This is a genomic window from Hymenobacter sp. J193 (genome assembly GCF_024700075.1).
GTDB lineage: Bacteria > Bacteroidota > Bacteroidia > Cytophagales > Hymenobacteraceae > Hymenobacter.
In genome coordinates this window covers 1-112,923 of the sequence record NZ_JAJONE010000001.1, presented here as the reverse complement: position 1 = coordinate 112,923, position 112,923 = coordinate 1, and the positions used below count along the sequence as shown (strand labels likewise).

Annotated in this window: 106 protein-coding genes and 5 pseudogenes (1 of these 111 only partly in view); 51 read left to right on the top strand and 60 right to left on the bottom strand. The window is 60.9% G+C overall.

What is annotated here, in order from left to right; translation table 11 throughout:
- Positions 1-258: the end of a glycosyltransferase gene (locus LRS06_RS00550; protein WP_257869672.1), read on the top strand. The gene continues 945 nt to the left of window position 1, outside the view; only the last 258 of its 1,203 coding nucleotides appear in the window; its start codon lies off the left edge, out of view; the stop codon is at positions 256-258.
- A gap of 112 nt (positions 259-370) precedes the next feature.
- Here the strand turns inward: LRS06_RS00550 and LRS06_RS00545 are convergent, their stop codons facing one another.
- Positions 371-997, bottom strand: coding sequence for a hypothetical protein (locus tag LRS06_RS00545; protein ID WP_257869671.1), 627 nt, complete (start codon positions 995-997; stop codon positions 371-373).
- Positions 998-1,210: 213 nt separating this feature from the next.
- On the opposite strand from LRS06_RS00545, the gene proC reads away from it, so the two are divergent.
- Positions 1,211-2,014 (top strand): pyrroline-5-carboxylate reductase, encoded by an 804-nt coding sequence (gene proC / locus LRS06_RS00540; RefSeq protein ID WP_257873352.1) that lies wholly within the window; start codon positions 1,211-1,213, stop codon positions 2,012-2,014.
- Positions 2,015-2,395: 381 nt separating this feature from the next.
- Positions 2,396-3,610: a bifunctional 3,4-dihydroxy-2-butanone-4-phosphate synthase/GTP cyclohydrolase II gene (locus LRS06_RS00535; protein ID WP_257869670.1), complete on the top strand. Its 1,215-nt coding sequence runs from the start codon at positions 2,396-2,398 to the stop codon at positions 3,608-3,610.
- 130 nt (positions 3,611-3,740) lie between these two features.
- On the opposite strand, the gene LRS06_RS00530 is transcribed toward LRS06_RS00535, so the two are convergent.
- The 5 genes from LRS06_RS00530 to LRS06_RS00510 form a co-directional block, all read right to left on the bottom strand.
- A complete protein-coding gene (locus LRS06_RS00530) occupies positions 3,741-4,505 on the bottom strand; it encodes an ABC transporter permease (protein ID WP_257869669.1) in 765 nt (254 codons plus the stop codon).
- A 239-nt stretch (positions 4,506-4,744) separates the two neighbouring features.
- On the bottom strand, positions 4,745-5,638 hold the full coding sequence (locus tag LRS06_RS00525; RefSeq protein WP_257869668.1) for an ABC transporter ATP-binding protein: 894 nt from the start codon (positions 5,636-5,638) through the stop codon (positions 4,745-4,747).
- A 254-nt stretch (positions 5,639-5,892) separates the two neighbouring features.
- The gene (locus tag LRS06_RS00520) at positions 5,893-7,668 is read right to left on the bottom strand and encodes a M14 family metallopeptidase (protein WP_257869667.1); all 1,776 of its coding nucleotides are present in this window, start codon (positions 7,666-7,668) and stop codon (positions 5,893-5,895) included.
- A 30-nt stretch (positions 7,669-7,698) separates the two neighbouring features.
- Complete coding sequence (locus LRS06_RS00515; RefSeq protein WP_257869666.1) at positions 7,699-8,133, bottom strand: DoxX family protein; 435 nt, start codon at positions 8,131-8,133, stop codon at positions 7,699-7,701.
- Between the two features lie 99 nt (positions 8,134-8,232).
- Positions 8,233-8,886 carry a hypothetical protein gene (locus LRS06_RS00510; protein ID WP_257869665.1) on the bottom strand — a complete coding sequence of 218 codons (654 nt, stop codon included), beginning with the start codon at positions 8,884-8,886 and terminating at the stop codon, positions 8,233-8,235.
- 94 nt (positions 8,887-8,980) lie between these two features.
- Here LRS06_RS00510 and surE point away from each other — a divergent pair, with 94 nt between their 5' ends.
- Positions 8,981-9,952 carry a 5'/3'-nucleotidase SurE gene (gene surE / locus LRS06_RS00505; RefSeq protein ID WP_374679413.1) on the top strand — a complete coding sequence of 324 codons (972 nt, stop codon included), beginning with the start codon at positions 8,981-8,983 and terminating at the stop codon, positions 9,950-9,952.
- A 392-nt stretch (positions 9,953-10,344) separates the two neighbouring features.
- Here the strand turns inward: surE and LRS06_RS00500 are convergent, their stop codons facing one another.
- Complete coding sequence (locus LRS06_RS00500) at positions 10,345-11,934, bottom strand: serine hydrolase (RefSeq protein WP_257869664.1); 1,590 nt, start codon at positions 11,932-11,934, stop codon at positions 10,345-10,347.
- A 267-nt stretch (positions 11,935-12,201) separates the two neighbouring features.
- On the opposite strand from LRS06_RS00500, the gene LRS06_RS00495 reads away from it, so the two are divergent.
- From LRS06_RS00495 to LRS06_RS00475, 5 genes are all read left to right on the top strand, one after another.
- Complete coding sequence (locus LRS06_RS00495; protein ID WP_257869663.1) at positions 12,202-13,206, top strand: DUF1028 domain-containing protein; 1,005 nt, start codon at positions 12,202-12,204, stop codon at positions 13,204-13,206.
- Positions 13,207-13,214: 8 nt separating this feature from the next.
- Positions 13,215-13,760 carry a histidine phosphatase family protein gene (locus tag LRS06_RS00490; protein WP_257869662.1) on the top strand — a complete coding sequence of 182 codons (546 nt, stop codon included), beginning with the start codon at positions 13,215-13,217 and terminating at the stop codon, positions 13,758-13,760.
- Positions 13,761-13,849: 89 nt separating this feature from the next.
- On the top strand, positions 13,850-15,235 hold the full coding sequence (locus tag LRS06_RS00485) for a M20/M25/M40 family metallo-hydrolase (protein WP_374679412.1): 1,386 nt from the start codon (positions 13,850-13,852) through the stop codon (positions 15,233-15,235).
- An 88-nt stretch (positions 15,236-15,323) separates the two neighbouring features.
- The gene (locus LRS06_RS00480; RefSeq protein WP_257869661.1) at positions 15,324-15,794 is read left to right on the top strand and encodes a hypothetical protein; all 471 of its coding nucleotides are present in this window, start codon (positions 15,324-15,326) and stop codon (positions 15,792-15,794) included.
- A 5-nt stretch (positions 15,795-15,799) separates the two neighbouring features.
- Positions 15,800-16,372 (top strand): 2'-5' RNA ligase family protein, encoded by a 573-nt coding sequence (locus LRS06_RS00475; protein WP_257869660.1) that lies wholly within the window; start codon positions 15,800-15,802, stop codon positions 16,370-16,372.
- A 125-nt stretch (positions 16,373-16,497) separates the two neighbouring features.
- On the opposite strand, the gene LRS06_RS00470 is transcribed toward LRS06_RS00475, so the two are convergent.
- Both LRS06_RS00470 and LRS06_RS00465 read right to left on the bottom strand, forming a co-directional pair.
- Complete coding sequence (locus LRS06_RS00470) at positions 16,498-16,734, bottom strand: hypothetical protein (protein WP_196954550.1); 237 nt, start codon at positions 16,732-16,734, stop codon at positions 16,498-16,500.
- Positions 16,735-17,058: 324 nt separating this feature from the next.
- A complete protein-coding gene (locus tag LRS06_RS00465; protein ID WP_257869659.1) occupies positions 17,059-17,892 on the bottom strand; it encodes an OmpA family protein in 834 nt (277 codons plus the stop codon).
- Positions 17,893-18,103: 211 nt separating this feature from the next.
- Between LRS06_RS00465 and LRS06_RS00460 the strand changes: the two genes are divergently transcribed.
- The 3 genes from LRS06_RS00460 to LRS06_RS00450 all read left to right on the top strand — a co-directional run bounded on the left by LRS06_RS00460 (position 18,104) and on the right by LRS06_RS00450 (position 21,254).
- Positions 18,104-19,771: a S8 family serine peptidase gene (locus tag LRS06_RS00460; RefSeq protein ID WP_257869658.1), complete on the top strand. Its 1,668-nt coding sequence runs from the start codon at positions 18,104-18,106 to the stop codon at positions 19,769-19,771.
- Positions 19,768-20,478 carry a hypothetical protein gene (locus tag LRS06_RS00455; protein WP_257869657.1) on the top strand — a complete coding sequence of 237 codons (711 nt, stop codon included), beginning with the start codon at positions 19,768-19,770 and terminating at the stop codon, positions 20,476-20,478. The genes LRS06_RS00460 and LRS06_RS00455 overlap by 4 nt, the downstream gene beginning before the upstream one ends.
- A gap of 176 nt (positions 20,479-20,654) precedes the next feature.
- Positions 20,655-21,254, top strand: coding sequence for a hypothetical protein (locus tag LRS06_RS00450; RefSeq protein WP_257869656.1), 600 nt, complete (start codon positions 20,655-20,657; stop codon positions 21,252-21,254).
- Between the two features lie 209 nt (positions 21,255-21,463).
- Here the strand turns inward: LRS06_RS00450 and LRS06_RS00445 are convergent, their stop codons facing one another.
- Entirely contained in the window at positions 21,464-22,807 is a 1,344-nt protein-coding gene (locus tag LRS06_RS00445; RefSeq protein WP_257869655.1) for a M23 family metallopeptidase, read from the bottom strand.
- Positions 22,808-22,969: 162 nt separating this feature from the next.
- Between LRS06_RS00445 and LRS06_RS00440 the strand changes: the two genes are divergently transcribed.
- Both LRS06_RS00440 and LRS06_RS00435 read left to right on the top strand, forming a co-directional pair.
- The gene (locus tag LRS06_RS00440) at positions 22,970-23,737 is read left to right on the top strand and encodes a helix-turn-helix domain-containing protein (protein ID WP_257869654.1); all 768 of its coding nucleotides are present in this window, start codon (positions 22,970-22,972) and stop codon (positions 23,735-23,737) included.
- A 125-nt stretch (positions 23,738-23,862) separates the two neighbouring features.
- Complete coding sequence (locus tag LRS06_RS00435) at positions 23,863-24,840, top strand: hypothetical protein (RefSeq protein ID WP_257869653.1); 978 nt, start codon at positions 23,863-23,865, stop codon at positions 24,838-24,840.
- Positions 24,841-24,846: 6 nt separating this feature from the next.
- On the opposite strand, the gene LRS06_RS00430 is transcribed toward LRS06_RS00435, so the two are convergent.
- The gene (locus tag LRS06_RS00430; protein ID WP_257869652.1) at positions 24,847-25,662 is read right to left on the bottom strand and encodes an IS5 family transposase; all 816 of its coding nucleotides are present in this window, start codon (positions 25,660-25,662) and stop codon (positions 24,847-24,849) included.
- Between the two features lie 110 nt (positions 25,663-25,772).
- Between LRS06_RS00430 and LRS06_RS00425 the strand changes: the two genes are divergently transcribed.
- Genes LRS06_RS00425 through LRS06_RS00415 form a run of 3 tightly spaced genes read left to right on the top strand, consistent with a single transcriptional unit; the run spans position 25,773 to position 27,974 of the window.
- Positions 25,773-26,624, top strand: coding sequence for a hydroxymethylglutaryl-CoA lyase (locus LRS06_RS00425; protein WP_257869651.1), 852 nt, complete (start codon positions 25,773-25,775; stop codon positions 26,622-26,624).
- Positions 26,624-27,208, top strand: coding sequence for a DUF3592 domain-containing protein (locus LRS06_RS00420; protein ID WP_257869650.1), 585 nt, complete (start codon positions 26,624-26,626; stop codon positions 27,206-27,208). The genes LRS06_RS00425 and LRS06_RS00420 overlap by 1 nt, the downstream gene beginning before the upstream one ends.
- A 28-nt stretch (positions 27,209-27,236) precedes the next feature.
- Positions 27,237-27,974 carry a (Fe-S)-binding protein gene (locus LRS06_RS00415; protein ID WP_257869649.1) on the top strand — a complete coding sequence of 246 codons (738 nt, stop codon included), beginning with the start codon at positions 27,237-27,239 and terminating at the stop codon, positions 27,972-27,974.
- Between the two features lie 222 nt (positions 27,975-28,196).
- On the opposite strand, the gene dapA is transcribed toward LRS06_RS00415, so the two are convergent.
- Positions 28,197-29,063 (bottom strand): 4-hydroxy-tetrahydrodipicolinate synthase, encoded by an 867-nt coding sequence (dapA, locus tag LRS06_RS00410; RefSeq protein WP_257869648.1) that lies wholly within the window; start codon positions 29,061-29,063, stop codon positions 28,197-28,199.
- Between the two features lie 127 nt (positions 29,064-29,190).
- On the opposite strand from dapA, the gene LRS06_RS00405 reads away from it, so the two are divergent.
- A complete protein-coding gene (locus LRS06_RS00405; protein ID WP_257869647.1) occupies positions 29,191-30,105 on the top strand; it encodes a polysaccharide deacetylase family protein in 915 nt (304 codons plus the stop codon).
- Between the two features lie 147 nt (positions 30,106-30,252).
- On the opposite strand, the gene LRS06_RS00400 is transcribed toward LRS06_RS00405, so the two are convergent.
- The 4 genes from LRS06_RS00400 to LRS06_RS00385 all read right to left on the bottom strand — a co-directional run bounded on the left by LRS06_RS00400 (position 30,253) and on the right by LRS06_RS00385 (position 34,427).
- A complete protein-coding gene (locus LRS06_RS00400; protein WP_257869646.1) occupies positions 30,253-30,654 on the bottom strand; it encodes a rhodanese-like domain-containing protein in 402 nt (133 codons plus the stop codon).
- Between the two features lie 53 nt (positions 30,655-30,707).
- Positions 30,708-32,861, bottom strand: coding sequence for an NAD-dependent DNA ligase LigA (gene ligA / locus LRS06_RS00395; protein WP_257869645.1), 2,154 nt, complete (start codon positions 32,859-32,861; stop codon positions 30,708-30,710).
- A gap of 153 nt (positions 32,862-33,014) precedes the next feature.
- Entirely contained in the window at positions 33,015-33,527 is a 513-nt protein-coding gene (locus LRS06_RS00390) for a DUF4920 domain-containing protein (protein ID WP_257869644.1), read from the bottom strand.
- Between the two features lie 63 nt (positions 33,528-33,590).
- Positions 33,591-34,427: a hypothetical protein gene (locus LRS06_RS00385; protein WP_257869643.1), complete on the bottom strand. Its 837-nt coding sequence runs from the start codon at positions 34,425-34,427 to the stop codon at positions 33,591-33,593.
- A 186-nt stretch (positions 34,428-34,613) separates the two neighbouring features.
- On the opposite strand from LRS06_RS00385, the gene LRS06_RS00380 reads away from it, so the two are divergent.
- From LRS06_RS00380 to LRS06_RS00370, 3 genes are all read left to right on the top strand, one after another.
- Positions 34,614-34,853 carry a hypothetical protein gene (locus LRS06_RS00380; protein ID WP_196954533.1) on the top strand — a complete coding sequence of 80 codons (240 nt, stop codon included), beginning with the start codon at positions 34,614-34,616 and terminating at the stop codon, positions 34,851-34,853.
- Complete coding sequence (locus tag LRS06_RS00375; protein WP_257869642.1) at positions 34,846-35,184, top strand: hypothetical protein; 339 nt, start codon at positions 34,846-34,848, stop codon at positions 35,182-35,184. The genes LRS06_RS00380 and LRS06_RS00375 overlap by 8 nt, the downstream gene beginning before the upstream one ends.
- Positions 35,185-35,321: 137 nt before the next feature.
- On the top strand, positions 35,322-35,993 hold the full coding sequence (locus tag LRS06_RS00370) for a cytochrome c oxidase subunit III (protein ID WP_257869641.1): 672 nt from the start codon (positions 35,322-35,324) through the stop codon (positions 35,991-35,993).
- Between the two features lie 87 nt (positions 35,994-36,080).
- On the opposite strand, the gene LRS06_RS00365 is transcribed toward LRS06_RS00370, so the two are convergent.
- Positions 36,081-36,524, bottom strand: coding sequence for a gliding motility-associated C-terminal domain-containing protein (locus tag LRS06_RS00365; protein ID WP_257873350.1), 444 nt, complete (start codon positions 36,522-36,524; stop codon positions 36,081-36,083).
- A 1,073-nt stretch (positions 36,525-37,597) separates the two neighbouring features.
- Positions 37,598-38,305 carry a hypothetical protein gene (locus tag LRS06_RS00360; protein ID WP_257869640.1) on the bottom strand — a complete coding sequence of 236 codons (708 nt, stop codon included), beginning with the start codon at positions 38,303-38,305 and terminating at the stop codon, positions 37,598-37,600.
- Between the two features lie 138 nt (positions 38,306-38,443).
- On the opposite strand from LRS06_RS00360, the gene LRS06_RS00355 reads away from it, so the two are divergent.
- Complete coding sequence (locus LRS06_RS00355; RefSeq protein ID WP_257869639.1) at positions 38,444-40,519, top strand: M1 family metallopeptidase; 2,076 nt, start codon at positions 38,444-38,446, stop codon at positions 40,517-40,519.
- Here the strand turns inward: LRS06_RS00355 and LRS06_RS00350 are convergent.
- Positions 40,516-41,169, bottom strand: a complete 654-nt coding sequence (locus tag LRS06_RS00350; protein ID WP_257869638.1) for a hypothetical protein — start codon at positions 41,167-41,169, stop codon at positions 40,516-40,518. The two genes, LRS06_RS00355 and LRS06_RS00350, sit on opposite strands and share 4 nt — an antisense overlap.
- A gap of 91 nt (positions 41,170-41,260) precedes the next feature.
- On the opposite strand from LRS06_RS00350, the gene LRS06_RS00345 reads away from it, so the two are divergent.
- Complete coding sequence (locus LRS06_RS00345; protein ID WP_196954527.1) at positions 41,261-41,734, top strand: hypothetical protein; 474 nt, start codon at positions 41,261-41,263, stop codon at positions 41,732-41,734.
- Between the two features lie 10 nt (positions 41,735-41,744).
- Here LRS06_RS00345 and LRS06_RS00340 read toward each other — a convergent pair whose 3' ends face one another.
- The 3 genes from LRS06_RS00340 to LRS06_RS00330 all read right to left on the bottom strand — a co-directional run bounded on the left by LRS06_RS00340 (position 41,745) and on the right by LRS06_RS00330 (position 43,997).
- Entirely contained in the window at positions 41,745-42,179 is a 435-nt protein-coding gene (locus LRS06_RS00340; protein WP_257869637.1) for a DUF2147 domain-containing protein, read from the bottom strand.
- A 110-nt stretch (positions 42,180-42,289) separates the two neighbouring features.
- Positions 42,290-42,730, bottom strand: coding sequence for a DUF2147 domain-containing protein (locus tag LRS06_RS00335; RefSeq protein ID WP_257869636.1), 441 nt, complete (start codon positions 42,728-42,730; stop codon positions 42,290-42,292).
- A gap of 673 nt (positions 42,731-43,403) precedes the next feature.
- Complete coding sequence (locus tag LRS06_RS00330; protein ID WP_257869635.1) at positions 43,404-43,997, bottom strand: C40 family peptidase; 594 nt, start codon at positions 43,995-43,997, stop codon at positions 43,404-43,406.
- A gap of 188 nt (positions 43,998-44,185) precedes the next feature.
- Between LRS06_RS00330 and LRS06_RS00325 the strand changes: the two genes are divergently transcribed.
- Positions 44,186-45,991 (top strand): M61 family metallopeptidase, encoded by a 1,806-nt coding sequence (locus LRS06_RS00325; protein ID WP_257869634.1) that lies wholly within the window; start codon positions 44,186-44,188, stop codon positions 45,989-45,991.
- A 93-nt stretch (positions 45,992-46,084) separates the two neighbouring features.
- Here LRS06_RS00325 and LRS06_RS00320 read toward each other — a convergent pair whose 3' ends face one another.
- The 9 genes from LRS06_RS00320 to LRS06_RS00280 all read right to left on the bottom strand — a co-directional run bounded on the left by LRS06_RS00320 (position 46,085) and on the right by LRS06_RS00280 (position 55,865).
- Complete coding sequence (locus LRS06_RS00320; RefSeq protein WP_257869633.1) at positions 46,085-48,022, bottom strand: KUP/HAK/KT family potassium transporter; 1,938 nt, start codon at positions 48,020-48,022, stop codon at positions 46,085-46,087.
- Between the two features lie 100 nt (positions 48,023-48,122).
- Entirely contained in the window at positions 48,123-48,638 is a 516-nt protein-coding gene (locus LRS06_RS00315; protein ID WP_257869632.1) for a hypothetical protein, read from the bottom strand.
- A gap of 78 nt (positions 48,639-48,716) precedes the next feature.
- A complete protein-coding gene (locus LRS06_RS00310; RefSeq protein WP_257869631.1) occupies positions 48,717-49,352 on the bottom strand; it encodes an FKBP-type peptidyl-prolyl cis-trans isomerase in 636 nt (211 codons plus the stop codon).
- A 248-nt stretch (positions 49,353-49,600) separates the two neighbouring features.
- Positions 49,601-49,738 (bottom strand): hypothetical protein, encoded by a 138-nt coding sequence (locus LRS06_RS00305; RefSeq protein ID WP_257869630.1) that lies wholly within the window; start codon positions 49,736-49,738, stop codon positions 49,601-49,603.
- A gap of 165 nt (positions 49,739-49,903) precedes the next feature.
- Complete coding sequence (locus LRS06_RS00300; RefSeq protein WP_257869629.1) at positions 49,904-51,028, bottom strand: OmpA family protein; 1,125 nt, start codon at positions 51,026-51,028, stop codon at positions 49,904-49,906.
- A gap of 144 nt (positions 51,029-51,172) precedes the next feature.
- On the bottom strand, positions 51,173-52,969 hold the full coding sequence (locus tag LRS06_RS00295; RefSeq protein WP_257869628.1) for a penicillin-binding protein 2: 1,797 nt from the start codon (positions 52,967-52,969) through the stop codon (positions 51,173-51,175).
- Between the two features lie 168 nt (positions 52,970-53,137).
- Entirely contained in the window at positions 53,138-53,593 is a 456-nt protein-coding gene (locus LRS06_RS00290; RefSeq protein WP_257869627.1) for a DinB family protein, read from the bottom strand.
- Between the two features lie 158 nt (positions 53,594-53,751).
- Positions 53,752-54,822: a DUF3667 domain-containing protein gene (locus LRS06_RS00285; protein WP_257869626.1), complete on the bottom strand. Its 1,071-nt coding sequence runs from the start codon at positions 54,820-54,822 to the stop codon at positions 53,752-53,754.
- A gap of 89 nt (positions 54,823-54,911) precedes the next feature.
- Positions 54,912-55,865, bottom strand: coding sequence for a hypothetical protein (locus LRS06_RS00280; RefSeq protein WP_257869625.1), 954 nt, complete (start codon positions 55,863-55,865; stop codon positions 54,912-54,914).
- 81 nt (positions 55,866-55,946) lie between these two features.
- On the opposite strand from LRS06_RS00280, the gene LRS06_RS00275 reads away from it, so the two are divergent.
- Positions 55,947-56,078, top strand: a complete 132-nt coding sequence (locus LRS06_RS00275) for a hypothetical protein (RefSeq protein ID WP_257869624.1) — start codon at positions 55,947-55,949, stop codon at positions 56,076-56,078.
- Here LRS06_RS00275 and LRS06_RS00270 read toward each other — a convergent pair.
- Positions 56,065-57,066 carry an NADP-dependent oxidoreductase gene (locus tag LRS06_RS00270; RefSeq protein ID WP_257869623.1) on the bottom strand — a complete coding sequence of 334 codons (1,002 nt, stop codon included), beginning with the start codon at positions 57,064-57,066 and terminating at the stop codon, positions 56,065-56,067. The two genes, LRS06_RS00275 and LRS06_RS00270, sit on opposite strands and share 14 nt — an antisense overlap.
- Before the next feature lie 158 nt (positions 57,067-57,224).
- Between LRS06_RS00270 and LRS06_RS00265 the strand changes: the two genes are divergently transcribed.
- Positions 57,225-57,821, top strand: a complete 597-nt coding sequence (locus tag LRS06_RS00265) for a hypothetical protein (RefSeq protein ID WP_257869622.1) — start codon at positions 57,225-57,227, stop codon at positions 57,819-57,821.
- 211 nt (positions 57,822-58,032) lie between these two features.
- On the opposite strand, the gene LRS06_RS00260 is transcribed toward LRS06_RS00265, so the two are convergent.
- The 7 genes from LRS06_RS00260 to LRS06_RS00230 all read right to left on the bottom strand — a co-directional run bounded on the left by LRS06_RS00260 (position 58,033) and on the right by LRS06_RS00230 (position 65,889).
- Positions 58,033-58,581 carry a transposase gene (locus LRS06_RS00260; protein ID WP_257869621.1) on the bottom strand — a complete coding sequence of 183 codons (549 nt, stop codon included), beginning with the start codon at positions 58,579-58,581 and terminating at the stop codon, positions 58,033-58,035.
- A 227-nt stretch (positions 58,582-58,808) separates the two neighbouring features.
- A complete protein-coding gene (locus LRS06_RS00255) occupies positions 58,809-59,327 on the bottom strand; it encodes a DUF1493 family protein (RefSeq protein ID WP_257869620.1) in 519 nt (172 codons plus the stop codon).
- 65 nt (positions 59,328-59,392) lie between these two features.
- On the bottom strand, positions 59,393-62,866 hold the full coding sequence (locus LRS06_RS00250) for a methylmalonyl-CoA mutase family protein (RefSeq protein ID WP_257869619.1): 3,474 nt from the start codon (positions 62,864-62,866) through the stop codon (positions 59,393-59,395).
- A gap of 121 nt (positions 62,867-62,987) precedes the next feature.
- Entirely contained in the window at positions 62,988-63,431 is a 444-nt protein-coding gene (locus LRS06_RS00245; protein ID WP_257869618.1) for a hypothetical protein, read from the bottom strand.
- A gap of 612 nt (positions 63,432-64,043) precedes the next feature.
- Positions 64,044-64,451 (bottom strand): heme-binding protein, encoded by a 408-nt coding sequence (locus tag LRS06_RS00240; RefSeq protein WP_257869617.1) that lies wholly within the window; start codon positions 64,449-64,451, stop codon positions 64,044-64,046.
- Between the two features lie 110 nt (positions 64,452-64,561).
- Complete coding sequence (locus LRS06_RS00235; RefSeq protein ID WP_257869616.1) at positions 64,562-64,915, bottom strand: hypothetical protein; 354 nt, start codon at positions 64,913-64,915, stop codon at positions 64,562-64,564.
- A 125-nt stretch (positions 64,916-65,040) separates the two neighbouring features.
- The gene (locus LRS06_RS00230) at positions 65,041-65,889 is read right to left on the bottom strand and encodes a hypothetical protein (protein WP_257869615.1); all 849 of its coding nucleotides are present in this window, start codon (positions 65,887-65,889) and stop codon (positions 65,041-65,043) included.
- A 132-nt stretch (positions 65,890-66,021) separates the two neighbouring features.
- Here LRS06_RS00230 and lepA point away from each other — a divergent pair, with 132 nt between their 5' ends.
- From lepA to LRS06_RS00195, 7 genes are all read left to right on the top strand, one after another.
- Entirely contained in the window at positions 66,022-67,809 is a 1,788-nt protein-coding gene (lepA, locus tag LRS06_RS00225; RefSeq protein ID WP_257869614.1) for a translation elongation factor 4, read from the top strand.
- Between the two features lie 106 nt (positions 67,810-67,915).
- Positions 67,916-68,095 (top strand): hypothetical protein, encoded by a 180-nt coding sequence (locus tag LRS06_RS00220; protein WP_257869613.1) that lies wholly within the window; start codon positions 67,916-67,918, stop codon positions 68,093-68,095.
- A 545-nt stretch (positions 68,096-68,640) separates the two neighbouring features.
- Positions 68,641-69,552, top strand: a complete 912-nt coding sequence (locus LRS06_RS00215; protein WP_257869612.1) for a bifunctional 5,10-methylenetetrahydrofolate dehydrogenase/5,10-methenyltetrahydrofolate cyclohydrolase — start codon at positions 68,641-68,643, stop codon at positions 69,550-69,552.
- 211 nt (positions 69,553-69,763) lie between these two features.
- Entirely contained in the window at positions 69,764-70,345 is a 582-nt protein-coding gene (locus tag LRS06_RS00210) for a 7-carboxy-7-deazaguanine synthase QueE (RefSeq protein WP_257873349.1), read from the top strand.
- 16 nt (positions 70,346-70,361) lie between these two features.
- Positions 70,362-72,296 carry an OmpA family protein gene (locus tag LRS06_RS00205; RefSeq protein ID WP_257869611.1) on the top strand — a complete coding sequence of 645 codons (1,935 nt, stop codon included), beginning with the start codon at positions 70,362-70,364 and terminating at the stop codon, positions 72,294-72,296.
- Positions 72,297-72,606: 310 nt separating this feature from the next.
- Positions 72,607-72,990 carry a hypothetical protein gene (locus LRS06_RS00200; protein ID WP_257869610.1) on the top strand — a complete coding sequence of 128 codons (384 nt, stop codon included), beginning with the start codon at positions 72,607-72,609 and terminating at the stop codon, positions 72,988-72,990.
- A gap of 212 nt (positions 72,991-73,202) precedes the next feature.
- Positions 73,203-73,583 carry a hypothetical protein gene (locus LRS06_RS00195; protein WP_257869609.1) on the top strand — a complete coding sequence of 127 codons (381 nt, stop codon included), beginning with the start codon at positions 73,203-73,205 and terminating at the stop codon, positions 73,581-73,583.
- Between the two features lie 77 nt (positions 73,584-73,660).
- Here LRS06_RS00195 and LRS06_RS00190 read toward each other — a convergent pair whose 3' ends face one another.
- From LRS06_RS00190 to LRS06_RS00170, 5 genes are all read right to left on the bottom strand, one after another.
- The gene (locus LRS06_RS00190) at positions 73,661-74,947 is read right to left on the bottom strand and encodes a citrate synthase (RefSeq protein WP_257869608.1); all 1,287 of its coding nucleotides are present in this window, start codon (positions 74,945-74,947) and stop codon (positions 73,661-73,663) included.
- Between the two features lie 203 nt (positions 74,948-75,150).
- The gene (mnmE, locus tag LRS06_RS00185; protein ID WP_374679411.1) at positions 75,151-76,530 is read right to left on the bottom strand and encodes a tRNA uridine-5-carboxymethylaminomethyl(34) synthesis GTPase MnmE; all 1,380 of its coding nucleotides are present in this window, start codon (positions 76,528-76,530) and stop codon (positions 75,151-75,153) included.
- Positions 76,531-76,645: 115 nt separating this feature from the next.
- Positions 76,646-77,305 (bottom strand): metal-dependent transcriptional regulator, encoded by a 660-nt coding sequence (locus LRS06_RS00180; RefSeq protein ID WP_257869607.1) that lies wholly within the window; start codon positions 77,303-77,305, stop codon positions 76,646-76,648.
- A 115-nt stretch (positions 77,306-77,420) separates the two neighbouring features.
- Positions 77,421-78,431, bottom strand: coding sequence for a 3-oxoacyl-ACP synthase III family protein (locus LRS06_RS00175; protein WP_257869606.1), 1,011 nt, complete (start codon positions 78,429-78,431; stop codon positions 77,421-77,423).
- 97 nt (positions 78,432-78,528) lie between these two features.
- Complete coding sequence (locus tag LRS06_RS00170; RefSeq protein ID WP_257869605.1) at positions 78,529-79,677, bottom strand: glycosyltransferase; 1,149 nt, start codon at positions 79,675-79,677, stop codon at positions 78,529-78,531.
- A gap of 168 nt (positions 79,678-79,845) precedes the next feature.
- Between LRS06_RS00170 and LRS06_RS00165 the strand changes: the two genes are divergently transcribed.
- A complete protein-coding gene (locus LRS06_RS00165) occupies positions 79,846-80,661 on the top strand; it encodes a 2,3,4,5-tetrahydropyridine-2,6-dicarboxylate N-succinyltransferase (protein ID WP_257869604.1) in 816 nt (271 codons plus the stop codon).
- A 388-nt stretch (positions 80,662-81,049) separates the two neighbouring features.
- Positions 81,050-82,513: an IS1182 family transposase gene (locus LRS06_RS00160; protein ID WP_257869603.1), complete on the top strand. Its 1,464-nt coding sequence runs from the start codon at positions 81,050-81,052 to the stop codon at positions 82,511-82,513.
- Between the two features lie 264 nt (positions 82,514-82,777).
- Here LRS06_RS00160 and msrA read toward each other — a convergent pair.
- Positions 82,778-83,315: pseudogene (gene msrA / locus LRS06_RS00155) on the bottom strand (peptide-methionine (S)-S-oxide reductase MsrA).
- Between the two features lie 246 nt (positions 83,316-83,561).
- A complete protein-coding gene (locus tag LRS06_RS00150; RefSeq protein ID WP_257869602.1) occupies positions 83,562-84,452 on the bottom strand; it encodes a 3-hydroxyacyl-CoA dehydrogenase family protein in 891 nt (296 codons plus the stop codon).
- Between the two features lie 342 nt (positions 84,453-84,794).
- Between LRS06_RS00150 and LRS06_RS00145 the strand changes: the two genes are divergently transcribed.
- The gene (locus LRS06_RS00145) at positions 84,795-84,962 is read left to right on the top strand and encodes a lmo0937 family membrane protein (RefSeq protein WP_196955657.1); all 168 of its coding nucleotides are present in this window, start codon (positions 84,795-84,797) and stop codon (positions 84,960-84,962) included.
- A 72-nt stretch (positions 84,963-85,034) separates the two neighbouring features.
- On the opposite strand, the gene LRS06_RS00140 is transcribed toward LRS06_RS00145, so the two are convergent.
- Together LRS06_RS00140 and LRS06_RS00135 are read right to left on the bottom strand one after the other, a co-directional pair.
- Complete coding sequence (locus tag LRS06_RS00140; RefSeq protein ID WP_257869601.1) at positions 85,035-85,724, bottom strand: hypothetical protein; 690 nt, start codon at positions 85,722-85,724, stop codon at positions 85,035-85,037.
- 77 nt (positions 85,725-85,801) lie between these two features.
- Positions 85,802-87,425, bottom strand: a pseudogene (locus LRS06_RS00135) (ABC-F family ATP-binding cassette domain-containing protein).
- A 278-nt stretch (positions 87,426-87,703) separates the two neighbouring features.
- On the opposite strand from LRS06_RS00135, the gene LRS06_RS00130 reads away from it, so the two are divergent.
- Both LRS06_RS00130 and LRS06_RS00125 read left to right on the top strand, forming a co-directional pair.
- Complete coding sequence (locus LRS06_RS00130; RefSeq protein ID WP_257869600.1) at positions 87,704-88,174, top strand: DUF4199 domain-containing protein; 471 nt, start codon at positions 87,704-87,706, stop codon at positions 88,172-88,174.
- Positions 88,175-88,425: 251 nt separating this feature from the next.
- The gene (locus LRS06_RS00125) at positions 88,426-88,833 is read left to right on the top strand and encodes a hypothetical protein (protein WP_257869599.1); all 408 of its coding nucleotides are present in this window, start codon (positions 88,426-88,428) and stop codon (positions 88,831-88,833) included.
- An 11-nt stretch (positions 88,834-88,844) separates the two neighbouring features.
- Here LRS06_RS00125 and LRS06_RS00120 read toward each other — a convergent pair whose 3' ends face one another.
- Positions 88,845-89,195, bottom strand: coding sequence for a hypothetical protein (locus LRS06_RS00120; RefSeq protein WP_257869598.1), 351 nt, complete (start codon positions 89,193-89,195; stop codon positions 88,845-88,847).
- Between the two features lie 153 nt (positions 89,196-89,348).
- Here LRS06_RS00120 and LRS06_RS00115 point away from each other — a divergent pair, with 153 nt between their 5' ends.
- The gene (locus LRS06_RS00115; RefSeq protein WP_257869597.1) at positions 89,349-90,152 is read left to right on the top strand and encodes a murein L,D-transpeptidase catalytic domain family protein; all 804 of its coding nucleotides are present in this window, start codon (positions 89,349-89,351) and stop codon (positions 90,150-90,152) included.
- A gap of 101 nt (positions 90,153-90,253) precedes the next feature.
- On the opposite strand, the gene LRS06_RS00110 is transcribed toward LRS06_RS00115, so the two are convergent.
- A complete protein-coding gene (locus LRS06_RS00110; RefSeq protein WP_257869596.1) occupies positions 90,254-90,448 on the bottom strand; it encodes a hypothetical protein in 195 nt (64 codons plus the stop codon).
- A 216-nt stretch (positions 90,449-90,664) separates the two neighbouring features.
- On the opposite strand from LRS06_RS00110, the gene LRS06_RS00105 reads away from it, so the two are divergent.
- Together LRS06_RS00105 and LRS06_RS00100 are read left to right on the top strand one after the other, a co-directional pair.
- Positions 90,665-91,477: a M48 family metallopeptidase gene (locus LRS06_RS00105; protein WP_257869595.1), complete on the top strand. Its 813-nt coding sequence runs from the start codon at positions 90,665-90,667 to the stop codon at positions 91,475-91,477.
- Positions 91,478-91,568: 91 nt separating this feature from the next.
- A complete protein-coding gene (locus tag LRS06_RS00100) occupies positions 91,569-92,489 on the top strand; it encodes a diacylglycerol kinase family protein (RefSeq protein WP_257869594.1) in 921 nt (306 codons plus the stop codon).
- On the opposite strand, the gene LRS06_RS00095 is transcribed toward LRS06_RS00100, so the two are convergent.
- Both LRS06_RS00095 and LRS06_RS00090 read right to left on the bottom strand, forming a co-directional pair.
- Positions 92,416-93,654, bottom strand: coding sequence for a metallophosphoesterase (locus LRS06_RS00095; protein ID WP_257869593.1), 1,239 nt, complete (start codon positions 93,652-93,654; stop codon positions 92,416-92,418). The two genes, LRS06_RS00100 and LRS06_RS00095, sit on opposite strands and share 74 nt — an antisense overlap.
- Positions 93,655-93,918: 264 nt before the next feature.
- On the bottom strand, positions 93,919-94,551 hold the full coding sequence (locus LRS06_RS00090; RefSeq protein WP_257869592.1) for an LON peptidase substrate-binding domain-containing protein: 633 nt from the start codon (positions 94,549-94,551) through the stop codon (positions 93,919-93,921).
- A 287-nt stretch (positions 94,552-94,838) separates the two neighbouring features.
- Here LRS06_RS00090 and mtgA point away from each other — a divergent pair, with 287 nt between their 5' ends.
- Positions 94,839-95,579 (top strand): monofunctional biosynthetic peptidoglycan transglycosylase, encoded by a 741-nt coding sequence (gene mtgA / locus LRS06_RS00085; RefSeq protein ID WP_257869591.1) that lies wholly within the window; start codon positions 94,839-94,841, stop codon positions 95,577-95,579.
- Between the two features lie 330 nt (positions 95,580-95,909).
- Positions 95,910-96,311, top strand: coding sequence for a hypothetical protein (locus LRS06_RS00080; protein WP_257869590.1), 402 nt, complete (start codon positions 95,910-95,912; stop codon positions 96,309-96,311).
- Here the strand turns inward: LRS06_RS00080 and LRS06_RS00075 are convergent.
- Together LRS06_RS00075 and LRS06_RS00070 are read right to left on the bottom strand one after the other, a co-directional pair.
- A complete protein-coding gene (locus LRS06_RS00075; protein WP_257869589.1) occupies positions 96,308-97,540 on the bottom strand; it encodes an App1 family protein in 1,233 nt (410 codons plus the stop codon). The genes LRS06_RS00080 and LRS06_RS00075 overlap by 4 nt on opposite strands.
- A gap of 135 nt (positions 97,541-97,675) precedes the next feature.
- Positions 97,676-98,491, bottom strand: a complete 816-nt coding sequence (locus tag LRS06_RS00070) for a M48 family metalloprotease (protein ID WP_257869588.1) — start codon at positions 98,489-98,491, stop codon at positions 97,676-97,678.
- A gap of 282 nt (positions 98,492-98,773) precedes the next feature.
- On the opposite strand from LRS06_RS00070, the gene LRS06_RS00065 reads away from it, so the two are divergent.
- Positions 98,774-99,889, top strand: coding sequence for a DNA topoisomerase IB (locus LRS06_RS00065; protein WP_257869587.1), 1,116 nt, complete (start codon positions 98,774-98,776; stop codon positions 99,887-99,889).
- Positions 99,890-100,136: 247 nt separating this feature from the next.
- Here the strand turns inward: LRS06_RS00065 and LRS06_RS00060 are convergent, their stop codons facing one another.
- The gene (locus LRS06_RS00060; RefSeq protein WP_257869586.1) at positions 100,137-101,069 is read right to left on the bottom strand and encodes a hypothetical protein; all 933 of its coding nucleotides are present in this window, start codon (positions 101,067-101,069) and stop codon (positions 100,137-100,139) included.
- Positions 101,070-101,101: 32 nt separating this feature from the next.
- On the bottom strand, positions 101,102-101,713 hold the full coding sequence (locus tag LRS06_RS00055) for a hypothetical protein (RefSeq protein WP_257869585.1): 612 nt from the start codon (positions 101,711-101,713) through the stop codon (positions 101,102-101,104).
- 155 nt (positions 101,714-101,868) lie between these two features.
- Here LRS06_RS00055 and LRS06_RS00050 point away from each other — a divergent pair, with 155 nt between their 5' ends.
- Complete coding sequence (locus LRS06_RS00050; RefSeq protein WP_257869584.1) at positions 101,869-103,467, top strand: hypothetical protein; 1,599 nt, start codon at positions 101,869-101,871, stop codon at positions 103,465-103,467.
- A gap of 254 nt (positions 103,468-103,721) precedes the next feature.
- On the opposite strand, the gene LRS06_RS00045 is transcribed toward LRS06_RS00050, so the two are convergent.
- From LRS06_RS00045 to LRS06_RS00035, 3 genes are all read right to left on the bottom strand, one after another.
- Entirely contained in the window at positions 103,722-105,257 is a 1,536-nt protein-coding gene (locus LRS06_RS00045) for an exonuclease domain-containing protein (protein ID WP_257869583.1), read from the bottom strand.
- 99 nt (positions 105,258-105,356) lie between these two features.
- On the bottom strand, positions 105,357-105,833 hold the full coding sequence (locus LRS06_RS00040; RefSeq protein ID WP_257869582.1) for a PA2169 family four-helix-bundle protein: 477 nt from the start codon (positions 105,831-105,833) through the stop codon (positions 105,357-105,359).
- Positions 105,834-105,932: 99 nt separating this feature from the next.
- Entirely contained in the window at positions 105,933-107,120 is a 1,188-nt protein-coding gene (locus LRS06_RS00035) for an AI-2E family transporter (protein ID WP_257869581.1), read from the bottom strand.
- A 193-nt stretch (positions 107,121-107,313) separates the two neighbouring features.
- Here LRS06_RS00035 and LRS06_RS00030 point away from each other — a divergent pair.
- The 6 genes and pseudogenes from LRS06_RS00030 (at position 107,314) to LRS06_RS00010 (ending at position 111,793) form a co-directional block, all read left to right on the top strand.
- A pseudogene (locus LRS06_RS00030) lies at positions 107,314-109,232 on the top strand (DNA topoisomerase IV subunit B).
- Positions 109,233-109,389: 157 nt separating this feature from the next.
- The gene (locus tag LRS06_RS00025; protein ID WP_257869580.1) at positions 109,390-109,866 is read left to right on the top strand and encodes a BLUF domain-containing protein; all 477 of its coding nucleotides are present in this window, start codon (positions 109,390-109,392) and stop codon (positions 109,864-109,866) included.
- A 109-nt stretch (positions 109,867-109,975) separates the two neighbouring features.
- Positions 109,976-110,452: pseudogene (locus LRS06_RS00020) on the top strand (PAS domain-containing protein); the annotation flags it as partial.
- Positions 110,428-110,562 (top strand): annotated as a pseudogene (locus LRS06_RS25490) (hypothetical protein); the annotation flags it as partial. The pseudogenes LRS06_RS00020 and LRS06_RS25490, both read left to right, overlap by 25 nt.
- A 127-nt stretch (positions 110,563-110,689) precedes the next feature.
- A complete protein-coding gene (locus LRS06_RS00015; protein ID WP_308239922.1) occupies positions 110,690-111,658 on the top strand; it encodes a PAS domain-containing sensor histidine kinase in 969 nt (322 codons plus the stop codon).
- A complete protein-coding gene (locus LRS06_RS00010; protein WP_257869578.1) occupies positions 111,659-111,793 on the top strand; it encodes a hypothetical protein in 135 nt (44 codons plus the stop codon).
- Positions 111,794-112,140: 347 nt separating this feature from the next.
- Here LRS06_RS00010 and LRS06_RS00005 read toward each other — a convergent pair whose 3' ends face one another.
- A complete protein-coding gene (locus LRS06_RS00005) occupies positions 112,141-112,428 on the bottom strand; it encodes a hypothetical protein (protein WP_257869577.1) in 288 nt (95 codons plus the stop codon).
- Positions 112,429-112,923 lie beyond the last annotated feature (495 nt).

Here is a 112,923-nt window from a genome sequence, read left to right as displayed (position 1 = left end):
TCCAGCGCGGCGCTGGTGGTGCGCGGGGCGGGCTGGTTTTACCAGCTGCTTCTCTTGGGCCAAGTCGGGCTGCCGCTGCTGCTGCTGCTCGACGCGTGGCTGCGCCTTCGCAACCGCCATTCACGCCTGCTGCGCTTTATCACGCACTTCTACAGCATGAACGCGGCGCTGCTGGTGGGCCTATGGCGCTACCTGCGCGGGGCCGGCCCCGCTACCTGGCAGCCCACCCAGCGTTTCCAGCAGGCGGGCAGTAAGTGAGTGAGCAATTGAGTGAATGAACTAAGCTTGACAAACAGCCCGGCATACGGCCAAAAAAGGGGCGCAGTCCGGATTTCCGGCTGCGCCCCTTTTTTGTTCCTGCTTCGTCAGCCTACAGCTTTGCCAGCTTCTTCAGGTCTATCTGCTTGGCTACCGACTCTACCAGGGATAGGTCCTTTTGCTTGTCGGCGTCTACTCTCACCATAAAGCGGCCGCCCAGCGTGAGGGTAAGCTGGGCCCGGCCGTCTTTCTTGTGGAAGTTTTCCATGCCCGAAGCACCTTCTATGCCCAGGGAGGTGGATTTTACCAGTTCTTCGTCGTTTTCGCTTTCCATGCCCAGCGCAAACATAGCCGCCGCGCCCTGGTACATGTCGTGGGCGCCGTTGTAGTCTATCAGTTCGGTTATGATGGTTACGCTGTCTTTAGTGAACTCGCGGCTGGCAGTAGAAAACGCAAAGCCGCCCATCTTCTTCGACTGGCCTTCGGGGTTGCCGGCGGTAAAGCCGCTAATCTCGGCGGGCAGATAGGTCTGCAGCTCTTTGTAGGGCAGGGACAGGGTGTCGCCGCGCTTTTCGCGTTCCTCGCGTTGGGCTTTGGCCGCGTCCAGGGTGTTTTCGATGTTTTCGCCGGCGTCTTTGAGCTTGGCCAGGTTGTCGTAGGCCTGCTTGGTTTTCTGGGCTTGTTCGCAGGCCGAAGTCAGCAGCACGCCGCCGAGTAGGAGGCAGGTAAGTTTTTTCATAGAAAAGGAAAAGAGAAGATCAGGCTCAAAAGTAGCCGGTATTTCCGAACTATATCCATGCTTGAATATTGAGGGCCGCGGCCTGCCCGGCGGTTGGAAATAGTAGCCTGCCCCGGGCCGGGCAAGGCAATGCCGGGTTTCCTGCTTATGTTGGCCGCCAGCCCCCGGCACTTGACGGGCAGGCAGTATTTATTTCAGTTACCGATGAAAAACCTGCGCATTGCTATCCTGGGCTGCGGCAATATGGGCCTGGCCTTCACTAAATCCTTTCTGCACTACAACCTGGTGGAGCGCCAGGACCTGCTGCTGCTGGGCCGCCACGCCGACCACTGCCAGCGCCTGCGCGACGCCCACCCCGGCCTGCCCACCGGCGAGCTGGATGCCCAGGTGGGCTCTTACGATATCGTGCTGGTAGCCGTGAAGCCCCAGGATTTCAGCCGGGTAGCGGAGGCACTGCGGGCCGTGCTGCAGCCCGAGCAGGTGGTGCTGTCCATCATGGCCGGCATTCCCATTGCCCGCCTGCAGCGGGAGCTGCAGCACCAGGCCGTGATGCGCGCCATGCCCAACACGCCCGCGCTGCTGGGCATGGGCATCACCGGGTTTTCGGCGGCGCCGGAAATCGACCGGCTCCGCCTGCACCAGGTGGAAAACCTGCTGAACGCCACCGGCCGCTCCCTTTTTCTGGAGGATGAAAGCATGCTCGACGCCGTGACGGCCGTGAGCGGCAGTGGCCCGGCTTACTTTTTCTACATCGTGCAGGCCATGATTGACGCGGGCCGCCAGCTGGGCTTTTCCGATTCCGTGGCTTCCCTGCTGGTGAAGCAGACGATGCTGGGTGCCTACCACCTGCTCAACAACTCCGAGAAAAGCCTGCCCGAGCTTATTGCCAACGTAGCCTCCAAAGGCGGCACCACCGAGGCTGCCCTGCGCCAGTTTCAGGCCGGCCACCTCGCCGAAACCCTGGCCGCCGGCATTCAGGCCGCCCAGGTGCGTGCCACCCAGCTGGCGAAGGAGTAGGGGTGAGGTAATGAGGTGACAGGTAAAATGTAACAGGTAACAAGCGCAACGTGTCATTGCGAGGCGGAGCAAAGCAATCCGTCCTCTGAAATGTGCAGTTCCTCCTTTTACCAGAAAGCCCCTGACCTCCGTGCTGGCGTCAGGGGCTTTCTGGTAGAAAGATGTGTCTGGTTTTGAAAAGGACGGATTGCTTCGCCCTGCCCGCCATGACATATCCGCGCCGGCCGACTGGCAAACTCACTATTTCACCAGTTCGCCATTTCCCCTTTCGTAACTTCGCGGCGCCGTTGCGGTTTGTAGCGGCAGCGGCCATTCCGCGGGGAGCTGTGCGGCTCCGAACCATCCGTGAAACCCGTTTACAATCCGTAAAATCCATGATCCATGCTGGATTCCATTGAAGATGCCATTGCCGATATCCGGGCCGGTAAAGTAGTCGTGGTCGTTGACGACGAGGACCGCGAAAACGAGGGCGACTTTATTTGCGCCGCCCGCTGCGCCACGCCCGAGGTCATCAACTTCATGGCTACCCATGGCCGCGGCCTGGTCTGCGCCCCGCTCATCGAGCAGCGCTGCGAGGAGCTGGGCCTGGAGCTAATGGTAGGCCGCAACACGGCCCTGCACGCTACGCCCTTCACCGTGAGCATCGACTTGCTGAAGAACGGCGTGACTACCGGCATTTCGGCCTCCGACCGCAGCAAAACCATCCTGGCCCTCATCGACCCCGCAACCAAGCCCGAGGAGCTGGGCAAGCCCGGCCATATCTTCCCGCTGAAAGCCCGCAAGGAAGGTGTGTTGCGCCGCGCCGGCCACACCGAAGCCGCCATTGACTTGGCCCGGCTGGCGGGCTTCGAGCCGGCCGGTGTGCTGGTGGAGATTCTGAAGGAAGACGGCGAAATGGCCCGCCTGCCCGAGCTGCGCGAGGTAGCCAAGCGCTGGGACCTGAAGCTGATTTCGGTGCAGGACCTGATCAAGTACCGTCTCGAAAAGGAAAGCCTTATCCAGCGGGAGCTGTCGGTGAAGCTGCCTACCGCGTACGGCGACTTTGATCTGGTAGCCTATACCCAGCAGTCGACCAACGCCCAGCACCTGGCGCTGGTGAAGGGTGACATCACGAGCGGTGAGCCGGTGCTGGTGCGCGTGCACAGCTCCTGCGTGACGGGCGACATCTTCGGCTCCTGCCGCTGCGACTGTGGCCCCCAGCTGCACCGGGCCATGGAGCAGATTGAGCTGGAAGGCCGCGGTGTACTAGTGTACATGAACCAGGAAGGCCGGGGCATTGGCCTGCTCAACAAGCTGCGCGCCTACCAGCTGCAGGAGCAGGGCCGTGACACCGTGGAAGCCAACCTGGATTTGGGCTTTCAGATGGATGAGCGCGACTACGGCGTGGGCGCCCAGATTCTGCGCGACCTGGGCATCAGCCAGATGCGCTTGCTCACCAACAACCCTCGCAAGCGCACTGGCCTCATCGGCTACGGCCTCGAAATTGTGGATACGGTGCCCATAGAGATTGAAGCCAATGTGCACAACGAGCGGTACCTGACCACCAAGCGCGACAAGCTGGGCCACACCATTCTGAGCAAGCTGCGCCCGGTATAGCCTTAAGCCCCAACCGCAAAAAACAACCCCAGCTTTCCGGCCAAAAGGCACGGAGAGCCGGGGTTGTTTTTTGCGGTTGAGCCACATAAAATGGCCAGAATAGAAGCGGTAGCTGCTTTTCTGGTATCTGCTACAGGTCGCGGCGCAGCAGCAGGTAGCTCAGCAGCCAGAATAAGGCCACGTAAGCCAGCGCGATGGGCAGGGCTTGGGTGGGCAGCAGTGCGCCGCTGGGGCCGGCCACGGTATCGAGCAACTCCTGGCCGGGCGTGGGCGTGAGGGCGCTGAGCAGCTTGCCGGGGAAGTAGCGGTCCAGGGAATCGGGAAGCTGGGAGCGAACCAGCGGCTCGGCCACCCAGCCGTAGAGCAGAAACGCCAGAATGGCCAGCCCACTTTTGCGCAGGGCAAAGGCCAGCAGTGCCGCCAAGCTCAGGTAGCCCAGGGCTTGCACCGCGTACAAGCCCACCGCGCCCAGCTCGGCCGTAACGGCGCCGGGCGCCGCTTCGGGGCCGCGCGTAAGCCCAAAAAACAGCCCGATTCCCAACACTACCAGCGTAGCGTAGGTTGTTAGTCCGACCGCTATTCCCAGCTTGCCCTGGATCAGGTCGGCGCGGGAAAGCCCATCCAGCACTTGCTGACGGAACGTGCGGAACTGAAATTCATCGGCAATCAGGATGATGAGCAGGATGCCTAGCAGCAGGTTGAAGTAGCTGGCTACGTACGTGAGCCGGCTCCACACCCCTGGGAAGGCGTATAACGAGTTGCCCATGGGCTTTCCATTGATGACGGTTCCGCCGCTCATGCCCACAAAGCCCGCTAGCAGCACCGCGTATAGCACCAGCAAAATCCAGACGGTCCGGTAGGGCAGCAGCTTGCGAAGTTCAGCGTGGAGAAGCATGGGGTTGGATGGTTTTCTGGTAAATGGTTGTCTTGCCGAATGGTTGAATGGGGAGGAGGCACGACGCCGCAACCCGTCCTGGGCCACGCGGCACGCTCTGACGTATGGTCAGCCCCAGGGGCTGGGTGGGAAAGAAGGGGACTGGTATTGTACAGGATAGATGGCTTCGCGCTGCTCGTCATGACAGCCTCTCAACCATTCAGCAAGACAACCACTCAGCCATTCCCCGGAAAATTCCTTCAACTCGTCAATGCCAGGAATTGGGTTTCGAGGCTGCGGTGGCGCAACTCCAGGCCGGCCAGGATAATGCCTTGGCTGAACAGTGCTTCGTTTAAGGCGGCAGGGTGCTGCTCCGGCGCCAGCACGGCGCTCAGCCGGCCATCGGCTTCTGGCTGCACGTCGGAAACCCAAGGCAGACGGGCCAAGGCCTGCGTCAGAGCAGCAGCGGTGGTAGCGGGGCCGGGGCGCAGCACTACCCGGTCGGCGCTGGTGAGGATGTCGCGCACGGCACCGGCGGCGCGCAGCTGCCCACGCTGCAATACCGCTACGTGGGTGCATACTTTCTCAATCTCATCGAGCAGGTGGCTGGCCAGGATGATGGTTTTGCCCTCAGCCGCCAGGCGCTGCACCAGCGTGCGTACTTCGGCAATGCCCTGCGGGTCGAGGCCATTGGTGGGTTCGTCCAGCACCAGTACTTCGGGCTGACCCAGCAGGGTGGAGGCCAAAGCCAGGCGCTGCTTCATGCCCAAGGAAAAGCCCTGAAACGCGTCGTGCTGGCGGCCCAACAACCCCACGGTTTCCAGCACCTCATCAATGCGGCGGGCGTCGGCCCGCTTTACCTCGGCCGCTACCTGCAGGTTCTGGCGGGCCGAAAGGTAGGGGTAGAAGTTGGGCGTTTCGAGCAATGCCCCTACCCGCCGCTTGCTGCCCGCCGACAGCGCCTGCCCAAACCAGCGCACCGTGCCGCTCGTGGGGTTCAGCACACCCAGGGCTATACCCAGCGTAGTGGTTTTGCCCGAGCCGTTCGGCCCCAGCAGCCCATACACGCTGCCCGCCGGCACGTGCAGCGTCAGGTCGCGCAGGGCTTCGGTGCCGCCGTAGCGCTTGGAAAGGTGGTCGAGTTCAAGAACCATAGGGCTAATGTGGGAGAATGTGCTGCGCTTCGCTAATGTGAAAATGTGGGTGAATGTGCTGATGTGCTAATCAAACGTTAGTGGTAAGCAGGGAAGTCTACTGGTGGCACAACGTATAATGATACGGCGTCTGCCCCCGACACACGATGCGTTTGCACTGCACCCATCCTGTGTTGGGAGCAGACGCCATTGGCGCAGTGCAGGCACATGCCCCCGCATTAGCACATCAGCACATTATCCAAATTAGCACATTATCAGTCTGCCATCGTATTCAGCGGGCCGCCTTGCCAGCGTACTACAGGGTAGCGCAGGTGGGAGGCCTCGTAGTAGGGTGAGTGGCGGTACACGAACTCCAGCTGGGCGATGGCGCTTTTGGCGAAGGCCGGGTCGGATTTCTTGCGCTCCTCCAGCTGCTGGCGCAGCTTTGGGTCGCGGCGGAGCAGGTCGGCAGCTAAATCCTCAAATACGTAGTCGGAGAAGTGCTCTTTCTGCTGGAGCACACTGTCGAAGAAGCCCCAGGTAAAAAATGAGTCGGTGGCCTGCGGTTCCAGCGTTTCGATGGCAAACCGGCGCTGGGGCTGGTCTAGGCTCACCACGTAGTCGCCCCGGGAAAAGCGGATTTTCTGCTGCTCGGGCCGCACCTGCAGGCGGCTGTGCAGGTAGTGGCCTTCGTAGGGGCGGGGCGAGGTAGCAAAGTCGCCCAGGTAATAGGCTTCGGCAGTGAGGGTGGTGTCGCGGGACAAGCGGCGCAGCTGCACGCCGCCGCGCTTTAGCCGCTCGGCTACTTCCGCCCACGCCTGTGGTAGCACGTAGGCCCGGGGCGCCTGCACCTGCACGCCGGGGCGGAAGGTGTTGTAGTACTTTACAGGCCGGGTGTACGGCGCTTTCTGGTCGTAGTAGAGGCGGGGCAGGCCGCTGACCTCGCTGGGTTTGGTGCGCCCCTCGTAGCCCCGGAACTGCAACGTCTCGGCGCGGGTGGTATCGAGCTGCCAGGTGAGTGGGAAGGTTTGCTGGGCGGCGGTCTGCCGGTCGGCCTCGGCGCGGGCCTGGCCCAGCTCATCGGCACTGAGGTGGAGCTGCTGGAGCAACAGAGTCAGAAAGTCGTAGGTGGCCTTCACGCGGGGCTGATACGCCTTCAGCATGTGGGTTTCGGTGATAAACCCAATGGTATTGAACAGAGCCGCGTAGCCGGAGGAGTAGCGCGGGGTTTCCAGAAAGCCCTGTAGGCCCCGGGCATCGGGCGTGCGACCCTCAAAATCCACGTAAGGCGTGAGGGGCCAGTGGCGCTGCTCCATGCCCTGGTAGAGCGAGGGCAGCAAGCGGCCCGTCATGTAGGCGCTCAGGGCCGGGTGCAGCTTGTCTTTCTGCGTGGCAATGAGCGTCATGGTGTACTGGTAGTCGGCACCGTTGGAGGTGTGCGTGTCCACAAATACGTCGGGCCGCCACTTGGCAAACAGCTCGGCAAACGACTGCGCGTTGCGCGAGTCCTGTTTCACGTAGTCGCGGTTCAGGTCGAGGTTGCGGGCGTTGCCCCGGAAGCCGTAGCTTTCCGGCCCGTTCTGGTTGGCGCGGGTGGTGGAGTTGCGGTTCAGGGCCCCGTCCACGTTGTAAATCGGGATAATGACCACCGTGAGGCGCGCCAGCAAGGGCTTAAGGGCCGGCTCCTGCACCAGGTCGCGGGCCAGCATCATAGAGGCGTCAATGCCCTCCGGCTCACCGGGGTGAATGCCGTTCTGAATGAAAACCACCCGGCGCTTGGCATTCCGCGTCAGGCCAGGGGTTGATAACCCGTTGGCCGAAATGACTACCTCGTGCAAGGGCTGCCCCGAGTCGGTGGCACCGGCGCGGCGCATGGTTATTTCCTCGTATTTAGAGTCGAGACGCTGGTAGTAGTCGATGCACTCCCGGTAGGTGGCGGTGGTGTTGCCGTTGCCTTTCTCAAAGGGCGTGCGCCAGTCCGTGGCGGCCGGCCCAGGAGCCGCCACGGGTGGCGTGCCGGCCAGCAGCGCCGTGAGTAATACAAGAAACATGCTGATACGTAAAGGTGAAACCGGCCCGGACTAATACCGCCGCCGGGGAGCCGGAAAAATAGCCTGGTCCACGCTGTACCGGCCCGGCCCAATAAACAGGAGGCCTGCAAAGACAACGGCCGATTCCAGCGCGTGCGAGAAGCCGCTGAACCCATCGCCGGCGCTCAGGTGACTGATGGTGGCCACGAGCATGGTAGAGAGCAGCAGCACACAGGCTACCCGGAAAAACAAACCCAGGGCCAGCAGCTGCCCGCCCACGGCCTCGGCAACGGCGGCCATAAATCCCCAGAAAGCCGGCGCAAAGTGGATACCCAGCGTCCCCATCGTTTCGCCCAGGGCCGCCCATTTTTCGGGCCCACCCATCAGCTTGGGGTAGCCGTGAATGGTGAACATGATGCCTAGCCCCACGCGCAGCAGCAGCAGGCCAAGGTCGTGGGAGCGGTAGAGGTTGTGAAAGAATTTCATGCGCGGCCGGGGCGGGCATAACGGTGGAGAGGGGGAGGGCGCTCCGGCGCGGCCAAAGTACACGTTTTAGCGCGGATTGCCGCCCCTCGTTGCAACCCGCTACCGGAAAAGGTATATTCCTTTGATGCGCGTTGCGGGCGGAAGCTCGGTTGGCTGCCGGGGCGGGCGGCTCAGGCCGGCCATGTCCAGCTGCCAGCTCATGCGCACCTCATCCGATACGGCCACCAGGCCCGCATCGGCCAGCTCTACGGTGTTGATGCCGTAGTGGGAGCGGGCCAGCCCTACCGGGGAGCCTACGCCCACACCTTCGGCCGTACGGTAGTGGGGGCTGGTAATGTGCACGCGCCAGAGCCGGTAGCCTTCCTCGTCGTCGCCTACCAGCTCCAGGATGGACGGCGGAGCGTCGGGGTGCCGCGGGTCCTGCATTTCGTACACCGGGTAGTCGATGCCTTCGAGCTGGCGCGTGGTGCGGCGCAGCTGGGCGGACGGGATGATGGCGCGCAAAGCGGCTTCCTTCATATTGAGACGCAGCAAGCCCACCCGGCCCGGGCTCAGCAGGTGCAGGGAGTCGGGAGCTTCGGGGCGGCCGGCCGGCGCGGGCGTGGGCGGAGCGGGCACCTGTTGGGGCGCAGGCGTGGAGGCCGTAGCGGGCGGTGTGGCCGAAGGCGTGTTGCGGACGCTGGGCCCGTCGCAGGCCATGAGCAGGACGCCGGCTGCCCATGCGCCGAACAGGAAAGGCAGGGAAGATTTCACGCCCCAACTTACGCACCTGCCGGCTGGTAGTTGATGCCCGGGCCGCCGTGACTGCTACCTTTGCGGCGCTTCCGCTTTCCTCAACGTTCCCTGTATGCCTGATTCCGCCGTTGCCCGCCCCCTTATTCTTATCACCAACGACGACGGCATCACGGCCCCCGGCATTGCCACGCTGGTGGGCGTGATGCGTCGCCTGGGCGAGGTCGTAGTAGTGGCGCCCAACTCCCCGCAGTCGGGTATGGGCCACGCCATCACCATCGGCCACCCCCTGCGCCTCGACCGCAGCAATATTTTCGAGGGCATTGAGGCCTACGCGTGCAGCGGCACCCCCGCCGACTGCGTGAAGCTGGCCAAGCACTACGTGCTCAAGGACCGCCGCCCCGATCTGGTGGTCTCGGGCATCAACCACGGCTCCAACTCCTCGGTGAACGTGCTGTACTCGGGCACGATGTCGGCGGCTATTGAGGCCGCCATTGAGGGGCTGCCGGCCATTGGCTTTTCGCTTTGCGAGTACGGCCACGACGCCCACTTCGCCCATACGGAGGAGTGGATAGAGCACATTGCCCGGCAGGCGCTAACTCAGGGTATTCCGGCCGGCGTGGCCCTGAACGTGAATCTGCCCAAGCTCTCCGACATGCCCATTGCCGGCATCCGGCTGTGCCGGCAGGCCCGGGCCAAGTGGCAGGAGGAGTTTGACCTGCGCCACGACCCGTACAACCGCCCGTACTACTGGCTGCGCGGGGAGTTTGTGAACTTCGACCAGGGGGAAGACACCGACGAATGGGCGCTAGCCCACAACTTCGTATCGGTGGTGCCCTGCCAGTTTGACCTTACCGCTTACCGGGGCCTTGCTCAGCTGGAAGACAACTGGCAGCTGCAGTTGCCCGGCCACTCCCGAGCCCGCCACCGTGCCGCCCGCCCGCCCCATCGAGCCGGAAGACTACGGCATCGTGAATCCTTAGGTGAAAAACCGCCGTCGGTCTTCGCCGTCACGAGGCTACCCGGAGCCTGTGCCCGGACAGTCAGCCATCTACCCTTTCAGGCATCCACAAAGACTATGAGATAACGCGGGGCCAGCGCACGTGCTTGACGGCATCGGGCGCGCTGTCCGCGGATGAGGGCCCGCAACTCGCGCTTTTTCTGGTGCGGGTGGTGGTTGATGTGGGCAGTAGCCACACGCCCCACACTGGGTGGAATCACTAGGGCCACGAGCACTCCAGCAGCTTCAACAGAGCACTGAACAGAGCCAGCTTCGCTTCTAAGCGCACGGGGAGTAGGTTTTAAATTAAGGCTGGAAAGCTAGTTCCCCTCCTTTTTGAAGGAGGGGTTAGGGGTGGTCAAATCGTTAGAACAAAGGCTAATTGCTGACTAATAGATCTAGTAACCACCCCAGCCTCTGGCCACCCCTCCTTCAAAAAGGAGGGGAACTAACCATTTAGGTCTAAAATTGGAGTGCTTCTACTTCCCAGCGGTTTCTACGCGCTGCAGATCCAAGTCTTGGAAGTCGTAGCTGAAATCGGTGAGGGCGGAAACGGGCTTCATTTTGAAGCCGGTGGCGCGGCCCTGCTCGTCGAAGGTGAAGGAAGCAAAGGCGTCGGCGTTGAAGCTGCGCTCTTTCCAGCGCACCACGTAGGTGTTGCCGCGGTAGGGCAGCACCTGGCCCAGCAGGCGCGGGGCGCGCACGGAGCGCAGCCATAGCTGGGTACCCTGGGCGGTCAGGGTTACGTCGCCAAGCCAGGCATCGTGGTAGCGGCCGGCCAGTGGGGCGTAGTCAGGGCGCTTGGGAGCAGCTTTCTGAGCAGCGGCCACCTGCTTCCACACGGCAGCAGTGGTTTGGTCGTCGGCGCCTTTCAGCTTGCTCATGCGGTCCACCATTTCCTGCACGCGGTCCAGGCCCTGCACGCCCAGGTAGTGGTCTTCGATGTGGTTGCTGACGGCGGTGAATGCCGCCCCGCTTTCCTGATTGGTAAGCACAATGATGCCCAGCCGCAGCTCCGGCACCAGCGTCACTTTCGTTACCATCCCAATCTCGCCGCCGGTGTGCGACACTTCCTTGTAGCCGCGCACGTCGCGCAGAAACCAGCCCAGTCCGTAGGCCGCAAAGTGCGTGTTGTAGGGCGAAGGCGCCGAGCTGACGGGCAGAATGGTCTGCGGCGCCCACAGCTCGCGCTGGGTGGCGGGCTTGAGCAGCGGGGCCGGGGCGCCGGGACCGCCGAGCAGCATCAAAGCCCACTTGCTCAGGTCACTGACGCTGCTGTACATGCCACCAGCGGGCCCGATGAGCGTGTTCAGGTCGCGCCGTACTACCTGCACCTTGCCCTCCACCGGGCCGTGTCCGTCGATGACGTTGGTGCGTTCGGGCAGGCGGGCGTAGAGGGTGGCGGTGCGGCTCATGCCCAGGGGCTTGAGCAGGCGGCTTTCCACAAAATCGGCCCAGGGCTGCCCCGATACGCGCGCCACTATCTCGCCGGCTACCAGGTAGAGGTTGTTGTCGTAGTCGTACTTGCTGCGAAACGACGACACCGGCTTGAAGTAGCGCAGGTTATGAATGACGTCCTTGATGGTGAAGTCGGCCGAGTCGGGAAACATCATCAGGTCACCGGCGCCCAGGCCCAGGCCGCTGCGGTGCGTGAGCAGGTCGCGCACCGTGAACTCGGCCGTCACGTAGGGGTCATACATGCGGAACTCCGGGATGTGGTCGGTCACCTTGTCGTCCCAGCGCAGCTTGCCTTCCTCCACCAGCAGCCCCAGCGCCGCCGCTGTAAAGGCCTTGGTGTTGGAGGCAATACCGAAGAGCGTGTTGGCATCTATGGGCGCTTTGGTAGCCAGGGAGCTTACCCCGTAGCCCTTGGCCAGCACCACTTGCCCATCTTTCACCACCGCCACAGCAATACCGGGCACGTCGAAGGCCTTGAGGGTTCGGGCCACCACAGCATCCAGGGCGGCCTGGTCGAGCGGGGCCATGACGGGTGGGGCGGTTTGGGCCGCGGCAGTTTGGGCCAGCAGCAGCAGGCTCAGCAAACGGCCGAGCAGGGGAAGACGGGACATCGGGGGCAATAAAAGAATAGGAGAGTTTCCGGCAGACCGGGCCGGCAAGGTAGCGGGTTTTCCGCCAGGGCAACCTGTAGTACAATACGTTGTCGTAATTCGGCAGTCTGCCCGCTGTAGAAACACGAATAAGCGTTTCTACAGCGGGCAGACTGCCCTGTACCCATACGTGGCGCATTCCCCCACCTACTCCTGACCTGGCCCCGCACCGAAAATGCTGGCGCCGGCCTTATCTTCCCGCCGCACATTTCCTGTACTTCACTGCTTATGCGCTTTTTTCGATGGGTTCTGGCCTTAGCTCTGCTGGCGGGACCGGCGGCTCTGCAGCCTGCGGCTGCCCAGGTATACACCCAAACCGACCCGCTGGCCCACACGTTTTCCATCGTGGCCCGCGACCCTAAGTCCGGCGACCTGGCCGTAGCCGTGCAAAGCCACTGGTTTTCGGTGGGTACCAGCGTATCCTGGGCTGAGGCCGGGGTAGGTGCCATTGCCACCCAATCCTTCACCAACAAGTCGTTCGGCCCGCGCGGGCTGGCACTGCTGAAAAGCGGTAAAACAGCCCAGCAAACCCTGGATGAGCTCCTGCGCCCCGACGAAGGCCGGGACGTGCGCCAGGTGGCCGTGGTCGACAGCAAAGGCAACGTAGCCGTGCATACCGGGGCCAAGTGCATTGATATGGCCGGGCAGCAAACCGGCGCGCAGTTCTCGGTGCAGGCCAATATGATGCTCACCGACCAAGTGCCCAGCGCCATGGCCCGGGCCTACGAGCAGGGTGCCGCGCTGCCTTTCCCCGAGCGGGTGCTGGCTGCCCTCGACGCGGCCCAGGCCGCGGGCGGCGACGTGCGCGGGCGGCAATCGGCGGCCTTGCTGGTGGTGCGCGCCCAGGCCAGCGCCGCTCCCTGGGACGACCGGCTCATCGATCTGCGAGTGGACGATGCCGCCGAGCCCCTGAAGGAGCTGCGCCGCCTGTTGCAGCTTCACCGCGCCTACGAGCACATGAATGCCGGCGACCTGGCCGTAGAGAAGAACGACGTGCCCGGCGCTATTCGCGAGTACGAAGCCGCCGAAAAGCTTTTCCCCGACAACCTGGAAATGCGCTACTGGCATGCTATCAGCCTGGCCAACAAGCAGCAGGTGCCGGCCGCCCTCAAGCTGCTGCGCCCCATTTTCAAGCAGGACCCCAACTGGCGCACCCTCACCCAGCGCCTGCCCAAAGTAGGCCTGCTGACCGTGAGTGAGGCGGAGCTCAAGCAAATCCTGACCCTGAAATAACCCTGCCCATGCTACCCAAGAACGTTCTGACCTTGCTGACGGGCCTGCTGCTGGCGGGCTGCGCCACTACGCAAACCATACTGCCCCCGGCTGCCGCGCCCACCGTCGTATATATCGTGCGCCATGGCGAAAAGGACCTCACGCCCGGCCTCGCCGACCCGCCCCTGACCCCGGCCGGCCAGCAGCGCGCCCAGGCTCTGCACGACACGCTGGCAGCGCGGGGCATAAAAGCCGTATTCAGCACCAATACTTCTCGCACGAAGAATACCGTGCAGCCCCTGGCTACCCAACTGAAACTGCCGGTTCAGCTGTATGATGCCAAGCAACTGCCTGCCTTGGCTACCCGTATCCGCCGCGAATACGGGGGACAGCGCGTGGTAGTAGCGGGCCATTCCAATACTATCCTCGAAACCGCCGAAGCCCTGGGTGCCCGTCGCCCCGTGCCCACCATCGGCGACGACGAGTACAACTACCTGCTGCAAGTCACCGTGCCGGCCGATACCACCCAGGCACCCAGCGCCGTAGCGCGGCGGTACGGGGCCGACCGGCCGTAAAGCGCCTGCGGATTAACTTTTGCGTGCAACAGTTAGCCTCGGGTAGTTACTTTAGGCCACGAATCCCTCTTCTTTTAGCCTTTCCTTTGATGCCCTTTTTACGCGCCTCCCTGGCCGCCTGCCTGTTGATGGCGGGCCTGGCTTTGCCCGCCGCCGCCCAATCCGGCACCACTAAAACCGACTCTCTTAATATTCGCAAGCTCTACGATGAGGCCCTGCTGCGCGGGGAAAGCTACGAGAACCTGCGCTACCTCACCGGGCAGATTGGGGGCCGCCTCAGCGGCTCGCCTCAGGCCGAGCAGGCCGTTCAGTGGGGCAAGCAGGTGATGGAGAAAATGGGCCTCGACCGGGTGTACCTGCAGGAAGTGATGGTGCCTCACTGGGAGCGGGGCGCCAGGGAAAAAGCCGAAGCCAAGCCCGCCAAAGGCAAGCCGGTGAGCTTCAACGTGTGCGCCCTGGGCGGCTCGGTGGGCGGCAAGCTGAAGGCCCAGGTGGTAGAAGTGCAGAGCATCCAGGAGCTGCGCGCCTTGCCGGCTGAGCAGGTGAAGGGCAAAATCGTGTTTTTCAACCGGCCCATGAACCCCACCTACATCGAAACCGGCCGGGCCTATGGCGAAGCCGGTGACCAGCGCCGTAGCGGGGCTGCCGAAGCCGCCAAGCGTGGCGCCATCGGGGCGCTGGTGCGCAGTTTGTCCCTGGCCCACGACGACTTTCCCCACACCGGCACCATGCGCTACGAAGACGGCGTGACCCGAGTGCCCGCCGCCGCCCTCAGCACCAACGGCGCCGATCAGCTCAGCGCCCTGCTCAAAGCCAACCCAACCCTGACCTTCGAGCTGGAAATGAGCTGTCGCGAGCTACCCGACGCCAAAAGCTACAACGTGGTAGGCGAAATCAAGGGCTCGAAGTACCCCAACGAAATCATTACGGTAGGTGGCCACCTCGACTCCTGGGACCTGGGCCAGGGCGCCCACGACGACGGTACCGGTTGCGTGCAGAGCATGGAAGTGCTGCGCCTGCTGAAGGCCACCGGCCTGCGCCCCGAGCGTACGGTACGCGCTGTGCTCTTCATGAACGAGGAAAACGGCAACCGCGGCGGCCTGAAGTACGCTGAGCTGGCTAAGGCCGCCGGCGAGCAGCACCTGGCGGCTATGGAGTCGGATGGGGGAGGGTTTACCCCGCGCGGCTTCGGCATCGAGGGCCCGGCGGCTACTGTGCGCCAGCTGCAGCAGTGGCAGCCGCTGTTGCAGCCCTACGGCAGCGGCGAAATTGCCCCCGGTCACGGCGGTACGGACATTGGCCCCCTGAAAGACCAGGCCAAGGTGCTCATCGGCTACGAGTGCGACTCCCAGCGCTACTTCGACCTTCATCACACCGCCGCCGATACTTTCGATAAGGTAAACCGCCGGGAGCTGGAGCTGGGCAACGCCAGCATGGCCGCGTTGGTGTATCTGCTCAGCAAGTACGGGCTGTAGATGCTAGGTAATTGGCTCTATAGCAAATGAATTTATCTAACATCCTGCCGGGAGCTATTCCGGTAGGATGTTTTTAACTTTGGCTGTGATGGAGTCCCATTCTTATCAGACGATGCATGAGCATCTGGACGCTTTCATGGCTGCATTTCTTACAAAGCGTACCAGGAGCGTTGCACTAAGTGAAGAGTCGAAGAAAGCCGCCAAGCGCCGTTTACGGGAAGAACGGTTGGGAATCAACCCGATGTGGGGAATGGATAACCTGTGGGCCTCGCTGGACCTGCGCTATTGCACGCAGCTGCCAAAGGGAAGCGGAGAACAAGACCGCGCCTTTGTTAGGCAGCATATTGCCAAGTTCGGCCTACAAACGTGTTACGTCCTGTCCGCTGATACGTCCCTGCATCAACTGGTAATGCCCGTTGAGGATGCTATACATGAAGTTGTGGGTTCAAGTAATACATCCATTATCTCCTTCATCCCCGGCAAAGTTGCCTATTTCGAAGGGCATTCGGTAGGTGACCGGTGGCTCTGTATTCGTGAGGAAAAGGTATACCCGCACTAAATAACGTGGCTACTCGCACCAACCCAACTTCGCTTTACCTGCTGGCTATTGTACCACCGGAGCCCGTGCTGGGGCAGGTGTGGGCCCTCAAGCAGGAAGTTCATATCCTGACGGGCAGCCGCAATGCGGTCCGGCTGCGGCCGCACATTACGCTGTGGCCGCCTGTGCATCGCCCGGCTGCATTTGCCCGGCAGGCGGCAGAAGTACTGGCCCGTTTTGCTGCTTCCGAAACGGAGTTTATGGTGAGTTTGCGGGATTTTGCGTGGTTTGGCAGCCGCACGTTATTTATTTCGGTTAATTCTCCCGGAATATTAAAGGATTTTAACCAGCGCCTCGCGCAGTGGTGCCGCCTGCATCAGTTGAATATTTCCCTCGAAAACCGGCCATTTACCCCGCATATGACGCTGGCCACCCGCGACCTGCCCGCCGATAATGTGCCGGAGCTTCAAAAAATATTTGCCGCCCGGAATTATGCCGCGCAGTTCCCGGTGCAACAGCTTACGTTGTTTGAGCACGATGGCAAATCCTGGGAAGTAGCCGCTGAATTCCACCTATCCGCTAGCGGCCAACCAAACTAAATAATTAAAATGCTGCGCGTGGCTGCGAAGAATAATTACCGTTGCCCTATGGGCAGAAAATAGAATTCCCTGTGAAACACTAAGCCTCACAGGGAATTCCTTCGGAACTATAAACAGCCTGCTGGTTACGCAGCGGCTTCCGATTTGCGGGGGCGACCGGGGCGCTTGCCGGTGCCGGTAGAAGCAGCGCGGGGCTTACGCTCTTTGGCGGCGGGCTTGTAGCCAGGCTCCAGCATCGTGTTGATTTCGGCAATCAGATCGGCCACCTTCGTCATGTTCTTGCGAATCTGACCGATTACGGCTTCGTTTTCTTCGGCATTGGCCAGAATCTGTTGCAGCTTATTGAGGTCGGCAGTTGCCATGTGCTGGGGAGTTTGTTGTGAGGTTGAAAGAAATGAAATAAAAACTCGGCTCAAAGGTGGAATAAAAAATTCCGCTAGGCAACTGCTTATTCGATAAGCAGCTTTTTTAGTTTTAATTATTCAAATTTCTTTTTTGGGCCTTTTGGCAATAGGCGGTCAATTTCAGATGCAGGCCAGCTGCGAGGTGCGCAATAGCGGGGGGTAGTTTGCAAGCCGATTGTGGCTTACTGCCGCAAATCAGGCGGAAAAATACGCTGAGTGCCAGGAGAAAAAACTTCGTAATGGCCTCAGTATAATGCGCCGCTGCCCAGGCATATCAGTTAGTTAATTCTGCTCCAGAATCTGAAATAACTCATCCAGCTTAGGCGTGAGAATAATTTCCGTGCGGCGGTTCAGGGATTTATTGGCGGGCGTATCGTTCTGGGCTACGGGCACGTGTTGAGCGCGGCCGGAGGGTGTCACCTGAGTGCTGCTCAGTCCGGCCTGCGTGAGAATGCGGGTAATTTCGGTGGCCCGCAGCACGCTCAAATCCCAGTTATCCTGCAGGCCGGCGGTGCCCTTCAGAATGGGTACGTTGTCGGTGTGGCCTTCCACCAGCACGTTCACGTCCTGGTTGCCCTGCAGCGCCGTGGCCAGCTTTTTCAGGGCTTCCTGGCCTTTGGGGTCAACCTTGGTGGAGCCCGATTTAAACAGCAACTGCTCCGAGAGCGACACGTACACTTTGCCGTTGCGCAGGTTCACCTGCAGGTCGTTGGCGTTGAAGCCCAGCAGCGCGTCGGCCACCTTCTGGCGCAGGGCCTTCACGGCCTGGTCTTTCTGCTCCAGTATGCGCTGCATTTCGGCAATGCGGGCTTCCTTCGAGCGCAGATCAGCCGAGAGCTGCGAGTTGGTTTGCTGGGCCCCGCTCAGGTTTTCGTTGAGCTGGTTTACCTGCTGGTTTTTGCTGAGCAGGCTGGTGCGCAGGGCTTCTTCGGTGCGGGTCTTGTCCTGCTCCAGGGCCTGCTTGCTGGCCTGCAGCTGGTCGCGCGACTGGGTGAGGGCCTGGTATTGCTGCTGCAGCTCGGTGTATTTCTTCTGGGATACGCAGGAGGTAGCGCCCTGCAGGCCGGCCAGGCCAAGCAGCGCCAGGAAGGAAGTACGAAGCAATGAATGAGACATGATTCAGGAAAGTCAGTTGGAAAACAAATGAACTGCTGCCTGAAACGGGCCGGGAAGCCGGGCAGTTACCGAGCCTCCGGGGCCCTTGGTTGCGCTGCCCGCCCCGAACCTGTACCTTCGCGGCCCCGCCGTGCCCCGGGCGGAGCTTGTATTCTCTATGGAGTGTTGTCTGGCCTTCAGTCGCCGAATCCGAAAAAACATACTCTTACTTGTGCTGGCCAGCTTCGCCGGCCCGGCCCTGGCGGCTCCCGGCCCGCCGCCCACCGCTCCGTACTGGGTGCTGCTGCGCAACAAGAAGGGAAGCACGCTCGATGCAGCTACGTATTTCACGCCGGCTGCCCAGCAGCGCCGCCTGCGCCAGCACCTGCCACCCGCCGACAGCACCGATTTTCCCGTGCCCCCGGCCTACGTACAAGCCATCCGGCAGCATACCGATACCATTACGTCTGTGAGCCGCTGGTGCAATGCCGTGGCCTGTCGCGCTACACCTGCCCAGGCGGCGGCCCTGCGCCTCCTGCCGGGCGTGCAGGCCGTGGTTGCGCGCACCCCCGCCACTACACCCGATGCCCGGCCAGCTGCTTCGGCCTCTCATTCAACAGCTGAAAGCACGCTTTCCGAAACCGACCAGCTGCTGGCCCGCCAGCAAACGGCCGCCCTTGGAGCCGCGCAGCTGCGGCAGGCCCGCCTCACGGGCCGGGGCCTGCGCATTGCCATCTTCGACGTAGGCTTTCTAGGGACTGATGTGCATCCGGCCTTCGAGCACCTACGCGGCGGCCAAAAGGTGGCGGCTACCTGGGACTTTATTCGCCAGCGGCCTTTTGTATATGGCTACGGCACCCACGGCACCCAGGTGCTTTCCTGCCTGGCCGGCCGCCTTCCCGACAGCACTGCCCTGGGCCTGGCCCCGGAAGCGGAATTTCTGCTGGCCCGCACCGAGCGCGAAGGAAGTGAGCGGTACAGCGAGGAAGAAGCCTGGCTGGCCGCCGTGGAGTGGGCCGACCGCAACGGGGCCGACATCATCAACTCCTCTTTGGGCTATACCGAGCGACGCTATTTTCGGGAGCAGATGAACGGCCGCACCAGCCTCGTAGCCCGCGCCGCTGCCCTGGCCGTGCGCAAAGGCATGCTGGTGGTGTGCGCGGCCGGCAACGACGGCGACGACATCCGCTGGGGCATCGTGGGCACGCCCGCCGACCAGGATTCCGTGCTTGCCGTGGGCGGTATTGACCCGGCAACCTGGCTGCCGGAAAGCTTTTCCTCGCGCGGGCCCACCGCCGACCGGCGCCTGAAGCCCAACGTGGCCGCCTTTGGCGAAGCTATTACGGCCGTGCCCGGCGGCTACGAGCGGACGGAGGGCACTTCGTTTGCCAGCCCTCTGGTGGCCGGGCTGGCCGCCTGCTTCTGGCAGCAGCAGCGTCAGTTCACCGTTGGGCAATTGTTTCAGGCGCTGCAGCAAGCCGGCAGCCTGTACCCGTACTTCGATTACGCCCAGGGCTACGGGGTACCCGGCGCTGCCCGTTTTCTGGCCCCGCCGGCCGCTGTTCCGGCCCCCACGTTCGATTTCGTGCGCACCGATTCTACCCTGTCGATAGTCGTGCGCCAACCGACGGGTGACTTGTCGCCGCTACCTGAAAACCCAGAGCCTGTACCCGCCGTGGGGCAGCTGCTCGACGACGATACCCCGACGGCGGCCGTGGCGCAGGCTCCGGGCTACCTGTACCTGCACGTAGCCGATGCGCGTGGGGTGCTGCGGATCTATGAAATCCGGGAAGTAAAACAGCGCCTGGTGGCCCGTTTTCCCTTGGCCCAGCTGCGGCCCCATGATACCGTGCGGGCTTCGCTGAACGGCTACACGCAGGCTTATACCGTGCAGCCATGAAGAAAGGACTACTGTTGAGTGCGATTGTAGGGCTGGGTAGCTGCCTGCCATTGGCCGCGCAGCGTGTGCTGTTTCAAGGGGATGTAGCCGCCGATACGGCCGTGCAGCGCTCCGGCCCCAACCGGGCCCATTTTGGCCATGCATACATTGGGTACGCGCCAGTGGTGGGGACCAGTGCGGCTGCTATACCGCTGCGCTACGGAGCTTCGGGGGAACTGTTTCTGGGCTGGCGCCAGAAGTGGCGGTTAAGTCAGCAGTTGGCGCTGGGGCTGAATGGGCAGTACTGCCGCCTGACCTACCGGCTCGACCAGCGCGCTTCCAAGCAGCTGCCCACCGCCGCCCAGTACGACCAGGAAAGCCTAACCTGGCAGCAGGTACAGGCCGAGCCCTTTCTTCGTCTGAATGTGGGCCGGCGCGGCAACGTTATCGGCCGCTACGTGGATGTAGGCGGCTGGGGCGGCTGGGCTTTTTCCACGCTTCACAGCTACAAGGACAGCCCTGCCGCCGGCGCTAAGGTGGTGAAAGTAACCGAGCGGGGCCTGCCGTACGCCGCCCGCTGGACCTACGGGGCCAGTGCCCGCCTGGGCTCCGACCGGTACGCCGTGGTAGCCCGGCGGCGCTTTTCCACCAGCTGGCAGGGCGCCGAAACCACCGGTTGGGCGGAGCCGCCACGCTGGACAGTAGGCCTGGAGCTGGGCTGGTTCTGACAACGGGCCGGCAAAGGCTAACTTCCAACATCCTTTGCCGTATGTGCCCCTACATTGCCCTCTTATTGCACTTTTGTCGGGCCGTTTACTGCATCCGGCGGCCCGCTGCCGCTTCGCCAACCGGCGTAGCGGCTTTATCCCGGTTTCTTTTTGCCCGACACCGTTTCGCTCTTCCCATGAAAAAACTGCTGCTCCCCGTGTCCTTCGGCTTCTTATTGATGCAGGCTTCCTGTATCACTACCGAGCGCGAATCGGCCACGTCCAAGAATGCTGACCGGGTATTTACTCCCACCCCCGAAGGCCAGCGTGCCCGCCTCACGCCCACCAGCGTGCTGAATGCCGTGCGCACCACCCACGAATTCTCCGACCCCAAGTCGAAAGACCAGTTTGTATTGCTGCTGCAAGGCACCAAGATCATCAACAGCCAGGCCCGCTTCCTGATCATCAACAGCCAAGGCGACACCCTCCGCAACGAGGTGATGCCAGCTACGGCGCTGCTGGACGAGCGGGAGCTGGAAGCCCCCCAGGCCGCTACCGTGCGCGACAAGGAAATTGCCATTCTCAAGTCCATGAACGGCTTCTTTCAGGCCGATAAGTTCACTTCTCCGGCCGTACCGCGCAGCATGCAGACGGCCACCGTAGCCGACCAGGAAGCCTGGCAGGCCGTACGCGACGATAACCGCTCCGTGGGCTTCGACTACACGACCAGTGACGGCCGGGAACGGCGTATCGCCTATGCCCGCAAGCTGAATAAGGCGGTGGTAGTAGCTGAGTAAGGGAAAACTAGACAACCGAACCAAAGAAAAGCTCCAGCCATATTTTGGCTGGAGCTTTTGTATATATGAATAGGGAGAACAGGAGCCTACTGCAGGTTTCGCAAATAGGGGGAGGCTCTCAGCAACCGGAACTGCCTCATACCACTGCCAATTCACCGCAGCTAAGCTAGCGTAGCCGCGTGAAGCCGAAATGAAGAAGGGCGGGGCAGTCAGGATTTTTGGCCGGCCGGCAGCCAGCCCAGCCCGCCGCTGCTTTCCCGCACCAACCGGTAGCCCGCAAACTCACCCAGCACCGCTACGGTACTGCGTGCCGGTAAAGAACTGAGCTGGGGCGCGTTTATTTGGGGTAAAGCAAAAAGGTTAGCTACGGCCGGCAGCGTTTCGCGGCGCAGGGGCTCGGCGGCAAGCGTTACGGCGCGGGTGGGCAGGTAGCCTACGAGGCCGTCAGGCTGCTCCACGCGGTACCACTCGGCCTGGGCCCCCAGCACGTAGAGGGCGGTGTGGCGGGGCAGGCTGGCTAGTTTCCCGGCTTTGTAGGCAGGGCTGCGGCGCAAGTCGGTGGCTTTGTCGCGCACGCGCACCCACTGGCCCAGCCGGGCGGGCAGGCTGCGCGGGGCGGCCGGGGCCGCATCGGCGCGGCGTACGAAGGGATAGGGGTCCACGGCCCCGCGGCCGGCGCGGTACACGCCAAAGTGCAGGTGGGGCTGGGTGGTGCGGGCGTTGCCTGTATTGCCCACCAGCCCCAGTGTATCCCCAATGCGTACCTGCTGGCCGGGCTGCACCAGCTGCCGGTCGAGGTGGGCGTAGTAGATGTGCTGGCCGTGGGCGGCGTCGGCCAGCCAGACTACTTTGCCTCCGCGCGGCGTTTCATTTACGCGGGTGATGTAGCCGGCAGCAGCAGCCACCACCGGCGTACCGCGCCTGGCAAAAATGTCGATGCCCTCGTGCAGGCGGGCGCCCTGGTCGCGCTCGGCCCCCCAGAACGAGCCCACGGCCACATCGTTTTTGCCCTGTACCGGGAAGGAAAGCGAAGGCGTGCGCTGAATGCGGAGGGTGTAGCGGCCGGTACGCAGCAGCTCGGGCTGCACGCGCAGCAGATGCTGCCGGTCATCTTCCACCACATAGCTAAAAGAAAGGGTAGTAGTGTCGGCGGAAGCCAGGTGGGTGGGCGCGGCGCGGTCGGGGTGCAGCTCGAAGGCATCGAGAAACACGTGGGCCTGAGTGCCGGGTGCTAATGCCAGGCTTACCCGCACCGTTTCGCCGGCCCGTACGGCGTAGCGGTAGGATGCCGCCGTGGCGCGCTCGGCCCGGAAGTAGCCGGTTTCCTCAAAGGGCAGCGTCACGACCAGAGAGTCGCGCAAGGCCTTGTCGGCGGCAGTTAGCCAATCCCGGCCCAGGGCGGTGCCATCGAGTCCGGCCTGACGCAGGCGGCGGGCGTAGGTCTCGTGAGGAGTGGTAGGCTGATGAAAAATGCCCTGCAGGGTTTGCTGCTTGCCGCAGGCTGCCAACAGAAACACAAATAGATACAGCGCGGGGCGCAGAGAAATCGACATAGAGGAAGTGGAGTTCCTGGTAAAACCCGGAAATGGGCGCGGTAGTTCGCCGGGAAAGCAGCCCGAGAAAGAACAAGTTTGTCCGAAACTGCCACCCCAAAGGCATGGCGCGGCGGCAGAAAGCTGTATCATTGCCCTGTTTTCGTTGTTCCGTTTTCGCTTATGTTTTCTGCTGCCCGCATCCTTGCTATTCGCAAAAGCAAAGGTTTTTCCCAGGAAATGCTGGCCGAGCAGTCGGGCGTGAGCTTGCGCACCATTCAGCGGGTAGAGCAGGGCGAAACCGTGCCCCGGGGCCACACCCTGCAGGCGCTGGCGGCCGCGCTGGGCGTGTCGTTGGCGGACTTCCGGACGGAGCCCGAACCCCTGGCAGCTCCGGTGCCGGTCGGTGCTTCGGTGGCATCAGCACCCTTTACGGCTGCCCCGGAACCGCCCGAGCTTCTGGCCGGGCCAGGTCAGGCGCTAAGCCGGGCCGATGAGCAGGCGCTGACGAGTACCCTGGAACCAACTCCGCAAACCGCGCTGGTAGCCGCCTCGCCCGAGCCGGTCGTCACGCACTACAGCCCGCTACGGCCTGACCCGGAGTTTCTGCAGCTGCTCAACCTGAGTGCCCTGAGCTTGCTGGTGCTGCCGCTGCTCAACATCATTGTTCCTTTTGTGCTCTGGCGGCGGCGGCGCCATACCATCCTGCACGCGGCCGAAGTAGGGCGGCGGGTGCTGGGCTTTCAGATTCTGTGGCAGGTGGGCTGCTTCTTTGCTTACATAGTGCTGATGGTGGGCTACCAGGTAGCGCATGCGCTGGACCTAACACTGTGGCGGGGCGGGTATCTGGCGGTGTTTATCGGGTCGTATCTGCTCAATGTGCTGACGGTTGTCTACTATGCCGGGCGGCTGCGGCGCGGTGATTTGAATATTTATGGGATTCGGCTGTAAGGGCAAGTGTCTGCTAAAAAGCGCCTTGTAGGAAGTGGCGGGGAAATGGCGGGGAAATGACGCAGGGGCTGGCAACGAATCCGGCTAGGTTTGCCTCCGTCTTCTAACCCTCTCTTTTTCTCGCTATGAAACTCCTTTTCAAAATCCTGCTCTCCGTGGTTGTGCTGCTTGTCGTGAGCGGAATTGGTGGCTACTTCTACATGAAGCAGAAGTTTGCCCCACCTGCCAACCAGCTCACCGTAGCGGGCCTGCCCACCTCCGGCGACCTGCGCTGGTGGGCCGATACCACGGCCAAGCCCGCTGTGCCGCACGCCGGGCTGCTGGTACCCGTCCGGCTGCCCAACTGTTCCCGCACCTGCTACCTGCAGGTGGATACCGGTGCCCCGTACACCGTGCTCTACGCCAACCAACTGGACACACTTACCCGTCATTATCCCAGCCTGGGTACCAGCCTGAAGCTCCAGGGAAACCTAGTGCCCGAGTTTCGCTTTGCTTTGGGCGGCGCCCAGGTAGCCGTTGGCAACACGAAGGTGATTATCAACGGAACCGGCACTATGCCCGCCGACTCCCTCGCGCCCTATATCATCGGCTCCCTGGGAACCGATGCCCTGGATGGCCGCGTGCTGGTGCTCGACTACGCCGCCGGCCGTTTCACCCTGGGCAATGAAGTGCCGGCCGCTTTGGCTTCCCGTGCCACGTTTGCTCCGCTGGCTTTCAAAGAGCGTCGCGTATTGCTCGATGCCACCCTGGATGGTCAGCCCCGTCAGCTGTTGTTCGACTCGGGGGCCAGCGCCTACAACCTGCTCACCAGCCAGGATAACTGGCAGGAAATGGCCACGCCGGGGGCGCCCACCCGCACCGATACCACCAACTCCTGGGGTAAAAAGCTGCTGATGTACACCGCACCTACCGCCTCCCGGTTCCGCTTCGGCACTGCTGAAGTTCCGCTGGGCACCGTCACGTACATGACCGGCATGAACCTGATGCAGGAAACCCTCATGCGCTTTTCGGGCATGGATGGCATGCTGGGCAACGAGCCGTTCGTGGGCGGCGCGCTGATTCTGGACGTGAAGGGCGGCCGCTACGGCATAGTACGCGGCTAGACGGTGTTATGCACTTGGGAGCAAATTAAGGCCTGCTGCTTTGGCCAGCATGAGCCCCGCGAAGGCCAGGTAGTGGAGCTGCTGCAAACTGACGGCCAGCCGCTCGTAATCCCGGGCCAGGCGCTTGTAGCGGGCGCTCCAGCTTAGGCTGCGCTCGACCACCCAGCGGCGGGGCAGCAGCACGAAGCCGCGTTTGGTGTGGCCCAGCTTGACCACGTGCAAGTCGATGCCGTGCTGCTCGGCGGCGTGTGCCGGCTGCTCACCGGTGTAGCCCTGGTCGGCGTAGGCCAGCGTAACGCTTTGCCCGGACGCTACTTGCACTTCTTCGGCCAACACGCCCACCTGCGCCCGGTCTTGCTCATTGGCCGGCGTGACGATGGCGGCCAGCAGGTGGCCTAAGGTGTCGACGGCCACGTGGACTTTGCTGCCCTTGCGCCGTTTGGCCCCATCATAGCCCGCCCGGTGCCCGCTCTCGGGCGTGCTCTGCAGCGTGCGCGAATCAAAAATGACGGCGCTTGGGTCGGCGGGCCGGGCTTCGTTGAGGCGCAGCACCTGGCGCAGGTCCTCGGTCAGGGCTTCAAAGACGCGGGCATCGCGCCAGCGGGCCCATTGTTGGTAACACGTGGCCCAGGGTGGCAAATCGTGGGGCAGATACCGCCACGTGCAGCCCGTTCGCACCACGTAGCGCAAGGCGTTAAATAGTTCGCGCAGTGCATAGTGACGCTGGCCCGCGTCTTCGCGTACCAGCAGTAAATAGGGTAGTAGAAAGGCCCATTCCTCGTCAGTTACGTCGCTTGGATAGGCGCAGCGAGTAATTTCCATACCCGCTAATTTCGCTTACAGGTTCATAACACCGTCTAGCGACCGGGCCGGGGGCGGGTGGTTTGTCGGGGGAGGTTCTACCTTTACGCTCCACCCACTTTCCGCCGCCTATGAAACTCGTTGAATGCCCCCGCGACGCCATGCAGGGCTGGACTACGTTCATTCCTACCACCCAGAAAACCGCCTACCTCAACGCCCTGCTACGAGTGGGGTTTGACACCCTGGACTTCGGCTCGTTCGTTTCGCCCAAAGCCATTCCGCAGTTGGCCGACACGGCCGAAGTGCTGGATGGGTTGGATTTGAGCCAGTCGGGCACGCGGCTGCTGGCCATTGTAGCCAACCTGCGCGGGGCCGAAACCGCCGCCCAGCACCCCCAGATTCGCTACATCGGCTTCCCGCTGTCGGTTTCCGAAACGTTTCAGCAGCGCAATACCAACAAAAGCATTGCCCAGGCCCTCGACGACGTGGCCCGGATGCAGGAACTGTGCGCCCGCACCGGCCAGGAGCAGGTGGTATACCTGAGCATGGGCTTCGGCAACCCCTACGGCGACGCCTGGAGCCCCGCCGTGCTGGGGGAGTTCACCCAAAAGCTCGATGCGCTGGGCGTGGGCATTGTGGCCTTGTCGGATACCATTGGGGCGAGTACGCCGGCTACCATTGCCCCGCCGTTCCGGGAGCTGTCGGCGGCGTTTCCGCACATTGAGTTTGGCGCCCACCTGCACACCACGCCCGAAAGCTGGCGCGAGAAAGTGCAGGCCGCGTACGAGGCCGGCTGCCGCCGCTTCGACGGGGCCCTGGGTGGCTACGGCGGCTGCCCCATGGCCGCCGACGCCCTCACCGGCAACATGCCCACCGAGCGGCTCATCGAATATGCAGCCCAAGCCGGGGAGGAGCTGCACCTGAACCTGGAAGCGCTAACCGAAGCAGAAGCGCTAAACCAACAGATTTTCGCAGCCCACTGATGCCCGCCCGACCAGCTAAGCCCGCGTACCAACAGCGGCAGCAGGAACGCCGCCAGCGTCATGCTGCCGCCCAGAAAGCGCAGCCTAAAGTAGGCCAGGCGCTTATCTGGCTGCTGGTGCTGGTAGTGGGAATGCTGGCCGGCGCGGGCTTGCTCTTTTACCGGTCTACGCGCCCGATGGCCGATTTGACGCGCCTTGATGGGGTACTGGAACAAGTAGCAGTGCAGCGCGCCAGCAGCCGCTCTGAGCCGTACACGCTACGGTTTACCCTGGCCGGTCAGCCTGAGCCGTTGGAAGTTTATCTGGGCCAGAGCGAGGAGCTGGCGGCCGATTACCGCCGGCTATTGCATGTAGGCGACTCAGTGCGCGTGTACTACAACCGCGAGTCGGCGCCGGACCGGGTGCAAGTGTATCAGCTGGAAAAACAAGGGCAGGTCCTGCTATCCTACGACCATACCCGCACGGAAAACCAGGTGGGCGCGGTGGCTTTTGGGTTGCTGGGGTTGCTGCCCATTGCCCTACTGCTTGCCAACCGGCACGTACGAACGGCGCTGAAGCCGTACTTTCGCCGGCGCACTGCCTAATCTGTTTCGCGCTTTCCGCCGCTTGCCCATGCCCATTGCCGTCGACCTGTTCATTCCCTGCTTTGTAGACCAGATTTTCCCGCACACGGCCATGAACATGGTGAAAGTGCTGGAAGCCGTGGGCTGCGAAGTGCACTACAATGCCAACCAGACCTGCTGCGGGCAGCCCGCCTACAACGCGGGTTACAAAACCGAAGCCTGCACCGTAGCCCGCAAGTTTCTGCACGACTTCCCGGCCGGCGCCTCCGACCGCTACGTGGTAAGCCCCTCGGCTTCCTGCGTGGGCATGGTGCGCAACGCCTACGCCGAGCTGTTTGAAGGCACCGACGACCAGCCTCGCTACTATGGCCTGCAGCGCCGCATCTTCGAGCTGACGGAGTTCCTGGTTGACGTGCTGGGCATCACCGAAATTCCCGGCTCCGCGCTGGCGGGCCAGTACACCTACCACGACTCTTGCTCGGCCCTGCGTGAGTGCGGCATCAAAGAAGCCCCGCGTTTGCTGCTGGACGGCGTGCAGGGCCTGGAGCGGCTGGAAATGGCCGAAACCGAAACCTGCTGCGGCTTCGGTGGCACCTTTGCCGTGAAGTTCGAAGCTATTTCAGTGGCTATGGCCCAGCAGAAAGTGGAGCACGCCCTGGCTACCGGAGCCCAGTACATCATCAGCACCGACACGAGCTGCCTCATGCACCTCGACGCCTACATACGCCGCGAAAACAAGCCCATCCAAACCCTCCACGTCGCCGACGCCCTGGCCAGCGGCTGGTAGGCCTTACCCCCGGTTCAGATGGCCTCACCCCCGGCCCCTTTCCCGTGGAGAGGGGGGCCAAGCGCGCTGCCCCGCGCAACTGCTTCGGCTAGCGCCTGCGCAGCTGCTACCAACTAACGAAATTGCTTTTACACGATAAGTCCTCGGCTGGTGAGCCGAGGACTTGTTTCCTTAGGCTCCCCTCTCCACGGGAGAGGGGCCGGGGGTGAGGCCCCAAAGGGCCTACAGCAGCTTCTGCACGCGCTCCTTCAGTCCTTCCGAAGCTTCGACCAGCGGCAGGCGCACAGCGGGTGAGCAGAGGCCCAGGCTGGCCAGCGCGGCCTTCACGCCTACGGGGTTGCTTTCCTCGTACATCAGCGGGTTGATTTCGAGGAAGTCGAAAAGCAGCTTGCTGGCCTTGGGGAAGTCCCCGACCAGGGCGGCGCGAGTCATGTCGCAGAACCGCTTGGGGAAGGCATTGGCCAGCACCGAAATCACGCCGACGGCCCCGAAAGACACCAGGGCCGTGGTCATCAGGTCGTCGCCGCTGATGAGCAGGAAGCCGTGGGGCTTGCCTTTGGCAATGGCCATGCACTGCTCCAGATTGCCACTGGCTTCCTTGATACCCAGAATGTTGGGGTGCTGCGCCAGGCGCAGGGTGGTAGCCGCCGTCATGTTGGACATGGTACGGCCCGGCACGTTGTAAAGGATAATGGGCAGGGGTGAGGCTTCGGCCAAGCGCAAGTAGTGCTGGATTATGCCCGCCTGACTGGGCTTGTTGTAGGCCGGGCTCACCGACAGAATAGCCGAGACGCCCGCCAGGTCCATGGTGCGCAACTGCTGCTCCACGGCGGCCGTATCGTTGCCGCCAATGCCGTAGACCAGCGGTACGCGGCCCTTGGTTTGCTGGCGTACTACATCCAGAATGCCTTTGCGCTCCTCCGCCGTGAGCGTGGGCGACTCGGCCGTGGTGCCATTGATGACCAGGTACTCGGCCCCGCCCTCAATAATGAAGTCCACCAACCGGCGCAGGGCGGGGTAGTCGATGGCGTGGTCGGAGGCGGTAAACGGGGTAACCAGGGCCACGCCGGTACCTTGTAGTTTGTCCATGCGGAGAATAAGCTGTTGTTTTGTAGAGTGGACGAGCCCCGGCAAAGGTACACAACGCCCGGCTTCCCGCCATTTCTCCCTTTTCGCTGATGAAGAGCCGTTTTTGCTTCTTCGTCGAACTGATTCCATGATTCGCTTCCGCACCCCGCTTTCCCTGGCTTCGGCTTCCCTGGCCGCCGGCCTGCTGCTTTCCAGCTGCGAAACCAAGCCCGCCACTACCTCAGAAAACCCCACGGCCGCCGCTGTACCTGCCGACTCCGCCGCAAAGGCTGCTCCCGCCGCCCCGGTTGATGCCACTACTACGGCCCCCAGTCCCGGCGAAATCCCGGCGGCCCAACGTGCCGATGCCGCCGCCGTACTTGCCCGGCCCCAGGTGCCCATTCTGTGCTACCACCAAATCCGCGACTGGCGTGCTAAGGACTCAAAAGGTGCTAAGGACTACATTGTTCCGGTAGCCCAGTTCAAGGCCCAGATGAAGATGCTGGCCGACTCGGGCTACCACACCATTCTGCCCGACCAGCTTTACGCTTACCTCACTACGGGAGCCAAGCTGCCGAGCAAGCCCATCATGCTCACCTTCGATGACACGGACCTCGACCAGTTCACGGTGGCCAAACCTACGCTGGACAAGTACGGCTACAAGGCCGTGTACTTTATCATGACCGTGAGCCTGGGCCGGCCCCGCTACATGAGCAAGGCGCAGGTAAAGCAGCTGTCCGACGAAGGCAACGTCATCGGCTCCCACACCTGGGACCACCACAACGTGAAGAAGTATGAGGGCCAGGACTGGGTGACGCAGATCGAGAAGCCCACCAAAACGCTGGAAGAAATTACCGGTAAGAAAATCAACTACTTCGCCTATCCCTTCGGCTTGTGGCGCCCCGAGTCCATTCCTGAGCTGAAAAAGCGCGGCATGGACGCGGCCTTTATCCTGGCTGAGAAGCGCGACCAGCAGGACCCGCTCTACACTATCCGCCGCATTATTGCCAGCGGCTACTGGAGCCCCCGTACCCTGCACAACAGCATCGTGCAGAGTTTCTAAACCACGGATTCGCTTAGATTAGTCGACTTACATGGATTTTGTAGTTGGCGCACTCAGCGCTTTTGAAAATAGGAACAGAAAAAAGCCTCGCACGGTGCGAGGCTTTTTTGTTTGGGAAGAATCGTCCACGAAATCCGTGTAATCCGACTAATCCGTGCGAATCTGTGGTTCCGTCGCTTGTAGCTCCTTATACGCACCGGCATTTATCACCTTGCGCACGCCGTGCTCGCGCATGAGGGTGGCGGCTTTGCTGCTGCGGTTGCCGCTGGCGCAGTAGAGCAGGTAGGTTTTAGCGGTATCAAGCGTAGCTACCTGCTGGGCAAAGTCGCTGCCCTTGAAGTTGACGTTGCGGGCACCCGCGAGGTGGCCGGCTGCAAATTCCTCGGGCGTACGCACATCCAGCACCACTACCTGGCGTTTGCGGATGAGCTTAGCCGCCTGGGCTGGGGTTACATCGGGTGGCGGCGGGGCTGGTGCCTGGGCTAAAGCTGGCTGGCCTCCTAGCAAGCCGGTTAGGGTTAGCAGGAGTACGTAGCGAAGAAGCTTCATAGAGAAAACGAATAAGGAAAGAACCCAAAGACTGCGATGATGTGGGCAAAAACCTAAAACAGCGAAATTTGCCCGTTGGTGCCGGCCGATGGCAGCGCTTCGTTGTTTGGCGCGTCTTCTGCGCTCTGCGTGAGGGTGTCCGTGAGTTCAGAAGCCGTAGCTGAAGCAACGGGTTCCTCGCCCGTGGGCAGCATGGCCAGCAGCTCGGCTTCGGAAATGATGGGCACTTTCAACTCAGTGGCTTTTTCGCGCTTGGCGGGCCCCATTTTGTCGCCGGCTACCAGGAAGGAAAGCTTCTTGCTGATGGAACCCGTGATTTTGCCCCCATGCAGCTGAATCAGCTCCTGCAGCTCCTCCCGACTGTGCTCGGCAAACACGCCCGAGAGCACGAAGGTGAGGCCGGCCAGCCGGTCGCTCTTGGCCTGGGGCACTTCGCCGGTGAGGGCCAGCTGCACCCCGGCCGCCCGCATGCGCTCAATCAGGTCCCGGTTTTCGGGCTGGGCAAACCACGCCGCCACCGATTCGGCAATGACACCGCCTACCTCGGGTACGGCTCCTAGCTCACCCCCCGAGGCCGCCGCCAGCGCGTCAATGGTGCGGTAGTGGTGAGCCAGCTTTTCGGCCACGGTTTCGCCCACGTAGCGGATGCCCAGCCCGTAAAGCACCCGGTCGAAAGGCACCTGCCGGCTCTGTTCCAGCCCGGCCACCAGCCGCTGCACCGATTTCTCGCCCAGGCGCTCCAGCTGCGCCAACTCGGCAGCTTTGGCCGGCAGGTCATAGAGCGAGGCCGCGTCCGTCACCAAGCCCAGGTCAAAGAAACGGCCTACGGTTTCGGCGCCCAATCCGTCGATGTTCAGGGCCTTGCGCGAAACGTAGTGCTCCAGCTTGGCCTTCAATTGAGGCGGGCAGCCCCGGTCGTTGGGGCAGCGGAAGTGGGCCTCGCCCTCGGGCCGCACCAATGGCGTGCCGCAGGCCGGACACTCGGTGGGGTAGATGACAGGCTCAGCGTGGGCAGGCCGGGCCGCTACGTCCACGCCCGTAATCTTGGGAATGATTTCGCCGCCTTTCTCTACAAACACCGTGTCGCCCACCCGTAAGTCGAGAGCCGCAATCTGGTTGGCGTTGTGTACGGATGCCCGCTTGACGATGGTACCCGCCAGGGGCACGGGCGTGAGCAGGGCTACCGGCGTAACGGCTCCGGTACGTCCTACCTGGTACTGGATGCCCAGGAGTTGAGAGCGGGCGGCCTCGGCGGGGTACTTATAGGCAATGGCCCAGCGCGGACTTTTGGACGTGAAGCCCAGGACTTCCTGCTGCTGCAGATCATCCACCTTTATCACGATGCCATCAGTAGCCACCGGCAAGTCAAACCGCGCTTTTTCCCACTGATGAATGAAGGCCAGCACCTCCTCAATGGAGCCGCACAGGCGCCAAGTGTCCGATACGGGCAGGCCCCAGCTCTTGAGGGCGGCCAGGGCGGCGCTGTGTGAGGGGAAATCGGTGCGGCGGGGGCTGAGGTAGCTGTAGGCATAGAAGCGCAGGCGGCGCGCGGCTACCTGGGCCGAGTCCTGGAGCTTGAGGGTGCCCGAGGCGGCGTTGCGTGGGTTGGCCAGCAACGCTTCCCCGTTTTGCTCGCGCTCCAGATTCAGGTCATTGAAGACCGACAGCGGCATAAAGATTTCACCGCGCACCTCAAAATCCTGGGGCTGGCCGGGCACGGGGCGCAGGTGCAGAGGCAGGGTGTTAATGGTGCGCACGTTGCTGGTTACCATGTCGCCGCGGGTACCGTCACCCCGCGTGACGCCGCGCGTGAGCTGGCCATCTTCGTAGGTAAGGCTCATGGCCACCCCGTCGAACTTCAGCTCACACACATACTGGTAGGTGGCGCCTTCCAGGCCCCGGCGCACCCGCTCATCAAACTCCCGCAGATCAGCTTCGGAGTAGGTATTGGCCAGGCTAAGCATGGGAAAGCGGTGCTCTACCGTGGGGAACTGCTTGGTGATGGTGCCGCCCACGCGCTGGGTGGGCGAGTTGGGCAGCGCCAGCTCGGGGTGCTGGCGCTCCAGCTCCTGCAGCTCGCGCAGCAAGGCGTCAAACTCCTGGTCCGACACCTCGGACACGTCGTTCTGGTAGTACTGGTAGTTGAGGTGGTGCAAGCGGGTCGTGAGGGCAGCTATCTGCTGCTGGATCTGGCTCAGGTCGGGCATATTAAGGGAAAGGCAAGGCCGGGTGGTTCGAAGTCGCAAGTTCGGGAATGGGCGGCTACCAGCCCAAAAAGAAGGCTTCCCCTGCAGGAAGCCTTTGTATTATCTGGTAGGGGCTCAAAGGCGTCAACCATTCAGCCAGAAAGCCATAGCAACCTATTGCACCAGCACTCCGTCGGCCATGAAGCTGAGCTGGGTTTCGGGCTTGGTAATAGCCGCAATTTCCTTGGCCGATTTGCCGCCGTCTTTGGCATAGTGCTGGAGCTCATCCACGGGTACTTCGCGACGGTGGGCCCAGCCTTCCACCACTACGGTTTTGCCGGCTATGTCTTTGGGAACGAAGAAGGCGTAGTCCCGAAACCGTACGCGCATGGTCTGGTCTTGGGGCAGCTGCATGGTCAGCCAGCAGCCTTTGGCTTGGCACACGGCCTCAGTGGTACCCACCAGTTTCACCCGGGCTGAGTCGCGGGCGCCCAGCAGCTTGGGCAGCTCCGCCACCGCTATGGCCCCGTCGGAGCTAATGGTTTCGCCGAAGGCATTGTCGGGCTTGGCCGGCTGGGCAGCCGCTGGCGTGGCCGGGGCGGCAGCCGTATCCGGGGCCTTGGACGTGGGCTCCGACTGGCAGGAAGCCAGCAGCAGGCCGGCGGCAAAAAGGGAAGCGTATCTCATAGCGAGCAGTCAGTGAACTGATGACGGGCAGCAAGTTAGCGGAAAAGCAGCTGCCGCGCCACCCTACGGCGTGCGCCGCGTCAGCACACTAGTGCTCTGTAGCTTGTTGTTCTTGTCGTATACCTCCGTGCGCACCACGCCCACGCCGGGGCTGTAGAAGTCGATTACCCGCTGGGAGGTGCGCCGAACGATGTCGGGCTTGGGCTGCACCACGGCTTCGCGCTCGGCTTCTATTTTGTAGCAGGCAAACGTGCCGGCCGGCACCGTCACGTCCTGGGGGCCACTCACCACGCGGCGGTTCTGCAGCTGGGTTGATACTTTGGCAATGTCCACGGCCGAGCTGCGCACGTCGGTTACCACGCCGCCGGAGGGCAGGCGGGAGCCGGCTGCGGGCTGGTGCGGCCAGGCCAGGGGAGTAGGTACATCAGTGAAGTACCGGTCGCGAAAAGAGCGGAGGTTGTCGAACTCCATTTCTACCATGCCGTCGGTGAAAGCCGTATCCTGCCGGCAGCGGAACGTCAGATCCTGCTGATGAATGAGCTTGCCTGCCGCATCGTAGCGGCCACTCTTGAGCAGGACCGTGGTGGTTTTAATGGTGCCTTTCTTATTCGCTTCTTCGCCGAAACCTACTACCCGTTGGCGCAGCTCACCCAGGGGCTTGCCGTTGGCATCGGTGAGGGTGTAAAGCAGCTCGCCGCTGGAAGTTAGCCCGAACGGATGAGCACAATCGGGCGGAGAAGCCGGGGAAGCGGCCGGCGCAGCCGCTACGGGTGCCGACGGAGCAACGGCCGCGCCCGATTCGGGGCGGGCAGAGCTGGCCGTGGAGGTGCAGCTGCCCAGGCCGGCCAGAGCGAAGGCCGTACCGGTCAGCAGAGAAAAAGAGGCAGGGGAGAAGTGCATAAGGAAAATCAATGAAGAAGCCCCGGCCAGGCCGGGCAGCCCCACATACGCAAACCAGGGTATTTGGATAAAGCTCCACCGCAGGCCACAACTTCCGCCGGCCTGGTTGCGTTTGCCGGGCAGAGGCGCTAGTTTGCGCCCCGGCTGCTTCGGCTTGGCCGTTCCACCCCGTTTTTCCTCCTCATTATGGCAGAGTCTTCCGCAAACTGGGCCGATATGGCCGCTTCCTTACTTTCTAAACTTTCGGGCGGCGTAGAGCTCGGCTGCACCTTCGACCAGATGGAAGTACAGGTACCCAATGCCCAAAACCCCCAGGGCCCGGCCAGCACCTGGCGCATCAACGGCTCGGTGCGCATCCGCACCCGCGGCGAAAACCCGCCGGCTCCCGCTCAGCCCGCCGCGCCCAAACCCGCGCAACTTGGCTAAGGGCCTCGACATCGAAGCCCGGCTGGTTATTTCCCGCGGCCGCGACGATATCCAGATAGCCGCTTCGGGGGCCTACCTCATCGTGAACATTCCCAGCCAGCGGGTGCTGGATGAGCTGACGGCCGACGACAAAACCAAGGCGCCGAAAGCGCCCAAGCCACCCGGCACGCCCAACGCCCTGCAGCAGTTGAATATGCTGGCGTTGCGCCTGGGGCTGGTGCTGGATTTGCGGGTAGCCGGCAAAACCTACGTGACGTTTGGCACGGGCCGCAGCCCCAAGATTACCCTCAACGCGGTGATGGGTAAAATAGGCTCGTTTTTTCGTAGCTAATAACCAAAAAATACCATAGCTGCCGGCTGGTTTTTTGCGTACCTTGGAAGGTGAGCCCACGCTGGCAAAAAAGGTTTTGTCTTGAATCAAAACGCTGGCTGGTCGGGTTTATTCCCTGTACCCCGCCTTGCCCCACCATGAGCCCCGATCAGCCCGATAAGCAGCGTTTCAATACTATAGGAGCCGGGCAGCCGGCTTCCGGCTTTGCCCGCATGGAGCGCGTGCCGCCGCTCCTGCTCATGGTGTACCTGAGTGTGGGCGCGGTGGGCATCCTGTTTGTGGTATTGTTGGGGGCTTACTTGTATACCCGCCTGCGCAACGGCGTACCACTGGGCCTATACACCCTGCCTCAGGTGTTTTCGCTGAGCACCATTGTGCTGCTCATCAGCAGCTATACCCTCAGTCAGGCCAACCGCCTGTACCGCTCCGATGATCTGCCGGGTTTGGTGCGCTGCCTGAGCGCCACCCTGCTGCTGGGGCTGCTGTTTTCTGGCCTGCAGGTGGTGGGCTGGAAGCAGCTACTGCTGGATGGTAGTTTGTTGAGCGGTGCTGTCACGCTCACGGGCAAGGCCAGCGCCACGTACATCTACCTGCTTTCGGCTTTGCACGTGGTGCATTTGCTGGGGGGCGTCCTGTTTCTGATGGCGCTGCTCTGGCGCACCCATCACGCCAGCCGTGACGGTATTCGGAGTCTGTTTTTCATCCGAAATCCGTACCGCCGCATGCAGCTGCGCATGCTGAGTGTCTACTGGCATTTCATCGACGGTCTGTGGGTGGTGATGTTCGCGTTGTTCCTGTTTTTTTACTAAAAAGCAGTGGTTTTATTTTCTTCAGGAAAGCCCCGGCCGCTTTGGTAGCAACCGGGGCTTTTTCGTCATAGACTGTAGTGGCGAAGCTCAGCGAGCAATGGTAATGGTGCCCTTGAACTTCTCCCGGTTGCTGTACTCAATCAGGTAGTAGTACACCCCCTCGGGTAGGCCGCCGCCGTCCCAGCTGAAGCTGCGGTTGGTGGAGCGGTACACCTGCGTACCCCAGCGGTTGAAGATTTTGATGTCGCCGAAACGCTGGGTGCAGTACTCGGGCGGCAGCACGCTGGCCAGCTCAAAGCGGGCATTCTTGCTGTCGGTGTTGGGGGTGAAGATATTAGGAGGCAGGAAAGCCGGCGTTTCGGGCAGCAGCACGGCAAAGCGCACGGTTTGCTGCCGGGGCTGAGGCCGGCAGGTACTTTCCTGCAGCGTAAATGTTACCTCCAGCGGCTGGCGCTGCAGGGCCTCACAATTGGCGTCCCAGCGGAACGTGCCGGCGGCTTTGCCCAGGCCATCCTGGTGGGTAAACGTCATGCCCACCATCGCCAGGTCTATTTCCTTGCCGGCGGCCGTCAGGGTAAGCTCATTCGGGTCGGCGTCGGTGCCGGCCAGGGTAGCTTCGTACACCCCGCCCATGGGCAGGGTGATAAGGATGGGTGGGGCATTGGGGGCCGGTGACGCTTCCGAAAAGCTGGTTTGCAGCAAGGGCGCCGCGTTTTCATACTCCACCTGAATGGGCACCACTACCCGCTGCGTCTGGGCGGGGTTGCATTCGTTGCTGGAGGTAACCAGAAACTCAAACTCGTGCAGGCCCCGGTCAATGGCAGCGCAGGGCACAGTCCAGGCAAAGTCGGCCCGCCGCTCGGTAGCCGTAGTGGGGCGCATGGTGAGGGTAGAGCTCAGCGAAGGCGCGTCAAAGCCCAGGCCGCGCATGGTCATGGTCAGGGCGTTGCCGTCGGGGTCCTGGCCGATAACTTCAAAGTTGACTGCCTCGCCGGGCCGTACGCGCAGGGGAAGCTGGGCCGTGGTGCTGATGGATGGTGGCAAATCGGGTGGAGCCGTGGCCGTGAAGGCTACCCGAACGGTGTCGCGTTTCGGGAGGCTGCACCCGTTGTCGGCCACAATAAATTCCAGCTCATAGGTTTTTCCCTGCGTGTCGAAGCAATCGGGAAAGCACACGGTGGAAACCAGCACATCGGGGTTGCCGGCCGAGCGCACGGTGCCCGTGGTAATGCTGGGAACGGGCATAGCCGCCTCAAAATTGACGGCCCGCAGATAAAGCTTGAGGCGGGAAGCGGCATCGGGGTCGGTAAACCGCAACTGAAAGCAGCGGGCCTCGCCGGCGGCAAACGCCAGCGTACCCGTGGGGGCGTGGGGCAGGGAGTTGCCTTTGGCTTCTACCTGCAGCTGGGGCTTCTGGTTGCGTGCGCAGTTGATGACCAGCATTTGAAAGTCGCGGCGCACTTCTCCGATTTTCACCCCATTGCGGTACTCCGAGCACTTGATGCCGAAAACAAACAGCCCCAGCTCCGTGGGCAGCACCTCCAGGCGGCCCGTCTGGGCCCCAATGCGGAGGGTGGGCTTGCCGGGTATCTGTTGAGACACACTTAAATCGGCACGCCAGCGGACGGAAGAGTAAGGAGCGGAGGCCGGTCGGTCGGGCTTGGAGTCTGATGTAGTGCTGTGGCCGTTAAGCGGCGTAACCAGCTCATACACCAGCTGGTCGCCGTCGGGGTCCTGGCCGCCGAAATCATAGTAAAACAGCTCACCCTGGCAGGCGTAGTCGCTGAGGGGCGGAAACAAACTGGGGCTGGAATTGCGGAATGCCTGCCCATTGGCCTGCACCACCGCCGGGAACTCCACCAGAAAAGCCTGCCCGGCCCCCCGGGGTTCTGAATATTGGCAATGCCCCGGTTGCGGCAGCACCGCTCCACTACGGCATAGTAGCCGGCCGGGCTGCGGTACTGCATTCGGCGCAGCACCAAGTTGCGCGTGTACACCAGACGACGGGTTACGAGCCGGGCACTGGAGCAGGCGGGGTCGGAGTAGTCTACCAGCGTGTTTTGCTGGAGCGGCAGCACCACGTCTTCCACAAAGCGGTTGGTGCCTTTCTCGTAGATAGCGGCCGTTAGGCTGCCATCCAGGGCGCCCGGGTCGCCGGTTACGCCGTCGAAATACACAATCAGGTTCAGCGCGTAGGTGCTGTCGCGCAGGTGCTGCATCCCCATTTCGCCCCCTACAATGTGGGTGGCCTGGCTGCGCTCCGCACTCAGGAGCAGGCCGCAGAAAAATAGCAGGAATAGAAGTCGGGCCATGCCGGAAAAAAACTTAGGGCGAGAGGGGTACAAGATACATGGTTCCCGGCAGCCTGCCTCATTTGCCGGCCGGGTTATGAGTGGTCGATAGTGTGTATTTTGGGCGGTAATTCCCATCCGCTACTCACTTTGCTTGCGATGACCCGAAAACTACTGCTTTGGTTGGCTGCCCTGCTGCCCGCGCCGGTCGCCCTGGCGCAACTGCCGGCCACTACGGCCCGCCCTACCGAGTACTTTGCCCCGGCTGAGCCCTGCGCCGAAGCCCACATCCGTCAGTCCCTGCGGCAGCCCGCAACCACTGTGGCGCATCGCCAGCAGATGGACCGCTACGACGTGAAATACTACAAGCTCGATCTGGCCCTGGAAAACAACTCCCGCGCGGTGGCTGGCCACGTGTGGATAAAGGCCCGCAACGGCAAAGCCAGGCTGGAGTCGTTGGCTTTCGAGCTGTTTTCCACCTACGTAATTGACTCGATGGTCGTGGATCGGCGCAAGGTTACCGCTATCAGCCGCGCCGACGGAGACGTGACGGCCACGCTGGCCGCTGCCGTAGCGCCCGACGCCCTGTTCGATGCGCGCATCTACTACCACGGCACCGCGCCCAATACTACTATGCAGGTATTGGCCAGCAATGCCCTAGACACCCGCCTGAGTCCGGCCAATACCAACGTAACCTGGAGCCTGAGTGAGCCATTTGGCGCCTACGAGTGGTTTCCGTGCAAGCAGGTGCTCACCGACAAAGCCGACTCCTCCGACGTGTGGGTAACCACCGACAAAATCAACAAGGTGGGCTCCAATGGTGTGCTGCAGGCCGTTACCAGCATTTCGGCCACCAAGCACCGCTACGAGTGGAAGTCGCGCCATCCCATTGCCTACTACCTGATTTCGGTGGCCGTTTCGCCCTACGTGGAGTACACGAATTATGCCCGGCTGAGCAATGGGCGGCAGGTGCCTATCGTGAACTACGTGTACAACCAGGGGTTTCTGGCCGCCAATAAAGTCGATATTGATTATACGCCCGGCTTTCTCGAAAATTTCTCGACGCTGATTGTCGACTACCCGTTCGCTGATGAAAAATACGGGCACTCGATGGCGCCTATTGGCGGCGGTATGGAGCACCAGACGATGACGACGCAAAGTAGCTTTGGCTTCACCCTCACGGCGCACGAGTTATTCCACCAGTGGTTTGGCAACAACGTGACCTGTGCTTCCTGGGAAGATATCTGGCTTAATGAGAGCTTCGCCTCTTACGGTGAGTACCTGTCCTTGCAAAAATTTCGGCCCGGTGATGCCCTCATTTGGCTGGACGACGCGCACGCCAGGGCTATGTCGGCACCAAATGGCAGCGTGCGCGTACCTCCTGCCGATACCACCAATTCCGGTCGTATTTTCAGCTCACGCCTGAGCTACAAGAAAGGAGCCGCCGTGGTGCATATGCTGCGCTACCTGCTAAACGACGATACCAAGTTCTTCCAGGCGTTGCGCACGTACCAGACCACCTACGCCAACAGCACGGCCCGCACCCCCGATCTGCAGCGCATATTTGAACAGCAGGCCGGCCGCTCACTCACGAGTTTCTTCGACCAGTGGTACGCGGGCGAAGGCTACCCCACCTTCAACGTGGAGTGGAAACAGGCCGGCAACACCCTGCAGTTGCGTACCACCGAAACCGTGTCGATGCCCAACGTCACCCCATTCTTCGATACGGACCTGGACTACCGCATTACCACCACTACGGGCGCTCAAACGGTGCGCCTTCACCAGGGCCAGCCCGTGAGCGAGTTCAGTGTGCCCGTTGCAGGCACGGTAACCGCAATTACCCTGGACCCCTCCCAGTGGATTCTAAACGGTGCCGGCACCGTAACCCGCAACGACGGGCTGGTGCTGGCTGTCCGCCCGGCGGGCACTGCGCTGCCCGTGCAGGTATTTCCCAACCCGTGCGAGGCGGCCCTGCACCTCGGTGCGCTGCCGGCCGGCCGCTGGCAGGCTGTAATTACCGATATGCTGGGCCGTACGGTGCTGCGCCAGGAAGTGTCGGCTACGGCCGCCACTCTAACACCCAGGCGCTGGCGCCGGGCCTGTATCAGGTGGAACTCACGACGGAAGGCCGCAGCCAGACGCGCCACGCCCGGTTTGTGCGGCGCTAAGCTGGTGCTGCCGCTTCTAACGCCAACGGCCGGCACTACCCTGTGTAGTGTCGGCCGTTGGCGTTAGGCTTGGGTGTAGCGCAGGCGGTACTGCTGGGCGGTTTCGTCGGCCGGGGGCTGGTTGAATATTCTGTCCAGCAGTTCTTCAAAGGTTCGGGGCTTGGTAAAGATGTCGTCATGAAAAGGGTTGCTGAAAAACCGGATAAAGCCGGGCTGGCCATTAATCAGCACCAGATCTACCGTCACTGTGCCGTAAAACTGCTGGCAGCGGCCGGTGTGGGTACAGCTGCGGGGTAGGGGCTTCAGAAAGTGCTTGAGAATCGTCTCCGTGTACTGCGGGTGGCGCAGGGTGCGCTGGTCGGAAGTGGAGGCGTTGTAGCCCAGCGCTATGGTTTGCTCGGCAATGTAATCGAACAGGTGACGGAAATTACCCGGCCCAATGGACGGGTCGTAGAACAGCACCGCGCCCTGGCGGCCTTCTTCCTGCAGCAGCTGCACGCGCAGCCCGCCCGCGTTCAACTGGGCTTTGCGGTAATGGTAGGCTTTGAAATACGGACCCAGCCAGTTCAGGTACACCCGCTCTGCTACCCACTGGGCATGACGCCGCTCGGCGCGGGCCGTGCGCCGGAGCGGCTGCCAGGAGCAGGCGGCCGCAGGAGAAAAAAGACGGTGCAGAAAACGCAGCAAGGGGTAAGACGTTGTGTAGCGCAGAAACACCGGGTGAGCCAAATAGTTTCTGCCCGTAAGCTGCAACCTCCGGCAGCGGCACCCGTTTGAACTTCTTCAACTTTTTCCTGAGGAAGTTTTTATGGCAACAACCGTACTCTCCCGGCAGCAGCTGAAACAGGCCCTGCTGGCGGAATGTCTGCAGCTGCAGCAGCAAAAAGTACATCATGCCCGGCAGGCTATGGAGCAGGTGCAGGAAAGCGCCAACGAACAGCCCGCTTCCGGCGAAGACAAGTTTGAATCGTTTCGGGAGGCCTGCCACATTCAGCGCGAGCTGTTTGCCCGGCGCCTGGAGGAAGCCCAACGGGAGCTGCAGTTGCTGCAGCGCCTGCCCGACCGTTTCGGGGTGGGTGGCACTATGGGGCCGGGGTCGGTGGTGGTTACCAACCGCTACACCTATTTTATTGCCATCAGCCTGGGCGAAATCGAATTGGACGGGCAGAAATACTGCGCCATGTCGGCCTTTTCGCCGCTTTTCCTGGCAATGGCCAGCCACCGCGTCGGCGACACATTTTCGTTCCGGGGGCAGCAGTATACTATTGAGGAGGTTTTCTGAGGCAGCCGACCTACTGCACACGTTTCCAGCGGTGGGCACTGCCGATAAACGGGAAGCCGATGTAGCCTTTAACTTCCAGCACGTCTTTCTGCAGCATGCGTAGGTAGCAGGAATACGTGCGCCCGTTGCTGGGGTCGTAGATACTGCCGTAGGTCCAGCGTTCATCGTCGGCGTAGCGGAAGTGCTGCATGATGATGAGGCCCAGGAGCGGCTGGTTTCGGCGGGCTGGGTCGGGGTTGTGCAGGTCCGTCTGGGGCTGCCCGGTGGGCGTGTTGGGGCTGCGCAGCCATACCAGCCGCCCGCAAAGCTCGGCGCCGCAGCGGTAGAGTTCCACGTGGGTTTCACTCCGGTCATCGGCCCAGGTGCCCACGGGGGAGAGTTGCTGCGCGGCCACCGTTAACGTGGCTCCCAGCCAAACAAGCAAGTAAAACAGGGCTTTTTTCACGACTCGATGACGGGCTGCTGGTACGATAAACTTCTGACCGACCTGGGCAAAAAAATAGCGACGCCCGGGGAGAGCGTCGCTACGAAATCAGCTAGAAAAATGTTGCCAGGTTATTTTACCCGCGTCCAGCTCTGGGAGCGACCAATGAGGGAGAAGCCGATATAGCCTTTCACTTCCATTGAGTTGGCGCTATTCATCTTCATGTAGCAGGAATATGTTTTACCGCTTTCCGGGTCGTAAATTTTGCCATCATCCCACTTGTTGTCGTCGTCGTACTCGAAGCCCTGCATGAACACGAGCCCCAAGCGGGTACGGTTGCGCAGCTTGGGGTCAGGGTTCTGGCTGTCGGTTTTGGGTTTGCCGGTTTTGGGGTCGTTGGGCACGGTCAGGCTCACAATCTTACCGCAGAGCTTGTTGCCACACTGGTAAATTTCGAAAGTGGCCTTTTTCTCCTCATTGGTCCAGACGCCCAGAGGAGAGAGTTTCTGCGCTGATGCCAGGGAGGACAAGCCCAGCACCAGGGCCAGACAGAGGAAGAGTACTTTTTTCATGAGAATGGGAAATGTGGGGTTTTGGGGGAAAATATAGACAAACTTGGCTGGATAGCAAGCCAGCCGGGTCAGCTTTCTTTAAACAGCCGTTGGCAAGTTTGGGACCAACTTCTCCGGCTCGTAATTCACCCGAAAAAAAGGTGCTGATCCTCAGCTTGCTGGAAGTAAAATTGTACTGCAGCTCTAAAAAAAGGCTATTTCGTTTTGAACCTTCAATTGCGTTTTTAACTTTACCAACCAGTAGTGAGTACTACGGCTCCGGCCAAGTGGCCCTAAGGTGCTGGGAAGCGCGGTCGGAGAGATGTCGAACGTAAAGAAAGGAGGTACACAATGTCTAGTAGTCCCAAACAAATCCTGCCAAGCCTGTCGAATGTAGTCCGCCTCACCGCCGGACGCGCTTAACAACAGCTTTCGCGCGGAGCCCGCTCAACTTTGGTTGGCTCCCGCATTCTGGCAAGGTCTTACCCTCCCCAGGGAGCAGATGACGGGGCTGTACCCCAGACTCGCCGCTTGGTAAGATTTGAAGGATTAGATGCCCGGTTTGCCCAGCAGCCCTCCCGTAGGAACTGCACAGGCAAGCCGGGCATCGTTCTTTTATTGGGAATGGCTGACTGGTTGCTTCGTGCTATTCGCCCAGGCAGTCATTCAACCATTCAGAAAGAGAACTATGTACCTACTGCAGCACCCGGCGAATGGCCATAAAGCGCCGCTCGTAGTCCGTGTTTTCCACTTCGCTGATTTTAACGCCCGATTCGCGGCGGGCCGAGGATGAGTGCACGAACCGGATGGGCTCTCCAAGCTTCGACAATACAATACCGGCGTGACCCGGGGTAGTAGAGGTAGCGGCTGTGCCCGTGAACACCACAATATCTCCTGGTCGGGCCTCGGCGCGCGGAACTTCCCGCCCCGTCGAAATCAGTAGCGCCGTGGAATGGGGCACAGCAATGCCATAGTGCCCGAACACGTAACTTACAAATCCCGAGCAGTCGAAGCCGGTTTCGGGAGAAATGCCGGCGTAGAGGTAATTGGTGCCCAGCTGACGAAGCGCAAACCGCACAAGGCTGTCGGCGCGGGCAGTGGAGGCTACTACCACGGGTTTGCGGGGTGGCTTGGCAATGAAATAAGCCGTTGCGGTGGCGGCAGGCCGGTCGGCTACGGCCTGCACGGGGGCCATTTCCACCGCTGCCGGAGCAACAACTGCCGGTTGCCGCTGATACAGCCAGCTGCCTACAATGGCCACTACCAGCAGCAGAAAAACACTCCACACAATACGCATTGGGTTGCCGCAGCCGGGATGTAGCCGCCTGCTTTGAGTACTAACGGCGCCGCTTTACTACGGGTTCAGCCGGCGGCCCGATTACATCTGCCGGTTGAGCGCAAGGTTTTTCCGGCAACTTTGCAACTTTGCCTGCGCTGACCCGTCCGCTAGCCAGTCTTTTCACTTACCCGCTGTTCATGCTGCACCACCGTTTACGTTTCGCTTTCTTTTTGCTGCTGGGTCTGCTGGCCCCGGCAGCCGCCGCGCTGGCCGCTCCCACGCTACGCTACACCCTGGCTATGCCCGCGCCGCAAACCCACTATTTTGAAGTAGATGTGCAGCTAGGCGGCTTCTCCAAAGCCTACACCGATGTGAAGCTGCCCGTGTGGGCGCCCGGCTCGTACCTGGTGCGCGAGTTTGCCAAAAACGTAGAGGGCTTTGAAGCCCGGGCCGGAGCTGCCAGGCTCACCGTCGAGAAAATCAACAAAAACACCTGGCGCGTTTTCCACCCCAAGGCCAAGGACTTCACCGTGCACTACCGCGTGTACGCCTACGAGCTGTCGGTGCGCACCAGCTTTCTTGACGCCTCGCACGGCTACGTGAATGGCACCAGCGTATTCATGTACCCGGCCGAAAACAAGGATCTGGCCAGCACCCTCACCGTGCAGCCTGCCCCCGGTTGGACGCAGGTAAGCACCAGCCTACTGCCGGCCGGCGGTAGCGCCCCCTTCACCTTTCGCTCGTCTTCCTACGATGAGCTGGCCGACTCACCCATTGAAATCGGGACGCACCGGGTGCTGCAGTTTGAAGCCAACGGCACGCCCCACACGGTGGCCATGTACGGCCAGACGCAGTACGACGAAGGCCGCCTGCTCACGGATATGAAGCGTGTGTGTGAAGAAGCCCACCGCGTGGTAGGCCAGAACCCGCTGGACCGCTACGTATTCATCGTGCACAACATTGAGCGCGGCACCGGCGGGCTGGAGCACCTGTATTCCACCACGCTGTCGGTTTCGCGCAATGCGTATGCCACGGAGGCTGGCTACAAGGGCTTTCTGGGGCTGCTGGCGCACGAGTACTTCCACCTCTGGAACGTGAAGCGCATCCGCCCCGTCGCCCTCGGTCCGTTTGATTATGACCGCGAAAACTACACGCACATGCTGTGGGTGAGCGAAGGATTCACCGAGTACTTCTCCAACCTGATTGTGCAGCGCGCGGGCTACGCAACACCCCAGGCGTACCTGGGCGACCTGTCAAACAGCATCACACGAGTGGAGAATATGCCCGGCAACAAGGTGCAGCCCGTGTCGGAGTCGAGCTTTGATGCCTGGATCAAGTACTACCGCCGCAGTGAGAACTCCAACAACTCCGAAATCAGCTACTACGACAAAGGCGAGCTGGTCGGCGCCATGCTGGATCTGATGATCATTCAGGAAACTAAGGCCCAGAAAAGCCTCGACGACGTGATGCGCTACCTCTATGCCCGCTACTTCCAGCAGCTCAAGCGCGGCTTTACGGATGCCGAGTTTCAGGAGGCCGTAGCTAAAGTAGCCGGCCGCCGGTTCGATGAGTTTTTCCGCACCCGCGTTTACGACGTGCAGACGCTCGACTACCAGACGGCTCTGGGCTACGCCGGCCTCAAGCTGGTGACCACGCCCGTAAGCCAGGATGCCGCCCTGGGCGCCGATTTCAGCACCACTGGCGGCAAAGTCACGGTGCGGGGCGTGCAGCGCGCCGGCAGCGCCTGGCAGGGCGGCCTGAACGTAAACGACGAAGTGCTGGCCCTCGACGGCGGCCGCATCAGCGAAGACCCCAACAAGCTGCTGGCTGGCCGCGCCCCCGGCACGCCGGTGAAGCTGCTGGTGGTGCGCGAAGGCCGCGTGCAGGAAGTGACTTTCCCGCTGCTGCCCAATTCCTCCCAGCGCTACCGCATCGAGCAAGCGGCAAACCCTACGCCCGAGCAACAGGCGGTGCTGGCCAAGTGGCTGCCCGTGAAGAGCTAACCTCATTGCCTTGTAAAACAAAAGGGCCCGACAGTTGTGTCGGGCCCTTTTGTTTGTCTTCGGGCAGGCGGCTTGCTGCTTCGCCAGCCGGCGCTACTGCACGCGCTGCAAGGATACCTCGCGCACCGGCGTAATCACCAGTGGTACTTTTTCTACCTTCACCGACGAGGTGTCGAGGCCGAAGTACTTGTCTTCGGAGGCAATGAACTGCTTGATGTAGAAGTAGGCCTGCATCACCAGCTTCTCCACCCACGGAAACTCGTTTTCAACCGATAGGAATTTTTCCAGCACCACGAAGCGGAAGTCGCCCGTCACGTGCTGCTTGCTCAGGCTCTCGTAGCGGGAGGTGATGTCCACTTCCTTGTTGCGCACGAGGTCTTCCACCACTTTGCGGAAGTACAGGTTGATGCGCTGCTCCACCCGGAAGCCCAGCCGGAACGTGATGCGGAACACGTCGTCGGGGGCCAGCTCGGTTACTTTGTACTCCATCGTGTACGGCTCATCCGTGGTATCCACATGCACAAACCAGTAGATATCGGCACGTTTGGGGCGCTTCTGGAAGATGGAGTAAATAATCTTCGACTCGATTTCCGACTGCCGCTCAGCCGACGACATGAACACCAGGTGGGTGGCGTACTTGGAAATGGATTCATCGTTGCTGAGCTCCTTCAGCGCGTCGATGTAGGGCTCAATCTTAACGAACTCCGTGAGGCGGCGCTTGATGAAGTAGGCCCGCAGCCACACGTACATCACCGCAATCAAGCACAGGCTGATGGCCACCGACACCCAGCCCCCGTGCGGAAACTTGATGAGGTTAGCCACGAGGAAAGAACCCTCAATCAGCCCGTACACCACCAGAAACAGCACCACCAGCGGCAGCGGCACCCGTTTGGTGCGCAGCCACATGGATAGCAGCAGCGTGGTCATGAGCATGGTGATGGTGATAGCCAGTCCGTAGGCGGCTTCCATGTGCTCCGACTTCTTGAAGTACAGCACCACCGCAATGCAGCCCAGCAGCAGCAGACGGTTCATGCTGGGTACATAGAGCTGGCCCTTCACGTTGGTGGGGTAGTTGAGGCGCACCTTGGGCCACATGTTCAGGCGGATGGCCTCGGCTACCAGCGTGAAGGAACCCGTTATCAGCGCCTGCGAGGCAATGATGGCGGCAATGGTGGCAATGCCGATGCCGATGAGTAGAAACCACTCTGGCATAAGCGAGTAGAACGGGTTGCGGCCGGCCAGCTTTTCGCCGGCGTGGGCCATCAGCCAGCCGCCCTGCCCGAAGTAGTTGAGCAGCAGGCAAAGCTTCACAAACATCCAGCTGATGCGGATATTGCCCTTGCCGCAGTGGCCCAGATCGGAGTACAGGGCCTCAGCCCCGGTAGTACACAGAAACACGGCTCCCAGCAGCCAGAATCCGCCCGGCGTGTTTACCAGCAGGTTGTAGGCGTAGTAGGGGTTGGCCGCTTTCAGGATTTCGGGGTGCTGCACAATACCATACACGCCCAGCACCGCCAGCATCGAAAACCACAGAAACATAATCGGCCCGAACGCCTTGCCCACAATCTGGGTGCCGAAGCTCTGCAGCAAAAACAGCCCGCACAGAATGGCAATGACGATGTACATCGTCGGGATGCCAGGGTATTTGGCTTCCAGCCCTTCAATGGCCGAGGACACGGAAATCGGGGGCGTAATCACGCCGTCGGCCAGCAGGGCCGCGCCGCCCACAATAGCCACCGCCGACAGCCAGGCCCCGCGCCGCCGTACCAGGGCGTAAAGCGAGAAAATGCCGCCTTCCCCGTTGTTGTCGGCGTTCAGCGTGAGTAGCACGTACTTGATGGTGGTTTGCAGCGTCAGGGTCCAGAGCACGCAGGAGATGCCGCCGTATACCAGGTCCTGGGTGATGACATCGGGCACAATGGCTTTCATCACGTACAGGGGCGAGGTGCCGATGTCGCCGTAGATAATGCCCAGCGCAATAAGTAAGCCCGCCGTGGATATGGCGGAGTGTCCGTGTTTGTCGGTGTTCATACGGCGCGAAAAGAGAAGTCGGAGCTACGCGAAAAAGCGCCCAAAGGTAGGCAGGGAACCCACAGTGGCGCGTCAGCTTATTCGGAAAGAAAAGGGAAGATTATTCACCCAAATCGGGTAGGGAAGGAAGCGCCGCCAGACGGGCAGCTTCTTCGGCGGCCCAGGCCTCGGCAGCCGCCTGCGCGGCCTCATCGTGGCGGTCCTGGATGCGGCGGTTCAGTTCACCGGTAAGCTGGTACCAGGGCTCGGGCGCACCGGGCAGGGCAAAGTGAGCCGCCTCGCGGCCCAGCCGGTACAGCCGCAGCCGGTTGGTACCCCGCTGGCCCAAAATAAATAGCAGCGCCCCTACTACTAGGCCGATAACGGCGGGCGTAGTACGCAGCCAGAAGTTCAGGTAGCCCAGCGCCACAAACGTAAAGACCAGGCCGCCCAGCAGGTACCACAGCAGCCAGCGCACGGGCTTCAGCTCGGCGCGCTCCAGTTCCAGGAGCCCAAACGTTTGGTTGTGGATGCGCACCCGGTCGTGGCTGAGCGTGAGGCGGCCGTCAGGGCTATGCAGGTCCGGGGCACGGGGCGGCGGGGGGCGAAGCGGGAATTTCCGGCTCGGGCATAGCACGTATAGGCCCCGGTTGGGCAGTGCTGGTCGTTGTCCAGCGTGGCGGAGTGCCGCCTGAGCCAACCGGGGCCGAATACATTAGTTGTTTACTTTCAGCAGCTCTACGTCGAAGATGAGCGCAGAGTCGGGGCCGATGTCGCGGCCGGCGCCGCGCTTGCCGTAGGCCAGATCCGAGGGAATGTACAGGCGCCACTTCGAGCCTTCGGGCATCAGCTGTAAAGCTTCGGTCCAGCCCGCAATTACCTGGTTCACGCCGAACGTAGCCGGCTGCCCACGCTGATACGAGGAGTCGAACACGCGGCCGTTGATGAGCGTGCCGTGGTAGTGCGTGGTCACCTGGGAGCGGGGGCCGGGCTTCTTGCCCGCGCCCTCAGTCAGCACTTCGTACTGCAGGCCGCTGGTCAGGGTGGTGATGCCCGGCTTGTTCTGGTTTTCGGCGAGGAAGGCTTCGCCTTCGGCTTTGTTGTTTTGCATGGCAGTGGGGTCTTGGTGGTCTTCTTCCTCTTCTTCGCCGCCGCCAAACTGGGCCTGCAGCTGCTGCATGGCGGCCTGAATTTGCTCAGGGCTGAGCTGGCTGGGCTGGCCGGCCAGGGCACTCTTCATACTGGCAGCCAGCACGTCGATGTCCAGGTCGAGGCCCTGCTCCGCGAAGTTGCGGGCCATATCGCGCCCGATGATGTAGCTGATTTGCTCTTTCAAGCCGGTCAGGTCCATAGAATCAATGGTTTGGTGACACGTGGCCGCCTGCGGTTTGCCGGCCGGCCGTGCCCCGATGAACAGAATACAAACGGCAAGCTCCGCGTGAGCTTCCTGGCGGTGAAGTACCGAAAACCGGTCGGAATAGATACGGTTTTTTCGGGCGTCAGGGGTAAGTAGCTGAAAGTGAAGCCGGGTTTGTTTGCCCCCGAACGCAACAAACCCCGCCCGAAGGCGAGGTTTGCGGTATTCAACCGAAAAAGTGCTTAGCAGAAGTGAAGCTCTTCCTCGTCGCGCAGGTCAAAAAACAGGTTCAGGTCGCGCACATGGGCGGCCAGCAGGCTCAGCGACCCAAGGCCCCCCAGCAGCAACAGCGAAGAAACGGCAGCAGTGCTCTTTTTCATGGTAAATAAGGTAGGATGAAGCAAATCAGTTTGTTGACTGCAAAGATACTACGCAATGTTTGAAAATATGTTATGCAAGCATACTTAATTTCGGGGTCGTACTGATAAATAAATCCTGATTAATGCAAAACCCAATACGGGCAGGAACAGCCCACTTCCGGCAGGCTATGGAACCTGCTCTACCTCCACCCGGCGGTTGCGGGCATCGGGGGAAGCATAGAGCGGGCGGGTGTCGCCGTAGCCGATGGTGCTGAGGCGCTCGGCCGCTACGCCGGCACTTATGAGGTAGCTTTTCACCGCTTCGGCCCGCTGCTCTGAGAGCAGCTGGTTTTTCTGCGGCTCGCCCACGCGGTCGGTGTGGCCCGCAATGCGCAGCCGCAACGTCGGGCGGGCTTTCAGCTCCGAGGCCAGGGCGTTGAGGGCCGGTAGCCCTTCGGGCAGCAGCTCGGCCGTGCCCAGGCGAAACAACACGGTGGGTAGCACCACGGGCGTCGGAGAAAGCACCTGGGGCAGGGGTATCTGGGCCGCGGTGCGGGCGGTATCGAGCGGCGGCAGAATGGAGGTACGTCTGGCCGTATCCAGCGGCGGCAGGGCGGGGGTGGGCCGGGCAGCTACGGGCGGAGTGGGCCGGGGCGCGGGCGGGCTGCCCGCCACCTGAACCGTAATGGGCACTACGGCGCTTTCCCGGCTGGGGTAATAGCCTTGGGTGAGGTAGTACGTGGTGGTTTTGCTGAGCCGGGTGCGGTACGTATTGCCCGTCGCCACGGGTTTCTGCAGCTCGGGGTCCGCATACCAGCGCACACTGCGGCCTGATACTCGGATAGTGGTTTCGACCCCGGCCGCGACTTTCGCCGCCGATTTCAGCTTAACCCGGTACAGGGTAAAGACGCCCACGTCGCAGTCACCGACGGGGCGGTAGGTGGCCTGACCGGTGAGCTTTTCCTGGGCCGGGTCGTAGGAGAAGGTGATGGCGCCGTCGCACCAGTAAGTGAAAGGCGTGCTGCCGGTTTCATCGAGCTTGCGCACGTGCTTCAGCAGAAACCCTTTGGCCGTGGGCGTGCCCTGAATCTGAAAAGTGACAGACGTGCCCGCCTGCCCGCCCACTTCCTGGTAGAGAATGCCGAACAAGCCGTTGCCGCTGCTTTTCTGGAGCCGCAACACTGTCGGCCATACCTGTTGGCCTTCACCGGTATCGGTTTCCACGCCCTGCCATATTCCCGCCAACGACTGCGCTTGCACGGCTCCCGCCAGCAGCAGCGCCACGATAGTAAGCCAAATGCTGCGTTTCATAGGGCGAAAATACACGGGGCCGGTGGTATTTGTAAAGCCAAGACCAGTAACACCCAAAGATGAATGCAGGGCGAACTGTATAGGATGCGTCTCTGCGCCGGTAGCTTCGTGCCGGGGTGCCAGCTAGACCTTTTGCACTATAGACTAATCCTGCCGCGCCCGGTTCATAATGCGCTTTTCCCAGCGTTTGCGCTTGGGTGCGATGTAGCCGCGCAGGTGCTTTTCCATGACCAGCACAGCGCAGGGTGCGGCGGCGGTGGCCCCGAAGCCGGCATTTTCGAGGTACACGGCCACAGCTATTTTGGGGTGGTCGGCGGGGGCAAACCCAACGAAGGCCGCGTGGTCGTCGCCCTCGTCGTTTTCCACGGTGCCGGTTTTGCCCGCTACCGTGATGCCTACGTCGGCGAGACTGGAGGCATCGGCGGTGCCACCGCGCTGCATCACGGCTATCATACCAGGAATGAGGGCAGCGAAGTTGGTGCTGTCGATGAGCGTACGGTGCTTTCTGGTGAAGCGAGCCAGCGGGCCGCCCGCTCCGATGCCGCGCACCAGGTGGGGCGGGTAGTACCAGCCTCGGTTGGCAATGATGGCGGCCATGTTGGCCATCTGCAGGCCCGTGAGGTTGATTTCGCCTTGCCCGATGCTAAGCGAGTAGATGGAGCGGTAGGTCCAGGCGCGGGTACGGCGGGCTTTGTCGTAGTAGGCGGGGGTGGGCAGAAAGCCGGGCGCCTCGCGGGGCACATCCACGCCCAGCACCGAATCGAGGCCGAAGGAGCGGGCGTAGCGGCGCCACTGGGCCAGGTTGAGGTGGCGGGCCGCTACGGTATCCTGCACCAGCGAGTCGGGCACGTGGTTGATGACGTTCTGCAGCACCTGGTAGAAGTAGGGGTTGCAGCTGTACTTGAGGCCGGCGGTGAGGCTGCTGGCTTTGGGGTGGTCGTGCACGCAGCTCACCAACGACTGGTCGCAGCGGAAGCCGGTGCCAGGGCGAATAGCGCCCAGCTGCAGGGCAATGGCGGCATTCACCAGCTTGAAAACCGAGCCGGGCGGGTTGGCCAGCATGGCGGGGCGGTTCAGCAAAGGCATGTCCTCGTGCTCCAGCAACTCGGCCCGTACCCCGGCCTGGTCGGGGGAGGTGATGGTGGCGGCCGGGTACACCGGGGCCGACACGTAAGCCAGGATTTCGCCCGTGCGTGGGTCGAGGGCCACGAGGTAGCCGCGGCGGCCCCCGAGCAGCTTTTCGGCGTAGGCCTGCAGCTTCACATCGAGGGTGAGGTGCAGGTCCTGGCCCTGCTGGAACAAGGTGTCTTTGGCCCAGCTGCCGTGCTGGCGGCCCTGCTTATCTACTAAGGGATGCAGGTAGCCGCGGTGGCCGTTGAGCAGGCCGTTGTAATACGTTTCCAGTCCCCCGTTGCGCAGGCGGTAGAAGCGGCCGCGACTGGTGCGCCGGGCCTGGCGCAGGAAGGGCTGGGCCTCGGCGTAGGTATAGCCCAGTACCGGGGCGCCCGCCGGGGTGGTATACACGCGCTGGCGGCGCTGACTTAGCGTGAGCATGGGCCAGGCGGCGCTGTCCTGGCGCACCCGGGCCACCTCGGCAGCAGTGAGGCGGAGCTGCACCCCATTGCTGGGGCGGGCCCCGGTATAGGGCAGGGCCTCCCGTATACGGCGGCGCACGGTGGTGGAGTCCCAGCCTAGCAGCAAACCCAGCTTCAGCGTATCGAGCGGGGGGCGGCGCGGCAGCTGCAGCAGAAACTGCAGGCGGGTGGCTACCAGCACGGAGTCGTTCCGGTCGAGGAGGCGGGCCCGCTGAGGCTCCTGGGGCAGCACCACGCGTCGGGCCGTATAGCGCACGCGCACGTCCTGGTCTTGAGTGGATACTTCGGCTGACTGGTCGGGGGAGGAGCACGCCGCTAGCCCTACTAGCAGAGCCAATAGCCGCATTCTACCCCAAGTGAAAGCCGTACGCATGGGGTAAAGCTAGGCAATTGCGGGAAGTAGGAGCTGGACTTTTCGATGAAGCCAGGTGGCAGCCACTCCAACAAAGCGGGTGCGGCTCTCAGTTTTGCGACGGAACGCCCCCTGCGCGGGGTGTTGGCGGAGACGGCCGGGCTACGGCGCGGTGAGGTCGAGCAGGCGGCGGTGGTAGTTGATCTGGCCCAGATGATAGGCAAGGTGCGTGGTCAGATGAACCAGCAGGTATTCGGTGGAGGTCTTCTGCTCGAACACCAGCAGGGGATACTCCTGGGTTAGCACCTCAGGGCTTAGCGTGCGCAACGATGCATCCACGATGTCGCGCGTTTCGGCCACCTTCTCCAGCAGCTCCTGACGAGGTACGTTCTTAAGGGAGAATTCCAGCTCCCGGTGCCGGGTGTACGCCACGCCGCCCAATTCGGCCCCGATATAGGTTCGTAGGTTGCCGACGAGGTGCAGGCTGAGGTTTCCGGCCGAGTTGGCAATACCCTTTTCGACGTGCCAGATGGTTTCTTCGTCCCGGTACTGGGTGAGTTCCTGTAGTACCCGGTTCAGGTCGCGACGGAAAAGCAGGCGGAGGGTATCGGGTAGCATGCAGTCAGGAAAGGCTGGAGTGAAGCAATGAAATAACAAGCCGGATAGAATTGGCAGATGCGAACCGGGCCACTTCCCGCGAGAGAGGTGGCCCGGTTCGCATGTTCAGCGGCAGCGTTGCTGGTAACCGGGGGGCTGTTACAGCCCCGTCAGCCGCGCTACACCAGCACCATGCTCAACCCCAGCGCGCCCACCAGCCCGGCGCCAATAATAAGGGTGTAGAGGCCGAGCAGGAAAACGAATTTGACCGCCGTTTTCAGCCAGTTCTGCTGGTAGGTTCGGTGCAGGGCCAGGGCCAGGTACAGGGCTAGCAGGGGCAGCACCACCAGCACAATCTCGGAAGGCAAGTGCGCAAACAAGCTGAGCGCCATGGTCAGTGAAAAGAGCAGGAAGGCAAAGCAGTGCACGTGAATGGCAAACATCAGGTGAGCCAGGTAGTACTGCTTCCGCCGTACGTACAGCAGCTTCAGCAGGAGGGCAAACACGGGCATGAGCACGAACATCATCAGGGAAATGCCGCGTACAAACTGATGGGAAATATCCTGCTCCGACGACTGCATAATCTGCCGGCCCTGCCGCGCCGCAAAACGTGCCCAGGCCGAAGGTTCCTGGCCGTGGCGGCGGAGCAGGGCGTCCAGCTGGGCCGACGAATACTCCGGTAGCTCCCGCCACTCCTGCGGGGTGTAGAGCACGCCGTTCCACCGGCGGTAGTCCAGGGTGTCGCTGTTCACATCCGTATTCACAATACCGTTGAGCACCGACACGTGCTGACTGTTGCGCAGCACCCGCTTCACCTGGGCCGAATCGGCGGTGGACAGCTTGCCTGCCAGGCGGATAGAGTCGGCCCGGAACTGGATGCTGGCCTGCCGGATCCGTTGGCCCATGGTGCGCGCTTCGCCGTGCTCCGGGGCGTGCATGGCCACCGAGAGCAGCAGGAAAAACACGAAGCTAATGAACACATACAGCCGCACGGGCGGCACGTAGGCCACGCGCTTGCCTTCCCAGAAATGCCGCGTGAGGGCGCCCGGCTTAAACAGCAGCTGCCGCAGGGTGCGAAATACCTTGCCGTCGAAGTGGAAAAGACCTTCGAGCACTTCCTCGGCTACGTGCCCGAAGGAGAGGTCGAGCGGATGGTTTTGCTGGCCGCAGTCGGGGCAGTAGTTTTCGGCGGCCTTGAAATCGTGGCCGCAATTGGCGCAGGAGGGTAGCTTATGGGCGGAGTGCGCCATTGCAGAGAGAGAGGTAAGGAAGTCGGTGCGGTAGGGCGGCGCAAAGTAAGCATCCGTCCACCGGTTTCAAGCCGTGCGCAAAGACTGGGCTACTCCTCGGTATCAGCCGGTGCTTTGGGGCCGCCCCCGAACATGAGTGCCATGGCTTGCACGCCAATCTGCATAGCGTCTTTGGCATAATCGAGAACGGGCGCCGTGGTAGCTACTTTCAGCTCCTGGTCGGTGACGGGCCGGACCTGCACCGTGGCAAACTCATACCGCAGCTGCTGCTTGCGCTCCTTATCGAAGTACACCACCAGCCGGGTGATGCCGTGGGCCTGGTTGACGTACACCGGGTGGGCAAAATTCAGGCTCTGCGGAATCTGGGGGGAAGTCCACACATCCAGGGCTACGGGCTTGCTCGCCAACTGACCGGGACCATCCGGCTTGGCTCCTTCGGCGCCGGGCTTGAGCGTGTACGTTGTTTTCTGGCTGGGGTAGCCCGCTACCAGCACCGTCTCGGGGGTGGTGCGTAGGGTGTAGTCCACATCCGTCACGACAATGCTCTGCCAGGTTTTTTCCACTGAGGCGGCATCGTAGGTGTAGTTTACGTTCTGGGGCGTCGACTGCGAAGCCATCCGCAGCAAGCCTTTGTTGGTGGCGAGGTTGAAATAGTTTTCGAGATGGTAGGTGAGAGCATCGGTGGTGGCGCGGGCTTCCTTGCCCCGGCAGTAGATGGTGCCCTTGCGCGGCAGCAGCATGGCTCCAATGGTCATAGCCGGGCTGAGGTTGGCCGCCGCGGCTAGCAGCTGCTGTTGCTCCGCCGCCGTGAGGCGCCCGGCCAGCTGCTGCAGCTGCGCCTGGATGTTGCCCTTGGCCGGATCTACTTGGCTGAGCAGCTTATCATACGGGTTGCCGGGCAACGATACCCGGGTGGTAATAACGCCCTGGGTGAAAGCAGGCACCGGGTCGGAGGGAGCAGTAGGTTCGGAGCTGTAGCCCGCGGCCGCCAGCAGCACCGTGAACGGAAGAAGAGACCAGGCAAACGAGCGAGTAAGGCGCATAGGGGAGATGATAGGTTCTGATACCCCAAAACTATAGATAAAATCAAGGTATAATCCCCTAGCCTGTGTCTCCTTCCGGTTATGTGTCTCCTTCTGGTTAGCGGTGTCTGGCGCGACTCGGGCGGCAAGGCCCGCAATGACCTGCTCTTCGCTCTCATGGATGAGATGCGCCAGCCTGATGCCGACATAGGCGGACTATTCAGCTCAGCGTAATCACCACTTTGCCCTTGGCTCGGCCGGTTTCCAGGTAGTCCAGCGCCTCTTTAGTAGCTTCAAACGGGAATGTGCGGTCTACCACCGGGCGCATGATGCTGGCGTCCAGCAGCGCACCAAGCTCGCGCAGCTGCGCGCCGCTGGGGTGCATAAGAAAGAAGGAATAGCTGGCCTGGTGCTTTTTGGCGAGCCGACGGACGCGGAAGCTGAGCACCCCCATCACCTGCTGCAACAGCCAGTTCATGCCCTGGTCTTTGGCAAACTGTGGGTCGGGCGGCCCGGCCACGGACACGACTTTGCCGCCGGCTTTCAACACCTGGAAAGACTTATCCAGGGCTTCCCCGCCCAGCGTGTCGAGCACGAGGTCGTAGCCCTCCAGCACATTTTCAAATGCCTCCTTTTTGTAGTCGATAACCCGGTCGGCGCCCAGCTGCTGTACCCACTCCACGTTGGCGGTGCTCGTGGTGGTAGCCACGAAAGCCCCCCAGTGCTTCGCCAGCTGAATGGCTACCGTGCCTACGCCGCCCGAGCCGGCGTGAATGAGCACCCGTTGCCCGGGTTGCAGCTGGCCCACGTCGCGCAGTGTTTGCCAGGCCGTGAGGGCCACCAGCGGCAGGGACGCAGCCTCTTCCATAGTGTGGCTGGCAGGTTTGGGGGCCACGGCGGCCTCTTTTACGGCCACGTATTCGGCAAAAGCGCCCATGCGGTCTGTGTCGACGCGGGCGTATACCTCGTCGCCGGGCTTAAACTGCGTCACCTTCGCCCCAACCCGCGTCACTACGCCGGCCACGTCGTTGCCCAGAATGTGGGGGAAGCGCAGCGGCAGCACTTGTTTGAGCTGCCCGTCCCGAATTTTGAAATCCACCGGATTGACGCTGGCTGCTTTGACCTGAATCAGCACATCCTCCGCGTTGACGAGCGGCTCCGGCATGTCGGCCGCCTGTATCTCCTGGTTGTTGCCGTAACGCGTTAGTACAAATGCCTTCATGGGGTAGGTAGCTAAGGTGATGCCCGGCTGGCGGACGCCGGATGACGCTCCCCAAGGTAGGAGAAAAGCCTTAGCTCCCAGCCTATAGGCCCGCGCTCCAGCGTCCCGCCGCCGTTGCCGAAACGTATAGGGGCGCGTAGCAGAACCCGGCCCTGGCCGTGAGCGAATCCGCCGCCGCCCAGGCCACTGAAGTTACCACCCGCTACGCCCAGGTGGCCGGGGCGCGGGGCGGCACCGCCAAGCGCACCCAAAACCTGACGGACGCCGCCAAAAAGGCAAAAAATGAGTTGCTGGAGCTGCTGCCGGCTCTGCTGGGCCCGCTCAGCCGCATTGCCACCCGCCTGCCCGACAACGACCTGCTGGCCTCGGCCACGCTCAGCAGCAAGCAGCTGCGCAAGCTCCGCCCCCTGGCCTTTGCGGGGGTAGTGAAGGCCATCCTCGACAGCGCCGCCCGCGCCGACGTAGCGCCCCTGCTTTCCAAGCAGGGCCTCACTGCCACGGCCCTCAAGCCCCTGCGCGACGCCCTCACGGCCTTCCAGCAAGCCCAGCCCGCCACCCGCCACACCATCAACGAGCGGGTAGTAGCCGGGGCCGCCCTCGAAGACCTGCTCGCCGCCCTCATGGACGAAGTGCGCCAGCTCGATGCCGACATGAAAGCCTTCAAGCTGCTCAACCGCCCGCTGTACGAAGGCTATGCGCAAGCCCGCAAGCTGGTGACGACGGGTGGGAAAGGCGGCAGTGAAGAGTTGAAGTAGATTGGAAAACTGGCGCGAGTATAGGCGCAGCCGTAACTCGTGACCAGCCATGAGGTAGAGGTTGTACCTCCACTGCCGCGCCAGCGGCAAACCGGAACCGCGCCGCCTGGAGTAATCCGGGCGGCGCGGTTGTCTTTCTTGCGAGTGAGTACATCCTCCCAGCATGAACTGGCACAAGTTACAGCGGCACCTAAACTCGCGCCAGTACATACTACTCTATCAATAGAATATCAATCATGCCGGGCTGGCCGGCATAGTCGCGGGCACTGCTATACAGAAAATCTTCGGGCACATCCACGAAGCCAGCTACCACCGGGTTGCGGTGCAGGTAGTCAAGGCGCTGGCGGCGTAGTTCGTTGGAGTGCAGTTCTATCGGGTGGCTGTCCTGTTGCCAGAACTGGTAGTGCTCGTTGTGGGCATTGCGCTGTCCGGCCCGCTCAAATAGCCACAGCATCCACTCCCGCCGGCTTTCCTGACCATTTTCCTCAATAGCCTTGAGGATAGATTTGGACGTGTGACGCTTCAAATCGCGCAGAGTAGCCGAGAGGTTGGCGGTTTCACTGCTGATAATGAGGTGGGCGTGGTTGGTCATCAGGCACCAGGCGTAAATCTCCAGCCCTTTGTGCTGTTGGCAATAGCGCAGGCTATCCACGAAAATATCGTTGTATACCCGCCGCGTGAAAACGTCTATCCAATTGACGGTAGCAAAGCTGACAAAATACAGCTGCTGCGAATCCCGGATCTTATATTTCTCGCTCATAGCTTCAAGATGCACGACTGGCGCGAGTTTAGCGCAGCGTAACTCGTGACCAGCCATGCCGGGAGGCTGTGCCTCCCCGGTAGAACGACAACGCCGCTTGGATGAGCCTAGGCGGCGCGGTTCGGATGTGCCGCGTTGCGGCAATGGAGGTACAACCTCCACATCAAGGCAGGTCACGAGTTACGGCTGCGCCTAAACTCGCGCCAGTTTGGGGCAGCTGCTTTGAGCTATACCAGCACGAAACGTACCCGCTCCCGCTTCACGAAGCGCCCGGCGGCAGCGGAAGCTACGAAGTCACCGATGGTTAGAATGTCACAGAGAGGCCTGGGCTTAGATGTCGGTGCAGACGTCGAGGCGAAAGGGTTACCGATGGGTTCTTTGATGAACCGGGTAGCCGCTTTAGGGTTGAAAGGCCAGTAGACAGTTCCAACCAGGAACTTAGTGGACCAGGCTACTGCATAAACAATTATAAAGAATAAGAAAAAGAGAGAGAAGAGAGGATTAGAATCACTATCCAGCTCCGGGCTAATCATACCAGTAAAATCAAATTTTGAAAGGTCGACTGAATACTGCTTGGAGAACTCAAGCAGTAGTTCTTCGGTGTCGAGCCCGGCACTGCCCATGTCTTCCTCTATGCCGGTGCGCAAGCCATATTCAGCTTCGCCGCCTAACCGATCCTCAACGAAGGCAGGCACCTGCTCTGCGGCCCGGCGTAAATCGGCGAAACGAACTTCAATGGTTTCCATAAGAAATATGAAAGGGTGCTACCTCAGCAAGGTAACACCCTTTCATATTCAACCAAATAGATTGTCTACATATTCCGGCGGTACTGCCCCCCAACCTCGAACAACGCATTCGTAATCTGCCCCAGGGAGCAGAACTTCACCGTTTCCATCAGCTCGGCGAAGAGGTTGCCGTTGGCAATGGCGACTTGCTGGAGCTGCTTGAGGCGGCTGGCGGTCTGGTCGGCGTTGCGGGTGTGCAGGATGTTGAGCATCTCAATCTGGTACTGCTTTTCCTCGTCGGTGGCGCGGATAACCTCGGCGGGCACCACCGTGGGTGAGCCTTTGGAGGAGAGGAAGGTATTCACGCCGATGATGGGATACTCGCCCGTGTGCTTGAGCATCTCGTAGTGCATGCTTTCCTCCTGAATCTTGCCGCGCTGGTACATGGTTTCCATGGCGCCCAGCACGCCGCCGCGCTCGGTGATACGGTCAAACTCCAGCAATACCGCCTCTTCCACCAGGTCGGTGAGCTCCTCGATGATAAAGGAGCCTTGCAGTGGGTTCTCATTTTTGGCCAGCCCCAGCTCCCGGTTGATGATGAGCTGAATGGCCATGGCCCGGCGCACCGATTCCTCGGTGGGGGTGGTAATGGCCTCATCGTAGGCGTTGGTGTGCAGGGAGTTGCAGTTGTCGTAGATGGCGTAGAGGGCCTGCAACGTGGTGCGGATATCGTTGAAGTCGATTTCCTGGGCGTGCAGGCTCCGGCCGCTGGTCTGGATGTGGTACTTGAGCATCTGGCTCCGGGAGTCGGCGCCGTACTTAAGCTTCATGGCCTTGGCCCAGATGCGGCGCGCCACCCGGCCGATAACGGCGTACTCGGGGTCGATGCCGTTGGAGAAGAAGAAGGAGAGGTTGGGCGCGAAGTCGTTCACGCTCATGCCCCGGCTCACGTAGTACTCCACGAAGGTGAAGCCGTTGGAGAGCGTGAGGGCCAGCTGGGTGAGGGGGTTAGCTCCTGCTTCGGCAATGTGGTAGCCGGAAATCGACACCGAGTAGAAGTTGCGGACCTTCTCCTTGATAAAGTACTCCTGCACATCGCCCATGAGGCGCAGGGCGAATTCGGTGGAGAAGATGCAGGTGTTCTGGGCCTGGTCTTCCTTAAGAATATCGGCCTGCACGGTGCCGCGCACCTGGCTGAGCGTGCGGGTTTTGATGGTTTCGTACACGTCGGCGGGCAGCACCTGGTCGCCGGTGACGCCGAGCAGCATCAAACCCAGGCCGTCGTTGCCCTGGGGCAGCTCGCCCTGGTAACGGGGGCGGTTGAGACCCTTATCGGCGTAGATCTGGTTGATCTTAGCTTCGACTTCAGCTTCCAGGCCGTTCTCCTTTATATACAGCTCACACTGCTGGTCGATGGCGGCGTTCATGAAGAAGGCGGCCAGAGTAGCAGCGGGGCCGTTGATGGTCATCGACACCGAGGTGCTGGGGTTGGCCAGGTTGAAGCCCGAGTAGAGCTTCTTGGCGTCGTCGAGGCAGCAGATGCTCACCCCAGCGTTGCCGATCTTGCCGTAGATGTCGGGGCGGTGGTCAGGGTCTTCGCCGTAGAGCGTCACCGAGTCGAAGGCCGTGCTCAGGCGTTTGGCGGGCAGGCCCATGCTCACGTAGTGGAAGCGGCGGTTGGTGCGCTCGGGGCCGCCTTCGCCGGCAAACATGCGGGTCGGGTCTTCGCCCTCGCGCTTGAACGGGAACACGCCGGCGGTGTAGGGAAACTCACCGGGCACGTTTTCCTGGAGCTGCCAGCGCAGCAAGTCACCCCAGGCGGTGTAGCGCGGCAGGCTGACTTTGGGAATCTGCTGGTTACTCAGGCTGGTGGTGTGGGTCTGGATGCGGATTTCCTTGTCGCGCACCTTGAACACGAACTCCGGAGCCTTGTAGGCAGCTACTTTTTGCGGCCAGGTTTCCAGGAGTTTCCAGTTCTGCCCGTCCAGCCGGAGTTTGACCTCCTCGAAGGTCCTCTCCAGGCCGGCCACGAGACTTCCGGATTCGGATTGGTGGCCGCTGTGCCCGCTGCCAGGTCCTGCAGCGGCGTTTCCGACACTTTGGACGGCTCCGATGGCTTGCTTGATTCCATAAAGCTGCTGAGCAACGTCAGCTTGTTTTTGAACCCACTGGTCATATTGGCGGTTGGTTTCGGCTATTTCGGAAAGGTAACGGGTGCGGTGGGGCGGAATGATGTAAATCTTCTCCGAGTTTTCCTGGCTGGTTTCGAGCTGGGATGCGAAGGGCACGCCGGTTTTGGCTTCCACCGTGGCCAGCACGGCGCGGTAGAGGCGGTTCATGCCGGGGTCGTTGAACTGCGAGGCAATGGTGCCGAACACGGGCATGGAGTCCAGGGGCTGGTCCCAGTGGCCGTGGTTGCGCTGGTACTGCTTGCGCACGTCGCGCAGGGCGTCGAGGGCGCCGCGCTTGTCGAACTTGTTGAGGGCAATGACGTCGGCGAAGTCGAGCATGTCGATTTTCTCCAGCTGGGTGGCCGCCCCGTACTCGGGCGTCATCACGTAGAGGCTGGCGTCGGAGTGCTCGATGATTTCGGTGTCGGACTGGCCGATGCCGGAGGTTTCGAGGATGATCAGGTCGAACTCGGCGGCGCGGACCACGTCGACGGCGTCCTGCACGTACTTGCTCAACGCCAGGTTGCTCTGACGGGTAGCCAGGCTGCGCATGTACACGCGGGGGCTGTTGATGGAGTTCATCCGGATCCGGTCGCCCAGGAGGGCCCCGCCCGTCTTCCGCTTGCTGGGGTCGACGGAGATGATGGCAATGGTCTTCTCGGGAAAGTCCATCAGGAAGCGGCGCACCAGCTCATCCACCAGGCTCGACTTGCCGGCGCCGCCGGTGCCGGTGATGCCTAGGATGGGGGTTTTAGTGGCCGAGGTAGCGGGAGAGTCGAGGCGCTGGTCGTTGCCGCCTTCGGCCTGCTGGAAGTCGGAAATCAGCTGGTCTTTTACGCGGGCGAATTCGTCGGGGAAGTTTTCGGCGGCGGAGATGAGGCGGCCGATGCTGCGGGCGTCTTTTTCTTTGACGTGGTTGACCTCGCCGTTCAGGTTCTGGCCCGTGGGGAAGTCGCAGCGCTGGAGCAAGTCGTTGATCATGCCCTGCAGGCCCATGGCGCGGCCGGCGTCGGGCGAGTAGATCTGCTCGATGCCGTAGGAGTGCAGGTCTTCGATTTCGGTGGGCAGAATCACGCCGCCGCCGCCGCCGAAGAGGCGGATGTGGCCCGCCCCGCGCTCCTTGAGCAGGTCGAACATGTACTTGAAGTACTCGTTGTGGCCGCCCTGGTAGGAGGTAATGGCAATGGCCTGGGCATCTTCCTGGATGGCGCAGTCCACAATTTCCTGCACCGAGCGGTTGTGGCCCAGGTGGATGACCTCGGCGCCGCTGCTCTGGATGATGCGGCGCATGATGTTGATGGCCGCGTCGTGACCGTCGAACAAAGCGGCGGCCGTTACGATGCGAATGTGGTTTTTCGGCTTATAGGGAGCTGCGGGAGCTACTGACATAGCGCGGGGGAATGGGGTGGAATTTGGGTAGGCGAAGGTACGAAAAAGCCCCGGCGCGGTAGGGCGTGGGGCGGATTGTTGTGAGGGTAGGCGTAGATACTCAAGTTACTGCGGAGAGTCGCTACTCCTTAGGAAAAGACGCAGGTGGTACAAAGGTGGCCAGCACTAGGCTGTCACCGATTCCTCCCTGCTTTATTTGAATCTGTACCTGCCCGTTCTGGTCTATGCTGCGGTTAAACCCAATTTCAGAGTCACTGACATTAGGGAAATTATACACACGTACTCTGTCATTCCAAAACCAGCCATCACGAACGTAGTACACTTCCAACCAGTTGTACCCGTCTAGAAACCCCTCGCCGTGATTTGTGGTCACGGCTTCCAGATAAGTTTGGTCGTGAATAGAAACGACGGTGGAATGCGAACCAAGATCGTTAGACGCTTTTATAAGCCCCACAATAAACAGTACTACAAGCAGTACTACTAACCCAAATGCCCCAACGGCAACTGCGCCAGCATACCATAGGCAGCCGCGTTTGGCAGGGGTGGGAACTAATGATGATTTCATAGCGGTGGAAGCGTTTTGAAGCAAAGCGACAAGTTACACGTTGAAAGTAGCAGTAAATGCTAACGTTATGTCATTGACTGCTGCCGGGGTGGCAAAGGCTGGTGGCCGGGTAGCAATGCGTTATGAACGAGTCACATAGCCCGCTGTCTTGGTGACATTGCGCCTTGACGGGGGTGACAATGTGTGCTGACCTGCTCACAATGGCATCTGACCGCTTCACAATAGGCGTTAACCTGTACAATGCCTTCCGACCCCTGCTCACAATGGCTGCTAACCGCTTCACAACAGCTGCTATCTGGTTGACAAGGGGCGTTCCAGTCCGGCGGCTGCAAGCCGTCGGGCCGGTTTCTGCGTGCCGTTGTTGTTTCGTCATCGGGCGGGTGTCAGCTACCTTCAACCGGCCCGACGGGCTACGCCCGCCGGACCGGAGCTGTTTCGGCGTCATTTACCACAGTTCCGTCAACCGCAGCCGAAACCCCGGCCAGCCGCCTTTAACAACTCAGCAGCCACATCTCACCGAAAAGCTAACGGCTGATGGCATGGATCATTTTTAACGGTGGCTGGCCGGGGTGGTAGTAGTCAGCGCGGATATTGAAAGCTTAGCCCGGAGTACTATTCGTTTGCCAGGGCCTGCACGCCTGCCTGAGCTACGGCGTGGTCGTCTTCCACAGTGCTGCCCGACACGCCAATGGCACCGAAAATCTGCCCTTCCTTGTTTTTGAGCGGGATGCCGCCGGGGAAGGTGATAAGGCCACCATTGGAATGCTCGATGTTATAGAGCGAGCCACCGGGCTGCGAGGCCTGCCCCAGGTCGCCGGTGGGCATATCGAAGAAGCGGGCAGTTTTGGCCTTTTTGATGGAAATATCGAGGGAACCGAGCCAGGCGTCGTCCATACGGATAAAGGCTACGAGGTTGGCACCGGAGTCCACCACGGCTATGTTCATTTTAACGCCCATTTCCAGCGCTTTTTCGTGCGCGGCCTGTACTGCCTGCTGTGCTTGTTTGAGGGTAATGCCCATGGTAGTTCGGTGTTGGTCAAGGAAAGTGTCTGAACAACAACGGTATTCCGCCCGTCATGTTCGAGCAATCAGCATTTCAGGCACTATAAAGCCGGCCTACCTGCTTAACGCTACTTCGCGGCCTGCTTTTCCAGGGTCTGGAGCAGCTCGTCGGCGGCTGTCTCAATTTCGTGGTAGCCCTGCTGAGCGGCGCGCTCTTTGGCCGCAATAAGCCCGTCGCGGTGCACGGTTTTGAAGTCGCCGAAGGGGAATTTATAGCGGCCTTTGGCGTCCTCGCCCATATCTGTGTCGATGCCCAGGTGCCAGTTGGCATACTCCGCCATTTCATGCTGATCGAGGAACTTGTTTTCGGCGCCGGCGTCCGGGTTGTGCTCGCCCCAGTGTCCGGAATCGTTCTTGAATTTGCCGTCGGCAATGAGCTGTTGGGCAAGCTTCACCGCCTGGGGGTTCAGGTGGAGGCTCATAGGAAGGGAGGTTGAGTGAGAGGATAAGCCAGCCGCCGGTGGTTGGCCTCGCTACGGTTTACGCAGGAGTCGGCTAGGGCGTTGATGCCCGGCTGGCTTGTTGGCAGCTGCCAACAAGCCACAGATTAGTGCCAGTTGATGCCGGTGCTGAATACCAGCCGCCAGAGCAGGGCCAGCAGCAGCGTAAGCACCACGAAGCCCGAGGCAATAGCCGTTTTCTGGGGGTCCGGCACGGTTTCCTCAAACAGCTCCTTGCTACTGGCAACGCTGAGCGGCAACACGAGCAGACCCATCGTGAGAAACAATAGGCCCTCGTGACGCGTCAGGTCGGGTAACTTCAGCAAAGCCAGAAAGGCGCTGCCCCCCAGCCAGGGCACCACCAGACCGGTAAAAATCAGCTGCCCCCGGTTCTGGTAGAGCATCATGGTGCGCGAGTCGTGGCTTTGCAGAAAGGCCACCGCCGAGAAGTAGCCCACCAGCACGGCTATCAGGCCACCTACTACGGCCAGCACGATGGGCAGCGTCTGGCCCCCCGAAATAAACAGCCAGCGCGGCACGTACCAGAAGCCTTTGTGGGTAAAGCAGCCGGCAATGAGCCCGCCCACCACCAGGTTGAAAGTGTGGAGAGCCAGCCAGAAGTACAGCAGCTTGAGGCGGCCCTTGCGGCCCCGACCCCGAAACCAGAACAGCACCCCAAACCCTACGGCCAGCAGCAGGCACAGCAGCGGACCTGCCCCGTACACCGCAATAACGGCAATGCGCCACCACTGCTGGTTGGAAATCAGAAACTGAATGTGGCTCACGTGCACCGTGAGTGGAATACCCAGCCGGTGAGCCATGGCCGCCGTAGCCAGCTGGTGTACCCCGTAAGCCAGCAGGTAGGCCAGCACGTAGAGAGCAGTGGAGTTGAGGGCCGTAATGGTGGCTTTGCTGGACTCCAGGCGGGAAACAGGACGGGTAAGCTCGACATTCATAGCAGGAAAAAAGCAGTTCGCAGCCCAAGATACTGAATGCCCCGCAGGCGGCCATATGCACCGGCCAACTCGGGTAAACTAGCTTTTCCGGGCCGTTTTGCGTACCTTCGCAGCTAGAAAAAACTGCCTCTAGTGAAGAACATCCGCAATTTCTGCATCATCGCCCACATCGACCACGGCAAAAGTACGCTGGCCGACCGCCTGCTGGAATTTACCAGTACTGTGGCCAAGCGCGATATGCAAGCCCAGCTGCTTGACAACATGGACCTGGAGCGGGAGCGGGGCATCACCATCAAGAGCCACGCCATCCAGATGCAGTATCAGTACAAGGGCGAGCAGTACACGCTCAACCTGATTGATACGCCCGGTCACGTCGATTTCAGCTACGAAGTATCCCGCTCCATTGCTGCCTGCGAAGGGGCCCTGCTGATTGTGGACTCCTCGCAGGGGATTGAGGCGCAGACAATTTCCAACCTGTACCTGGCCATCGGCTCTGACCTTACCATCATTCCGGTTCTCAACAAAATTGACCTGCCCCACTCCATGCCGGAGGAAGTGTCGGACGAAATTGTGGATCTGATTGGCTGCGACCGGGACGAAATCATTCCGGCCTCGGGCAAGGCCGGTATTGGCATTGAAGCTATTCTGAACGCCATCTGTGAGCGGATTCCGGCCCCGAAAGGCGACCCGGAAGCTCCGCTGCAGGCCCTGATCTTCGACTCGGTTTTCAACTCCTACCGGGGTATCGAAGTCCTGTTCCGCATCAAGAACGGCACCATGCGCAAGGGCGACAAGCTCCGCTTCATGGCTACCGGCAAGGAATACGGCGCCGACGAAATCGGTATTCTGGGCCTCAACCAGGAGCCCCGCCAGGAAGTAGCCGCCGGCAACGTAGGCTACCTGATTTCCGGCATCAAGGAAGCCCGCGAAGTAAAGGTCGGCGACACCATCACGCACGTAGCGCGCCCCACGGCCGAGGCCATTCAGGGCTTTGAGGACGTGAAACCCATGGTATTTGCCGGCATTTACCCCGTGGATACCACCGAATACGAAGAGCTGCGCTCCTGCATGGAAAAGCTGCAGCTCAACGACGCCTCCCTGGTGTGGGAGCCCGAAACCTCAGTGGCCCTGGGCTTCGGGTTCCGCTGCGGGTTCCTGGGCATGCTCCACATGGAGATTGTGCAGGAGCGCCTGGAGCGTGAGTTCAACATGACGGTGATTACCACCGTGCCCTCGGTACAGTTTCATGCTACCGGCACCAAGGACCAGCTGCTGACCATCAACGCGCCCTCCGAAATGCCGGAGCCGAACATGATCAAGCTCATCGAAGAGCCTTTCATCAAGGCCCAGATCATCACGGCGGCCGATTATGTGGGGGCCATTATCACCCTGTGCATGGAAAAGCGCGGCATCATCAAGGGTCAGAGCTACCTGACGAGCGAGCGGGTGGAGCTGACATTTGAGCTGCCGCTGTCGGAAATCGTGTTCGACTTCTTCGACAAGCTCAAAACCATTTCGCGCGGCTATGCTTCCCTCGACTACGAGCTGATCGGCTTCCGCGAGTCGGACATGGTGAAGCTGGACGTGATGCTGAACGGGGAGAAAGTGGACGCGCTGTCGGCCATTGTGCACCGCAGCAAAAGCTACGACTGGGGCCGCCGCCTCTGCGAAAAGCTGCGCGAGCTGCTGCCCCGCCAGCAGTTCGAAATTGCCATTCAGGCCAGCATCGGGCAGAAAATCATTGCCCGCGAAACGGTGAAGGCTCTGCGCAAAAACGTTATTGCCAAGTGCTACGGCGGTGACATCAGCCGCAAGCGCAAGCTGCTCGAAAAGCAGAAAGAAGGCAAGAAGCGGATGCGCCAGGTAGGGTCCGTTGAGATTCCGCAGGAGGCCTTCCTGGCCGTGCTGAAAATTGACTAAGTAAGTGAAACGCGTCCCGCCGGGGCGCGTTTTTTTGTGTTGTAACCTTCATTTTCACCTCATACACTTCCCCTGACACGGCGAGGTATGATTACTGCCTCACCCCATGTCGAACAACCTCACGAGTAACTGTACCAGCGAAGAACAGCTGGAAAAAATCCGCCGCGGCCAGGAGCGCAAGTTCCGCTGGCGCGACGATTGGCCCGTAATGGAAAAAAACATCCTCGATGCCGGCCGCGAAGCCATTGCCGCCCACGAAAGCAAAGCCAAGGCGGAGCAGGAGTAACCTAAAGGCATAGTATGGCTGTCCTTTTCCCAGAAAAGTCTGCGAAAACTATTTCTTCCGCTGAATTTCTTCCCATCACTAAGCAAATGGTGGGAATGCAAGTTTGGGCTACATGGATGAAGTCATACCAGTTGTATATAGGCCGAAAGCATCTTATCAAGCTAAACAGCTTAGCAGCGGAAATCAACAGTGAGGTAGTTAGAGAGCAAGAAGTGCCTGATATTGACTTGTGGCTAGGCAGCCATTGGAAAATAGTTAAGCAAGGAAAGCTGATAAGTAAATGTGATGAAAAGTCATTCGATGGATGGTTTGCATGGCTTTACACACCTAATATCTTCTCGCTGAGTAATACTCAGATTTTAGATGTTTCTCTTGATAAAGATGGGACTTTAACTCTTGACTTCACAGATGGACAGCAGCTTATTACCTGTGGCGACTGGCTAGTTATTTTTCCACTAGAGCAAACTACCTACTCTTCGATGCCGGACGGGCGAATAGACGTGAGCCGGTATACAGACCCCGACATTTCATCATACCTCACAACCATGACCACAGCCCCCGACGCCCCCACCTACCGCCTTATCGACGGCAAGCAGACCGCCGAGGCCATTAAAGAAGAAATTGCCGCCGAAGTAGCCCAGCGCCGCGCCGCTGGTCAGAAAGTGCCCCACCTGGCCGCCGTGCTGGTGGGCCACGATGGCGGCTCCGAAACCTACGTGCGCAACAAGGTGCTGGCCTGCGAGCGGGTCGGCTTCGAAAGCACCCTGCTCCGCTACGAAGACACCATGACGGAAGCCGAGCTGCTGGCCAAAGTAGCGGAGCTGAACGAAGACGACAACATCGACGGCTTCATCGTGCAGCTGCCCTTGCCACGCCACATTTCCTCCGAAAAGGTGATTGAGGCCATCCGCCCCGAAAAGGACGTGGACGGTTTTCACCCCATGAACATCGGCCGGATGGTGGCCGGGCTGCCCGCGCTGCTGCCCGCAACGCCCTCGGGCATTGTGGAACTGCTGCGCCGCTATAAGCTGCCTACCGATGGCAAGCACTGCGTGGTTATCGGCCGAAGCAACATCGTGGGTACGCCGGTTAGCATCCTGCTGGCTAAGAACTTGGAGCCCGGCAACTGCACGGTTACTTTATGCCACTCGCGCACCCAGAACCTGGCCGAAATTACCCGCACGGCCGATATCCTGGTGGCTGCCCTGGGCCGCCCGGAGTTCGTGACGGCCGATATGGTGAAGCCCGGCGCCGTGGTTATTGACGTGGGTACTACCCGGGTGGAAGATGCCAGCCGGAAAGCCGGTTGGGCGCTGAAGGGCGACGTGAAGTTCGATGAAGTAGCTCCGCTCACTTCCTACATCACGCCCGTGCCCGGCGGCGTGGGCCCTATGACCATTGCCATGCTACTGCTCAATACCTTGCGGGCAGCCAAAGGCGAGGTATACGCCCGGTAGAATCCTATTTTTCCGGTATCTTTAGCTTTCATTTGCCGCCGGATTCTGTTACTTTTCAGGTCGGACGTCCGGGACGGAACTATGCTGCGAGGTAGCTGGTTCCGCCCCGGAAACCGGCCTTTTTGATTTTGCTTGCGCTTTGACTGACTTGCTGACTTCTCTGCCCGTCCTTTCCTCCCTCACGCCGGATACCACGGCGGCCCTGCCGCTGATGGAACAGTTTTATACTATTCAGGGTGAGGGGTATAACGCCGGGCGCGCGGCCTATTTTCTGCGTCTGGGTGGATGCGACGTAGGCTGCGTGTGGTGCGACGTAAAGGAATCTTGGGATGCCGGCCAGCACCCGCGCGTGTTCCTGGCCGATATGGTGCAGGCCGCCACCGCGCATCCTGGCCGCAACGTGGTCATCACCGGGGGCGAGCCGCTGATGTACGATCTTACAGGCCTCACCAAGGCTCTGAAAGAAGCAGGCTGCCAAACCTGGCTGGAAACCTCGGGCGCCTATCCGCTCACGGGTGTCTGGGACTGGGTGTGCGTGTCGCCCAAGAAGTTCAAGGCGCCGCGGCCCGACGTGGTAGCACAGGCGCACGAACTGAAGGTAGTGGTGTTCAACAAGAGCGACTTTGCCTGGGCCGAACAGCACGCCGCTTTGGCCGGGCCGCACACGCGCCTTTATCTGCAGCCGGAGTGGAGCAAAGCCGCCGCAATTACCCCCCTGCTCATCGACTACGTGAAGGAGCACCCGCAGTGGCAGGTGTCCCTACAAACGCATAAGTACCTCGATATTCCTTAAGCTCCCACCACCGTGTATGTGTCGTTTCTTCGTTGTTGCCTTATTCGCGCTGGCCTTGCTGGCCGGGCCGCCGCTATACGCACAGCAAAAGCTGTCGACCAACAATACCAAGGCGCGTAACCTGTTTGAGAAAGCCCAGAGCCAGGCCAAAAACCGGGAGTTCGACAAGGCTATTGAAACGCTGCAGGTGCTGAACGCGAAGTTTCCTTCGCTGGGCGAGCCGTACCTGGTAAAAGGCTCCCTGCTGAAAGCTACCGGCAACACCCGCGCAGCCTACGAAGCGTACGAGCGGGGCCTGAAGCTGCTGCCTTTCGACCCGGCCCGGTTTCTGGACTATTTTACGCTGGGAGAACTGGCTATGAGCTTCGGCGAATACCCGGTGGCAGGGGAAAGCTACAGCCGCTTCCTGAAATCGGCCCCCAAAGGCCAACGTAGCATTCCCAAGGCGCATCAGCAATTACTAAACTGTGAGTTTGCGGTGCAGGCCGTAGCGGCGCCTACCGGCCCGGCCCCCCAGCGCGTGGCCGAGCCCCTCAATACGTTCCGCTACCAGTACTTCCCTTCCATCACCGCCGATAACCGCTTCCTGCTGTATACGGCCCGGCCTACGGCCCAGAGCGACGAAGACCTGTACCTAAGCCGGCAAAACAAGGATGGCACTCTGGGTACACCGCAACCCATTTCGGCCGCTATCAACACGCAGCTGAATGAAGGCGCCGGCTCGATTTCCGGCGACGGCAAAACCCTGGTGTTTGCGTCCTGCGACCGGCCCGGCTCGGTAGGCAACTGCGACCTGTACATTTCGCGGCGCACCGGCAACAACTGGAGTAAGCCCCGCAACCTGGGCAAGCTGGTCAACTCCGTTGCCTGGGATTCGCAGCCGTCGTTGTCGGCCGATGGCCGTACGCTGTACTTCACCTCCGACCGGCGCGGCGGGCAGGGCCTGGAAGATATTTACGTGACGACGCTGCAGGAAGACGGTACCTGGAGCCCTGCTCACAACCTGGGCACACCCGTCAATACCGCCGGCAAGGATATGGCGCCCTTCATCCATGCCAGCGGCACCACGCTGTACTACGTCACGGATGGGCTGGTAGGTATGGGCGGGCTCGACGTGTATAAGTGTAATCTGACCGGAACTGCTTGGTCGCTGCCCGAAAACCTGGGCTACCCACTCAACACCCACGAAAACGAAGCCTCGCTCTTTATCGCCTCCGATAACAGCCGGGGCTACTGCTCGCGCACCCGCCCCAACGAGCCCGGCGTTATGGAGCGGGACCGGCCGGTGGAGCTGTTTTCGTTCGACGTTCCCAAGGCCGTTCGGTCACGCGAAACCAGCACCTACACCCAAGGCCGCGTGTTCGACGCCACTACCAAAAAGCCGCTGAAAGCTGATGTGCAGCTCTATGATCTGCAAACCAACGAGCTGGTTCAGTACGTGACGTCTGACCCCCTGGATGGCGACTATACCGTGGTGCTCAACGAAGGCCGGCAGTATGCCATGTACGCTTCAGCCGATGGCTATCTGCTTAAAAGCATGAGCTTCGACTACACCGACAAACACGCCTTCGACCCGCTCACGCTGGACTTGTATCTGGATCCGCTGCGCGCCGGCCGCACGATGGTGCTTAACAACCTGTTTTTCGAAACCAACGAGTACAAGCTTAAGCCTACCTCGCGCACGGAGCTTAACCGGCTGATTGCTTTCATGCGCCAGTACAAGGATGTGCAGGTGGAAATAGCCGGCCATACCGATGATATCGGGGCTGATAACGACAACGAAAAACTTTCCCTGAACCGGGCCCGCTCCGTGTACGACTATCTGGCAGGGAACGGCATTTCCGCAAACCGGCTGCGGTTCAGAGGCTACGGCGAAACCAAGCCGCTGGTACCAAATGACACAGACAGCAACCGGCAGCAAAATCGTCGGATTGAGTTTCGGATTCTGTAAGCTACTTGCACTTTGAAAGGCTGAGCAGCCCTGTTCTTCACCGAGCAGGGCTTTTTTTATGTTTTGAAGGCCCTGAGTTTACTTATAGTTGAAGTTTTTCATAAGCCAATTAATGAGCTGATAATCTATATTATAGTTATTTGGTCTAAAAGCTTTAAATTAGAATAGTAATAATTTTTATTTTTTAAATCAAAACTTCCTGTATCTTTGCTAGCAAGGGGCCAGGTTCTATTTTCCTTAGAAGCCAGACGCTGTGTTTTCGCTTTTCTTTCTTCTTTTCCTCACTCTCTTACCTAACCCTCTTTTACGTATGAAAAAGCTCTGCTTACTCATTGGAATGCTGCTGGCGCTGGGCACGGCCAGCCAAGCGGGTTCCGGTGTCACCACCATCACCACCGACCACGGCGCGGCTATTGCAGCCCGCGCGACCAAACTTTCGCGCTCCATGGCCAGTGCCATGCAGTTGGACGAAGGGCAGTATCTCAAAATCAAAAAGCTCAACACCCGGATGCTCATTGCCGTGGATGACCTGAAGTCGCGCTATGCCGCCGACCCTGAGATACTCGACCAGCAGTTGGCAGATGCCCAACAGCAGTATGAGCAGGCGCTAGCCGATTTGTTGCGCCCCCGGCAGTTGGCCTTGTATCAGGAAGCCCAAACGAACATGACTGCCCTGAGCATTATGGCCAACTAACACAAGCCACTCCAGTCAACTGTCAAAAGCACCTGCGCGAGTAGGTGCTTTTGTATTTTTATAACATTAACAAAATAAGTTGTCACTATTCACTGGAATACGATTGGATATTATTATCTTTGGTCAAGATTAAGTAGGGGAATTCAAATAATGCGTTCCTTCATTTTTTCCTGCCTCTGTTTACTTGTCTGCACCTATAGCCCTTACAGCCAATGCGTACTTCTATTCACTCCGCTTGTGCCGTGCTGCTGCTATGCGGTGGCAGTCTTTTGTCAGGCTGCATGAACACGGCCGGTGACTCGCCCATCAGTCGGCAGGCTACTACTATCAGTCGCTCATTTGCGGATGAGGGCCAGTTGAATGAGGGACAGTATAAGCGTGTGCGCAGCCTGAGCATTCGGATGATGCGGGAAGTAGCGCGGGTACAGATGCACGCTGGCTCTCCTCTGGAAAATGAAAATCAACTGGCCCGGATTCAGGCTGGCTATGAAGCACAGCTGGCATCCATCCTGATGCCTGACCAAATGGCCCGCGTGCAGCCGCTGATGCCCCAACTAGCCGTACTGAATAGCCAAACCGTAGCTGCCCGCTAGCACTCAACAAGCATAAGTTATAAGCCATAAAAAAAGGCTACCCGTACCGGGTAGCCTTTTTATTGCCTAAGCAACGCTTAGCGCTGCTCAATGGGCGTATAGTCGCGGTCCAGCTCGCCGGTGTACACCTGGCGTGGGCGACCGATAGGCTCCTTGTTTTCGCGCATTTCTTTCCACTGGGCAATCCATCCGGGCAGGCGGCCCAGGGCAAACATCACCGTAAACATTTCGGTGGGAATGCCGATGGCTTTGTAGATGATGCCGGAGTAGAAGTCAACGTTCGGATACAGCTTGCGCTCAATGAAATACGGATCAGTAAGGGCAGCTTGCTCCAGCTCCTGTGCAATCTTCAGCAGCGGGTCACTGATGCCTAGGGCGGTCAGTACTTCGTCGGCGGCTTTTTTGATGATTTTGGCGCGCGGGTCGAAGTTCTTGTACACACGGTGACCGAAGCCCATCAAACGGAACGGGTCGTTCTTGTCCTTGGCTTTTGCAATGAACTTGCTCGTGTCGCCACCGTCGCGCTGGATGGCTTCCAGCATTTCAACCACTTCCTGGTTGGCACCGCCGTGCAGCGGGCCCCACAGGGCGTTGATGCCGGCCGAAACCGAACCATAAAGCGAGGCATTGGCCGAGCCTACCAAGCGCACCGTGGAGGTAGAGCAGTTCTGCTCGTGGTCGGCGTGCAGGATAAGCAGCTTGTTGATGGCGCGCACGACTACCGGGTTGATTTCGTACTTCTCCGTGGGGAAGCTGAACATCATGTACAGGAAGTTGGCGGCATAGTCGAGGTCGTTCCGCGGGTAGTTCAGCGGGTGCCCCATGTTGTTTTTGTAGGTCCAGGCGGCAATGGTGGGCAGCTTGGCCATCAGCCGAATCACATTCAGGTCAATGTTCTCCTTGCTCAGATCCGGCGACACGCTTTCGGGGTAGAAAGCGGTAAGCGCGCAGATCAGGCTGCTCAGGATGGCCATGGGATGGGCTGCCGAGGGAAAACCGTCGAAAATCTTGCGCACGTCTTCGTGCACCAGCGTGTGCTTGGTTATCTGGTTGCTGAACTCGTCGAGCTCCGCCTGGGTAGGCAGCTTGCCGTAGATCAGCAGATAGGCCACTTCCAGGAAGCTGGACTGCTCGGCCAATTGCTCGATGGGGTAGCCCCGGTAGCGCAGAATGCCCTCTTCACCGTCAAGAAAGGTGATGGCGCTTTTGGTGGCGCCGGTGTTTTTGTAGCCCGAGTCGATGGTTATATAACCAGTCTGGTCGCGCAGCTTGGCAATATCAATTGCCTTTTCGTGCTCGGTGCCTTCGATGACGGGGAAGGAGTACGATTTCCCATCAAGGATAATCTCAGCAGACTCTGCCATAAGCGTGTATTAGGGTGGATGCGGGGCGAAAGTAAAGAATTACCGGCAGGCCGGAAAGCCCGACCCGAAAGCCGGACATTATACTACCGCCAACCGGGGGTAGAAGTTCGGCTCGAAGCGCAAAATTATTCGCTATGCCGATAATTAAGCGAAACGCCCGAAAGTTGTTGCTAAAAACCTATAGCTCACGCTGGCGGACCCGGCTATTTCCCGATACAGAACTGGGTGAAGATGCTGGTCAGCAAGTCGTCGGTGGATATTTCGCCGGTGATTTCGCCCAGGTAAGCCAATGCGCGACGCAGGTCGGCGGCCAGCAACTCCGTGCCGTGGTGCGTGCTCAGGCCCAGTAGTACGGCGTCCAGGGCTTCAAGGGACGCTTCCAGGCTGCGGGCGTGGCGCACGTTCGTTACGATGGTAGCCGAGCCGGTGCGGTCGAGGCCTGAGCCGCGTACGTGCCGTAGCAGCGCCTGCTGCAGTTCGGGCAGCCCCTGGCCGGTGGCAGCCGAAATCAGCAGGGTGTCGGGTTGGGAAAAAGCGGCTGCTTCCGCCGTACTTATCTGGTCGAACTTGTTACCCACGGCCAGCGTGGGAATGCGGCCCTCGGGGTTTAGCTCGGCCAGCTCGGCGGCTACTTCGGCGGGCGTTGTGGCCGTCAGGTCGAACAGATACAAAAGCAGCGCCGCCTGCCGCACCCGCTGCCGGGTACGCTCCACGCCAATGGACTCCACCACGTCGGTGGTTTCGCGCAGGCCAGCCGTGTCCACAAACCGAAACCGGATGCCTTCGATGCTTACTTCATCCTCGATAAAGTCGCGGGTTGTGCCGGGCACCGCCGAAACGATGGCGCGTTCCTCGTTCAGCAAAGCGTTCAGCAGGGTTGATTTACCCGCGTTGGGCTTGCCGGCAATAACAGTCGTTACGCCGTTTTTGATGACGTTGCCCAGCTCAAAGGAGCGCAGCAGCTGCCGGATGACGGTTTGCAGCTCCTGCAGCAGGCGGGTGAGGCCGGTGCGGTCGGCAAATTCTACGTCTTCTTCCCCAAAATCCAGCTCCAGCTCCAGCAACGACGCAAACTGCACCAGCCGGGCACGCAGGTCCTTCAGCTCCCGGGAAAAGCCGCCGCGCATCTGCTGCATGGCCACCTGGTGCGAGAGGGCCGAGTCGGCGGCAATAAGGTCAGCTACGGCCTCGGCCTGGGCCAGGTCGAAGGCACCGTGCAGGAAGGCACGCTTGGTAAACTCCCCGGCCTCGGCTAGGCGGGCCCCACGGCGCACCAGCGCGGCCAGCACCTGCTGCACAATGTAGTCGGAGCCGTGGCAGCTGATTTCCACCACATCCTCCCGAGTGTAGGAGTGCGGCCCCCGAAACAGGGAAACCACCACCTCATCCAGAATGCGGCCCTCGTCGCGCAGGGTGCCGTAGTGCAGGGTATGGCCCGGTTGCTCGTGCAGGCGCTTGCCCGCGAAAAGGCCGTCGGTGAGCTGGATGGCCTGCGGACCCGAGAGGCGCAGCACCGCAATGGCGCCCGCGCCGGGCGGCGTGGACAAGGCCACAATGGTATCGGAAAGAGCGGGAGGCAGCAACGGTGAAATGGTGAAATGGTGTAATGGTAAAATGCTGCGTTTGATGTTCTTTCTGCGCCGCTTGCGCTAATTGCGCGAGTAGAACGTCAAACGCACTATTCCACCAGCTCACCGTTTAAAGCGAGACGAACAGGTTGCGGGAAACCTCGGCAGAAATATGCTGGCGGCGGGAGTTGTCGATGTTGACTTCCAGAGAGTTATCAAACTCGGTCTTATCCAGTACTTCAAGTCGGGAGCCCAGCCGTAATCCTACCTTGTCGAGGTACTGCAGGAAGGGTACGGCGGTGTTGCGCACGGCCACCACGGTGCCGGCTTCGCCCAGGGCAAGGTCGGCCACGAGGCGGTGGCGGGTGCGGTGAACGGAGCCGTCGGCGGCCGGGATAGGGTCTCCGTGGGGGTCGGTCTGCGGAAAGCCCAGAAACTCATCGAGGCGCTGCACCAGGAGCGGCGACTGGATGTGCTCCAGCTCCTCGGCCACCTCATGCACCTCGTCCCAGGTGAAGCCCAGCTGCTGCACCAGAAACACTTCCCAGAGCCTATGCTTGCGGATAGTGAGCAAGGCCACCCGCCGGCCCTCCGGCGTGAGCGACACGCCCCGGTAGCGCTGGTAGTTGAGCAGGCCTTTCTCACTTAGCCGCCGCAACATATCCGTCACCGAGGCAGGCCGTGTCTGCAGCACCTCCGAGATGCTGTTGGTCGTCACGTCGGCGCCCGGCGTGGTTTCCGCCAGCTTGTAAATGGCTTTCAGGTAGTTCTCCTCGGTGTAGCTGGGCATGTATGGGAATTAATAATTAAGAATTAATAATTGCAGGTGGCGGTGTGCTTTTACCTGCAGAATGAGCCTCGAAGGCACATTCTTACTTACTAATTCTTAATTCTTAATTAAAAATCTACCAGTTCACCAGCGCCGAAGCCCATGTGAAGCCGGAGCCGAAGGCGGCCAGGCACACCAGGTCGCCGCGCTTGATGCGGCCTTCCTGCACGGCTTCGCTCAAGGCAATGGGAACGGAGGCGGCCGTGGTGTTGCCGTAGCGCTGAATGTTGCTGAACACCTTGTCTTCGCTCAAGCCCAGCTTCTGGCCCACGTACTGGGTGATGCGCAGGTTGGCTTGGTGCGGAATCAGCATGTCGATGTCCTGGGCCTGGTAGCCGTTCTGGTCGAGGGCTTCCTTGATAACCTCGGGAAAGCGCGTAACGGCGTGCTTGAACACCTGCTGGCCGTTCATGTACGGGTACATGTCCTCGGGCTTGTCGAGCACAACCTGCACGCGGTTGTCGCGGTTGGAGCCCGGCTCCCGGGTAATCAGCTCCTCGGCAAACTCGCCCTGGGAGTGCAGGTGCGTGCTCAGGATACCGCGGTTTTCGTCGGTGCTGCGGCGCAAAAGCACGGCCCCGGCGCCATCCCCGAAAATAACCGATACGGCCCGGCCACGGGTGCTTTTATCGAGCCCCGAGGAGTGAATTTCGGAGCCCACCACCAGCGCCGTTTCGTACATGCCGGTTTTGATGAACTGATCGGCCATGCTCAGCGCGTAGATAAAGCCCGAGCACTGGTTACGCACGTCGAAGGCCGGAATATGCGCCTTGATGCCCAACTCGCGCTGCAGCAGAACCCCGGAGCCGGGGAACAGGTAATCGGGGGAGAGCGTGGCGAAAACGATAAGCTGAACATCGTCGGGCTGCAGGCCGGCCATTTCCAGAGCCTTGCGGGCCGCGTTGGCGCCCATATTGGCCGTGGTGTCCTTGCCTTCCTCAAACCAGCGCCGCTCCCGGATGCCGGTGCGTTCCTGAATCCACGCGTCGGTGGTTTCCATGAGCTGTTCGAGGTCGGCGTTGGGCACTACGCGGTCGGGCACATAATGGCCGACGCCGGCAATTTCGCTGCGGTGAAGAGTAGACATAAAAGGAGAGGGGGATTTAGCGGGAAAAAGAGCGCGAAAGGGCGGAAGTTAGAAAACTTTCTGCCTTGGCGCATAAACGGGCCGCAAAGGTCGGCAGTTACCGGATAGAATCCAGTAGCGCCAAAAGCTTTTGCTCTTCGCTGTGCCAAAAAACTTCCGCCGGAACACCCTGGGAATAGAAAGCGTGCCGCAGCAGGTCATTTTTCACCTGCTCAATAGTAGCCGATGAAGTGTCAGCGAAATCTACTGCCAGTCCGGCTTGATGCTGCGCAATGAACTGCTGCCAGAGCGGATTACGAGGGATGAGTACTGGCAGGGCGTGGGCCAGGTATTCAAACAGCTTGGTGGGTACGCAGCGCCAGAAACTGGGATGCTCCCGGTAGGGCAACAGGCCCAAATGGCTGCGCCGGATGGCCTGGATAATGCGCCCGTGCGGCACCGGCTCGGCTCCGCCCACCAGCTCCACCGCCCCGCCCGATTCGGCGGCCAGCGCCTGCAGCTGGGTCAGCAAGGCCGGGTGCTGGCAAAACCCGATGATGGTGAGCCGGGTGCCCGGCCAAACCAGCCGCAGGGCCCGCGCAAATTCCACGGCTGCCAGCACCCCGTTCAGCTCCGAGATAGTGCCGGAGTACAGCAGCTCCAGCGGCTGGTTCGGCGCCAGATGTACAGGCGTAGAGCGCAGCAACTCGGGGCCGGGGGGCTGGTACTTGTTTTCCAGAATGAGGGTACGGGCCGGGGTAGCGAAAGGCAGCTCTTCGGCGTAGCTTTCCTCCGCCAGAATCACCTTTTCGGCAGCAGTGGCGGCCAGGGTTTCCAGCCCCCGCACGGCGGTGGCCAGTAGCCCGCGTACCGCGGCTGGGTACACGTGCTGGGTGCGGATGTTGAGGGCAAAATTCTCCTGCACATCATACACAAAGCGCCGCTCCTTGCCCAGCCAGTGCCACAGCAGCGTGAGCGGCAGCAGCTCCGGCGCGTGCACTACCACCAGCCCCGGCCGCAGGCGCCGCAGCAGCTGCCAGTAGCGCCCCTGCGCCCGCAGCCGCGCCCAACTCAGACGGGAGCCGGCCAGCAGACTGTGCGTATGTAGATTGGCTGGCTTGGGTTGCGGTGCCGGAGCCTGACGGCCGGCTACGTGCACCTGCACCTGGGGAAGCCGGGCCAGGGTGCGACCAAACTTCTCGTACATGCGCGTATCGTCCAGCGGCTTGAGCACGGAGGCCAGCAAAATCGTGCGGGGTGGCTGCATAGTGACCACGAAGATGGTAAGTTTGGGGCGAAATGACGGAATAGTTACCTGTCAGAAGAGTTGACTTGCTGGATGCTTACAGCACTGTAAGCATCCAGACAGATAACCACGCAATCTGCCAACCAAGCGCCATTCAACCATCCAGCCAGATAACCATTCAAACCAACCATGACCAACCTGCAAGCCACCATAGAAGCTGCCTGGAACGACCGGAGCCTGCTCCAGCAATCCGCTACCGTTGAGGCCATCAACACCACCATCGAGGAGCTGGACAAGGGCCGCCTGCGCGTAGCCGAGCCCCGCGGCGATGACTGGCAGGTAAACGACTGGGTAAAGAAAGCCGTCATCCTTTACTTTCCCATCCGCCAGATGGAAACCCTGGAAGTAGGCCCCTTCGAGTTCCGCGACAAAATGCTGCTCAAGACCGACTACGCCGGTCAGGGAGTGCGCGTGGTGCCGCCCGCTGTGGCCCGCTACGGGGCCTACCTGGCCTCCGGCGTCATTCTGATGCCCAGCTACGTGAACATTGGCGCCTGGGTAGGCGAGGGCACGATGGTGGACACCTGGGCCACCGTGGGCTCCTGCGCTCAAATTGGGGCCGGTGTGCACCTAAGCGGGGGCGTAGGCATCGGGGGCGTGCTGGAGCCGGTGCAGGCCGCGCCGGTTATCATTGAGGATGGAGCTTTTATCGGTTCGCGCAGCATTCTGGTAGAGGGCTGCCGCGTGGGCCGTGAGGCCGTTATCGGGGCGGGCGTAACCATCACGGGCAGTACCAAAATTATCGACGTGACGGGTGCAGAGCCTAAGGAGTACAAAGGCTACGTGCCGGCCCGCTCCGTGGTCATTCCGGGCTCCTACGCCAAGCAGTTTGCGGCCGGCGAGTACCACGTGCCCTGCGCCCTCATCATCGGCCAGCGCAAGCCCAGCACGGATTTGAAAACCAGCCTGAATGACGCGCTCAGAGACTTCGGGGTAAGTGTTTAGCTTTAGCTAGCCAGAATGGTGGAATTTCGCCTGCGCTATCAACCTATACTTCGTAACTGGCTGCTGCTAAACTTGGTTGTGGCCTGTATTCTGGCGGCGGTGCCTTTCGTAATTCGTTACGCAGAGAATTTGCCGCTCAGCAACTGGCTGAGCCTGTTGATAATAATAAACACAGGCTATATAGCGCGGTTTATGCTACAGGCCCCACCAATTGTTATCCAGATTAATAGAGCGGCGGGTACTGTGCAGTATTATAGTTTTTTTCGCAGTAAGCCAGTAACTCTGGAATATCAACGGGTACGTGGCGCATATACCATGAAGCGTGGGAATCATGGCAGTTTGGTTAAAGGAGGGTGGCTGTTGCAGAACCCGGGTTCGTACAGGGAAGATGCAAGGCAAGAAGCCGTTTCTCGACAAAGAGGTGACCCACTTTCGGCTCAGTGAGCGGGTGCCGCGCCATAATCTGTACCGCCGGCTGGCCGAGCTCGTCGACTGGTCGTTTCTCTACGACGAGACCCGGACGCTGTACAGCCACACAGGCCAGCCCTCTTTGGACCCGGTCGTGTTCTTCAAGCTCGTGCTGGTGGGCCGGCTGGAAAACCTGGTCAGCGACCGCCGCCTGGTCGAACACTGCGCCCTGCGGCTCGACATCTTGTTGTTTCTGGGCTACGAGGTGGACGAGGAATTGCCCTGGCATTCCACGGTGAGCCGCACGCGGCAGCTCTTTCCGGCCGCGGTCTTCGAGCGCCTGTTCGACCACGTCTTTGCCCAGTGCGTGGCCCGGGGCCTGGTCGCCGGCGACACGCAGGCCGTCGACTCGGCGCCCGTCAAGGCCAATGCTTCCTTGGAAACGGTGCTGGAAAAGAGGACAACGGGTGTCAAAAGTCCCTTTCTGGCCACGGACGAGGCGGCTACCGCGCCGGCTGCGTCCGTGGTGACGGCTCCGGCCCACCAGCTGCGCAACCTGGCCGCTCACCAGGCCCGGCTCGCCACCCACTCCAGCGTACCCGGCGCGCAGCACGAAAAAGCCCGCTTGCTCAGCAACAAGACCCACTACAGCCCCACCGACCCCGACGCGCGCATCTCCATCAAGCCCGGCAAAGCCCGGGCCCTGAACTACCTCTGCAGCCTGGCCGTGGACACGGCTAAGGGCGTGATCAGCCACGTGCAGGCCGATTTCGCCGATAGTCGCGACAGCCTGCACCTACCCCGCTTACTCACCGGCCTGCAGCAACGGTTACGGTCCCAGCAGCTGCGCATGCAGGAGCTGCTGGCCGATGCGGGCTACGCCAACGGCACCAACTACGCCCTGCTCGAAGCCCAGCAGGTGACGGCCTGGATCCCGGTTTTTGGCCGCTATAAGGCCGCTATCGAGGGCTTTACCTACCGGGCCTCAACCGATGACTACACCTGTGCCGCCGGCAAGGTCCTCTCGTTTCGTAAGTACGACACCTCGGCTGACGGCACCGGGCTGAAGATCTACTGGGCCACCTGCTCGGACTGCCAGCAGTGCCCGCTCAAGCCCACCTGCGTGCCCGGGGCCAAGCGCAAGCAGCTCACCCGCACGCTCTACGACGAGCCGTACCGCCGGGCCTGGCAGCGCCAGCAAAGCCGCCGGGGCCAACACATGCGCCGGGTGCGCCAGGGCACGGTGGAGCCCGTCTTCGGGAATCTGCTCCATCACTACGGCCTACGCCGGATGAACGTGCGCGGCCAGGCCGGAGCCCACAAGACGATGCTGCTCACGGCCGTAGCCTACAACCTGAAAAAGCTGCTTAAGTACCGGCCCAACCGGCAAGTGAGCCTGACCATGGCCCTGCCACAGCCATTACTGGCCGCTGCCAGGCGCTAGTATAGCTCAACTGCCCGACCTTGACGCACAGATGGAAACTCGCACAGTAACGGGCTGGAAAAAGAGCCGAACGAAACGAGTTCTGCAACAGCCACGAGGGTCATTACTATACGATGGGGATGAGCATTTCTTTATTGAATACGATTGGACAGGATGGTCAGAAGCTCAATTGGCCGCTATGCATCAGTTGCTAAGACCAGTGCTACCAGAATAAAAAAAGCCCGCTGATTAAGCGGGCTTTTTTTGTTGTAAAAGAGGGCCGGCTTATACCGCCTCGCGTAATTTATCCCCGAACACGGTCTTTACTTTATCTACTTTGCTTTTCACCACAAACTGGCAGTAGGGCTGGGAGCCGTTCAGGTTGTAGTAGTTCTGGTGGTAGTTCTCGGCGGGGGTAGAACACCTTCAGGGGCAGGATTTCGGTGGTGATGGGGCCGTTGAAGGCGTTGGCGGCGGTGAGCTTCTGCTTGTAGGCTTCGGCCAGGTGCTGCTGCTCCTCGTTTTGGGTGTAGATGCCCGAGCGGTACTGGGTGCCCACGTCGTTGCCTTGCTGGTTGAGGGTGGTAGGGTCGTGGGTTTTCCAGAAGATTTCCAGCAGCTCCTCGTAGCTGATAACGGCCGGGTCGAAGGTGATTTGAATAACCTCGTTGTGGCCCGTGAGGCCGCTGCACACTTCCTTATAGGTAGGGTTAGCAATGCGTCCGCCGGTGTAGCCCGACACAACTTTCTGCACACCCTTGAGATTCTGAAATACGGCTTCGGTGCACCAAAAGCAGCCGCCGCCAAACGTGGCTTGTTCCATGTAGCTAGGAAAGAGAATTACACTGAAAAAGGATACACTATAAGCGTATTCAGCCTCCGAAGGTTTCACCGGAAAGCTACCCACTGGCCAGCCGGCCGACGCTTACATACCGGCGGCAGATCGTGCCGGCTAATCAGCCAGCGGCTTCCAGGAACGCAAAAGTGCCTGCCGACAACTCGACAGGCACTTCATGATTTGCTGCAAGTCCCGCCTAATAGCCGTGAGGGCCAGTGGGCGGATAGCTGCTTACCGGCGAAACCGTTCGGCTACTACCAGGTCTTTGGAGCCCGGCGTCCAGGCGTAGAAGCCTTCACCCGATTTCACACCTAGCCGGCCGGCCATTACCATGTTTACCAACAGGGGGCAGGGGGCGTACTTGGGGTTGCCGAGGCCCTCGTGCAGCACCCGCAGAATAGCCAGGCACACGTCCAGCCCAATGAAATCGGCCAACTGCAGGGGGCCCATGGGGTGGGCCATGCCCAGCTTCATGACCGTGTCGATTTCCTCTACGCCGGCCACGCCCTCAAACAAGGTAATGATGGCCTCGTTGATCATGGGCATCAGAATGCGGTTGGCCACGAAGCCGGGGTAATCGTTTACCTCCGTGGGCGTTTTGCCCAGCTGCCGCGAGAGGTCCATCACCCGGGTCGTTACTTCATCTGACGTAGCGTAGCCGCGAATGACCTCCACCAGCTTCATCACCGGTACGGGGTTCATAAAGTGCATGCCAATCACCTGGGCGGGGCGCTTGGTGACGGCCGCAATTTTGGTGATGGAAATAGAAGACGTATTAGAGGCCAGAATGGCGCCGGCCGGAGCGTGCTGGTCCAGCTCCCGGAAGATGTTGAGCTTCAATTCCACGTTTTCGGTGGCGGCTTCTACCACCACATCGGCCTGGGCTACGCCCTCAGCCAAGCTGGTATAGGTCGTGATGCGGCCCAACGTGGCGCCCTTGTCGGCTTCCGATAAGGTGCCTTTAGCTACCTGCCGCTCGAGGTTTTTGCCAATGGTGGCCAGGGCCCGGTCGAGCGCCGATTGATTGATGTCGATAAGCGCCACGGGAAACCCGTGTTGGGCAAAAACGTGGGCAATGCCATTGCCCATGGTGCCCGAGCCAATAACGGCTACATGTTGCATACGAAAAACAGGTTGGGTGGGAAGCGCGGGCCACTAACGGTCCACGCCCGCAAAGCTAGCCGGAAATCCGGCGGGGTCAACTACCATCCTGCGCCCGGGTCACGCCTGGTGGGCAAGCCAAGGGAAAGAAAAAACTGCTGTCAACTCTGGCAACGCCAATCAGTTTCCCTAGGTGCGGCAGCCGGCCGGCTAAGAATTTTCCTATCGATTTATATCCTTTTCCAAATACCCCCGTACAAAACCGCAAATCACCTTACCAGCGTTTTTGTTTAAACAAAATCTGGCAGTAGGGTGGTGGTTTCTCTCCTCTCCAATTTCCAACCACATTTCACCTTCACCACCATGGGTAATCTGCTGTATATCATTGCCGTCATCCTGATCATCATCTGGGCCCTCGGCTTCTTCGGCATTCTGGGCACGGGCATTCAGGGCAACAACCTGATTCACATCCTGCTGGTTATTGCCATCATCGCCGTAGTGCTGCGCCTAATCCGCGGTGGCCGGGTGTAGATACTCAGGCTTCTCATAACAAAAGGGCTGCTCCATACCGGAGCAGCCCTTTTTGTTATAGGCTAAAGAGTGCTATTTCAGGTCGAACAGAAAGCAGAAACGAATGACAGGCTGGCCGTAAACTTTGTATAGCCCATCGTTGAAGTTATAGAGCAGTAGAATATCACCGGCGGCCCTATCACCAAACTGCTGGCGGTAGCCAGCGCCCAGCAACGGGGTGGAAACTGTGTGTTTCTCTGTGTAGGGACCACCCAGATAGATAGTCTCAGGAGTAGTTTCGGCAAATGTGACCTCATACTCGCCGTGCGCAAAAAACTGGTCAATGACCCGATATTGCGCGAAGACTTTCACGCCGTAGCTGTTGGTGCTGATGTTTTTCGGGAAGCCTTGCTGTACATAGCCACGCTCCAAGCCGTAGTTATTGTAAGCATAGCTAACCCCGGGGCCAATGGAAAATCTATCGGAAACCCGGTAGCCAATGGCCGGCGACAGGCTGAAGTTAAACTGGCTGCCGAAGCCGCCAGAGTTACTATAGCCCAGCCCGAAGTTGGAGTACAGAAAAAACTTACGGGGTACCTGCGGAGCCTGTACCTCGGGCCGGGTGCCAGGCTGCGGAGCCGGTATGTCCTCGGAGGCACGCGGCGTGGGCTCAGCGGGCGTATACACCGGGGCGGGTGTAGCAGGCTGCCGGGTCGGGGCCGGTGGGGCCGTGTTCAGCTCGGGCTTGGCCGTCTGGGTGCTGTCGGTGGTTTGGGCGCGCACGGCCGGGGCCAGCCACAGGCTGGCCCCCCGAGGGAAAGCAAAAGCAGGAGTTGTTTCATAGCGGGGCTACAACGCGCCTACGATACAAGTTGGTACATGCGCTGGCGCTGAGTTTTGATGTTCTCGTCGGCCAGGTACTCCTCGTAATGCATGCGCCGGTCGATGATGCCGGTGGGCGTGAGTTCAATGATGCGGTTGGCCACGGTTTCCACTACCTGCAAGTCGTGGGAGGCGAAGATGAGCGTGCCGTTGAACTCCTGCAGGGAGTTGTTGAGGGCCGTAATGCTTTCCAGGTCGAGGTGGTTCGTGGGGTCGTCGAGCACCAGCACGTTGCCGCTTTCCATCATAATCTTGGAAAGCATGCAGCGCACCTTTTCGCCCCCGCTCAGCACGTTGCTTTTCTTCTGCGACTCCTCGCCTGAGAACAGCATGCGGCCCAGGAAGCCCCGGATAAACGACTCGTCCTTCTCGGTGCTATACTGCCGCAGCCAGTCCACCAGGTTCAGATCAGTATCGAAGAACGCCTCGTTTTCCTTGGGAAAGTAGCTGGGCGTGATGGTGGTGCCCCAGCTAAACGAGCCGGACTCGGGCTTGGCCTGCTCAAACAGGATGTCGAACAGGAGGGAAGCGGCCCGGTCGTCGCGGCTGATGATGGCCACCTTGTCCTTCTTATCAAGCGCAAACGACACGTTCTTGAAAATCACCTGCCCATCCACCGAGGCGCTCAGGTTGTCTACCGCCAGCAGCTGGTTGCCGGCTTCGCGCTCGGGCTTGAAGGCAATGTAGGGGTACTTGCGCGAGCTGGAGCTTGATTTCCTCCAGGGTGAGCTTCTGCAGCAGCTTCTGGCGCGAGGTAGCCTGCTTGGATTTGGAGGCGTTGGCCGAGAAGCGGCGCACAAACTCTTCCAGCTCCTTGCGCTTGTCTTCAGTTTTCTTGTTTACTTCCTGACGCTGGCGCAAAACCAGCTGGCTGCTCTCGTACCAAAACGAGTAGTTGCCGGGGTACATCGTGATTTTGGAGAAGTCCAGGTCGGCCATGTAGTTACACACGGCATCCAGGAAGTGACGGTCGTGGCTAACCACAATCACCGTGTTCTGGAACGAGTCGAGGAAGTTCTCCAGCCACAGCACGGTTTCGGCGTCGAGGCCGTTGGTGGGTTCGTCCAGCAGCAGCACGTCGGGGTTGCCAAACAGGGCCTGGGCCAGCAGCACCCGCACTTTGTCGGAGGTGCCCAGGTCGCTCATCAGGGTGTGATGCTTGTCTTCGCCAATGCCCAGGCCGGACAGCAGCTCGGCGGCTTCGTACTCGGCGTTCCAGCCTTCGAGGTCGGCAAACTCGCCTTCCAGCTCGGCGGCCCGCTCCCCGTCGGCGTCCGTAAAATCAGCCTTGGCGTAGATGGCGTCTTTTTCCTCCATCACCTTCCAAAGGCGCGTGTGACCCATAATCACGGTCTGGAGCACGGGGTAGGCGTCGTAGGCAAACTGGTTCTGCTTGAGCACCGAGAGGCGGGCACCCTTGGGCATATCCACCGCGCCGGTATTGGGCTCAATCTCGCCCGAGAGAATCTTCAGGAACGTGGACTTCCCGGCGCCGTTGGCCCCGATGAGGCCGTACACGTTGCCGGGCATAAACTTGATGGTGACGTCTTCGAACAGGATGCGCTTGCCGTAGCGCAAGCTAACGTTGGTGGTGCTGATCATAAAAAGGCAAGAAGGTCGAATGCGCAGGAAAGCCTACCGGCCCAGCGGCGCGCAAAAGTAAGGAAAAATGCCTGGGCCTCCGTGCGCTAGGGGGCATTTAGCCGGCCGGAAAGCGCCTCGGCGGGGTAGCCCACAGAAAACTACCGGCCGGCACAACTACCCAGGCGGCGGGCTGCGTATAGACGTTGAACAGGCCGGCAACCAGCTGGTACTGAACAAGACAGCGGTCTGCGGGAGTTCCGATGGGCCCATTTTCACTTTTCACTGCTCTTTTTGTTATGGCTGATTTACGCATCACCCCCGAAAACAACGGCGTCCGCTATGGCTTGCTGACGGCCGCTGGCATGGTTCTCTATTTTCTGGTAGCTGGCCTGCTGGGCCTCACTGGCCGCGTGGAGCTGAGCTACCTCAACGTGGTAATACTGGCCGTAGGCATCTGCCTGGCCATTGCCCGCTACCGGCGCTACCGCCACGACCGGATGCCCTACCTGCACGGATTCGGCACAGGCATCATCACGGCCATTGTGGCTTCGGTGGCATTTGGGTTCTTTTTCCTGGCCTATGCTGTTCTCAACCCCGGCCTGGTAGAGCAGCTACGCACCACCGACCTATTCGGGGCAGATCTGTCGATAACCATCTGCTTTCTGGCCATTCTGCTGCAGGGCGCTATGTCGGGCGTTATCATCTCTCTGGTAGCAATGCAATACTTCAAAAGCCCCGACCACATGCCCATGCAGGGAGTGGAGTAGATGGCAAAAAAACAGCAGGAAAGCCTGTTTCAAAAGCCAGTGGCGTATGGAGCGGGCTTTTGTACGACTACCGTTTTATAGGATAAGGCACAGGCGAACGTAACGGCTATATATTTTAATAGTATTTTATCTTCTATTTATTGAAAATAAGTTATAACTTGAAGGAACGAAACCCGTGTAACGGCCGGTTTCTACGGTATTCATAAACCAGTCTGCGCATCCTGCAGCTTCTTTGTATACACTACCCGGCTATGACACGCACTTTACTAACGCTTCTGTTGAGCTTTGTTTCACTGGCTCCCGCAGCGGCCCAGGCCGGCGACCAGGTGGTGGAACTACCTTGCCCGCTGGCATCCGTGCGCACGGCCGTACGCAGCCGCGTCATCACCCGCGACCTAAGCCAGAGCCTCCATCTCACGCAAGCCCAGCAGGTGCGCATGCATGTGCTTTACCTCACCATGGTAGCCCGCCAGGATGAGCTGCAATGGCACTACGGGGGCGACCCGGAGCAGCTGCGTCTCCAAAGCCAGGCCTTGGACACGTACTATGAGCAGGAATGCCGCAAGATTCTGCGGCCCGCCCAGGTAGAGCAGCTGCTGCAGGCCAGTTATCCGGCTTCCGGAGAGCCAGCTACTATCAGCGAAGACACCCGAGGCTAGTCTCCGCGAACTTACTGGTGCGCTACCGGCAGTAGCACTTCCGAAACTAACCCCAGCGGGTCGAAACGCAAGCTTAGTTTGGCTGCCTGTGACCGGGGGTGTCCAGCCTCACACTGCGCGCCCGGCCGCAGATAATAGATGTACACCTTCTCAGTCTGGGCCGAAAGCTCTACTTCATCGGGCCGACCCAGGAGCTTGTCAATGGCATCGGTGTGGACGCCGTACAGCGCTTCGCGGTTTTTCTGGAGCACCGTCAACTGGCTGGCGCGCGTGTCGTTGCAGGCGTACGGGTCTGAGCGCCAGGTAGCTGCCTCGAAGCCCGGCAGGGAGGCCGCTTGGTGGCTGCAGCCAGCTAGCAGCAAAGCCGAAGCAAAAAAAACGGCGCGACAAACTTGCATACGGAACCAGGGCGAAGGGCAGGGCGTTGGGAGCACGCCGTAAAACTACTAATTTGGCAGTAGTACCAGCCTTGCAGGGCCGGTGGCAGTAGTTTAGGAGCAACCAGAATGAAGCGTATGAAAGGACTGTTGCGCAGGGTTAGTGGGCTGATGCTGGGAGTGATAAGTGTGCTGGGAGCAGAAGCCGCTGTGGCCGCCCCGCCTCGGGCGGGCGGCAATCCACGCAGCGTACAGCTTAGTGAAGTGCAGCGCGCATTCTACCAGACGGCGTTTGAGCAGGAAGTATTGCGCACCTACACGGCCGCCCGCCTTTCCCTTACCGGTCTGCGGCCTGATGTATACCGCAAGGCGCTGCTGGGCTACTACAATCTGCAGCAGCACGGCTCCGCTGCTGCCGGCGCGCCCCTCACCATCATCGATTTCAACCTGCCCAGCCGCCAGAAGCGTCTGTGGGTAATTGACGTGCGCCAGAACCGGCTGTTGCACCACACGCTGGTAGCGCACGGCAAAAACACCGGTGAAGATCTTGCCCGGACATTTTCTAACCGCAACGGCTCCGAGATGAGCAGCCTGGGCTTTTACGTAACGGGCCAGCCATACACTGGCAAGCACGGCCTGTCGCTAAAGCTGCACGGGATGGACGACGACTACAACTCCCACGCCGCCGACCGGGCCGTAGTGGTCCACGGCGCCGATTACGTGAGTGAGGCCTTTGTGCGTCAGCACGGTCGGCTGGGACGCAGCCAGGGCTGCCCGGCCCTGCCCGTAACTGAGGCGCCGCGGATTATTCGTGCCATTCAGGCGGGCTCAGTGGTGTTTGCGCACGCTCCGCAAAACGTTTCTTATGCTTCGGCCTGGCTGACCCTGGACTCGGCTCTGTACGGCTTTGCGCGGGCCAAAGGCCTGCAGGTAGTGGGCTGATGTATGTGCCAAAACCAAGTGCAGAAGCATAACAAAGGCCCTTCGGATTCAGTATCCGAAGGGCCTTTGTGGTATGAGTAAGTACGCAGCCGGTTACTTCATCAGGACCGGTCGCCGGTCGCTTTTACCAGGTTGATGCCGGCAAAGAAGAAAATCAGTCCGACTACGAAGGGTACGATGGAGTTCATTTTGCCCAGCGTCACCCCGGCAACCTGCATGAAGCCCAGCGCCCCGTAGATGATGCCTACAATGCCAAGAATAGTGAGGATGGCGCCAAAAGTGCGTTTCTGATTCATGTGTTCGGAAGAAGACAGGGAAGAAAAGAGGAGAGGAGTATAATGTGGTTTGCCCCCAGGGGCGTCCCGCGCCCTCTACGCAAAACGCGGCCGTAAGGTGACAAGCGGCCGGCCCACAGCCACTGCAACCCTGCTTACGCCTACGCGTTACACTGCAAACCCTGGCCTGCGGGCCAGCGGCGCTTCTCTCTCCCACGCCCCTATTCTCCCTCCATAATGCGCGGCAACCTACGCTACCTCATCGCCCTGATTGTCGGGGGCTTTTCACTGATTACCTACTACTGCAACCGCCAGACGAACCCCGTCACCGGTGAAACGCAGCACGTGAATATGACCACCGACCAGGAAATTGCCCTGGGTTTGCAGGCGGCCCCCGAAATGGCCCAGCAGTACGGCGGTTTGTACCCCGACCAGGAAGCCCAAAACACCATCGACCGGATTGGCAATGCCATTATCCAGGGTTCCCCGGCCGTTCGTTCCCCCTACAAGTTCGACTTTCATTTGCTGGCTGATGACCAGACCATCAATGCGTTTGCGCTGCCCGGCGGGCAGGTGTTCGTGACAGCGGGGCTGGTGAAGCAGCTTAAATCCGAAGGCCAGGTGGCCGGCGTACTGGCCCACGAAATCGGACACGTGATTCAGCGGCACTCAGCCGAGCAGCTGGCCAAGTCGCAGCTCACGCAGGGCCTGGCTGGTGCCGCTGGTATTGCCGCTTACGACTCCGAACGTCCCGGCGGCTCCATTGCCAATGCCGCTATAGCTGCTGCCGTGGCCAAAGTGGTGTCGTTGCGCTTCAGCCGCGAAGACGAGCTGGAAGCCGACCGCGTGGGCGTCGACTATGTATCCGATGCCGGGTACGACCCCCGGGCCCTGCTACAGGTGATGCAGGTGCTGGAGCAAAGCGGCGGCAAAGGCAGCGGCCCGGAGTTTCTGCAGACGCACCCGAACCCCGGCAACCGTACCCAGGAAATTCAGCAGGAAATCCAGACGCGCTTTCCCAATGGCATTCCGGCCGGCCTGAAGCCCTAACTATTCGCCCAAGCGCTGGTATCACTGCTGGCTGGCTCGCTGCCGGCCAGCAGTTTTTGTATCCTCAACTTTCGTCACTTTAATCTCCCGCATGCCTTTTTCCAAGTCGCTTTTGCTGCGTAATCTGCTCTTCGTGCTAAACCCTATTTCGGGCGACATCGACAAGGAAGGGCTGGAAGAACGTATTCAGGACTATTGCCGGGAGCACGGCCGCACCGCCACGTTTTTCCATACTTCCGGCAGCGACGACCTGGCCCGGCTGCGCCAGCACCTGCGGCAAGAGCCCGCCGAGGCGGTATTTGCGGCGGGCGGCGACGGCACCGTGAACCTTGTAGGGGAAGCATTGACAGGCACCGAAACGCCGCTGGGCATTCTGCCGCTGGGCTCGGGCAATGGCTTGTCGAAAGATCTGGGCATCGGGCAGAACCTGGAGGAGGCGCTGCCGCTTATCTGGCAGCACACTGTGCGCACCATCGACACGTTGCGGGTGGGCGGACACTTTTCGGCGCACCTGGCCGATCTGGGCTTCAACGCCCTGATTGTGGAACGCTTTGCTGCGGGGGACACGCGGGGGCCGGGGGCCTATGTACGCATTGCCATGCAGGAATACCTGGACTACGAGCCCGCCGTGTACCGCATCGAAACCGACCGGGAAACCTTCGAAGGGGCAGCCTTTATGCTCACCGTGGCCAACGCCAACACCTTTGGCAGCAACGTAGTCATCAACCCTGCCGGCCAGCTGGATGACGGGGAGTTTGAGCTGTGTCTGATCGAACCATTTCCGGGCACGGCTGCCCCCGGCATATTGTACCGCCTCTACACCGAAGGGTTCGACGAATCCCTCTATACCCGCCGCCTGTGCTGCCGGCACGCCCGCATTCATATTGTGGGCCAAGAGCAAGCGTTGGTGCAGGTGGACGGGGAGCCGCTGGAGCTGCCTATGCCCCTCGATATTCAGATGCTGCCTGCGAGCCTGCGGGTGCTGGTGCCGCTACCCGCACCGGCTGGCTAAGTTGCCAGCGGAATACGTCGGTGCCAAGCGGGTTGCCGGGTTCCAACGTGCGCAGCCATACCTCGTCGTTCGGGTAAAAATCGAGCACGAAAAAGCCCTTGTGCTCGTGTACGAAAGCGGCGCGCCCGCCGTGCTGCACAAAAGCCGTTTTGCTGCCCGCCCCGCTAACCAGATAATGGCTGCCCTGCTGCTGAAAATACTGCAGGTTGTGGTCGTGGCCGGCGGCGTAGATAAGGTTGGGGAACTGGTGCAGTACGCGCAGCAGGCGGCGCCGCAGGTGGCGGTAGCGGGGGTGGGCCATGTCCTCGGCGGCTCCCACCAGCTTGCGGTACACGGGCAGCAGGGAGCCAATAACGGGTAGCGGCAGGTACGCTTTCTTATGCACCGTGGTGAGCGGAAACATGTGCTGCCGGGCCGTGAACTTGCCACCGTGGATGGCATTGGAATACAGAGGATGATGCCCGGCCACAATGATCTGCTGGTGCTGGTTGGCCCGCAAAACCTGCAGCAAGTCCTGAAAAGGCGTGCTGCCGGCCGTAGCCGAGGGGCGCTGTCCCTGCTGCACCCACCACTGGGTATTCAGGACCACCAGCAGAATGCCGGGCGCCAGCTGCAGCGTCACGGGGCCGGGAAGGCCGTCGGCGGGCAGGAAGTGGGCGGCGGGCAGATGCTCTTGTACCAATTGCTGTTGCCGCAACACGTATTCCAGCCCGTTGGGGCGCCCCTTATTCCAGTCGTGGTTGCCACTGAGGTAGATAACCTGGCCGGCATAGCTCTCAAAAGACTGCAGCTGCGTGAGCAGGCGCCGCTCGGCAGCCGGGCGGCCGGCAGCGCCCTGCGGCGGAATACCGGTAGGGTACACATTATCACCAAGCAACACGGTGGCACTGGCTTCTCCGGCAGCCTGCTGCCAATCCTGCAGCAGCGTCAGCACCGGGTCGGGGCCGGTGGTAGCCACGGCACCGGTGTCGCCGATGAGGGCCAGCTGGTAGCGGCGGGTAGCAGCTGGCGGGGGCGTAGCGTCGGGCCAGCGGCCATAGGCGGGAGCCACCCACACGCGCCTCCGCCAGCGCCGTTCCTGCGTGTGCCGCACCAGAAGCCACACGCTAAGCAGCGCCACCATAGCCGCTGCCACATACCCGATAATCAAAAGCCCCGAAGTCACGTGCAGAACCAGCTATGTATACCGGCGTTTATACGGGCTTCTATGGCTGATAGCTATTGGCTCATCATTAGTTAGTACAACCCTCGGCCGGCACATTGTTTTTAGCCGACGCAGCTTGAGCTGAATCTTTAGTTACTCACCGCCTAACTCGGGCTGTGTTGTCAGGTGGGTTCCCAAAGCCCAATCTTGTTGCTTTGAGGGGCAGGATATAGACGAATTTTCCGTAGGCGAAACTGGCAATGTCGTCGAGGATGGCTGCGCCGCTCAAAAATTCGGAGGCGTGAGGTTTTTGAAATGGCCGTTGAGGCGGGAGCGGTCCTTGAGCCGCTCGGTTTCCAGCAGCATCGGGAGCACCTGTTCCAGGTGTTCGGCAATGAGCTCCTGGCGCTCCAGCTCACTGGTGGCACTTAGCAGCTGATATTCCTGCTCGGTGCTCAGACCCAGGTGGTGGCCCAGGTCGTAGGTGCGGTAGTCGATGGGGAGCTTTTGCAGCAACTGGCGCAAACCCAGCACGTCGTAGAGCTGCCGGAGGTAGCCCTGGATGCGGCGGTGCAGGTCGGCATCGGGGGCGGGGTCGTCGATAATGGGTTCGATGGTGCCGGCGGCATAGAGCTTGCCCGGGGCCTGCCGGAAAAACTCCCGGATGCGGAACACGCCCAGTGCCTCGGTGCGGATGTCCATTTCGCCGGTGGGGTAGGTTTTCTCGATGCTCAGCAGGCGCATTTCTGTGCCCAGCTCCCGCACTTGGTCGGTATACAGCGGAATGCCGAAGGTCAGGCTTTCTCCCAGGCAGTCGTGTACCAGCTGGCGGTAGCGGGGCTCGAAGATGTGCAGGTTGAGCTTTTCGCCCGGAAATACGACCAGATTAAGCGGAAACAGCGGAAGCAAACGCGGCATAAAGCAACAGGAGAAGGCGCAGACGGCGGAAAAGTAAGCAAATCCCCGGCGCAGGCCCACAAAACCCGTAATTTCGCCCGCTTGCCGAATTTGCTTGCACCTACAGTATCCTACGGCTGTCATGTTTCATCTGGCGTCCACGCAGTCGAAGCATCTTTACCGCTTTGTTGTACTACTGATTGATTATTCAGCGGTAGTGATGCTTCGGCTTCGCTCAGTATGACGTTCTTCTATAGGTCAGGACTGCACACTTCACTCATTCACCCATTCACCCATTCACTTTCCCCGTGACTGATTTTAAACTGTACTGGCGGCGCGGCTGGCAGCTGCTGCTGCAGGTAGGCGCTTCCCTGCTACTCACCACCATTGTGTGGGTGCTGCTGTACCGCTGGGTGTCACCGCCGGCTACCTGGCTGATGCTGGAGCGCCGCTCGCACCGCCCCGCCGGCTACGAGCACCTCGAAAGTGAGCGGCAGATTCACTACAGCTTTGTAGGACTGGAGGAGGTGTCGGCGCAGCTGCCGCTGGCGCTGGTGGCAGCCGAGGACCAGCGCTTTCTCATGCACCACGGCTTCGACGTGGATGCCCTCAAGAAAGCCGCGCAGCGCAACCGTGCCGGGCACGGCAAGCAGCTGGTGGGCGGCAGCACCATCAGCCAGCAGGTAGCCAAAAACGTGTTTCTCTGGAACGGCCGCAGCTACCTGCGCAAGGCCGCCGAAGCGTACTTTACGGTGCTCATCGAACTGCTCTGGGACAAACAGCGCATCCTGGAAATGTACCTGAACGTGGCCGAAATGGGCGACTGTACCTTCGGGGCCGAGGCCGCTGCCCAGCGCTACTTCCACAAACCGGCCGCCAAGCTCACCGCCTCCGACGCGGCGTTGCTGGCGGCCATTCTACCCAACCCGCTCAAATTTCGGGCGGCCAGCCCTGGCCCCCAAACCCGCGCCAAGCAGCGCCGGGTACTGCGCAACATGCGCCGCCTGGGCGGTACCCGCTTCGTGCAGCAGGTACTGACGGCGGAATAAGGCCTTCCGAAGCGAAGTCACACCAGTGCTCCGACAATCGTCGGAGCACTGGTGTGACTTCCCCGCCCCTCCAACAATTGTCGGAGCACTGGTATGCCGCCCCCGGCCTTTCAACAATGGTGGGAGAGCTGGGGGACTTATACTGGCCGCGAAGTGCAGTGCGAAAAGCCGGTAGGTGCGGGGCTTGTCCCCGCCCGCTGTACGCGCCGCTGGGGAGTAATCGTTCAACGGTGGGCGGGGACAAGCCCCGCACCTTACTTTGTGACGGGTATATGCCCGCCGGTACCGGCAGCCCGGCAGTTATATTGCTGGCCTACTCTTTCCTTTCGTATGCGCACTTTTTACCGGGCCCTGGTGCCCTTGCTTTTCCTCACCTCCGGCTGCGCTACCACGCGCCCTACGGCAGCCCGGCGGGATATTCTGCAGGTGCTCACTACCCAAACCGCTGCCTGGAACCGGGGTGATGTGGCTGGGTTCATGCAGGGCTACTGGCCTTCCGACTCGCTGGTGTTCATCGGCCAGAAAGGCCTGACTTACGGCTGGCAGTCCACGCTCGACAACTACCGCCGCAGCTACCCCAATGCTGAGGCCATGGGCCTGCTCACGTTTACTAACCTGCGGGTGGAGCCACTCCAGTGCGACGGCCGCGCACGTGGTGGGGCGCTGGCACCTGGCCCGCCCCGCCGTGGGCGATGTAGGCGGATATTTCCTATTAGTATTTTGCAAGCTTAACGGCCGCTGGGTGATTGTGGCAGACCACTCGAGCTAGCAGTAGGCGGCAGCGCGTGGGTACCGCCCTGGTCGCGGGCGGTGGTGGGGTCATCGGACGTAGCCTGGTCTTTGGCTTTTTCCTGCTCTACGGCCGGCACGGCTTCCGTGAACACAAGACCGCGCTCGGCGGCGTGCTTGGCGGCCTGCACGGTGTCCTTCACCAGCAGCATTTCCACCTTGTCCCCCCGCAATTCTTCGGAAACCTTCTCCACCATAGCCGAGCGGGCGGGCAGGTTCACGTCGCGGATGTAAATGGCCAGGATGCGGCCGGGGTGGCGGCGCACCACCTCGCGGTAGATGTTGGCGTCTTCCTGCCCGCTGTCCCCGATGAGCACGAACGGCAGCGTGGGGTAGGTGAGCAGGACGTTGTCGATTTCCTTGAGCTTGTGGCCGTGGTGGGCCGAGGCCTCGCCCGAGGATTTGCCTTTGAGGGCCATGTCGCGCAGCAGGATGGGGCCGGCCGGAATGTCATTCAAATGCAGGAAGTCCTCCAGCAAGTCAAAAAGATTCCAGGGCGAGCTGCTCACGTAGAAGAAGGGGTTGTTGCGCTTGCCGTTGCGGCCCAGCTGCAGCTGCCGGTAGAACTCGGCCACACCCTCGAAGGGTAGGCGGGAGCGGGCATTGCGCAGCAGCACGATGCGCGCCATGCGCAGAATATCCGTAGCCGAGGTCTGAATAACGGTATCGTCCAGGTCGCTGATGATGCCGTACTCCGCATCGGCAGGCGGGATGAGCACACGGGCCGTAGCCAGGAGCGGAGCCTCTGGAGCGGGCACACGCTGGGGCGGTGCTACCAGGCGAACATCCACCGGGTACCACATAAAGTTTTCCGGTGTCGGCAGCTGCTGCGGAGCCAGGTTCAGGGTGAAGTAGCCTTCCTCGTCGGTGGTGATGGGGTGCTGGCTGCCGTCGCCGGGCTCGATGCTAAGCCGGGCCCCCGGAATTTCGGTGCTCTCGAAGCGGCGGTACATGTTCAGCATGTTGCGTAATACCGAGTCTTCGTCGGCAGGCTCGCCAATGCCCCGGTCGGTGAGCAGGCGGCCCTTCACGTAAAGCCGCTCGGGCGTGCCGTAGCTGCGGTAGGGGACCAGCTGCAGCGGGTGCAGCAGCCCCAGTCGAAGGCGGGCGCGCAAAGCCAGATCATCCAGGTTTTCGCCCCAGTCGCTGAGTCGTTGTGAGAAAGAAGCCATAAGTGGAAATGCGGAGAAAGGAACAGTAGGAGTACGGGCTACTGCGGCCCCAATGTTACGCCCGGCCCGAAAACACCGCGGCCCGGCCGGCAAGGAAATTGCCAACCGGGCCGCAAACCGCAGGGTATAGCCCGCTTACAAAATGCGCTTCAGCTCCTCGAAGCTGGTGTTGGTGACGGTGCGACCCGCGCATTTCAGCTCCGCCGCCTTCGTTTGAATGGCCTCCACGCGGCTGCCGGGGTCGGGATGGGTGCTCAGGAACTCGGGGTCGGCGCCGCCTTCGGCCTGCGCCTGGGCTTTGATGAAGAAGCCAGCGGCGCCGTCGCAGGAATACTGCGTGGGGTTGAGGTACACCACCGAAAAATCGTCGGCCTCTTTTTCGTACTCGCGGCTGAACTTGAGCTGGCCCAGGTTGGCGGCCACCACCGCCAGCTGGTTGGGGTTTTCGCCCAGCACCAGACTCAGCAGCACCGAAATGCCATACTGCTGCTGCAAAGCTTTGGACGTGTGGCGGCGGTCGGCGTGGGCAATTTCGTGGCCCAGCACGCCGGCCAGCTGGCTTTCATCGTCGAGGAACTTGATGAGGCCGGTAAACACATAGATGTGGCCGCCGGGCGTGGCAAAGGCGTTTTGCACGTTGTCGTCCTTGATAATTTTTACGTCCCAGGGAAACTCGTTGCGGTACGTGAGCTGGCCCGAGTTCAGGACTTTGTTTACTACCCCATCAAGCAACTGGTAGGCGCGGGTGTTTTTGCTATCAGTGCGCTCCAGCAGCTGGCCTTTTTGGCGGTAGAGGGAGTCGGTTTCGTGGGCTACTTTTTCGCCCAGGGCTTTGTCATCGTCCACGGAAAACAGCAGCCGGTCGCCGTTTTCATCTTTGGCGCAGGAAGAGGCTCCGAGCGTAACGGCCAGGGCCAGCAGGAGGGAGGGTTTGAACAACAGGCGGAGCATGGGCAGAAGCGGATAAGTGAACAACGGAGCCGGCAAGAGAAAAAGTGTGCCAGAATGCTCCGGAGGCCGATACGACTGGTTTGCGGCCGGTGTTGCCTGCTCCCGCAGATTTAAGGTAGAGGGCAGGAAATTAGCGGCAAAAAAATCATTCGATACCAGCCTGGCGAAAGGCTGCCGCCGGATAAAGCCTCGCACGAACCCAAACTGCTACTTTCCGCTGGTTTCTGCGTACAGCAGGGCCGTGCTTTCACTGCCGAAGGCCGCGTACTGTTCTCCCCGCTTATGGCTACTGCTGCCCCGGCCACCCCCCGGCCCAAAGTCAAGAAAAAACACCTGGCGCCCCAGGAAGAAGCCCACGAGTTGTATAAGGACCCCGCCCGCCAGGCCGAGCTGGCGGGCCTGCGCTACTACTCCGATACCCGCCCCGGCCTCACGCGCCAGCCCGGCCCCGACGGCACGTTCCGCTACCTCGATGCTAAAGGTCAGCCCGTGACCGACGAAAAGACCCTGGCCCGCATCAACAGCTTCGTGATTCCGCCGGCCTGGACGGACGTGTGGATTGCGCCCACGACCACGGCCCACCTGCAGGTAACGGGCCGCGACGCCAAGGGGCGCAAGCAGTACCTCTACCACGCGGCCTGGGGTGAGGTGCGCAGCCTCACCAAGTTCAGCCGCCTGCGGGCCTTCGGCGAAAAGCTGGCCGAGCTGCGCCTGCAGCTGCAAAAAGACCTAAAGCGCCCCCAACTGGATAAGCCAAAAGTGGTAGCCCTGGTGCTCACGCTCATGGACCAGTCGTTTATCCGCGTCGGCAACAAGGAATACGCCAAAAAGAACAAGAGCTACGGCCTCACCACCCTGCGCGACAAGCATGTGCAGGTGGCCGGAGCCGATGTGCGCCTGAGCTTCGTGGGCAAGAAAGGTGTAGCCCACGATGTGACTTTGCACGACCGGAAGCTGGCCCGCCTGGTGCAGAAGTGCAAGGAAATTCCCGGTCAGCACCTGTTTCAGTACTACGATGCCGACGGCCACCGCCAGGAACTCGAATCGGGCGACGTAAACGACTACCTGCACCGCGTCACGGGCATCAGCCTTTCGGCCAAGGACTTCCGCACCTGGGGCGGCACCGTGAAAATGGTAGAGTGCCTGGAAAGCGTGCTGGCCGAAAACCCGGAACTGCCCAAGGAAAAAGTGCTGAAGCTGGCCGTGAAGGATGTAGCCAAAGGCCTCGGCAACACGCCCACCGTGTGCAGCAAATACTACATTCACCCCCAGGTGGCCCAATTATTCGAATCAGATAAGCTCATCGACTACCTGCGCCGCCACGACGCCGACCCCGCTGAAAACGACCAGCTAACACCCACCGAACACATGGTGCTGGATATGCTGGCGGCTTGTTGATGTGCTAATGTGGTTGAATGTGGGAAATGTGCTGATGCTTTGGCTGTCCTTTCGCCGCCGAAGCAAACCGTGCCAAACAGCACCAGATGCATTCTTCTGCCAAAAAGCGCCTGGCCTCGGCACGTCAGGCGCTTTTTCACATTTCAGGTCTTTGGGCGTTGTTCAGGACGGATTGCTTCGCGCTGTTCGCTATCAGATTAAAACATTAGCACATTTTCCACATTCAACCACATTAGCACATTAACCACTACCGCCCCGAGCCGTCCCGGTCGAAGGCGTGAGTGGCAACGCCGCGGGTAGTTTGGTTCTTGGTTTCGCCCGTGCTGGTGAGGGTGTTGTTGCGGCGCGTGTCGAAAAAGCGGGTTTTGCGGCGCAGGCCGGCCACGCGGGAGCTATCCTGCACGGTATCCTCGCCGGGGCCGCCATAGATGTCCACGAAAGGTGAGGCGCGCACCTTGCCGCTTATTTCGAACCGGTCTTTGCCTTCCAGGCCGTGCAGGACGATGGTGTGCGTCTCGCGCGGGTGAAACGTGCGCTGGTAGAGGGGCTGGGCTGTTTTCTTGCCTCCCATTGAGTAAACTGATACCACTGTGGTGCTATCGGTGCGGCGCTCCACCACAAACCGCTCGTCTTCGTCGGTGCCGGCTACCACCACGCGGTGAGCCTTAAGGCGGTAAAACTCGGCGGCAGCCTGGGGCAGAGCGGCCCGGCGGGCGCGCAGTCCGGCGGCCAGGCGGGCACCCTCGTGCCGGTAGATAGCGGGTGGTAGGCGGCGCACGGCCGAGTCGATAACGGCGTCGGTGAGGCGACGCTGCAGCTCGGCGGCCGCGGCCAGGTAGCGGGGGCGTGGCTGCTCGCTCAGGGCGCGCTCATCGATGTACTGGGCGTTGCGGGTGTAGCCCTCCACGCTTTCGAACTTCGGCCCGAACGTGCGGAACTTAGCCACGGCTTTGCTCACCAGCCAGGACATCAGGCCGTCATCAAACCGGAAAAACACCTGGTCGCGGTCCTGGGGCACCGGCCGCCAGAGGGTGCGACCATCCGGCTGCTTGAAGGCGGCCCAGCTCCACTGCCCCTCGTGCCGGTCCCAGTCGCCCAGCCACAAATCCAGCAGGCGGGCGCGCAGGAAAGCCGCTTCATCCAGGGCCGCTTTCGGCGAGGCGTAGCGCTCCGCCAGCACATCTTCCGATTCTTCCAGATCGAGTGCGCCGGCTAGGGGACCGTAGATGTTTTCCTTGCCTTCCCACTTTCTTCCAGCAGCACCACCCGGCCGCGCAGCCGCTCCGAGGTGGGGCCCAGCCCGTTTTCGGTGGCCGACACGTAATACAGGCGCGGATTGGTATGATACACGCCGGCAGCCTGGGCCAGCGGGGGCACCACTAGGGAGCCGTAGGGCATGCCGGCTGAGGTGGCGTCGCGCACAATAGTGAGAATGAGCGTGGGGCGCAGAAATTTGGGTAGGGCTTTGGTGGGGTCTTTATCCACGCTGCGCAGGGCGTAGGCGCGGCCGTCGGCCCCCAGCACCGTCATGCTGGTTGTCTGAAAGCCGCCGCCTACTTTGCCGGGCTTCAGCCCGCCGGGTACGGCCGTAGCCAGGTTAAGCACGGGCAGCGTGACGGGCTCGGCCCAGGCGTGGCGGTAGTGCTGGCCCAGCAGAAACCGCCCAATGGGCCCGCGCTGGTAGTGCCGCCCGGCCGTCACTACGGCGCTGTCGGGAGCCGCGGTACGGCCGCTGACCCGGGCATCGGGCTGAAAAAAATGGGAGCTGGCGCAGCTGGTAGCCGTCAGCAAAAGCGGGAAAAAACAGGGGAGAGGTAGACGCATGCACAAAGCCGGCTTTCGGCCGGTGCGTCCTTCAACGCAGCCGCGCCCAAAAAGTAAACGCGGGCCGCAACAACCGCCTGTGCCCGGATTGCGCTATAAGGGGCCGTAGCTATTGCTCAGCTTCTTCTGCGGGCTTGCTTTATCTTTTCTACTCCGTGCATTTTCCTTCCTTTTCACGGCTTCGGCCTTCGGTGGTGTTGCTGGTGGGCGGGCTGCTGTGTTCCTGCACCGAGCCAGCCCCGGCCTTTCCACCCCGCCCCATAATCCCGCCCGATTCGGTGGTGACGGTGGCTGCCGGGCCGCAGTACATGCGCGGGGCTGTGCACCGGTTTTTCTGGGGCAAGCACTACCGCACCGTCTGGCACCAGCCCGTGCGTGTGCCGGTAGTGAGCCTGCGTAAGCTCGTGCCCGGCGGCCTGCGCCCCACCGAGGCCGGCGGCAGCTTCCAAACCAAAAACCTGCGCCTGGTAGATAAGGACGGCCGGGAGTTTGTGCTGCGCAGCGTGGACAAAGACCCCACTAAAGCATTGCCCGAAAACCTGCGGGAAGGCATGATTGGCCGCCTGATGCAGGACCAGACCAGCGTAATTCAACCCTACGGCGCCTACATTGTGCCCCCGCTGGCCCAGGCCGCGGGCGTGTATCATACCAATCCGCGCCTGGTGTACATCGGCGACGACGCGGCGCTGGGCGAGTTTCGGAAAGACTATGCCAATGCCCTGTACCTGCTGGAAGAGCGGCCCGAGGGCGACCAGCGCACGGTGGCCAGCTTCGGCCGCTCGACCCGGGTTGAAAGCTCGCGCAAAGTGTTTACCAATTTGTTGTTCAAATCTGATTTCCAGGTAAATGCTCCGCAGTACCTGCGGGCTCGGCTGTTTGACATGTTTCTGGGCGACTGGAGCCGGCGCGAAGACCAGTGGCGCTGGGCTTCCTTTGCCACACCCGCCGGCGGGGTGCGCTACGAGGCTATTCCGCGCGACCGGGACCACGCCTTTTTCAAGTTCGACGACGGGCTGCTGACCCACATCATTGGCTGGGTGAAAAGCAACTACCAGAGTTTCCACGAGGAAATCCGGCTGGCCGACGTGGAAGGCCTCAACCGCGCCGCCCGGCCCATGGATAAGTCGTTGCTGGTGTACCTTTCCCGTGCCGAGGTACAACAGGTGGCCGATTCGCTGAAAAAACGCTTATCGGACAAGGTCATTGACGAAGCCCTGGCTGCCTGGCCCCCCGAAATCCGGGAGCTGTCGGGGGCGGAGTTCCGGCGCAAGCTGCGCAGCCGCCGCAACCAGCTGCCTGCCGTGGCCGACAAGTTCTACGCGCTGCTGGCCCGCGACGTGGAAGTGCCCGGGACCGACCAGGCCGAGCGGTTTGTGCTGGAAAACGCTGGCCCCGCGCAGGTGCGCCTGAGTGTGTACCGGCGCGGCACTGCCCTAGCCGACAGCCTTATCGGGCAGCGCACGTTTCTCACGACCGAAACCAGAACCCTCAAGCTCTTCGGCCTGGGTGGCAACGACCAGTTCGACCTGCGCGACCTGCCCGAAACCAACCTCGCTATCAGCATCTACGACGGCGCCGGGCAGGATGGTGTACGGGTAGTGGGTAAGCTGCCGGCCCGCCCCGGTGTTACGGTCTACAACAGCGGCGACGGCAACGTTATCAACCTACCCAAAAGCATCAAAGTAGAAGCATACCAGCCCAAAGCCGAAGAGTTCGACGCCGCCGGCTGGCTTCTGCGCCACCGGTTGTATTAAGTTGGGGCAGGTGATGAGGTAACATGTGACAGGTAACAAGTAACATACTGTCATTGCGAGCATGTGGCGCATCAAGCCAGTGTCGAAGCAAGCCGTCCTGAGCAACGCACTAACCCCTGAAATGTAAAAAGCCCTTGGCGTAAGCATACGTCAGTGGCTTTCTGGTAAAAAGATGTATCTGGTTTTGAAAAGGACGGATTGCTTCGACACTGGCTTGATGCGCCACATGCTCGCAATGACAGTACCTGTCACCTTCACTTAAAAATCTTCACCTTGTCCTTGTGCTTGGTGCGCAGGTACTGGCGGATGATCTGCTGCACGTCCTTGTTGTCGTTGTAGCGCTTGATGGCGTCCTTGAAATCGACGAAGCGGCGGGCGGAAAACGACTCATCCACGTAGCCGAAGCCCAGGTAACGGCCGTTTTCTACCACCACCAGCGTCTTCTCATCTTCGCGCCGGCCTCGCCCCAGCACCACGAAGGAGCCGTGCTCGTAGGTGAAGCTTTCCACGGCTTCCTCCACGCGCTTGTTGTATTCCTCGGCGGGCTCCAGGCCCAGGCAGGCACCCTTGCAGCGGTGCACCTGGTAGTCGAAGCAGGAGCCCGGGGTTTTGTACAGGTCACAGAGCTTCTGGCAAAGGTTGAACTTCGAGACTTTGTGGAACAGGAAGGCCTTGGCTTTGTACTGGTTGGCCAGCGCAATGAGCGGGTGCGACTGGGCATGGTCGTCGGCCTTGCCGTAGTAGAGATGCTTGTACCCTTGGTCGTCGGTACGCAGGAAAATACCCGCCGGAAACACTGAGCGGCGCTGGGCGCGGTTGTAGAGCGGTTTCAGTCGCTTGATTTCGTGCGACTCATAAAGCAGCGCCACCAACTCCGAGCCCGTCAGCTCCCAGGTAATGTCGGAAATGGAGTTCTTGAACTCGATGCTCTTGCGCGACTTGTAATCGACGGCGAAGTGCTGCTGAATGCGCTTGTAGATATTAATGCTCTTGCCCACGTAGATAACCTCGCCGGCCTCGTTGTGGAAGTAGTACACGCCGGCTTCCTGGGGCAGGCTGCTCACTTTCTCGGGCGTGATGTTGGGGGGCAGCAGCGCCGTGCGGATGGCCTCGCGCACGGCCTCCACCTTGCGGGCGGAAGGCTGCTTGGCTGGCTTCTTCCCGCCCGGCGCCAGCGCATCTACGGCCGCCAGGGTATCGGCCGGGCTCACGGTGGGGTTGCGCAGGGCCTCGTCCTGCTGGCTGATTTTCAGGAGCCGGTCGAACAGGATGGCGGTGGCGCCAGCGTCGCCAGCGGCGCGGTGGCGGCCATTCAGCGGAATCCCGATGTTCTGGCACAGCTTGCCCAGGCTGTAGCTCGGCTGCCCCGGCATCAGGGAGCGGCTCAGGCGCACGGTGCACAGTGTTTTGCGCGAGTAGTTATAGCCCAGGTCCGCAAATTCCTTTTTCAGAAAGGAGTAGTCGAAGCGCACGTTGTGGGCCACAAACACGCAGCCTTCCGTCATTTCCACCACTTTGCGCGCTACCTCGTGGAACTTGGGCGCGTCGCGTACCATGTCATCGGTGATGCCGGTGAGTTGGGTGATGAAGAAGGGGATGGGCCGGCCGGGGTTCAGCAGGGTGTCGTACTGGTCCACCACCTTTTCGCCATCGTGAATGAAAATGGCAATTTCGGTGATGCGGTCCTGGGCGGGCTGCCCCCCGGTGGTTTCAAGGTCGATAATGGCGTACAAATGCGGCGGATTCTGAAGCGGAAACTTGCTAACGTGCTTGGTAACAAAGATAGCCACTGATAAGGTTGCAACCGCCCTGCCCGCCCGCCTCAGGCCCCAAAAAAAAGCGCCCGCCAGCGGAAGCTGACGGGCGCTTTCTCAAAGCAGGCGAAGCGATTAGCTTACGCGGCCTTTCTGCTGGGTAACCCAGTTTTTAGCCGACAGAATGTCGCCGTGCTGCTGCTGAATCACGTTGCGGGCTTCTACGGGCAGCTCACTGGAGCGCAGGGCCGTTTCATAGGCCTGCAGAGCCACGGCGTCGCCGGTTTCGCACTCGCCCAGGATGGCCGAGTCGTCTTGGCCCGTAATGGCCGATTTGATGTTGATCCAGCCGCGGTGCAGGGCGGCAGCGGCGTCGGTAAGGGCACCTTCTACGGTGCTTTCCTGGCTAGGGGCTTCCACGCCACTGCGGCGGGCAGCCTGCTCCAGGTCGGCGGCAAACTGGGCGCGCTGCTGGCTGAACTTGCTTAGCTCTGCGCGCAAATCGGGGCTGGTTACACCCTCAGCGGCCTGCTGGTAGCCTTTGGTGGCGGTTTTATTGATTTCGACGAGGTCGTTGAATGCGCGGGCGGTATTATCGGTGATGGCAGCCATCGGTAAAGTATGTTAAGGTGGTTGGAAAGGAATTCAGGCGAATCGAAGCCGGATATACAGCCGATTCTGCCCGTGTATACTGTGCATGTATGGTCGGGGTTACGAGCCCTGGCCCATGATGCGCCCCCAGAGCCGCTTGAAAAAGCCCGGCTCGCCGCCCGCCACGCTTTGGATAGTGTCTTCTCCCTCGGCCGTATCGCCCAGCAGAAAGCCCCAGGGCTCGGTGGCTTTGCTGGCATCCAGCACCACCTTAATCACCGCAATCAGCGGAATGCTCAGAATCATGCCGGGGGTGCCCCAGAGCTCGGCGCCCAGCACCAGCGCCACAATGGCCGCCATGGGGTTGATGCTCACCTGCGAGCCGGTAATCATGGGCGTAATGAAGTTGCCTTCCAGAAACTGCACGAAAGCAAACACCCCGATAACGCCCGCTGCATGCAGGGGGGAGCCGGTTTCCACCAAGGTAATAATGGCCGGGATGCTGGCTCCCAGCATAATGCCGATGTAGGGGATGACGGCCAGCACGGAGGCAAAAATGGCAAAGAAGATGGCAAACTTCACCTGCAGGGCCAGCAGCCCGATGGCGTTGAGCACGGCCACAATCACAATGACCTTGAACAAGCCCGAAATATAGGCTTGCACCACGGTCTGGATGTTGTCGAGGGTGTTGAGGGCGGCCGTGCGCTTGTCGGGGCTCACGAAGCGGAACAGAAACTGGCGCAGATGGTCGCGGTAGTACAGAAAGCAGAAGATGTAGATGGGCACCTGCAGCAGGTTGCCGACTACAGCCGAGGTCATGTTGAGTGTGGAGTTGAGGTAGCCGCCGCTGCTCTTCTTCAGGGAGTCCAGCGTGGATTTCTTGAGCTCTTCATCCGAAATAGGCTCGATACCGAAGCGGTTGGCCGCCCAGGCCTGAATGTCGTGGAAAAACTGCAGCAGCTTGTCCTGCAGCTTGGGCAGCTCATTCTTGAACTGGCCCAGCTGGGAGCCAAACCCGAAAACGATACCCGCAAACACCACCACCATCAGCAGCAGACACAGGATGATGGCCAGCACCCGGGGCACGCCTTTCAGCTCCAGCCAGCGGCTGATGGGCAGCAGCAGCAAGGCAAAAAGCGCCGAGAACAGCAGCGGCAGCAGCACGTCGTCGAGAACTTTGAGCGAGTATACCAGCAGTACGCCCGACAACAGCAGGAACGCAAACTGGATGACGGGCGTCTGGCGCACCTCAGCGTTGGGCTTGTGGCCCGAGGGGGGCAAATGATGTTGGGTAGAGGGAGGAAACATTTGGCTAATACGATTAGGAAATAGGGGAGAGGGAAAGAGCTGTTGGTGAAGCGGCAAAAGAAAAACGTGAAACTATTTTCACTGTCGTGCCGGTTGGGAGAGGAGTTTTTGCTAATTTTACTAGCGCAAGCCCGACGCGGAAAAGGTCAATTTTCTGCGTTATTTTACCTCGCATACGTTTACCGGATTCCCGATGGCTGAACCACAAGTACTCCCCGCCCAACACGCATACACCGAAGACAGCATCCGCTCCCTCGACTGGCGCGAGCATATCCGGCTGCGCCCCGGCATGTACATCGGCAAGCTCGGCGACGGCTCCAGCTACGACGACGGCATCTACGTGCTGGTGAAGGAGGTTATCGACAACTCCATTGATGAGCACGTGATGGGCCACGGCCGCACCATCGACATCAAAATCTCCGACCAGCGCGTGCAGGTGCGCGACTACGGCCGCGGCATTCCGCTGGGCAAGGTGGTGGAGGTCGTCAGCAAAATCAATACGGGCGGCAAGTACGACAGCAAGGTCTTTCAGAAATCTGTGGGCTTGAACGGCGTGGGCACCAAGGCGGTTAATGCCCTCAGCAATTATTTTCTGGTGCAGAGCGTGCGCGACGGGCAAATGAAGGCCGCCGAGTTTGAGCAGGGCGTGCTCAAAACCGACGCCAAGCCCCAGCCTACTTCCCAGCGCAACGGCACGCTGATGGTGTTCCAGCCCGACGACACCATCTTTAAAAACTACCGCTTCATTCCGGAGTACCTCGAAAACCAGGTCTGGAACTACGTGTACCTGAACGCGGGCCTGACCATCAACTTCAACGGACAGAAGTACTTTTCCGAAAACGGGCTGAAGGATCTGCTGGCCCGCAAAGCCGACCCCGAGAGCCTGCGCTACGACATCATTCACCTCAAGGCCCCGGATATTGAGCTGGCCCTCACCCACGGCAACGAGTACGGCGAGGAATACTACTCCTTCGTGAACGGGCAGTACACCACCCAGGGCGGTACCCACCTGGCCGCTTTCCGCGAGGCCGTAGTGAAAACCGTACGCGAGTTCTATAAAAAAGAGTACGATGCGGCCGATATCCGCGGCTCTATCATTGCCGCCATTTCGGTGCGGGTGCAGGAGCCGGTGTTTGAGTCGCAAACCAAAACCAAGCTCGGCTCTATCAACATGGGGAGGACGGCCCTACCGTGCGCGGGTTCATCCTGGATTTCCTTAAGGAGCACCTCGATAACTACCTGCACAAGAACCCCGCCGTAGCCGAGGCCCTCAAAAAGCGCATCGAGCAGAGCGAGCGGGAGCGGAAGGACATGGCCGGGGTGAAAAAACTGGCCAACCAGCGCGCCAAGAAAGCCAACCTGCACAACCGCAAGCTGCGGGACTGCCGCTTCCACCTGGGCGAAACCAAAGAGCCCGAAAAGGCCCTGCTCACCACCCTGTTCATCACGGAGGGGGACTCGGCTTCCGGCTCCATCACCAAGAGCCGCAACGTGGAAACGGAAGCTGTGTTCAGTTTGCGCGGCAAGCCTCTCAACTGCTTCGGGCTCAAGAAGAAGATAGTGTACGAAAATGAGGAGCTGAACCTGCTGCAGCACGCCCTCAACATTGAGGAAGGTATTGAGCACCTGCGCTACAACCGCGTGGTTATTGCCACCGACGCCGATGTGGACGGCATGCACATCCGCCTGCTGCTGCTGACCTTCTTCCTGCAGTTCTTCCCCGATTTGGTGCGCAACGGCCACGTGTTCATTCTGGAAACCCCGCTGTTCCGCGTCCGCAACAAGAAAACGACCATCTACTGCTACAACGAGCAGGAAAAGCAGGCCGCCATGCGCCAGCTGGGCCGCAATCCCGAGGTGACCCGCTTCAAGGGCCTGGGCGAAATCAGCCCCGACGAGTTCGGCAAGTTCATCGGCGACAACATCAAGCTGGAGCCCGTTATCCTGCAGTCGGACCGCAGCATTCAGCAGGTGCTCACGTACTACATGGGCAAGAATACGCCCGCCCGCCAGGAATTCATCATCGACAACCTGCGCCAGGAAAAAGACCTCATCACCTCCGACGTGCTGCCCGTGAGCGAGCTGGCCGAGGAAGATATGGCCTTTGCGTAACCATACTACCGAGCCATAAAATCAAAAAGCCTCACCTGGCTCCGGCCCGGTGGGGCTTTTTGATTTTAGTGGCAACAGGCGCATAAATACCCGGAAAGCCCGGAACGGGAGGCGCAGCAGCGGGGCCTAGTTAGCAAATGCGTTGTATTTTGGCAGCATGAAGCATATAGTGTATCTAAGTCGGGCTGTACATGCGTTGACCGACCACGACCTGCAGCACCTGCTCGACCAGAGCCGCCACAATAATGAGCAGCATGGTATTACCGGGGTGTTATTTTACAGTCACGGCAACATTGCCCAGCTGTTTGAGGGAGAGGACGCAACGGCCGACGCCTTGTTTGCGCGCATTGCCCAGGACGGCCGGCACTCCCACGTGCGCAAGCTCGTAGACAAACCCATTGCGGCCCGCAGCTTTTCCGACTGGTCCATGGCCTTCCACCCGCTGGTAGCGGAGGGCTTCGAGGCCTTGCAGGGGTTTCTGCTCCCGCATCATATACCGCCCGCCCCGGATTCACTGCCCATTGCCGATGCCCTGGTAGTCGAGCTGGTACGGCTGGCCGTCTTTGGTTCCGACCCTCGCAGCCTTACCACCACGTGTTGCCCCTGGCACCCTGACAGGCGGCAGCCGTTTTAGCGGCTGTTGCCGGACCGCCCCGCTTTATTTCTTATGAGTCTGCACCAGCCCGGGCGCTGTCGTGGGCATTTACTACCAGTCCGTGAAACCTTCTTCTCCTTTTGAGCAGATGCTGCGCCAGCTGCAGGCCGGCGTGGCCACCCTGGAAGGCCCCGACCTGCGCTATGGCTTCATCAACGACCGGATGCGCGAGCTGGTGGGCGAAGGGCAGCCGGGTCAGCGGGTAACTGAGTTTCCGGGAAACCTGCCCTCAGTTTTCCTGGAGATGCTGCCGCGCATCTACGCCGACGGCAGCGACCATACGGCCAAGGCCTGCGCCTGCGGCCCCCGCCACTGCTACGACCTCTCGGTGCAGCCTTACCACGACGAGCAAGGGCAGGTATCCGGCTTGCTTTTGCTGGCGGTAGATGTTAGCGAGCAGGAAGCGGCCCGGCAGCGGGCCCACGAGCTGGCCCTCACCACGCGCCACCTCGATGCCCGCCTGCGGGTGCTCACCGAAACCGCGCCGCTGATGACTTACACCGTGGACGCGGCCGGGGCCGTTACCTACGTGAGTCCGCAGTGGTACCGCTTTACCGGCCAGCCGCCCACGGCCGACCTGACCGCCATCTGGCCTCTGCTGGTGCACCCGACGACCGGCTGCGGGTGCTCTACGAATCCGCAGCCGGTCGTCGCACGGGCACGGGTTGGAACTTCGAGTATCGTTTGCGCCGCTACGATGGCGTGTACCGCTGGATGCTGAGCCGTGCCCTGCCCGAAGTGCATCCGCCCGAAGCGCCTTTTTTCTGGCACGGGGCGCTAACGGAGGTACACCTGAGCGGAGCTGAGCGAGGCCCGCCGTCGGGGAGAAGCCGAGCTGCGGTTCCCGGCCGACAGCATTCCCGAGCTGGTGTGGACCGCCTCTGCCGAAGGCTTGGTGGACTACTACAACCGGTTCACCATGGAGTATACCGGCCTGACCAAGGAAGAGCTGGGGCCCACGGGCTGGGTGGGCCTGCTGTACCTGCAGGAGCAGGCGGCTGCCGCCCGCCGCTGGGTGCAGAGCGTAGCCAGTGGGGAGGCGTTTGAGGGCGAATACCGGCTGCGGCGCTACGATGGGGTGTACCGCTGGCACACCATCCGGGCCCGGCAGCTAAGCGACGAAAGCGGCCCACGCTGGTTTGGCACCTGCTCCGATATCGAAGAGCAGTACCGGCTGCGGCAGGTGCTGCAAACGCAGTACGATGAGCTTTCCCGGGCTCACCACAACCTGGATACGTTCGTGTACGCGGCCTCGCACGACCTGCGGCAGCCCACCAACAACCTGCGCGGCCTGTTCGAGGAGCTGCGCCGCTCCGCTTCTTTTGCCGACCCCGAGCAGGCCGTGATGCTGGGCATGGTGGATACCGCCCTGGCGGAGCTGGATAGCACCCTCATCGACCTGGCCACCACCGTGCGCACGCAGCGGCAGCAGGAGCCCGTGGAGGTGCTGGATATGAGCCTGGTGCTGGAAGAAATCCCGCTGGGTTTGCGCCCCGAGATTATGCAGCGCGGGGCGCGCATCGACGTGCAGGTAGGCGAGGCCCCGGGCCTGCGCTACAGCCGGGCCAACCTGCGCTCCGTGGTGCATAACCTGGTGAGCAACGCGCTGAAGTTCAGCCACCCCAACCGCCCGCCGCTCATCGTCTTGCGCAGCTACCTCACCCCGGATGGGCAGCCCGTGCTGGAAGTGCGCGACAACGGCCTGGGCATGCACATCGACGATCCGGCCCACCCGATATTCCAGCTTTCGCCCGCCAGCACACCCACGTAGATGGCACGGGCGTGGGCTTGGTACCTGGTGCAGCGCATCGTGAGCAGCCAGGGCGGGCACCTGGCCGTCACCAGCATTATCGGAGAGGGAACCACCTTCACCATCCACTGGAACACGCCCAGCAGTAGCAGCTAACGTCCCACGGAGCTCACATGGCTAACGCCCTACCTGGCCGGTGCCAGGTGGGGCGTTGGGTTGGTCAGCGCACCGGGACAGAAGCGTCAGGCCGAAGCTGCGGGCGTGGTGGGCGCGGGCGCCGGCGCGTCGTAAATCACGTAGTCTTCGTGCTTGCTCACATCGGTCTGCACGAAGGCGGCTTTGCCGGCCTCACACAGCTCTACCAGCTCCTCGTAGAGGGCATTACCGGCCGTCAGGCGCTGCTGGGTAGCCGCCGCTGCCCCCGATTCCGCGTCGTGCTGCTTCGCCTATGGCGGCCAGCAGGGCCGCGTTCTGGGTTTCGAGCAGGGTGAGGTCGGCGGCTTTCAGACCTTGGACGCGTAGGCCGCCAGGTTGGCGCGGCCCACGCGCACGGCGCGTACCAACCCCAGGTACAGGTCACCTTCGGAAGCCGAGTTCAGGCCGCTGGTGCCAAAGGCCTTGTACTGCGGGGTACGGTTGTCGTGCACCAGGCCCACCATACCCATCACGCGCTGCATAGTGCCCAGGGCGGCGGTGCGGGCGGCTTCTTTGGCCTGGGTGGCAGTAGCGGCGGCCTGCACGCCCTCGCCCTCGGTGGGCAGGGCCACGAAGGCGGTGAGCAGGGCTTGCAACTCGGTGATGCGGGCCGACGGATGCCGTACCCGGCCAGGGCTGCCTGGTCGCGGCGCAGGTAGCCAAGCTCGGTGGTGGTGGTCACCAGAGCGGCCTGGGACATGCTGTACTGGGGGATTTCGGGTTCTTTTTTCATAGATAGAGGAAGGAAGTATTGGAATAGCTGCCAGCCCGGTGCGCTCCGCCAGCGGCCTGATAAGCTGCACAATTTCAATGGCTTTGCAAGCCTGCTAACTCTGCGGCCGGCGGCCGGTCAGGAACTTCAGCGCGGGCCTCCTATGGGTGTGGCCGCTCACCCAGGAAGCTGGGCGCGCGCCTCCCGGGCTTGCCGCACTCGTCCTGAGCTACCGCCGCTGCTTTCGATACGCCGACGCGGCGTCCTACACCTCAGCGCGAGCGTCCTTGACGTCAGCGCGAGCAATGGCAGGTGCCCAAAAGGCCGTTTGGAAGCGCGTAGGAGGGGATTAGGCGAAACAGAGGGAAGCCCGCCCGCT

Bases quoted from the DNA above. Each gene is read 5' to 3' on its own strand.
- LRS06_RS00105 (WP_257869595.1), top strand. From the start codon at position 90,665: ATGCGCGGCAACCTACGCTACCTCATCGCCCTGATTGTCGGGGGCTTT.
- LRS06_RS00425 (WP_257869651.1), top strand. From the start codon at position 25,773: ATGAAACTCGTTGAATGCCCCCGCGACGCCATGCAGGGCTGGACTACG.
- LRS06_RS00545 (WP_257869671.1), bottom strand. From the start codon at position 997: ATGAAAAAACTTACCTGCCTCCTACTCGGCGGCGTGCTGCTGACTTCG.
- LRS06_RS00070 (WP_257869588.1), bottom strand. From the start codon at position 98,491: ATGCTCCGCCTGTTGTTCAAACCCTCCCTCCTGCTGGCCCTGGCCGTT.
- LRS06_RS00175 (WP_257869606.1), bottom strand. From the start codon at position 78,431: ATGTCTACTCTTCACCGCAGCGAAATTGCCGGCGTCGGCCATTATGTG.
- LRS06_RS00490 (WP_257869662.1), top strand. From the start codon at position 13,215: ATGCTACCCAAGAACGTTCTGACCTTGCTGACGGGCCTGCTGCTGGCG.
- LRS06_RS00270 (WP_257869623.1), bottom strand. From the start codon at position 57,066: ATGAAGGCATTTGTACTAACGCGTTACGGCAACAACCAGGAGATACAG.
- LRS06_RS00255 (WP_257869620.1), bottom strand. From the start codon at position 59,327: ATGGAAACCATTGAAGTTCGTTTCGCCGATTTACGCCGGGCCGCAGAG.
- LRS06_RS00360 (WP_257869640.1), bottom strand. From the start codon at position 38,305: ATGGCCCGACTTCTATTCCTGCTATTTTTCTGCGGCCTGCTCCTGAGT.
- LRS06_RS00435 (WP_257869653.1), top strand. From the start codon at position 23,863: ATGAAACTCCTTTTCAAAATCCTGCTCTCCGTGGTTGTGCTGCTTGTC.
- LRS06_RS00440 (WP_257869654.1), top strand. From the start codon at position 22,970: ATGTTTTCTGCTGCCCGCATCCTTGCTATTCGCAAAAGCAAAGGTTTT.
- LRS06_RS00215 (WP_257869612.1), top strand. From the start codon at position 68,641: ATGACCACAGCCCCCGACGCCCCCACCTACCGCCTTATCGACGGCAAG.
- LRS06_RS00180 (WP_257869607.1), bottom strand. From the start codon at position 77,305: ATGCCCAGCTACACCGAGGAGAACTACCTGAAAGCCATTTACAAGCTG.
- LRS06_RS00500 (WP_257869664.1), bottom strand. From the start codon at position 11,934: ATGTCCCGTCTTCCCCTGCTCGGCCGTTTGCTGAGCCTGCTGCTGCTG.
- LRS06_RS00465 (WP_257869659.1), bottom strand. From the start codon at position 17,892: ATGTCTCATTCATTGCTTCGTACTTCCTTCCTGGCGCTGCTTGGCCTG.
- LRS06_RS00260 (WP_257869621.1), bottom strand. From the start codon at position 58,581: ATGAGCGAGAAATATAAGATCCGGGATTCGCAGCAGCTGTATTTTGTC.
- dapA (WP_257869648.1), bottom strand. From the start codon at position 29,063: ATGGACAAACTACAAGGTACCGGCGTGGCCCTGGTTACCCCGTTTACC.
- LRS06_RS00400 (WP_257869646.1), bottom strand. From the start codon at position 30,654: ATGAAGCTTCTTCGCTACGTACTCCTGCTAACCCTAACCGGCTTGCTA.
- LRS06_RS00450 (WP_257869656.1), top strand. From the start codon at position 20,655: ATGAAAAAACTGCTGCTCCCCGTGTCCTTCGGCTTCTTATTGATGCAG.
- LRS06_RS00380 (WP_196954533.1), top strand. From the start codon at position 34,614: ATGGCAGAGTCTTCCGCAAACTGGGCCGATATGGCCGCTTCCTTACTT.
- LRS06_RS00245 (WP_257869618.1), bottom strand. From the start codon at position 63,431: ATGAAATCATCATTAGTTCCCACCCCTGCCAAACGCGGCTGCCTATGG.
- LRS06_RS00455 (WP_257869657.1), top strand. From the start codon at position 19,768: ATGAAGAAAGGACTACTGTTGAGTGCGATTGTAGGGCTGGGTAGCTGC.
- LRS06_RS00035 (WP_257869581.1), bottom strand. From the start codon at position 107,120: ATGTTTCCTCCCTCTACCCAACATCATTTGCCCCCCTCGGGCCACAAG.
- LRS06_RS00430 (WP_257869652.1), bottom strand. From the start codon at position 25,662: ATGGAAATTACTCGCTGCGCCTATCCAAGCGACGTAACTGACGAGGAA.
- LRS06_RS00520 (WP_257869667.1), bottom strand. From the start codon at position 7,668: ATGTTTCTTGTATTACTCACGGCGCTGCTGGCCGGCACGCCACCCGTG.
- LRS06_RS00525 (WP_257869668.1), bottom strand. From the start codon at position 5,638: ATGGTTCTTGAACTCGACCACCTTTCCAAGCGCTACGGCGGCACCGAA.
- LRS06_RS00130 (WP_257869600.1), top strand. From the start codon at position 87,704: ATGGCTGATTTACGCATCACCCCCGAAAACAACGGCGTCCGCTATGGC.
- LRS06_RS00240 (WP_257869617.1), bottom strand. From the start codon at position 64,451: ATGGGCATTACCCTCAAACAAGCACAGCAGGCAGTACAGGCCGCGCAC.
- LRS06_RS00165 (WP_257869604.1), top strand. From the start codon at position 79,846: ATGACCAACCTGCAAGCCACCATAGAAGCTGCCTGGAACGACCGGAGC.
- LRS06_RS00405 (WP_257869647.1), top strand. From the start codon at position 29,191: ATGATTCGCTTCCGCACCCCGCTTTCCCTGGCTTCGGCTTCCCTGGCC.
- LRS06_RS00090 (WP_257869592.1), bottom strand. From the start codon at position 94,551: ATGCCGCGTTTGCTTCCGCTGTTTCCGCTTAATCTGGTCGTATTTCCG.
- LRS06_RS00295 (WP_257869628.1), bottom strand. From the start codon at position 52,969: ATGCGGCTATTGGCTCTGCTAGTAGGGCTAGCGGCGTGCTCCTCCCCC.
- LRS06_RS00040 (WP_257869582.1), bottom strand. From the start codon at position 105,833: ATGGCTGCCATCACCGATAATACCGCCCGCGCATTCAACGACCTCGTC.
- LRS06_RS00445 (WP_257869655.1), bottom strand. From the start codon at position 22,807: ATGTCGATTTCTCTGCGCCCCGCGCTGTATCTATTTGTGTTTCTGTTG.
- LRS06_RS00200 (WP_257869610.1), top strand. From the start codon at position 72,607: ATGAAAAAGCTCTGCTTACTCATTGGAATGCTGCTGGCGCTGGGCACG.
- LRS06_RS00470 (WP_196954550.1), bottom strand. From the start codon at position 16,734: ATGGCAACTGCCGACCTCAATAAGCTGCAACAGATTCTGGCCAATGCC.
- LRS06_RS00055 (WP_257869585.1), bottom strand. From the start codon at position 101,713: ATGCGTCTACCTCTCCCCTGTTTTTTCCCGCTTTTGCTGACGGCTACC.
- LRS06_RS00420 (WP_257869650.1), top strand. From the start codon at position 26,624: ATGCCCGCCCGACCAGCTAAGCCCGCGTACCAACAGCGGCAGCAGGAA.
- LRS06_RS00195 (WP_257869609.1), top strand. From the start codon at position 73,203: ATGCGTACTTCTATTCACTCCGCTTGTGCCGTGCTGCTGCTATGCGGT.
- ligA (WP_257869645.1), bottom strand. From the start codon at position 32,861: ATGCCCGACCTGAGCCAGATCCAGCAGCAGATAGCTGCCCTCACGACC.
- LRS06_RS00515 (WP_257869666.1), bottom strand. From the start codon at position 8,133: ATGAAATTCTTTCACAACCTCTACCGCTCCCACGACCTTGGCCTGCTG.
- LRS06_RS00075 (WP_257869589.1), bottom strand. From the start codon at position 97,540: ATGGCTTCTTTCTCACAACGACTCAGCGACTGGGGCGAAAACCTGGAT.
- LRS06_RS00285 (WP_257869626.1), bottom strand. From the start codon at position 54,822: ATGGCGCACTCCGCCCATAAGCTACCCTCCTGCGCCAATTGCGGCCAC.
- LRS06_RS00275 (WP_257869624.1), top strand. From the start codon at position 55,947: ATGTGTCTCCTTCTGGTTAGCGGTGTCTGGCGCGACTCGGGCGGCAAG.
- LRS06_RS00305 (WP_257869630.1), bottom strand. From the start codon at position 49,738: ATGAAAAAGAGCACTGCTGCCGTTTCTTCGCTGTTGCTGCTGGGGGGC.
- LRS06_RS00065 (WP_257869587.1), top strand. From the start codon at position 98,774: ATGGCTACTGCTGCCCCGGCCACCCCCCGGCCCAAAGTCAAGAAAAAA.
- LRS06_RS00310 (WP_257869631.1), bottom strand. From the start codon at position 49,352: ATGGACCTGACCGGCTTGAAAGAGCAAATCAGCTACATCATCGGGCGC.
- LRS06_RS00415 (WP_257869649.1), top strand. From the start codon at position 27,237: ATGCCCATTGCCGTCGACCTGTTCATTCCCTGCTTTGTAGACCAGATT.
- LRS06_RS00150 (WP_257869602.1), bottom strand. From the start codon at position 84,452: ATGCAACATGTAGCCGTTATTGGCTCGGGCACCATGGGCAATGGCATT.
- LRS06_RS00280 (WP_257869625.1), bottom strand. From the start codon at position 55,865: ATGCGCCTTACTCGCTCGTTTGCCTGGTCTCTTCTTCCGTTCACGGTG.
- LRS06_RS00485 (WP_374679412.1), top strand. From the start codon at position 13,850: ATGCCCTTTTTACGCGCCTCCCTGGCCGCCTGCCTGTTGATGGCGGGC.
- LRS06_RS00210 (WP_257873349.1), top strand. From the start codon at position 69,764: ATGGAACAGTTTTATACTATTCAGGGTGAGGGGTATAACGCCGGGCGC.
- LRS06_RS00100 (WP_257869594.1), top strand. From the start codon at position 91,569: ATGCCTTTTTCCAAGTCGCTTTTGCTGCGTAATCTGCTCTTCGTGCTA.
- LRS06_RS00495 (WP_257869663.1), top strand. From the start codon at position 12,202: ATGCGCTTTTTTCGATGGGTTCTGGCCTTAGCTCTGCTGGCGGGACCG.
- LRS06_RS00325 (WP_257869634.1), top strand. From the start codon at position 44,186: ATGCTGCACCACCGTTTACGTTTCGCTTTCTTTTTGCTGCTGGGTCTG.
- LRS06_RS00025 (WP_257869580.1), top strand. From the start codon at position 109,390: ATGAAGCATATAGTGTATCTAAGTCGGGCTGTACATGCGTTGACCGAC.
- LRS06_RS00010 (WP_257869578.1), top strand. From the start codon at position 111,659: ATGGCACGGGCGTGGGCTTGGTACCTGGTGCAGCGCATCGTGAGCAGC.
- LRS06_RS00390 (WP_257869644.1), bottom strand. From the start codon at position 33,527: ATGAGATACGCTTCCCTTTTTGCCGCCGGCCTGCTGCTGGCTTCCTGC.
- LRS06_RS00160 (WP_257869603.1), top strand. From the start codon at position 81,050: ATGCAAGGCAAGAAGCCGTTTCTCGACAAAGAGGTGACCCACTTTCGG.
- LRS06_RS00110 (WP_257869596.1), bottom strand. From the start codon at position 90,448: ATGAATCAGAAACGCACTTTTGGCGCCATCCTCACTATTCTTGGCATT.
- LRS06_RS00355 (WP_257869639.1), top strand. From the start codon at position 38,444: ATGACCCGAAAACTACTGCTTTGGTTGGCTGCCCTGCTGCCCGCGCCG.
- LRS06_RS00230 (WP_257869615.1), bottom strand. From the start codon at position 65,889: ATGAATGTCGAGCTTACCCGTCCTGTTTCCCGCCTGGAGTCCAGCAAA.
- LRS06_RS00250 (WP_257869619.1), bottom strand. From the start codon at position 62,866: ATGTCAGTAGCTCCCGCAGCTCCCTATAAGCCGAAAAACCACATTCGC.
- LRS06_RS00170 (WP_257869605.1), bottom strand. From the start codon at position 79,677: ATGCAGCCACCCCGCACGATTTTGCTGGCCTCCGTGCTCAAGCCGCTG.
- LRS06_RS00080 (WP_257869590.1), top strand. From the start codon at position 95,910: ATGCGCACTTTTTACCGGGCCCTGGTGCCCTTGCTTTTCCTCACCTCC.
- LRS06_RS00365 (WP_257873350.1), bottom strand. From the start codon at position 36,524: ATGACGTTTACCCACCAGGATGGCCTGGGCAAAGCCGCCGGCACGTTC.
- surE (WP_374679413.1), top strand. From the start codon at position 8,981: ATGCCTGATTCCGCCGTTGCCCGCCCCCTTATTCTTATCACCAACGAC.
- LRS06_RS00190 (WP_257869608.1), bottom strand. From the start codon at position 74,947: ATGGCAGAGTCTGCTGAGATTATCCTTGATGGGAAATCGTACTCCTTC.
- LRS06_RS00345 (WP_196954527.1), top strand. From the start codon at position 41,261: ATGGCAACAACCGTACTCTCCCGGCAGCAGCTGAAACAGGCCCTGCTG.
- LRS06_RS00370 (WP_257869641.1), top strand. From the start codon at position 35,322: ATGAGCCCCGATCAGCCCGATAAGCAGCGTTTCAATACTATAGGAGCC.
- LRS06_RS00335 (WP_257869636.1), bottom strand. From the start codon at position 42,730: ATGAAAAAAGTACTCTTCCTCTGTCTGGCCCTGGTGCTGGGCTTGTCC.
- LRS06_RS00320 (WP_257869633.1), bottom strand. From the start codon at position 48,022: ATGAACACCGACAAACACGGACACTCCGCCATATCCACGGCGGGCTTA.
- LRS06_RS00530 (WP_257869669.1), bottom strand. From the start codon at position 4,505: ATGCTTCTCCACGCTGAACTTCGCAAGCTGCTGCCCTACCGGACCGTC.
- LRS06_RS00205 (WP_257869611.1), top strand. From the start codon at position 70,362: ATGTGTCGTTTCTTCGTTGTTGCCTTATTCGCGCTGGCCTTGCTGGCC.
- LRS06_RS00385 (WP_257869643.1), bottom strand. From the start codon at position 34,427: ATGCACTTCTCCCCTGCCTCTTTTTCTCTGCTGACCGGTACGGCCTTC.
- LRS06_RS00300 (WP_257869629.1), bottom strand. From the start codon at position 51,028: ATGAAACGCAGCATTTGGCTTACTATCGTGGCGCTGCTGCTGGCGGGA.
- LRS06_RS00290 (WP_257869627.1), bottom strand. From the start codon at position 53,593: ATGCTACCCGATACCCTCCGCCTGCTTTTCCGTCGCGACCTGAACCGG.
- LRS06_RS00480 (WP_257869661.1), top strand. From the start codon at position 15,324: ATGGAGTCCCATTCTTATCAGACGATGCATGAGCATCTGGACGCTTTC.
- LRS06_RS00145 (WP_196955657.1), top strand. From the start codon at position 84,795: ATGGGTAATCTGCTGTATATCATTGCCGTCATCCTGATCATCATCTGG.
- LRS06_RS00535 (WP_257869670.1), top strand. From the start codon at position 2,396: ATGCTGGATTCCATTGAAGATGCCATTGCCGATATCCGGGCCGGTAAA.
- LRS06_RS00235 (WP_257869616.1), bottom strand. From the start codon at position 64,915: ATGAGCCTCCACCTGAACCCCCAGGCGGTGAAGCTTGCCCAACAGCTC.
- LRS06_RS00125 (WP_257869599.1), top strand. From the start codon at position 88,426: ATGACACGCACTTTACTAACGCTTCTGTTGAGCTTTGTTTCACTGGCT.
- LRS06_RS00115 (WP_257869597.1), top strand. From the start codon at position 89,349: ATGAAAGGACTGTTGCGCAGGGTTAGTGGGCTGATGCTGGGAGTGATA.
- LRS06_RS00220 (WP_257869613.1), top strand. From the start codon at position 67,916: ATGTCGAACAACCTCACGAGTAACTGTACCAGCGAAGAACAGCTGGAA.